At 66.9% G+C, this 87,885-nt stretch carries 71 protein-coding genes and 5 tRNA genes; 31 read left to right on the forward strand and 45 right to left on the reverse strand.

Going from position 1 to position 87,885, the window contains the following annotated elements; all coding sequences use genetic code 11:
* Window positions 1-108: 108 nt before the first annotated feature.
* Entirely contained in the window at window positions 109-1,770 is a 1,662-nt protein-coding gene (locus tag ACE3QP_RS02640; RefSeq protein ID WP_374433363.1) for a serine hydrolase domain-containing protein, read from the reverse strand.
* A gap of 162 nt (window positions 1,771-1,932) precedes the next feature.
* On the opposite strand from ACE3QP_RS02640, the gene ACE3QP_RS02645 reads away from it, so the two are divergent.
* Window positions 1,933-2,901, forward strand: coding sequence for a recombination-associated protein RdgC (locus tag ACE3QP_RS02645; protein WP_374433364.1), 969 nt, complete (start codon window positions 1,933-1,935; stop codon window positions 2,899-2,901).
* Between the two features lie 21 nt (window positions 2,902-2,922).
* Here the strand turns inward: ACE3QP_RS02645 and dusA are convergent, their stop codons facing one another.
* From dusA to ACE3QP_RS02695, 10 genes are all read right to left on the reverse strand, one after another.
* Entirely contained in the window at window positions 2,923-3,909 is a 987-nt protein-coding gene (gene dusA / locus ACE3QP_RS02650; protein WP_374433366.1) for a tRNA dihydrouridine(20/20a) synthase DusA, read from the reverse strand.
* Between the two features lie 59 nt (window positions 3,910-3,968).
* Window positions 3,969-4,745: a serine protease gene (locus ACE3QP_RS02655; RefSeq protein WP_374433368.1), complete on the reverse strand. Its 777-nt coding sequence runs from the start codon at window positions 4,743-4,745 to the stop codon at window positions 3,969-3,971.
* Between the two features lie 28 nt (window positions 4,746-4,773).
* Window positions 4,774-7,557 carry an XrtA/PEP-CTERM system TPR-repeat protein PrsT gene (prsT, locus tag ACE3QP_RS02660; protein ID WP_374433369.1) on the reverse strand — a complete coding sequence of 928 codons (2,784 nt, stop codon included), beginning with the start codon at window positions 7,555-7,557 and terminating at the stop codon, window positions 4,774-4,776.
* A gap of 47 nt (window positions 7,558-7,604) precedes the next feature.
* Window positions 7,605-8,963 (reverse strand): PEP-CTERM-box response regulator transcription factor, encoded by a 1,359-nt coding sequence (gene prsR / locus ACE3QP_RS02665; protein ID WP_374433371.1) that lies wholly within the window; start codon window positions 8,961-8,963, stop codon window positions 7,605-7,607.
* Window positions 8,960-11,047, reverse strand: a complete 2,088-nt coding sequence (gene prsK, locus ACE3QP_RS02670; RefSeq protein ID WP_374433373.1) for an XrtA/PEP-CTERM system histidine kinase PrsK — start codon at window positions 11,045-11,047, stop codon at window positions 8,960-8,962. Before prsK ends, prsR begins: the two co-directional genes overlap by 4 nt.
* 72 nt (window positions 11,048-11,119) lie before the next feature.
* A complete protein-coding gene (locus ACE3QP_RS02675; RefSeq protein ID WP_374433375.1) occupies window positions 11,120-12,502 on the reverse strand; it encodes a TIGR03013 family XrtA/PEP-CTERM system glycosyltransferase in 1,383 nt (460 codons plus the stop codon).
* Between the two features lie 250 nt (window positions 12,503-12,752).
* Window positions 12,753-13,898: a branched-chain amino acid ABC transporter substrate-binding protein gene (locus ACE3QP_RS02680; RefSeq protein WP_198109936.1), complete on the reverse strand. Its 1,146-nt coding sequence runs from the start codon at window positions 13,896-13,898 to the stop codon at window positions 12,753-12,755.
* Window positions 13,899-14,057: 159 nt separating this feature from the next.
* A complete protein-coding gene (locus tag ACE3QP_RS02685; RefSeq protein WP_374433376.1) occupies window positions 14,058-14,303 on the reverse strand; it encodes a hypothetical protein in 246 nt (81 codons plus the stop codon).
* A gap of 5 nt (window positions 14,304-14,308) precedes the next feature.
* Window positions 14,309-14,728, reverse strand: a complete 420-nt coding sequence (locus ACE3QP_RS02690) for a DNA polymerase III subunit chi (protein ID WP_374433378.1) — start codon at window positions 14,726-14,728, stop codon at window positions 14,309-14,311.
* Window positions 14,729-14,741: 13 nt separating this feature from the next.
* Entirely contained in the window at window positions 14,742-16,202 is a 1,461-nt protein-coding gene (locus ACE3QP_RS02695) for a leucyl aminopeptidase (protein WP_374433380.1), read from the reverse strand.
* Window positions 16,203-16,229: 27 nt separating this feature from the next.
* Here ACE3QP_RS02695 and lptF point away from each other — a divergent pair, with 27 nt between their 5' ends.
* From lptF to ACE3QP_RS02715, 4 genes are read left to right on the forward strand one after another with little or no spacing between them, the layout of a single operon-like run.
* Window positions 16,230-17,324: an LPS export ABC transporter permease LptF gene (gene lptF, locus ACE3QP_RS02700; protein WP_374433382.1), complete on the forward strand. Its 1,095-nt coding sequence runs from the start codon at window positions 16,230-16,232 to the stop codon at window positions 17,322-17,324.
* Window positions 17,321-18,424, forward strand: coding sequence for an LPS export ABC transporter permease LptG (gene lptG / locus ACE3QP_RS02705; RefSeq protein WP_374433383.1), 1,104 nt, complete (start codon window positions 17,321-17,323; stop codon window positions 18,422-18,424). Before lptF ends, lptG begins: the two co-directional genes overlap by 4 nt.
* Complete coding sequence (locus tag ACE3QP_RS02710; protein WP_374433385.1) at window positions 18,421-18,801, forward strand: sirohydrochlorin chelatase; 381 nt, start codon at window positions 18,421-18,423, stop codon at window positions 18,799-18,801. The genes lptG and ACE3QP_RS02710 overlap by 4 nt, the downstream gene beginning before the upstream one ends.
* On the forward strand, window positions 18,798-19,742 hold the full coding sequence (locus ACE3QP_RS02715) for a CysB family HTH-type transcriptional regulator (RefSeq protein WP_374433386.1): 945 nt from the start codon (window positions 18,798-18,800) through the stop codon (window positions 19,740-19,742). Before ACE3QP_RS02710 ends, ACE3QP_RS02715 begins: the two co-directional genes overlap by 4 nt.
* Here ACE3QP_RS02715 and ACE3QP_RS02720 read toward each other — a convergent pair whose 3' ends face one another.
* Window positions 19,743-20,483: a hypothetical protein gene (locus tag ACE3QP_RS02720; protein ID WP_198109944.1), complete on the reverse strand. Its 741-nt coding sequence runs from the start codon at window positions 20,481-20,483 to the stop codon at window positions 19,743-19,745. It lies immediately after the preceding gene.
* A gap of 28 nt (window positions 20,484-20,511) precedes the next feature.
* On the opposite strand from ACE3QP_RS02720, the gene ACE3QP_RS02725 reads away from it, so the two are divergent.
* Both ACE3QP_RS02725 and ACE3QP_RS02730 read left to right on the forward strand, forming a co-directional pair.
* Window positions 20,512-21,204 (forward strand): glutathione S-transferase N-terminal domain-containing protein, encoded by a 693-nt coding sequence (locus tag ACE3QP_RS02725; protein WP_374433389.1) that lies wholly within the window; start codon window positions 20,512-20,514, stop codon window positions 21,202-21,204.
* 4 nt (window positions 21,205-21,208) lie between these two features.
* Window positions 21,209-23,410, forward strand: coding sequence for a TonB-dependent receptor (locus tag ACE3QP_RS02730; RefSeq protein WP_374433391.1), 2,202 nt, complete (start codon window positions 21,209-21,211; stop codon window positions 23,408-23,410).
* 11 nt (window positions 23,411-23,421) lie between these two features.
* On the opposite strand, the gene ACE3QP_RS02735 is transcribed toward ACE3QP_RS02730, so the two are convergent.
* From ACE3QP_RS02735 to ACE3QP_RS02755, 5 genes are all read right to left on the reverse strand, one after another.
* Window positions 23,422-23,498: transfer RNA gene (locus tag ACE3QP_RS02735), tRNA-Arg, on the reverse strand.
* A gap of 59 nt (window positions 23,499-23,557) precedes the next feature.
* The gene (locus ACE3QP_RS02740; RefSeq protein WP_374433393.1) at window positions 23,558-25,543 is read right to left on the reverse strand and encodes an OPT family oligopeptide transporter; all 1,986 of its coding nucleotides are present in this window, start codon (window positions 25,541-25,543) and stop codon (window positions 23,558-23,560) included.
* Window positions 25,544-25,639: 96 nt separating this feature from the next.
* Window positions 25,640-25,716, reverse strand: a tRNA-Pro gene (locus ACE3QP_RS02745).
* Between the two features lie 48 nt (window positions 25,717-25,764).
* Window positions 25,765-28,977 carry a UvrD-helicase domain-containing protein gene (locus ACE3QP_RS02750; RefSeq protein WP_374433395.1) on the reverse strand — a complete coding sequence of 1,071 codons (3,213 nt, stop codon included), beginning with the start codon at window positions 28,975-28,977 and terminating at the stop codon, window positions 25,765-25,767.
* Window positions 28,974-31,460 carry a PD-(D/E)XK nuclease family protein gene (locus tag ACE3QP_RS02755; protein WP_374433397.1) on the reverse strand — a complete coding sequence of 829 codons (2,487 nt, stop codon included), beginning with the start codon at window positions 31,458-31,460 and terminating at the stop codon, window positions 28,974-28,976. The genes ACE3QP_RS02750 and ACE3QP_RS02755 overlap by 4 nt, the downstream gene beginning before the upstream one ends.
* Window positions 31,461-31,726: 266 nt before the next feature.
* Between ACE3QP_RS02755 and trxA the strand changes: the two genes are divergently transcribed.
* The 4 genes from trxA (at window position 31,727) to ACE3QP_RS02775 (ending at window position 35,709) form a co-directional block, all read left to right on the forward strand.
* Window positions 31,727-32,056, forward strand: coding sequence for a thioredoxin TrxA (gene trxA, locus ACE3QP_RS02760; RefSeq protein WP_198109950.1), 330 nt, complete (start codon window positions 31,727-31,729; stop codon window positions 32,054-32,056).
* Window positions 32,057-32,231: 175 nt separating this feature from the next.
* On the forward strand, window positions 32,232-33,497 hold the full coding sequence (gene rho / locus ACE3QP_RS02765; protein WP_374433398.1) for a transcription termination factor Rho: 1,266 nt from the start codon (window positions 32,232-32,234) through the stop codon (window positions 33,495-33,497).
* A 208-nt stretch (window positions 33,498-33,705) separates the two neighbouring features.
* Window positions 33,706-33,960: a type B 50S ribosomal protein L31 gene (locus tag ACE3QP_RS02770; RefSeq protein WP_374433399.1), complete on the forward strand. Its 255-nt coding sequence runs from the start codon at window positions 33,706-33,708 to the stop codon at window positions 33,958-33,960.
* A gap of 102 nt (window positions 33,961-34,062) precedes the next feature.
* Complete coding sequence (locus ACE3QP_RS02775; RefSeq protein WP_374433400.1) at window positions 34,063-35,709, forward strand: hypothetical protein; 1,647 nt, start codon at window positions 34,063-34,065, stop codon at window positions 35,707-35,709.
* Window position 35,710: 1 nt separating this feature from the next.
* On the opposite strand, the gene phoR is transcribed toward ACE3QP_RS02775, so the two are convergent.
* The 5 genes from phoR to ACE3QP_RS02800 all read right to left on the reverse strand — a co-directional run bounded on the left by phoR (window position 35,711) and on the right by ACE3QP_RS02800 (window position 41,960).
* Window positions 35,711-37,015, reverse strand: coding sequence for a phosphate regulon sensor histidine kinase PhoR (gene phoR, locus ACE3QP_RS02780; protein ID WP_374433401.1), 1,305 nt, complete (start codon window positions 37,013-37,015; stop codon window positions 35,711-35,713).
* Window positions 37,016-37,019: 4 nt separating this feature from the next.
* Window positions 37,020-38,348, reverse strand: a complete 1,329-nt coding sequence (glmM, locus tag ACE3QP_RS02785; RefSeq protein WP_374433402.1) for a phosphoglucosamine mutase — start codon at window positions 38,346-38,348, stop codon at window positions 37,020-37,022.
* A gap of 22 nt (window positions 38,349-38,370) precedes the next feature.
* On the reverse strand, window positions 38,371-39,216 hold the full coding sequence (folP, locus tag ACE3QP_RS02790; RefSeq protein ID WP_374433403.1) for a dihydropteroate synthase: 846 nt from the start codon (window positions 39,214-39,216) through the stop codon (window positions 38,371-38,373).
* Window positions 39,217-39,285: 69 nt separating this feature from the next.
* Complete coding sequence (gene ftsH / locus ACE3QP_RS02795) at window positions 39,286-41,193, reverse strand: ATP-dependent zinc metalloprotease FtsH (RefSeq protein WP_198109957.1); 1,908 nt, start codon at window positions 41,191-41,193, stop codon at window positions 39,286-39,288.
* Window positions 41,194-41,279: 86 nt separating this feature from the next.
* Entirely contained in the window at window positions 41,280-41,960 is a 681-nt protein-coding gene (locus ACE3QP_RS02800) for an RlmE family RNA methyltransferase (protein WP_374433404.1), read from the reverse strand.
* Window positions 41,961-41,980: 20 nt separating this feature from the next.
* Here ACE3QP_RS02800 and ACE3QP_RS02805 point away from each other — a divergent pair, with 20 nt between their 5' ends.
* Window positions 41,981-42,445, forward strand: coding sequence for a YhbY family RNA-binding protein (locus ACE3QP_RS02805; protein ID WP_374433405.1), 465 nt, complete (start codon window positions 41,981-41,983; stop codon window positions 42,443-42,445).
* Window positions 42,446-42,454: 9 nt separating this feature from the next.
* Here ACE3QP_RS02805 and ACE3QP_RS02810 read toward each other — a convergent pair whose 3' ends face one another.
* The 9 genes from ACE3QP_RS02810 to surE form a co-directional block, all read right to left on the reverse strand.
* Window positions 42,455-42,940, reverse strand: coding sequence for a DUF4149 domain-containing protein (locus ACE3QP_RS02810; protein ID WP_374433406.1), 486 nt, complete (start codon window positions 42,938-42,940; stop codon window positions 42,455-42,457).
* A complete protein-coding gene (gene greA / locus ACE3QP_RS02815; RefSeq protein ID WP_198109961.1) occupies window positions 42,873-43,349 on the reverse strand; it encodes a transcription elongation factor GreA in 477 nt (158 codons plus the stop codon). Before greA ends, ACE3QP_RS02810 begins: the two co-directional genes overlap by 68 nt.
* A gap of 73 nt (window positions 43,350-43,422) precedes the next feature.
* Complete coding sequence (carB, locus tag ACE3QP_RS02820; protein WP_374433407.1) at window positions 43,423-46,689, reverse strand: carbamoyl-phosphate synthase large subunit; 3,267 nt, start codon at window positions 46,687-46,689, stop codon at window positions 43,423-43,425.
* Between the two features lie 5 nt (window positions 46,690-46,694).
* Window positions 46,695-47,858, reverse strand: coding sequence for a glutamine-hydrolyzing carbamoyl-phosphate synthase small subunit (gene carA, locus ACE3QP_RS02825; protein ID WP_374433408.1), 1,164 nt, complete (start codon window positions 47,856-47,858; stop codon window positions 46,695-46,697).
* A 280-nt stretch (window positions 47,859-48,138) separates the two neighbouring features.
* A complete protein-coding gene (gene rlmD / locus ACE3QP_RS02830) occupies window positions 48,139-49,494 on the reverse strand; it encodes a 23S rRNA (uracil(1939)-C(5))-methyltransferase RlmD (RefSeq protein ID WP_374433409.1) in 1,356 nt (451 codons plus the stop codon).
* Window positions 49,495-49,547: 53 nt separating this feature from the next.
* Window positions 49,548-50,474, reverse strand: a complete 927-nt coding sequence (locus tag ACE3QP_RS02835; RefSeq protein WP_374433410.1) for a sigma-70 family RNA polymerase sigma factor — start codon at window positions 50,472-50,474, stop codon at window positions 49,548-49,550.
* 36 nt (window positions 50,475-50,510) lie between these two features.
* The gene (locus tag ACE3QP_RS02840; RefSeq protein WP_374433411.1) at window positions 50,511-51,452 is read right to left on the reverse strand and encodes a peptidoglycan DD-metalloendopeptidase family protein; all 942 of its coding nucleotides are present in this window, start codon (window positions 51,450-51,452) and stop codon (window positions 50,511-50,513) included.
* 62 nt (window positions 51,453-51,514) lie between these two features.
* Complete coding sequence (locus tag ACE3QP_RS02845) at window positions 51,515-52,306, reverse strand: protein-L-isoaspartate O-methyltransferase (RefSeq protein WP_374433412.1); 792 nt, start codon at window positions 52,304-52,306, stop codon at window positions 51,515-51,517.
* Window positions 52,303-53,061 carry a 5'/3'-nucleotidase SurE gene (gene surE, locus ACE3QP_RS02850; RefSeq protein WP_374433413.1) on the reverse strand — a complete coding sequence of 253 codons (759 nt, stop codon included), beginning with the start codon at window positions 53,059-53,061 and terminating at the stop codon, window positions 52,303-52,305. The genes ACE3QP_RS02845 and surE overlap by 4 nt, the downstream gene beginning before the upstream one ends.
* 98 nt (window positions 53,062-53,159) lie before the next feature.
* On the opposite strand from surE, the gene ACE3QP_RS02855 reads away from it, so the two are divergent.
* The gene (locus ACE3QP_RS02855; protein WP_374433414.1) at window positions 53,160-53,855 is read left to right on the forward strand and encodes a LuxR C-terminal-related transcriptional regulator; all 696 of its coding nucleotides are present in this window, start codon (window positions 53,160-53,162) and stop codon (window positions 53,853-53,855) included.
* 72 nt (window positions 53,856-53,927) lie between these two features.
* On the opposite strand, the gene ACE3QP_RS02860 is transcribed toward ACE3QP_RS02855, so the two are convergent.
* The 7 genes from ACE3QP_RS02860 to uvrC all read right to left on the reverse strand — a co-directional run bounded on the left by ACE3QP_RS02860 (window position 53,928) and on the right by uvrC (window position 59,625).
* Window positions 53,928-54,003: transfer RNA gene (locus ACE3QP_RS02860), tRNA-His, on the reverse strand.
* A gap of 29 nt (window positions 54,004-54,032) precedes the next feature.
* Window positions 54,033-55,931 (reverse strand): SurA N-terminal domain-containing protein, encoded by a 1,899-nt coding sequence (locus ACE3QP_RS02865; protein WP_374433415.1) that lies wholly within the window; start codon window positions 55,929-55,931, stop codon window positions 54,033-54,035.
* Window positions 55,932-56,056: 125 nt separating this feature from the next.
* Window positions 56,057-56,132: transfer RNA gene (locus ACE3QP_RS02870), tRNA-Val, on the reverse strand.
* A gap of 15 nt (window positions 56,133-56,147) precedes the next feature.
* Window positions 56,148-56,420 (reverse strand): HU family DNA-binding protein, encoded by a 273-nt coding sequence (locus tag ACE3QP_RS02875; RefSeq protein ID WP_198109970.1) that lies wholly within the window; start codon window positions 56,418-56,420, stop codon window positions 56,148-56,150.
* Between the two features lie 88 nt (window positions 56,421-56,508).
* Window positions 56,509-57,075 (reverse strand): CDP-diacylglycerol--glycerol-3-phosphate 3-phosphatidyltransferase, encoded by a 567-nt coding sequence (pgsA, locus tag ACE3QP_RS02880; RefSeq protein WP_374433416.1) that lies wholly within the window; start codon window positions 57,073-57,075, stop codon window positions 56,509-56,511.
* A 29-nt stretch (window positions 57,076-57,104) separates the two neighbouring features.
* Window positions 57,105-57,464, reverse strand: coding sequence for a hypothetical protein (locus ACE3QP_RS02885; RefSeq protein WP_374433418.1), 360 nt, complete (start codon window positions 57,462-57,464; stop codon window positions 57,105-57,107).
* A 145-nt stretch (window positions 57,465-57,609) separates the two neighbouring features.
* Complete coding sequence (gene uvrC, locus ACE3QP_RS02890) at window positions 57,610-59,625, reverse strand: excinuclease ABC subunit UvrC (RefSeq protein WP_374433420.1); 2,016 nt, start codon at window positions 59,623-59,625, stop codon at window positions 57,610-57,612.
* Window positions 59,626-59,662: 37 nt separating this feature from the next.
* On the opposite strand from uvrC, the gene earP reads away from it, so the two are divergent.
* Together earP and efp are read left to right on the forward strand one after the other, a co-directional pair.
* A complete protein-coding gene (gene earP / locus ACE3QP_RS02895) occupies window positions 59,663-60,712 on the forward strand; it encodes an elongation factor P maturation arginine rhamnosyltransferase EarP (protein WP_374433421.1) in 1,050 nt (349 codons plus the stop codon).
* Window positions 60,713-60,822: 110 nt separating this feature from the next.
* Window positions 60,823-61,377 (forward strand): elongation factor P, encoded by a 555-nt coding sequence (gene efp, locus ACE3QP_RS02900; RefSeq protein ID WP_198109973.1) that lies wholly within the window; start codon window positions 60,823-60,825, stop codon window positions 61,375-61,377.
* A gap of 104 nt (window positions 61,378-61,481) precedes the next feature.
* Here the strand turns inward: efp and ompA are convergent, their stop codons facing one another.
* The gene (gene ompA, locus ACE3QP_RS02905; protein WP_198109974.1) at window positions 61,482-62,192 is read right to left on the reverse strand and encodes an outer membrane protein OmpA; all 711 of its coding nucleotides are present in this window, start codon (window positions 62,190-62,192) and stop codon (window positions 61,482-61,484) included.
* A 279-nt stretch (window positions 62,193-62,471) separates the two neighbouring features.
* On the opposite strand from ompA, the gene gyrA reads away from it, so the two are divergent.
* From gyrA to ACE3QP_RS02980, 15 genes are all read left to right on the forward strand, one after another.
* Window positions 62,472-65,135, forward strand: coding sequence for a DNA gyrase subunit A (gene gyrA / locus ACE3QP_RS02910; protein WP_374433422.1), 2,664 nt, complete (start codon window positions 62,472-62,474; stop codon window positions 65,133-65,135).
* On the forward strand, window positions 65,132-65,701 hold the full coding sequence (locus tag ACE3QP_RS02915) for a hypothetical protein (RefSeq protein WP_374433424.1): 570 nt from the start codon (window positions 65,132-65,134) through the stop codon (window positions 65,699-65,701). Before gyrA ends, ACE3QP_RS02915 begins: the two co-directional genes overlap by 4 nt.
* A complete protein-coding gene (gene serC / locus ACE3QP_RS02920) occupies window positions 65,702-66,814 on the forward strand; it encodes a 3-phosphoserine/phosphohydroxythreonine transaminase (RefSeq protein ID WP_374433426.1) in 1,113 nt (370 codons plus the stop codon).
* Window positions 66,807-67,907, forward strand: a complete 1,101-nt coding sequence (pheA, locus tag ACE3QP_RS02925; protein WP_374433428.1) for a prephenate dehydratase — start codon at window positions 66,807-66,809, stop codon at window positions 67,905-67,907. Before serC ends, pheA begins: the two co-directional genes overlap by 8 nt.
* 4 nt (window positions 67,908-67,911) lie before the next feature.
* Window positions 67,912-68,838 carry a prephenate dehydrogenase gene (locus ACE3QP_RS02930; protein WP_374433429.1) on the forward strand — a complete coding sequence of 309 codons (927 nt, stop codon included), beginning with the start codon at window positions 67,912-67,914 and terminating at the stop codon, window positions 68,836-68,838.
* 26 nt (window positions 68,839-68,864) lie between these two features.
* Window positions 68,865-70,880 carry a bifunctional 3-phosphoshikimate 1-carboxyvinyltransferase/cytidylate kinase gene (locus ACE3QP_RS02935; protein ID WP_374433431.1) on the forward strand — a complete coding sequence of 672 codons (2,016 nt, stop codon included), beginning with the start codon at window positions 68,865-68,867 and terminating at the stop codon, window positions 70,878-70,880.
* Window positions 70,881-71,055: 175 nt separating this feature from the next.
* Window positions 71,056-72,765: a 30S ribosomal protein S1 gene (gene rpsA / locus ACE3QP_RS02940; protein WP_198109981.1), complete on the forward strand. Its 1,710-nt coding sequence runs from the start codon at window positions 71,056-71,058 to the stop codon at window positions 72,763-72,765.
* Between the two features lie 113 nt (window positions 72,766-72,878).
* Window positions 72,879-73,193 (forward strand): integration host factor subunit beta, encoded by a 315-nt coding sequence (locus ACE3QP_RS02945; RefSeq protein WP_198109982.1) that lies wholly within the window; start codon window positions 72,879-72,881, stop codon window positions 73,191-73,193.
* Window positions 73,194-73,197: 4 nt separating this feature from the next.
* Window positions 73,198-73,488, forward strand: a complete 291-nt coding sequence (locus tag ACE3QP_RS02950) for a lipopolysaccharide assembly protein LapA domain-containing protein (RefSeq protein ID WP_198109983.1) — start codon at window positions 73,198-73,200, stop codon at window positions 73,486-73,488.
* Window positions 73,478-74,620 (forward strand): lipopolysaccharide assembly protein LapB, encoded by a 1,143-nt coding sequence (locus ACE3QP_RS02955; protein ID WP_374433434.1) that lies wholly within the window; start codon window positions 73,478-73,480, stop codon window positions 74,618-74,620. The genes ACE3QP_RS02950 and ACE3QP_RS02955 overlap by 11 nt, the downstream gene beginning before the upstream one ends.
* Window positions 74,617-75,357, forward strand: a complete 741-nt coding sequence (locus ACE3QP_RS02960) for a glycosyltransferase (protein ID WP_198109985.1) — start codon at window positions 74,617-74,619, stop codon at window positions 75,355-75,357. The genes ACE3QP_RS02955 and ACE3QP_RS02960 overlap by 4 nt, the downstream gene beginning before the upstream one ends.
* Window positions 75,357-76,373: a glycosyltransferase family 2 protein gene (locus ACE3QP_RS02965; protein ID WP_374433435.1), complete on the forward strand. Its 1,017-nt coding sequence runs from the start codon at window positions 75,357-75,359 to the stop codon at window positions 76,371-76,373. Before ACE3QP_RS02960 ends, ACE3QP_RS02965 begins: the two co-directional genes overlap by 1 nt.
* On the forward strand, window positions 76,366-77,244 hold the full coding sequence (locus ACE3QP_RS02970) for a Kdo hydroxylase family protein (protein WP_374433437.1): 879 nt from the start codon (window positions 76,366-76,368) through the stop codon (window positions 77,242-77,244). The genes ACE3QP_RS02965 and ACE3QP_RS02970 overlap by 8 nt, the downstream gene beginning before the upstream one ends.
* The gene (locus ACE3QP_RS02975) at window positions 77,241-78,014 is read left to right on the forward strand and encodes a glycosyltransferase family 25 protein (RefSeq protein WP_374433439.1); all 774 of its coding nucleotides are present in this window, start codon (window positions 77,241-77,243) and stop codon (window positions 78,012-78,014) included. Before ACE3QP_RS02970 ends, ACE3QP_RS02975 begins: the two co-directional genes overlap by 4 nt.
* Window positions 78,011-79,759, forward strand: a complete 1,749-nt coding sequence (locus tag ACE3QP_RS02980; RefSeq protein WP_374433440.1) for an ABC transporter transmembrane domain-containing protein — start codon at window positions 78,011-78,013, stop codon at window positions 79,757-79,759. Before ACE3QP_RS02975 ends, ACE3QP_RS02980 begins: the two co-directional genes overlap by 4 nt.
* Here the strand turns inward: ACE3QP_RS02980 and ACE3QP_RS02985 are convergent.
* From ACE3QP_RS02985 to ACE3QP_RS03005, 5 genes are read right to left on the reverse strand one after another with little or no spacing between them, the layout of a single operon-like run.
* Window positions 79,740-81,023: a patatin-like phospholipase family protein gene (locus ACE3QP_RS02985; RefSeq protein WP_374433442.1), complete on the reverse strand. Its 1,284-nt coding sequence runs from the start codon at window positions 81,021-81,023 to the stop codon at window positions 79,740-79,742. The two genes, ACE3QP_RS02980 and ACE3QP_RS02985, sit on opposite strands and share 20 nt — an antisense overlap.
* 9 nt (window positions 81,024-81,032) lie before the next feature.
* Entirely contained in the window at window positions 81,033-84,545 is a 3,513-nt protein-coding gene (gene dnaE / locus ACE3QP_RS02990; RefSeq protein WP_374433443.1) for a DNA polymerase III subunit alpha, read from the reverse strand.
* A 28-nt stretch (window positions 84,546-84,573) separates the two neighbouring features.
* The gene (locus ACE3QP_RS02995; RefSeq protein WP_374433444.1) at window positions 84,574-85,155 is read right to left on the reverse strand and encodes a DUF3501 family protein; all 582 of its coding nucleotides are present in this window, start codon (window positions 85,153-85,155) and stop codon (window positions 84,574-84,576) included.
* Between the two features lie 4 nt (window positions 85,156-85,159).
* Window positions 85,160-86,509: a (Fe-S)-binding protein gene (locus tag ACE3QP_RS03000; protein WP_374433446.1), complete on the reverse strand. Its 1,350-nt coding sequence runs from the start codon at window positions 86,507-86,509 to the stop codon at window positions 85,160-85,162.
* 57 nt (window positions 86,510-86,566) lie between these two features.
* Window positions 86,567-86,986 (reverse strand): rubrerythrin family protein, encoded by a 420-nt coding sequence (locus ACE3QP_RS03005; protein WP_198109994.1) that lies wholly within the window; start codon window positions 86,984-86,986, stop codon window positions 86,567-86,569.
* Between the two features lie 168 nt (window positions 86,987-87,154).
* Here ACE3QP_RS03005 and ACE3QP_RS03010 point away from each other — a divergent pair.
* Window positions 87,155-87,230: transfer RNA gene (locus tag ACE3QP_RS03010), tRNA-Ala, on the forward strand.
* Between the two features lie 209 nt (window positions 87,231-87,439).
* Here ACE3QP_RS03010 and ACE3QP_RS03015 read toward each other — a convergent pair.
* The coding region (locus tag ACE3QP_RS03015) for an ATP-binding protein (RefSeq protein WP_374433448.1) at window positions 87,440-87,885 on the reverse strand (446 nt) is incomplete at its 5' end.

Raw genomic sequence — 87,885 nt, forward strand, 5'->3', positions numbered from 1 at the left:
CACGGGGGGTGGGTGGGGTTGGCCGGCTTGGTTCAAAACCCGCGGCCCGGCCCCCCCGGTTCTGGCTACGGTGGGGCCGGGCGCGGCGCGAACGGAGCGCAATGCGCGTCAGCTGCGCTGCAGTTCCATGACGGTCGGGCCTTGTTTGAGGGTGACGCTGCGCGGCTGCTCACCCTCGCTGGCGAAGCTCAGCGTGGCCTCCACCTCGACGACGAAGACCTCGCGCGGGCCACTGGCCTTGAGCGTCACCACCGGCTGGCCGGGCACCTGGCCGCGCAGCTGGCCCTGTTCGTCCACGAACACCTTGATGGAGAAGCGCGCCGACTTGTATTCACCCACCAGCGCTTGCCGTTCGCTCGGGCTGAGCGCGTACTCGGCGCGCTGCGGCAGGTCCGCCGTGCGCGGCCAGCGCTCGCCCTGGCCGTCGGCATCGGCGAAGTACTGCATCGCCACCACCTTGCCCTGGGCATCGCGCTCCAGCTGCAGCTGCGCCACGGTGTTGCTGAAGGAGAAGCGGTCCTTGCCCAGGGGAATGAGCTTGAAGGGCTGCGAGCCGCTGCGGGTGCTGGTCAGCACGCCGCCCTGCACGCGCAGGGTGCGGGTGTCCCGGCCATCCGACGAATAGATGCCCTCATAGGCCTGCAGGGCCTTGGCGTCCACCACCACCGGCTGGATGGCCGGGTAGGGCTTGCCCATGGCCTTGGCGCCCAGCTTGCGGGCGATCAGATCGAGGTTGATGCCGGCGCTGTCGGAGTTCGACAGCAGGGCCACCGTGAGCTTCAGCTCGGGCTGGTAGACCAGCAGGGTGCTGAAGCCATGGATGCCACCGCCATGCTGCAGCATGGGTTGGCCGCGCAGGCTGTCGGTGCCGATGCCGTAGCCATAGCGCGCCTTCACGGCCGCGCCCTCGGGAGTGATCATGCGCTGGTAAGTTTCGGGCTTGAGCAACTGGCCGCCATGCAGGGCCTGATTCCAGCGCCAAAGCGCCTGCACATCGCCCACCAGGGCGCCGGCGGCATGGGGTTGCGTCATGCTCAGCACGCCCGCCACCGAAAGGGCGTCAGCCCCCACCTTGGAATAGCCCTGCACCATGCCGGGCACCAGACCCTGCTCGCCGGGGTAGCTCACCGCAATGCGCTGGGGCTTGAGCAGGGCGGCGTCGAGCGCCTCGTGCCAGGCCTTGCCGCTGATGGCCTCGATCACCGCGCCCACCAGCACATAGCCGGAGTTGTTGTAGCGGAAGTCGGCGCCGGGGGCGAAATCGACGGGTTGGTCCTTGAAGACCTTGACCAGCTCCGCCGTGCTGAGCTGCTGGCGGATCGGGTTGTGCATGTAACCGGGGATGCCGGTGTAGCTCTTCACGCCCGAGCTGTGGTTGAGCAGCTGTGCCAGGGTGATGGCGCCGCCGTTCGGGTAGTCGGGCAGGTACTTGGACAAGGGATCGTCCAGCTTGGCCTTGCCCTCTTCGATGAACTTGAGCAGGGTGGCTGCGGCGAACTGCTTGGTGATCGAGCCCAGGCGCATGCGGTGCTCGGGCTTGAGCGGAACGCCCAGCTCAACGGACGCCATGCCGCGTGCGCCCTGGTAGAGCAGCTGATCGCCCTGGGCCACGAGCAGGGTCAGGCCGGGGCCGTCCTTCTTGATGCCCTGTTCATCCAGCAGCTGTTCGGCATAGGCCGCCAGCTCCTTCGCCGGGGGCGCGGCCAGCGCGGGCGCCAGCACGACAGGTGAGAGGGCCAGCAGGAGGGCGGAGCGCAAGGAGATGTGCATGGTCGTGTGGGTTCCAGGTTTGGAAAGCCGCACATGCTGCCCGTGCACCGGCCGCAGGGCGAGCCCCAACCGACTGAGCGGGCTTTGTGCCGACCGGGCTGCAGCTCGGGCCGACGGAGCGGTGCCAGAATCCGCGCCCCCTGCCTTTCCAGAAGTCCCGCCGTGTTCAAGGCCCTGACCCTTTACCGCCTGCCCGCCCATGCCCAGCCCGACCCCGCGCGCCTGGACGAGCAGCTGGCCGCCCTGCCCTTCACCCCCTGTATGCCCACCCAGCCCCTGTCGGTCGGCTTCGTGCCGCCGCGCGGCAAGGCCCATGGCCCGCTGGCGGAGTGGGTCAACGGCCATCTGCTGCTGAAGCTGCAGTTCGAGCAGCGCCTGCTGCCGGGCTCGGTGGTGCGTGAGCGGGTGGAAGAGCTGGCCGAGAAGATCGAGCAGGAGAGCGGCCGCAAGCCCGGCGCCAAGCGCCGCCGCGAACTCAAGGACGAAGCCATGCTGGACCTGCTGCCGCTGGCCTTCACGCGCCAGACCTCGCTGCGCGTCTGGATTGCACCGCAGCTGGAGCTGCTGGCGATCGACAGCACCACCGCCGCGCGCACCGATTCGGCGCTCAGCCTGCTGACCAAAGCCATCCCCAATCTGGCCCCGCAGCCGCTGATGACGGCCGAAAGCCCGGCCGCCTGCATGCGCGCCTGGCTGCTGGATGGCGTGGCGCCAGCCGGCTTCGGCATCGGCCGCGACGCCGAGCTGCGCAGCGCCGACAGCCAGAACGCCAGCGTGCGCTACACCCGCCACGGCCTGGACGGCCAGGACGTGCAGCAGCACCTCACCGAGGGCAAGCAGGTCAAGAAGATGGCCCTGCAGTGGAAGGACCGCCTGGAACTGGTGCTGACCGACACCCTGCAGCTGACCCGCCTGAAGCTGGACGACAGCGTGTTCGACCAAGACGGCGCCACGCAAAACGAGCAAGACCCCTTCGACGCCGACATGCTGCTGGCCACGGCCGAGCTGTCGGAGCTGCTGCCCGCGCTGTTCGAGGGTCTGGGCGGCGTGAGCGACGGCCTGGGCGCCGCAGCGCCTGCGCCCATGCTGGCGACGCAAACGCCCTCGGACGAGCAGGCGCCCTGGGACTGAGAGGCCGGCGGCTGGCGGGGATCAGGCCGTTTCCAGCGCCCCCAGCCGCGCGGCCGTAGCCTGCGCCAGCACCTGGCGCGGCGGCAGGCTCTTGAGCCGGTGGTCGCTCCACACCTGGCGCCAGCGCCGCGCCCCCGGCGTGCCATTCCACAGGCCCAGGGCATGGCGCATGGCCTGCGCCCAGGGCTGGCCTTGCTGCCAGCGGGCATCCAGATAGGCCATCCAGGCCTCTTCCACCGCTTCGCGTTCGGTGGCTGGCGCACGGGCGCCGAAGAAGCGCTCGTCCCAACCCGCCATCGCCCAGGGCTCGTGGTACGCATGGCGCCCCACCATCACGCCATCCACCTGCTCCAGCTGCGCGGCGATCGTCTCGTCGTCCTTGATGCCACCATTGATGGCGATGGTGAGCTGCGGAAACTCGCGCTTGAGGCGGTGCACGATCTCGTAGCGCAAGGGCGGAATCTCGCGGTTGTCCTTGGGGCTGAGTCCGTCCAACCAGGCATTACGCGCGTGCACGATGAAGACCTCGCAACCCGCCGCGGCCACGGTGCCGACGAAATCGCGCACGAACTCGTAGCTCTCCTGGCGATCGATGCCGATGCGGTGCTTGACCGTCACCGGCAGCGTGGTCGCGTCCCGCATGGCCTTGACGCAATCGGCCACCAGGGCGGCCTCGCCCATCAGGCAGGCACCGAAGGCACCGCGCTGCACGCGCGGGCTGGGGCAGCCGCAATTCAGATTGACCTCGTCATAACCCCAGCGCTCGGCCAGCCGCGCGCATTGCGCCAGATCGTCGGGCTCACTGCCGCCCAGCTGCAGCGCCAGCGGGTGCTCCACGGCGTCGAAATCCAGATGACGCCCCTGGTCGCCATGCAGCAGCGCGCCGGTGGTCACCATCTCGGTGTACAGGCGGGTGTGGCGGGTGATCAGGCGATGGAGGACGCGGCAATGCCGGTCCGTCCAGTCCATCATTGGCGCGACGGACAGGCGCCAGGACGAAGCAGTCATGCAGGGCAAGGGGGCTGGGGACAGCCCGCGATTATCGAAAACCCGCAGCCCGCGAGTACTCAGGGCAGCTGCGCCTGACGCAACAGGGCGTGCACATGCCGCACCGGCAAGGCGTAGCTGATGCCGGTGGGACTGCTGAGCGCAGCCTCGCGGCTTTTCGTCAGCACCATATTGATGACCCCGATGACGGTGCCATTGGCGACATCGAACAGCGGCCCGCCGCTGTTGCCGGGATAGGCCACGGCGTCAAGCTGGTAGATATCGAAACTGCCCTCACGGATCTGGCGGATCGCCCGCTCGTTGAGCGCTTGGGCGCTCGGCTGGGGCAAGGCAATGCCCGTGACCGAGGCCACGATGCCGCGGTGCGTGACATGGCTGAAGCCCAGCACGCCGCCCACGGGAAAGCCCATCAGCGCGATTTCGGTGCCCTCACGCGCCAGGGCCTCGGGCGCCAGCTTCAGGCTGCCAGGCAAGGGCGCGCCCTCCACCTGCAGCAGCACCAGATCATGCGCACGCGCCAGCGCCACGGTACGGACCTCGCGCTGCTCCCAGCGGTTGCCCCCTTGCCAGGCCTGGATGACCACGCGGCGCTCGGAATCCAGGGCATCGGGGGGCGGCAGCACATGGGCATTCGTCACCACGAACCGGCCCTGCTCCACCACGAAACCCGTGCCTCGGAAGCCAAAGCGCGGGCTGTCGGTCAGGGAGTGCGTGCCCACCAGCACCACGCCCGGCTTGCTGGCCTCGATGAGCTTGGGCAGGCCCTGGGCCAGGGCCGGCTCGGCCAGCCCAGCGGTGAGCGCAAACGCCAGCGCCATCAGTTCACGTCGTTGCATGGTTCGGATCCCTCTGGCCCGGCCAACCTCAGAGCTGCTGCAGCAGCTGACGCACTTCGGCCTGGCCGGGGTACTGATCGCCCAGTTTGAGCACGCCCTGCAATTCGCCGCGCGCCTCGTCCGGCTGCTTGGCGGCCATCAGCAGGCGCGCCAGCGCCACACGGCGGGCCGGGTTGCCGGGCTCGACGCCCACCACGCGGCGCTGCACCTGCAGCGCCTGCTCGTGCTTCCCTTGGCTGGAGAGCAGCTGCGCCTGGGTGTCGAGAATCTCGACATCGCCCGGCCGCAGGGCCAGCGCTTCCTTCAGCTGGTTCTCGGCACTGGCCAGATCGCCGCCGCGCATCAGCACCCAGGCTAGGTTATTGCGCGCCACGGCGTTGCCGGGCTGGCCCTTGACGACCTGCTCGTACTGCTGGCGCGCCGGCTCGAAGGCGCCGCGCACCAGGGCCAGATTGCCCAGGTACATGCGGAAGCTCCAGTCCTCAGGGTGGTCGGCCAACCACTGGCGCTCGAAGGACTGGGCATCGCCCTCCTTGCCGCCGGCCACCAGGCTGCCGTGCAGCTTGCCGGCCACATCGTTCATCTGCCCGCCGCGCTCCAAGGCGCGCTTGTAGGCGGCACGGGCGGCGTCCCAGTTGCGCTGGCTGGTTTCCAGATCGCCTTCCAGGGCGAAAGCAAAGGCCTCGCGGCCGGGCTGGGTCTGAATCTCCTTCAAAAGCCGGCGCGCTCCGGCCACATTGCCCGTCTCGGTTTCGAGGGCCACCAGTGATCGTTGGGTATCCAGCCGGCCAGGCTGCAGGGCCTGCGCGCGCTTGGCGGTGGCCAGCGCGGCGGCGTAGTCCCGCTGCGCCACCTCAACCTCGACCAAGCGCATCAAGGCCGCGGCCGAGCTGGGCTTGAGCTCGGCCAACCGCTTGAAGCTCAGCGCCGCCAGTTTGTAGTCACGCTGGCGCATCTGCAGTTGGCCGATCAGTTCAATCAGCTGCGGCTCATTGGGCAGGGCAGCCGCTGCATCCTGCGCAGCCTGCAAGGCGGCGGCCACATCCTGGCGCTGCTGCACGGTGCGCACCCAGGCCAGCTGCGCAGGTACCGATTTCGGATGCTCCTTGGCAATCTGGCGTGCCGCCGCAAGCACGTCTTCCGCGGGCTCCTGGGCCAGCTGACGTGCATTCAGCCAGGCCAGCTTGGCCTCCACCAGGGCCGGATCGGCCTTCACCACGGCCGCAAAGCGCGCCACGCTGTCCTTGGCCTTGCCCTCGGTCTGGTCCATCCGGGCGAGTTGCTGCGCGGCGGCAAGCAGCTTGGGGTTGGCCTTGAGCGCCTGCTCCCACAGGGTGCGGGCCTTGGCGCGGTCGCCCTGCATCAGCGCGACAGAGGCGCGCATGGAATCGGCCGAGCCGGGCTGCAGCTTGGCCGCCGCCTGGTCGATGGCCTTGTAGGCGCCGGCGTAGTCGCCCTTGCGCACCAGGGTCGCGACGATGGCAACGTCGGCCGCCGGGTTGTCCAGCTCGGAGGCAATGTCCTGCAACTGGCTCAGGCCCTTGTCGACGGAGCCGGCGTTGGCTTCGCGCATGGCCAGCAGGATGCGGCTGCGCGAGTCCTGCGGGTTGAGTTGCACCGCCCGGCGGAAATGGGCCTCGGCCTTGCGCACCTCGCCCATGCGCATGAGCGCTTCACCCGCCAGGGCTTGCACGCGGGAGTCGTTGCTTGATTCGGGCAAACCGCCCAACGCCTCCAGCGCCGCCCGGGCTTCGTCGCGGCGCAGGAAGGTGTGGGCCAGCAGCACGCGCACGGCTGGAGTGTCGACACCCCGACCCAGCAGGCGGTTCAGATGCGCCTCGGCGGGCAGGTAGTTCTCGCGCTGGAACTCAATGTGCGCGGCCAGCATCAGGGCACGTGGGTCATCGGGCGCGATCTTCAACAACTGCTGGATCTGCTCGAAGGCGGGGCCGAGCTCGCGCGCTTCCAGGGCCAGCGCGGCACCGAAGTACAGCACTTCGCCGTTCTGCCCCACCAGCTTCTTGAGGGCATCAAGGCGCTTGCGCGCCTCGTCCAGGTCACGCTCGGTCATCAGGGCCGTGAGCAGTGCGCCCTGGGCGCCCATGTTGCGCGGGTCGGCATCCACCGCCGCGGTATAGGCCTGACGGGCCTCGGGCAACGCGCGGCGCGCCACCGCATGGTCACCCTTCAAGCGCCAGGCCTCCGCCAGTTTGGGGTTCTCCTTGAGCAGGGCGTCGATCAGCGCCAGGGCTTCGTCAGCCTGGCCCTCGGCCATCAGCACGCGCGTCCAGGCCAGCCGGGTCGACACCCCTTGCGGCTGCAACTGGAGCGCGGCCTCAACCAGGCCGCGCGCCTGCTCGCGCTTGCCCAATGCACCCTGTGCACTGGCCAGGGCCAGCTTGAGCTCGGCCATTGCAGCCGGGTCCTTGAGTTGAACCGTGCCATACAGCTCGAGGGCCTTGCGTGCCTCACGCTTGGCGACCAAGGCCGTGGCGTGCAACGGTGCCACTTCCTCTGGCGGCGCACCCAGGCGGCTGGCCTTGGAGAACTCGACCTCGGCGGCATTGGGGTCGCCGGACTCCAGCAGGGTCTTGGCGAGCAGCAGGCGGGCATCCTTGCGATCAGGCTCCTGCTCCAACACGTTCTTCAGGTGGATGGTGGCGGTCTTGTGGTCCCGCTTGTCCAGCGCGGCGCGCGCGGCACCCAGTTCCTCGGCCGGATCCTTCTGGCCACAGGCCTGAAGCACCACCGCCAGGGCCAGCATGGCCCCCATCTGCGCCACGCGGCGCGCCTTGTTTCCGCTCGTTTGCACCGAGATTCCTTCCGTTGTCACTGCCGGCGCAGGCCGGTCTTCGCCGCTTACTTGATCTGCAAACGGGCCATCAAATCGTAGAGCGTGGGACGGCTCACGCCGAGCAGCTCCGAGGCCCGCGCGATGTTGCCGTCGCAGCGCGCCAGGGCCGCGACCACGGCCTGACGCTCAGCGCGCTCACGCACGGTGCGCAGGTCGAGCTCAATGCCGGGCTCCTCAGGGTCGCCCGGATCCAGCCCCAGGTCGGCCGCGACGATGCGGTCGCCGTCGGCCATGATGCTGGCGCGCTTGATGAGGTTCTGCAGCTCGCGCACATTGCCCGGCCAGCTGTGGCGTTCGAGTGCGCGGATGGCATCGTCGCTGAGCGTCGGGGCACGCCGGCGCTGATCCGCCGCCATGCGTTTGAGAAAGGCGTGGGCCAGCAGCACGGCGTCGCCATGGCGCTGGCGCAGCGGCGGGATCTCCACGACGATCTCGGCCAGGCGGTAGTACAGATCCTCACGAAAGCGACCATCGGCAATCAGCTGTTTGAGGTTCTGATGCGTGGCCCCCACCACCCGCACATCCACCGCGATCTCCTGCCGGGCGCCCAGGCGCTCGATCGAGCGCTCCTGCAGGAAGCGCAGCAGCTTGGCCTGCAGGGACATAGGCAGGTCGCCAATCTCGTCCAGCATCAGCGTGCCGCCATGGGCAACTTCGATCTTGCCCGGCGTGGCCTTGGCGGCCCCCGTGAAGGCGCCCTTCTCGTAGCCGAACAGCTCGCTCTCCAGCAGGTTCTCCGGGATGGCCGCGCAGTTGATGGCGACAAAGCGCCCCTTGCGACCGGCCGCCTCGTGCAGGCCCTGAGCCAGCACCTCCTTGCCGGTGCCACTCTCACCCAGCAGCAGCACGGTGGCGTCCGAGCGGGCCACCTTCTCGATCGTGCGGCAGATGCGCAGCATGGCGTCATCGCGGGTCAGGAGCCCGCCCAAGGCACCGGCCTGCTCGGCGCTCAGGCGCCGGTTTTCATCTTGCAGCTCGCGCATGCGCAGAGCACGCTCGACCGTGAGCGACAGAACGTCCGGATCCACCGGCTTGGCCAGGAAATCGTAGGCGCCCAGACGCACGGCACGCAGCGCATTGGTCTGGTCGTTCTGACCGGTCAGGACGATGACCTTCACATAGGGATCCAGCTCCAGCAGGCGTTCCAGCAGCTTGAAGCCTTCGGTGACGCCGTCCTGGTCGGGCGGCAGCCCCAGGTCCATCGTCACCACGCCGGGTTGCACCTTGCGGAACTGCAGCAGGGCGCTGGCTGCATCGCTGGCGGTGTGGGCCTCGAAGCGATCAAGCGACCACTTCAGCTGCTTCTGCAGCGCAAGGTCGTCTTCGATGATCAGCAAGGAGGCGGGGCGAACGTCAGAGCTCATGCAAGGGCGCGATCGGAGAGGCCGTTGGACGGTTGTTGGTGGAAGAGGGGCAGCAGGAAGGTCACGCAGGTACCTTCACCGGGATGGCTGACCACGTCCATCTTGCCACCCAGTTCACGCACGTACTGCAGGCTCTCGTAAGCACCTATGCCCATACCCTGCTGCTTGGTACTTTGAAAGGGCTTGAACAAGCGGTCGCGGATGAACTCCGGGCTCATGCCACAGCCATCGTCCACCACCTGCACGCGCGCCGAAGAACCCTCGGCTTCGATGCGCAGCAGCACGGACTGGCCCTCGGCACTGGCATCGAATGCGTTTTGCACGGCATGCCCGATCACGCGCTCGATGCGGTCTTCGTGGCCGCGGGTCGCCACCGCGCCGTGCAGTTCCAGGCGCAGTTCGCGGCCGCGCTGCTGCGCCACCTGCTGCAGGCGCTGCGCGATGGGCGCCAGGGCCACGCCGCTGGTCAGGCCGGTGGGGCGTTCACCCTCGCGCAGCTGCAGCATCAGCTGGCGCATCTTTTCCAGCGCATGCTCGACGGTTTCCAGCATGTCCTGGCGGAACTCGGGGTTGTCGCCGTGGCGCTGCGCGTTCTTCAGCATCAGCGAGAGCTGGGTCACGATGTTCTTCAGGTCATGCACGACGAATGCCGACATGCGGTTGAAGGCATCGAACTTGCGCACCTCCAGCAGCTGCTCGGTGGCGCGCAACATGGCCAGATAGCCCCCCGCCTGCGAAGCGGCGGTCTTGAGCAGGTCCCGCACCTCCCAATCCAGCTCGAGCGGTGCACGCGGGGTCAGCAGCACCACAAAGCCGATCGTTTCACCCCCGGCCTGCAACGGCACCAGCAGGCGCGCCTGCGTCTCCAGGCTCAGCCATTCGGGCGGCGTGGCCTCGGCATCCACACCGCGCCCCTCCCGGGCCGATTGCAGATCGACGATCCACGCGGTGGCCTTGAGCTCACGCAGGAACTCGGAGTCGGCAGGCTCCATGTGCTGGCGGCGCTCGAAATTCCAGTGCGCCACCTGCTCGTAACGCTGACCTGCGGCATCGAGCAGCCAGAGGCCGCCTCCCGGGCTTTCGATCAGCCCTGCCAGCGACTTGATCACGGCCAGCCCGGTGTACTCGGGAGAGCTCTGCGTGCTCAACGCGGCCGTGAATCGCAGCCATTCCTGGCGGTAGTCGTAGCGGTAACGAAAGAAGTGCTTGCTGAACAGCACCCGGAAGCGTGCGCGCGCTGAACCGGAGAGCAGCAAGGCTGCCATCAGCAGAATCGCCGCCACCAGGATCAGCACCTGCAAGGTGGGACCCCAGGCCCCCCCGGTATAGCGCACCCAGTAGCCCAGCAAGGCCACCACCATCAGGTACGCCCCGACCAGCAGCAGCGCCGCCGAGTGAAAGGCCGCGCTGCGCGACACCTGCAGGCGCGACAGCAAGGCGATGCCGCGGCCAATCCCCAACATCAGCAGCGGCAGCCCCAGGGCATGAACCGCCGGGCGGGAGGCCAGCAATTGCGGATCCAGCGAACCCAGCAGGGTGGCGTCGGCGAACAGGTAGAGGTCGAAGCCGAACACGGTCAGCAGCGCCAGGCAACTGGGCTTGGCCAGCCAGCGGCCGTCCTCGGTGACATTGAAATAAACCTGCTCGACCAGCACCAGGCCCATCACCGCCACCATCAGGCCGGAAATGCCTTGCAGCCAGCTGCCTTCGCGCCGTGTGAGCCAGTCGGCATCGGCCAGCCACAGGGTGACAAATGCAATCAGCAGGACGCCCAGCACCGACAGCGTCAGCCAACTTCCCTGCGGCCGCCAGAGCACATGGCCCAGCAAGGTCAGCAGGAAGCCGAACCAGGCCAGCAGACGCAGCCAGTCCAACAGCGCGGAGGCCTGGCCGAGTTCGAAGCCAAGCTGCTGCAGGCCATGCGTCAGGGCCCACAGCGCCGAGGCGCCCAAGCCTGCCAGCAACCATCCTGCGCTGTGCAGGTTGTGCAGTTCGCGCTGGCGGAACACCCGCCACGCAAAAGCCAGCAGGCAAACCAGAAAAGCGCCGGCCGCCACGAGGGCGGCCGCAGCGCTCAAAGGCATGGCATCCAGGCTCAAAGGGCGCGCCTATTCATCCGTCAGCCCCTCACCGAGCGGCCGAGTTCGCTGGAACGGTCAGCGGGCACCCCGCCCGGTCAGCACCACCGCCACCGTCTCGATGAGCACATGGAGATCGAGGAACAGGCTGTGGTTCTTCACGTAGTACAGGTCGTACTGCAGCTTGGCGGCAGCGTCTTCCACGGTCGAACCGTACTCGTAGCGAACCTGCGCCCACCCGGTCACGCCAGGCTTGACCGAATGACGCACGGCGAAGTAAGGGATCTTCTCGATCAGCTCTTCAACGAAGTACTGGCGCTCCGGACGCGGCCCGACCAGGCTCATCGAACCACCCAGCACATTGAAGAGCTGCGGCAGCTCATCGATACGGGTGCGGCGAATGAACTTGCCGACACGCGTCACCCGGTCGTCGTTCTTGGTCGCCCAACGCGGCTTGCCATCGCGCTCGGCGTCCGCCCGCATGCTGCGGAATTTGGTGACGAAGAACGGCGCACCATTCAGACCCACCCGCTCCTGGCGGTAGAAGACCGGACCCCGCGACTCCAGCTTCACAGCCAGAGCGGCCAGCACCATCAGTGGCGCGGTCAGCAGCAGCAGCAGGCCGGAAAAGACCACGTCGAACACTCGCTTGATCGCACTGCGGAAGGCCCCCTGATTGAAGCCGTCGCCGAAGATCAACCAGCCCGGATTCACATGCGCCAGACTGATCTGCTGCAGGTTCTTCTCAAAATGCGTGGCCACGTCCAGCACGCGGATGCCGTAGACCTTGCAGTCCAGCAATTCGCGCATAGGCATGTTGCCGCCCCGACGGTCCGTCAGAGCCACCACGATCTCATCCACGCCCAGGCGCAGCGCCGTGTCGGAGATGCCTTGTTCGGCACTCACCAGTTGCTCTTGGGGTACCGCGATCTCGGTTTCGTTGCTGCCGGCGTAGAAGCCCACGATCTGGGCGTGTGGGTCGGCTGCGCGCAGGCTTGCGGCGACGCCCTGAGCGGTCGCCCCGGCGCCCAGCACCAGAATTTTGCTGCGCCCATGCGAAGGGTTGGCGACGTGCGACGCATACACGCGGTGCAGCACCACGGCGGAGACAGCCAGCATGGCGGCAGCGGTGACCGCCCCGCCCTGATCCAGCGAGTTGGGCAGCAGTGCCGTCAGCGCATAGGCGATCGGCAGCGCCAGCAGCAGCGCTACCAGGGCGCGTGCACAGGTTTCAGTGAGCGAGCGCTTGGCAGCCGGCTGGTAGAAACCGGTGGCGCTGTTGATCAAGAAGATGAAGCCGGCCAGTGACAGGCCGTGCGAGGCCGCCACGGGCAGCGCCTGCAACGTCGCCACGCCTTGGCCCACGGCCACCAGCAACAGCACGGCGACGATCAGTCCGACGTCGAAGCCGATTTGCATGATCGTGCGACGGCGAAGGTAGTGGTTGAAGATGCGCACCATGAAAGCCCCTTGGCATTCGGTAGCGCAGCCAATCGAGAGAGCTCGATGCGCAGCCACCCATGCGTTTCAAAAAGTGGCGCGATCATGCCCTTGCGCATAGGGGTTGAAAGCCCCCTGTTTGGGTGCTGAATCGCCCAATCAGGGGGGACAGTGAACCAGTTCACACGCAGCAATCATGCGTCGCCTAGTGAATTGGCGAAATAAATGAAAAAGCCCGCCGGAGCGGGCTCTCGAATCGTCGGTGGGACGATTAACGAATCACGGCCACCTGCTCGCGTGCGCCACCCTTGTAGGTGAACAGAGTCAGAGCACCGTTCTTGATATCACCCTTGGCGTCAAAGGCGATGGTGCCGGTGACGCCCTTGTAGTCGGAAGTCTTTGCCAGCACCGGCAGGTATTTGGCCGAATCCACCGAACCCGCCTTGGCCATCGCGTCCGCCATCACCATCACGGCGTCATAAACATACGGCGCGTAGATTTGGACTTCGATGTTGAACTTGGACTTGAAGCGGGCCTTGAAATCGTCCATCGACTTCTTCGCTTCGCCCTCAACACCGCCGGCTTCGGCGCAATACACCTGACCATCGGCCATGGTGCCGGCCGACAGCTTTGGCAGCTCGCCGCTGCAAATACCGTCGCCGCCCATGAACTTGGCATTGATGCCGAGTTGCTTCATCTGACGCAGCATCGGGCCGGCCACGGCGTCCATGCCGCCGAAGAAAACGACGTCCGGATTGGCTGCCTTCAGCTTGGTCAGGATGGCCGAGAAGTCGGTGGCCTTGTCGTTGGTGAATTCGCGGCCCACCAGCTTGCCGCCCGAGGACTTCACGCCCTTTTCGAACTCGTCGGCCACGCCCTGGCCGTAAGCGGTACGGTCATCGATAACGGCGATCGACTTGCCGTTCAGCGACTTCACCGCATACTTGCCCAGGGTGCCGCCCAGGTGCACGTCGTCAGCGACAACACGGAAGGCCGTCTTGAAGCCCTGGCGGGTGTACTTGGGATTGGTGGCCGACGGGCTGATCTGCGGAATGCCTGCGTCGCTGTAAATCTTGGAAGCGGGGATGGTCGTGCCGGAGTTCAGGTGACCCACCACGCCGTGCACCTTGGAGTCAACCAGCTTCTGTGCAGCGGCCGTGCCCTGCTTCGGGTCACCGGCGTCGTCTTCGGCCAGCAGCTTGAAGACAGCCTTCTTGCCGCCGATCATCACGCCCTTCTTGTTCAGATCCTCAATGGCCAGACGGGCGCCCAGTTCGTTGTCCTTGCCCAGGTGAGCAATACCGCCGGAGGTCGGACCGACGTGGCCGATTCGCACTTCCAGGGTTTCCTGCGCCATCGCCACCGAACCCATGGCCACCAAAGCCGCAACGGCCACCTGATTGAACCTGATTTGCATGAAATGTCTCCGACAAGGAATTACGGGACTGAGGCTCAGTCCCAAAGCGGCGCAGACCATACCGTAATTCGCACCCGCCTTGCTAGGGGAAATCTTGGGGCGATCCGCGGCCTCCACAACGGCAACAAGCCGGCTTGGTTGACCGCCCGACTGACTGGGTCAGACCTCGCCCTGCCACTGCGCCAAAGAAGCCAGCAGCCGGGGCATCAAGGCATCCAGCAACTGCTGCTCAAAGCGGGGCGTCAACTCCACCACCACCTCGTGCACCAGGCCGGGCAATTGATCGATTAACCAGGCATCCAACTGCTCACCCAGGGTGGGATCGATGGTCGGCGCGGCGGCCCGCCGCGCCACCTGCACCACGTCGGTCAATACCGGCAGTTCAATGGCAGATTTGTCCCGCATGGCACTCATGCGGACTCGGACTCGAAGTGCTCCGGCGCCAAGCCCTGCGCACGATAGGCCTTGAACTGGCGACGCCCCTGTTGGACGTCCTCAGGCGCCTGCCCGACCAACTCGAAGACGAACTGCCAGCGCGCCAGTTCGGGCGGCACATCTGCCGTGAGGTTGAGCAAGGCCGTGCAGTCCGCATCCGCCGCGAAGCCCTTGCTGAAACGCAGCGGGCTGCGCCGCCTCAGCGCAGGCGAAGCCTGGACACCCGCATGCGCGGCAAAACCCGGCAGACTCCAAAGCCGCTGCGACAGCACGCGCAGCTCCGCCTCGTCGCCCACCACCCAGACTTTCAGGTCCTGCCGAGCCGCCTTGCGGAGCAACCGGGCCGCGAAGCCCGGTCGATCCGCAAGACCTGTGTAGAAGCGCACCGCAGGCACGCCGCTACCCCGATCAGCGCGCCTGCGACAGCAGGAAGTGCGTCAGCAGGCCCACCGGGCGGCCGGTCGCGCCCTTGGCCGCGCCGCCCTTCCAGGCGGTACCGGCGATGTCGAGGTGTCCCCAGCGATAGGCCTTGGCAAATCGCTTCAGGAACATCGCCGCCGTAATGGAACCACCGGCACGCGAACCGACGTTGGCAACATCGGCAAAGTGCGTCTTCAGGCCCTCTTCGTACTCGTCGTCCAGCGGCATGCGCCAGCACAGGTCGAGTGCCTCCTCACCCGCACGGGTGAGCGAGCTCGCCAGCTCGTCGTCGCTGGCGTACATGCCACTGCGCACGCCACCCAGCGCAATGACGCAGGCGCCCGTCAGAGTCGCGACGTCCACCACCACGCTGGGCTTGAAGCGCTCGGCGTAGGTCAGCGCATCGCACAGGATCAGGCGCCCTTCGGCATCGGTGTTCAGGATCTCGATGGTCTGGCCCGACATCGAGGTCACGACGTCACCGGGCTTGACCGCACGACCGCTGGGCATGTTCTCGCAGGCTGGGATCAGCACCACCAGGTTCAGCTTCGGCTTGAGTTCGACGACCGCACGCAGGGTGCCGATCACCGAGGCCGCGCCGCCCATGTCGAACTTCATCTCATCCATCTCGGCGCCAGGCTTGAGCGAGATACCGCCGGTATCGAAGGTGATGCCCTTGCCGACCAGCACCACCGGAGCCTGACCTCGGGGCGCGCCGTCGTAGCGCGCCACGATGAAGCGCAGCGGCTCGTCACCCCCCTGGGCCACCGCCAGGAAGGAGCCCATGCCAAGGCGCTCCACCGCCCGCTTGTCCAGCACCTCAACCTTCAGGCCGTGCTTGCGACCGAGGTCGCGCACGCAGTCGGCCAGGTGGGTGGGCGTGCAGTGATTGGCCGGCCGATTGGCCAGTTCGCGGGCCAACTCGATGCCCTCACCCACCGCCTGGCCGCGCTCGAGCCCCACCCGTGCGGCCTTGGCTTCGACCTTGTCCACCAGCAGGCTGAGCCGTTCGATGCGCGGGTCGTTCGATGCGCTCGGCTTGGTTAGTCGGTATTGGTAGCCCTGCTCGCGCACGGCCAGCACGGCGTGCTCGATCAAGCCTTCGTCAACCGCGCCGCAGCCCACGAAGGCCACGGCCACATGACCGACATTGCGACCCTTGAGCTGGGCCAGGGCAGCGGCCAGGGCGGCACGGGCGGCCTTGACCGACGGCTTGCCCGTCGCGCTCAGCACCAGCCGCGGCGCCTTCACGCCGGCCGCACCCACGAGCATCAGCGCCTTGCCAGCCTTCCAGTCAAAGTCGCCGAGCTTGAGCGCGCCTTTGATGGCCTGCGCCACGGCAGAGTCCAGCTGCGCGGGCACAGCCTCTCCACCCAAGACCACCACCAAGGCATCGGCATTGGCGCCGGACAGTTTGTCAATAGAAATGGTTTGAATTCGGGCGTCCATAATTACGCAACTGAATAAAACCCGCTCATGTTATTCGATACCTCGTTTCGTAGCGATTTGGCACGCAACTTCGGAATCAGTTTGGTGGTGCTGGCCACCATCGTGCTGACGTACGCCCTGATTCGCACGCTCAGCCTCGCTGCCGGCGGCCGCGTGGATCCGGCTGATGTGCTGCTGGCGCTGGCCTTTGCCGGGCTGACGCAACTTCCGGTGGTGCTGGCCCTGGCCTTGTTCATCGCGGTCGTGTCCAGCGTCGGCCGCCTGTACAAGGATTCGGAGATGGCGGTCTGGCTGGCCTGCGGATTGCCGCTGCGCCGCTTTCTCGCGCCCGTGCTGCGCATGGCCTGGCCGGTGCTGCTGGGCCTGGCCGCCTTGCAGCTCTGGGTGTCACCCTGGACCCAGCGGGAAACCGTGCAGATGCGCGAGCGCTACGAGAAGCGCAGCGACCTCTCGCGCGTGGCCCCTGGTCAGTTCCAGAGCTCGCGGGACGGCAGCAAGGTCTTCTTCATCGAACGCGACACCGACACCCCGGGCGTGGGCCGCAATGTGTTCATCCTGACGCAGAAGCCGGGGCAGGAATCGGTCACCACCGCCCAGCACGGCCGCATCGAATGGGATGGCGCCGACCGCTACCTGCTGCTGGAAGCGGGCCAGCGCAGCGAGACCGACCAGGCCGAACAACGCTTTGCACAGGCACGCTTCCAGAGCTATCGCGTCATCGCCGACCGCCAGGTGACGCGCTCGCTGGATGAACTGCCGCCCAAGGCCATGGGCACGCTGGAGTTGTGGCGCTCGCCCGACCCGCGCCACCGGGGCCAGTTGGTCTGGCGCGTGGGCATGGTGCTGGGAGCGCTGAACCTGGCCGTGCTGGGGTTGGGGCTGGCGGCAACCAACCCGCGGCGGCCCAACAACTGGGGCCTGTTGGCCGCGCTGCTGGTGTTCATCATCTACTTCCAGCTGATCAACCTCACCGAGGGCTGGGTGGCACGCGAACGGATGCGCCCGGCGCAGGCGTTGCTAGGCGTGCACGGCAGCGTGGCCGCACTGGCCCTGGGCTTGCTGCTGCTGCGCGATGAGGCGCTGCGTCTCTTTGCTTGGCTGCCGCGGAGGGCTGTGGCATGAAGACCGTGCGTCGTCTGCTCTACCGCGACATGGTGCTGGCGGTGATGTTTGTGGCCGTCGGCTTTCTCGCGCTGTTTTATTTCAACGCCTTCACGGAAGAGATGGATCGCCTGCGGCGCGGCCAGTCGCTGGCACAGGGTGCACTGCTCGCGCTGCTGGAGATGCCCGCGCTCTTCTACGAGGTGTTCCCGATCGCCGTGTTGATCGGCACCATCTTTTCATTGGCGCGGCTGGCTCAGTCCAGCGAATTCACCATCCTGCGCACCGGAGGCCTGGGTCCGGGTCGGGCACTGGGCCTGCTGGCCATCCCGGCGCTCGGCTTTGCGGCCTTGACCTTCGTGATGGGCGATCTGGTCGCCCCCATGGCCGAACGAGTCTCCGAGAGCTTCCGCGCCGAGGTGTCGGGCGGTGTGCTGCAGCGCGCCGGCGGCGCCTGGCTAAAGGACCGACTGGCGGACGAGGAAGGCCAGGAGCGGCTGTACACCGTGCACGTGCGCGGCGCGGCTCTCGACGGGCGGCTGCAAGGCGTGCGGATCTTTCGCTTCGACACCGAGGGGCGCTTGCTGGAACGCTGGGAGGCCGACCAGGGCAGCGTGGACAGCCGTGGTACGTGGCAGCTGGATCAGGCCAGGCGCACGCGCTGGCCCACGCAGGAAGCGCAGGCCATCGAAACCCTGGCGCCCGCTGATCTCAGCTGGCAGAGCCATCTGAGTCTGGGGGTGGTCAGCGCCGCATTGCTGAAGGCCAACACCATGTCCACCTCGGAGCTGTTCCTCTATACGCAACACCTGTCCGGCCAGGAGCAGTCGGCCCAGCGCTATGCCATCCAGTTCTGGCGCAAGGCGCTGTACCCGTTCGCCTGCCTGGTGATGGTGGCGCTGGCTCTGCCTTTTGCCTATCTGCATGCCCGGGCGGGGGGCGTCAGTGCCAAGGTCTTCGGCGGAATCATGCTGGGCATCAGCTTCGTGCTACTGAACAACCTGTCGGGCCACCTCGGCCTGCTGAACAACTGGACCCCCTGGGCGGTGGCGGCGGCGCCCGGATTGCTGTATTTGGGACTTTCTTTGGCCGCCTTCACTTGGCTGGTGCGCTACCGATGAAGCGTGGTCTCCTCCTTGTCGCCCACGGCGCCCGCAACCCGGCCTGGGCTGCACCCTTTGAGCGCTTGCGCGAACGCCTGCAACATGAGCAGCCTGACCGGGCCGTGGCCCTGGCCTTTTTGGAGCTGATGGAGCCTGCCCCCGCGCAGGCACTGCAGCAACTCGCTGCAGCGGGCGTGGGGCGCGTGGAAGTGCTGCCCATGTTCCTGGGCGGCGCCGGCCACGTGCAACGGGATCTGGCCCCGCTGCTGGACACTGCCCGCACGAGCCTGGGTATCGACATCCAGGTGCATGCCGCGCTGGGAGAGCAGGCCGCCATGCTGGACGCGATGACCCAGCTCTGCCTGCGTCTGCTCGAGGCCGGGGAAGCGCCATGAACCTGCAGCAGTTCCGGTTCGTCGCCGAGGCCGCACGCCGCAATCTCAACCTCACCGAGACGGCCAAAGCCCTGCACACCTCGCAGCCCGGCGTGTCCAAGGCCATCCTTGAGCTCGAAGAGGAGCTGGGCGTCGACATCTTCTCGCGTCACGGCAAGCGCCTGCGCCGCATCACCGAACCGGGCGAGCGCGTGCTGCGCTGCATCGACGTGATCCTGCGCGAGGTCGGCAATCTGCGCCGCATCGGCGAAGAGTACTCAAGACAGGACAGCGGCACTCTGTCCATCGCCACCACGCACACCCAGGCCCGCTATGTGCTGCCGGCCCCGCTGGCGCAACTGCGGCGGCAATTCCCCAAGCTGCAGATCGGTCTGCACCAGGGCAACCCGCGTCAGGTGGCGCAGATGGTGCTCGACGAGACCGCCGTTCTGGGTCTGGCCACCGAGTCCCTGGAGGAGTTCGCTGACCTGGTGTCGCTGCCCTGGTATGAGTGGCAGCACGTGGCGGTGCTGCCGCGTGGACATGAGCTGGCCGAGTGCGAAACCATCAGCATGGAGCAGTTGGCGGCCCAGCCCCTGGTGACCTACCACCCCAGCTTCACCGGCCGCACCCGCATCGACAAGGCATTTGCCGCCCGTGCACTGCAACCGCAGGTGGTGCTGGAGGCCATCGACGCCGACGTGATCAAGACTTACGTGCGCTTTGGCCTGGGCGTGGGCATCGTGGCCGAAATGGCCATGCGCGACGACCCGCCCGACGGCGATCTGGTCTCGCGACCGCTCGGCCATCTGTTCGGCAGCAACGTGGCGCGCATCGCCTTCAAGAAGGGCGTGGTGCTGCGCAACCATGTGCTGGTCTTCACCGAGCTGCTGTCAGACCGCCTCTCGGCTCCATTGCTCAAGCGCGCATTGGCTGGCGAAGCCAGCCACTTCGACCTCTGATCAGGCGTCCGGCTCGGGGCTGCGCGTACTGGGCTGCCAGGCCGACGACGCCGTGTTCGGCCAGGTCGCGGCCTCACCCAGCAACTGGTCCACCCGCTTGGCCCCCTTGGCCGCCACTTCCGCCAGGCTGACGATGTTCTTGATCTGGTCCAGCGTGGGCTGGGCAGCGGCCGTGCGCACGTAGAGATTGCCGCGCTGCGTCAACATCACGAAGGGCTGCCCCTGCGCAACAAGGTCCTGGCTGGCCAGGGCCAGCGCATCCGAGAGCGCGTCGTCGCACCAGGCGGCCGCCACTTCCTTGGTCACAGAGCAGACCGAGAAGCGTGCACGTGCCAGCTTGGATTTCCAGTTCTCGATCTGCTGGAACATCACCAACCAGCGCATCTCTTCGGGGGTGTCGGTGTCGATGCGGGTCTGCAGCGTGTCGGTGTAGGCCTCGAACACCGCTTTTTCAAGCACGTCGCGCAACTCGCGCTCGATGGCCATCATCTGCAGTTCCGGGTGCACACCGAGCTCCCAGCGCAAGCGGAGTTCCTGGCCCTCAATGTAGGCCCGCTGCGAAGGCCCCCACTCGATGCGCAGATGCCCGAGCGGGTTCTTGGGCTCGTCGATCAGAAAGCCGTCGCCCTCCTCGTTCTGATCGAAACGAGCCTCGCGCGCCTCCGCCCAGTCGGTGATGGCCTTCCACGCTGCCGCATTGGCGCGCAGCTTCATCCAATGCTTGACCTGTTTGATTACCATGGGTCTGCACACGCCACCGGAGCCAAAGATGCTGGAAGTCTATTCGTGGGCCACGCCGAATGGGCACAAGGTGCACATCATGTTGGAAGAGTGTGGTCTGCCGTACCACGTGCATGGCGTGGACATCGGCAAGGGCGAGCAGTTCGAACCTGAGTTCCTGCGCATCAGCCCGAACAACAAGATCCCGGCGCTGCGCGACCCAGACGGCCCGGATGGCGAGCCCATCACCCTGTTCGAGTCGGGTGCCATCCTGCTCTACCTGGCCGGCAAGACGGGGCGCTTCCTTCCGGCATCGGTCAGCGGCAAGTACGAGGTGCTGCAGTGGCTGATGTTCCAGATGGGCAGCGTGGGACCGATGCTCGGACAGGCGCACCACTTCCGCATCTACGCGCCCCAGAAGATCGACTATGCGATCGAGCGCTACACGAACGAGGCCCGGCGGCTGTACACCGTCATCAACAAGCGGCTCGCCCACAGCCCCTACATCGGGGCGTCCGAGTACTCGATCGCCGACATGGCCATCTGGCCCTGGCTGCGTTCCTGGCGCAACCAGGGTGTGGAGATGGCCGACTTTCCGCACCTCAAGGGCTGGTTCGACGAGATCGACAAGCGGCCGGCGGTGCAGCGCGCACTGACGGTGCTTTCCGAGCGGCGGCGCCCGGTGCTGGATGAGCAGGCCCGCGAGATGCTGTTCGGCAACACCCAGTACAAGCGGCGCTGAAGCCATGCGATTGCGCGCCCTGCTGCTGGTCCTCCCCACGCTGGTGCAGGCCCAGGAAAGCGCGGAGCTGGACCGCGTGACCATCACCGTGGTGCGCGGACAGCTGCGCTCGGTGCATGGCCTGGAGCGCTCGGAGTTTGCGCAGGCCATTCCGGGTACGAGCCCGCTGGCCAGCATGGCGCGGCTGCCCGGCGCCTACTTCCAGGCTGCGGACAGCCTGGGCAACTACGAGTGGTCGGCCCGCTTCGCGCTGCGCGGCTTTTCCCAAAGCCAGCTCGGCTTCACGCTGGATGACGTGCCGCTGGGCGACATGTCCTACGGCAACCACAACGGCCTGCACATCAGCCGGGCCATCGCCAGCGAGAACCTGGCACGCGCCAGCCTTTCCCAGGGCACCGGCGCGCTGGACACCGCCTCCACCAGCAACCTGGGCGGCACGGTGCAGTTCTACTCGCTCGACCCCGCGCCCGAGGCGCGCGTGCAGGCGCGCCTGAGCCTGGGCTCGGACCAACGCCAGCGCCTGCATCTGCGCGCCGACACAGGTCAGTTCGCATGGGGCGCGCTTGGCCTGAGCCTGACCGAGCACCGCGAGGACAAGTGGAAGGCCCAAGGCCGACAGCGCCAGCGCCAATGGAACCTGAAATGGCTGAAGGAAGGCCCGCAATGGCGCGCCAGCGCCTTTCTGAACAGCTCGGACCGGCGCGAGATGGACTACCAGGACTTCTCACTCGACATGCTGCGCCGCCTGGGGCCCGACTGGGACAACTCCTACCCCAACCTGGACGCCGCGCTGCGCGCCTCGCGCGAGTTGTGCGGCAACGGCGGCAAGCCTTATGTCACGCAGTGTGACGACGCCTACTTTGCCGGCAGCGGCCTGCGCAAGGACAAGCTCGGCGGGATCAACCTTGAATGGCGGCCGGCGCCGAACTGGTTGCTGCGTCAGGTCGCCTACGGGCATCGCAATGAGGGCGCGGGGCTCTGGTTCACCCCGTACACACCCTCACCCGACGGCACACCGCTGGCGCTGCGCACCACCGAGTACCGTATTGCCCGCCGCGGCTGGCTGGGCAGCCTGGACTGGGAGGCCGCAGCGCACCAGTGGCGCGCCAGCCTTTGGCTGGAACGCAACCACTTCGACCACGCACGGCGCTTCTATGCCGTCAGCCCGGCGGCGCTGCCCGACCCCTATCAGTTCCCGCGCAATGCCTTCCGCACCGACTGGGATTTCGACTTCGACACCGACACCCTTCAGTACTCCCTGGCCGACACCTGGAGCCTGGCGCCGAACTGGAGCCTGGGCCTGGGCTTCAAGGGCATGCGGGTGGTCACCGACGCAGCACTCGCCACGGGCAGCGACCGCCCGGTCGGTCGCGTCGTCTCCGATCGCCCTTTCCTGCCCCAGGCCGGCCTCGTGCATACGCTCAGCCCGACCGACGAACTGTTCGTCTCCTTCGCTCGCAATGCGCGGGCCTTCCAGGCTGCCGCGGCCGGCACCACGCCCTTCGCCACCACCGCCGCTGGCTTTCAGGCCATCAAGGACCGCCTCCACCCCGAGTCATCAGACAACTGGGAGCTCGGTTGGCGCCGCCACGGCCAGCGCCATCAGGCCTCGCTCGTGCTGTATCGCGTGCATTTCCGCGACCGCTTGCTGAGCGTGCAGGCCGGCAGCGCCATCCAGGGCAACCCCAGCGTGCTGAGCAATGTCGGCGATGTCCGCGGCAGCGGCCTGGAGGCCGCGCTCTCGGCACGCCTGAGCGGTCAGTGGTCCGCCTACGCCAGCCTCAGCCTGGCGCGGGCTCGCTACCTCGACGATGTGATCAGCGGCAGCACCCGCGTGCCGACGCAGGGCAAGCGCGTGGTGGACAGCCCCGAGCGCATGCTCAAGGCCGGGCTGGGCTACCAGCAGGGCCCGGTCAGCCTGAACCTTGGCCTGGACGCGATCTCGCGCCGCTACTACAGCTACACCAATGACGCCAGCGTGCCCGGGCAAGCGCTTTGGCATGCACAGGCGGCCTACCGCTTCGGCACGGTGGGCGCGCTCCAGGGCGTGCGACTGAGCCTGGCGGTGCAGAACCTCGGCAATCGCCGCGGCATCGCGACGCTGGGCTCGAACGGCTTCGTCAACAACGACGCGCTCGGCCAGGCGCAGACCTTGTTGCCAGGCGCGCCGCGCCAGTTGAGCCTGGGCCTGGAGGGCAGCTTCTGAGCGGGAAGACTTGGCCCGACGGGAGGGACTCGAACCCCCGACCTGCTGCTTAGAAGGCAGCTGCTCTATCCGGTTGAGCTACCGTCGGAAAGGATGAAGGGGCTCTCCCGAGCCCCTTCGCATTGTGCCGTGTGGCTCAGGCCCTCATCAGGCCAACAGCACGTTGATGATGGCGTTGCCGATGCCCATCAACGCGGCACCCGAGATCAGGCCGGCGCAGATCGGCTCCAAGCCTTCGACCCACAGGCGGTGGCCGGGGGTGCCGGCGGTCTTGTGTTTGCGGCCCAGCAGCCAGAACACCAGCGCGCCCACAAACATGGCCAGCGTGCTTTCCGGCGGCAGCACCACACCCAGGCCGATGGCCACGGCCGAGAGGCCGAACTTGCCCTTGGTCTTGATGCGCAGCACCTCAATCACCAGCGCGGCCACCGCAGCAAAGGCCATCGACAGCACCGCCGAGGTCGGCAGGCCCTTCAGGCCCTTGGCGATGATCTCGGCCACACCCTTCCACTGCAGCGCGGCGGGCATCGCGAACTGGTCGCTAACCAGGGTCGTGACGCTGCGCACGCCATTCGCATCGGGCGGCAGGAACAGCAGGAAGAACAGCGGCACGCAGCAGAGCACGCCGGCCAAATTGCCGATCACGTGGCCGATGGCCTGGTGACGCGGCTTGCCGCCCAGCATGTAGCCGGGCTTGATGTCGGACAGCAGGTTGGCGGCGTTGGAGGCGATCTCCGAGGTCATGGCCGCGGGCAGCAGGTTGGAGCCGGGGTTGCTGCGATCGATCGCGCCCATAGTGAACTGGGTGATCTTGGCAAGCGAGCCGGTCGGCGTCCAGGAGGTCAGCGCCATCGAGTTCGTGCAAATCAGGGTCAGCACAAAGATCAGCGGCAGCGAAACCAGGGCGATCCAGAAAGGCACGCCGAAAAACATGTGGGTGACCCAGGAGCCGAGCACCGAGAACAGCGGCACGCCGATGTAGCTGATCCACATCGGCACCTCGATGTCCTTGAGCACGTCGCTGCCCTTGCCGCCGTCCTTCTTCTTGCCCAGGCTCTTGAAGGCCGAGGTGAAGATTTCCGGCTTGGCTGCCAGGCTCACCATGGCACCCGTCACCATCATCGTGACGCCCCACCACAGCGACCACTGGTTGACGATCTCGGCCCGGTTCAGCGGAATCGCCTTGCCATCCGCGGCGATGCGCGGCGCGATGTCACCCAGCTGGATCATCAGCGGAGCCAGCACACCGAAGTTGATCAACGCGCCCAGCAGGCAGCTGGTGGCCACGGCAATGCCCATCAGGCCGCCCACGCCCAGCATGGCGGCGTCCAGCGTCAGGCGCAGGCCAAGTTGGCGGACGTCGGTCCCCAGGATGGTCGGGATCCAGCCCTCGGCCTTGGCGGCCCAGGCGTAGTAGTACTGGTCCAGGCGCTCCTGGAAGTGCCAGGGCTCCTTCATGCCGGCCCACTTGTCCATGGCCAGCAGCTTGAACTGCACCAGCTTCATCCAGCCATCGCTGACGATGGCCTGGTAGAGCGCCGTCAGGCCGCCGACGACACCGAGCAGCTTGGCCTTGAACACGCCCTCACTGCCCTCGCCGTGGTAGAGCGAATCGAGCACCACCCCGCAGGCCCGCCCTTCCGGGAACGGCGCCTGGTCTTCGTTGATGAACTTGCGCTTCATCGGGAAGGCCAGCAGCACGCCGATGGCCGAGACCACAAAGATCCAGATCATCAGCTGCCACCAGGTCGGGATGACGCCAGTGACCAACATATAGGCCGCCAGGCTGGAGAACAGCGGCGAAACCACATAGCCGGCCGCGGTGGCGATCGACTGGGTGCAGTTGTTTTCCAGGATGGTGTAGTCCCGCGCCATGCCGCTGGCGGCGATGGCACGGAACAGCGCGAAGGCCAGGATCACCGAGGTCAGACCGACGCCGATGCCGATGCCGGTCTTGGCACCGATGTACAGACCCGTGGCGGACAGGATGCCGCCGAGCAGAAAGCCGGTCAGGCCTGAGCGCAGGGTCAGCTGCGCCATGTCGGCCTTGTAGACGTTCTCCAGCCACCAACGGTCTTTTTGCTCGCGGCTCCAGGTCTGGACTTGCTCGTCGGTCAGGTGCAAGAGGGCCATGTTGTCCTCAGGGTTAATCCGGAGTTCGGATCGCGCATGCGAAAAGAGGACCTTGTGGGTCCTCTTGGCATCAACGCAACGATGAATCGAAAATTTTGGTCGGGGCGAGAGGATTCGAACCTCCGACCCTCTGCTCCCAAAGCAGATGCGCTACCAGACTGCGCTACACCCCGACGAAGCCCGCCATTGTAGGGGGCTTCGCTACATGCACCCGTTCGACCTCATTCCGGCGCCTCGTGCAGCTGGCCATCCGCGCTGATGAAGGCCCCCCGCACGCGCTGGTCGGGCTCCATGGCACGCAGCGCGCCCAGGTAGCGGCGCATCTGCTCCAGGTACTCGGGCACCTTCAGGGGCGCCGGATGCAGCTTGTAGTCCAGCACCCACCAGCAGGGCTGCCCATCGGGTTCGCGCCGACACACCAGCCGGTCCAGCCGAATCTCCCGGCCCTCGTCCAGCAGAGCGACTTCATTGCCGGCCCATAGCAAGCTCTCACCCGCCAGCCAGGGTGCCAGCGCGGCCGACCCCAACACGCCCTGGACCCAATCGGCCAACGCCTTCTGGCCACGCGCATCCAGGCCGTACATCTGGCTGCTGGAGGCCAGCCACTGGGGCAGCTGGCTGCGCGGTGCGCCGGGCTGGGTGGCCCACTCCATGACCCGGTGAAAGGCCTCGCCCAGGCTCGCGGCACGCGGGTCATCGGCCGCGCCCGGTGCCGCCTCGGCGGGCGCCTCGGTGCGTGGCGGCAGCGCGGGCAGGACCGGCAGCGCCGGCGCCATCAGGGGCTGGCTGAGCGGTGGCGTATCGGAGGGCTGCCACGGCAAGGCCAGGCCGCTGCCGGTCACCAGAGCCCAGGGGCTGCTGGCAGGACCGCTGCGGGCCGAGGGCGTCCGACTGAGGATGAGCTGGCGGCGCGCGCGCGTCAGCGCCACGTACAGGCCGTTGAGCTCCTCACGGCGTCGCTGGGCCAGCTCTTCCTCCATGGCCGCTGCCAGCGCGGGCGGCGGGCGTGATTCGCTGGCCAGAAAGGCCACACGACTGGGCCGCGGCTGCTCCACCGGCCACTCGATGAGCAATGTGGTGCTTTGCGCCCGTGCCGGTGCGGCATCGGCGTCCACCAGGATCACCGTGTCCGACTCCAAGCCCTTTGCACCGTGGATGGTCAGCAGCTGCACGCCCTGACCGCTGGCGCGCACCGGCACCTTGATGGTCCGCTGCCTGAGCGCCCGCACGAAGCCGTACAGGCTCCAGTAGCGCCCACCGTCCAAGTTCAGCGCCTGGTCCAGCAGGGCATCGATACCCGCCCAGCGCGGCGCCAGCAGTGCGACCGGCAGCCGCGCCGCCACGCGGGCCTTGAACTGGCCCTCGGTCAGCACACGCTGCAGAGCCTCGAAGGCCGGCAGGGCCGGCAGCTCGGCGCACCAACGCGCCAGCAACTCGCGCGCTGGCGAAAGCCCCAAGGCGTCTGCCTGCTCAGGCGGCAAAGCCAGCAGGGTGGGCAGCCAAGCCGCTCCCGCGGCGGCCGCCTGCAGGCCCATCAGCGCCGCCTCGTCCACGCCGAACAGCGCACTGCGCAACACCCGAGCGAGCGCCAGATCATGCTGGGGCGACGCCAGCAGCTCACACAAGGCCAGCAGGTCCTGCACCTCGGGCTGCTCGGCCAGCACCTGCTCTTCCGGGGTTTCGTGCGCGATGCCCAGCGCACGCAGGCCTTCGGCCACGGCGGCCAGGGCGTCGCGGCGCCGCGCCAGCACCATCAGCTGCTTCGCTTCATGGCCCTGTTGCAGCAGCTGCGCCAGCACGGCCGCCACGCGCCGCCCCTCGGCACTGCGTCGCGCTTCTTCCGCTTCGGTACGGGCGCGCTCCAGGCTGGGGCGCCAAGCGTCCGGCTCGGTGTCCTCCTGGGTCAAGGCTTCGGTAGCGGGTGCATCCAACAACCAGATCGAGCCCTCTGCCGGGCTGTCGCCGCTGTGCGGGCGAAAGCCGGCGTAAGCCCCCGCGTCCTGCAGGCCGCCGAACACGGCATTCACCAGCGCCCGCACGGCGGGGCCGTTGCGACGGGTGTGATCGCAGGCCAGGCGGTGCCCGCCCAAGCCTTCGACGACAAACCGCGCCGCAGCCTCGAACACGCGCGGCTCGGCACGGCGGAAGCGGTAAATGCTTTGCTTGGGGTCGCCCACCAGGAAGAGCTGCAGGCTGCGGCCCCCACCGGCACCGGCATAGGCTGAGAGCCAGGCCTGCAGCGCCTGCCACTGCAGCGGGCTGGTGTCCTGGAACTCGTCGATCAGGAGGTGGCGTACCTGCAGATCCAATTGCTGCTGCAACCAGCCGCTGGCACCGCTGTCGGCCAGCAAGGCCGTGGCGCCGCGCTCCAGATCGCCCATGTCCACGCAGCCGCGCTCGCGCTTGAGCGCCGCGAACTCCTCGGCCTGCGCGCGGGCCAGCGCCGCCAATGCTTCGTGGTCGCGGGCGGCATGCCATTGCTGGCGGTCGCGCTGCAGCTGTTCCAGCTCCGCCGTCAGCTCCGCGAGGCCCGCCACCTCGCCCAGCTTGCGTGGACTGCCCGTCTGCGTAAAAAGCGCCTGCCAGGCCCGCGCAAAGCCGACCTGCGCCTGTGGTTGGGCCAGCGCATCCACCAGGCCCTGGGCCGCCTCCTGCGCCTTGACCTTGCCCTGCCCCAAGGCGCGCGCCAGCTCCTGCAGCGCCGGCTGCAGGAGCGGCCAGATGTGCAAGGGATCGTCGGCCCTACCGCCCGGGTAGGGCACGGAATCGCCCAGCACCGGGGCACCGAGTTCCAGCTCGACCCGCTTGTCGAGCGCCGCCTGCAACCATTCCGCCAGGCGCCGCGGCCCATGACGGGCGGCCAGCGCAAGGTAGTGCGCCTGCAGCGTCGGGTCGCGCCGCACACGTGCGCGCAGGCGCCGGCCGAGCGACTGGTCGAGCTCGCTGCTGTCCTCGATGAGGCGCAGCTCGGGGGCTAGCCCGAGCGACTGCAATAGGGTCAGCGGGGCCCCGCGCAGCAGCTGCGCAAACCAGGCATGGAAGGTATGCACCTCCACCGGCCGGCCCCCTTCGAGCAAGCGCGCCTGCAGGCCTTGCAGCGCGGGCTCCAGTGCTTGCGCCTGGGCGGCCTCCAGCCCCCGCTGCTGCAGGGCCAGCAGGCGCTCTTCGCGGCTGCAACGCGCAAACTGATCCAGCCACTCGTCCAGGCGGCCGCGCATCTCGGCCGCAGCCTTGCGCGTGAAGGTGATCGCCACGATCTGCTGCGGCTCGGCGCCTTCCAGCAGGGCGCGCAGCATGCGCGACACCAGCATCCAGGTCTTGCCGGCACCGGCGCATGCCTCTACCACCACCGAACCCTGGGGCGAGCAGGCGCGGGCATAGAAGCGCTCGGCGGCCACGGGCGCGCCGTCAATGCGATAGCCGGCCGCACTCATGGCGAACTCCAATCGTCGCGGCGGCACAGGCCACGCACCTCGCAATGGGCGCAGGCCGCGCCCTCCCCCAAGGCCACCAGGGGCGCGCCCGCATGCAGGGCCAGCAAGTCATCGGCCAGGCCGGCGCGCAGCCGAGCTGCGCTGCGCGCCACTTCCGGGTGGGGAAGGAGCGCCATCTCGCCCTGGGCGTCCAAGCCAAGGTAGGCCGCTTCGTCGAGCGGCTCACCGAGGTCCTGCAGCAGCGCCTGGTAGAAGGGCAGCTGCGTGTCTTCCTGCGGCTCCCGCAGGCGCTCCTTGAGCCCGCTGACGGAGCCGGTCTTGTAGTCCAGCAGGCGCCGCTGCGGGCCGCTGTCGATGCGATCGGCCACACCCACCCACTCCACCGCATGGAGCGGCGCCTCGGGCCACGGCCGGCTGCTCAGGGCGCGCTCGCGGTCCTGCACTTGGGCGCCGCGTGCCAGCTCCGCACACCACCAGCGCAAATAGGGCTCGCGCCAGCGCTCCAGCAGGGCCAGCAAACCAAGCGCATCGGCATCCGAGAGCCCCAGCTCCTCCAGGGCGCCAGTCACGGCAGCCTGCCAGCGCACCGGCGCCTGCTCGGGCTCGAAGGGCTCGGCGTGCAACAGCGCCAGCACGCGGTGCAACCAGGCGCCCCAGTCGCGGCCGTCGGGATCCAGGTCGAGCTCCTCGGCCAACGCCAGACCCAGGCGGCGCTGGGCAAAGAAGCGATAGGGGCAGACGCGCAGCGCTTCGGCCGCGGCGGCACTCAGGCGCGTGGGCAGCCAGCCGGGCGTGGCCGCCTGCGCGCGCCCGATGGGCACAGGCGGCAGGCTCAGGCGGGCGCGGTCGTCGGCTTCGTCCGGCAACGGGGGCCACTGGGCCAGCAGGCGCTGGATGGCCCAGCCCCACTCCAGTGCCGCCCCTCCTTCCGACGCCGCCCGCAGCAGCAGCACCTGCGGCGCGCGCAGCAGATGGCACACCGATTCCCATTGCTGCTGCTGGGCCAGGGCGCGGTGCGGCAGCCCCAGCTCGGCAGCCACTGCATCCGGCAGCAGGGCGGGCGCCACCCGGCCCAGCGCCATCGCGCCTTGATCGCAGCCGGCCAGCAGCACCAGGTCGAAGGGCCGCAACAGCGCACGCGCCAGCGGCGTGATGACGAGTTGGGGCCGCTCGCTGCGCTGACCGCTGCCCACGGCATTGCGCAACCGCTCATCCACCCAGGCCAACCACTCGCCGGCATCAACGCGCAGCTCCAGCAGGGCCTGCTCGGCCGCACTGCCGGGCCAGGGGTTTCGGGTCAGCCACAGGGCCTCGCCGAGATCGCTCAGCCCCGGCAGGCTGCCAAGGCGTTCGTCCAGCTTGCAGCGTTCGCGCAGCACTTCGCGCAAGCCCAGCAGCCACAGGCTGAGGCTGCGCGGCGCACCGTCCAGACGCGCCAGGCAATCCCTTGCCAACAGCCAGGCCGCACGGGCCGGCTCAGGCAAGCGCGACGGCGCCAGACCACGCCACTGGGCACAGCCATTGCGGCGCGCCCAAGCCTCCAGGGCATTCACATCGGCCGCCGCCACTGCCGCAGGGGCCAGCGGGCCCTTCAACCAAGCCAGCAACTCGTCCATGCTGCCGCCAAGGGCGGCCCGCAGCAGGTGCATCAAGGCCGCCGCTGGCGCTTGGGCGGACAGGGTGGCGCCGGTCTCATCGGCCATGCGCAGGCCGTAGGGCGCGAGCAGGGCCAGCACACGCCGAACCAGCGAGCGGTCCAGCGCGATCAGCGCCGTGCACTGCCCCTGAGCGGCCCCCTCCAGGATCTGCTGCGCACAGCGTGACGCCATGTCCTGGGCATCGGGCGCGATGGCCTGCCTCACGCGCGGCTGTGCCGCGTGCAACCACGCCGTCGAGGCGCCGTCGGCGTTCAGCACCCAGTGGGGCACACCGCTTTGACCCAGCACCGCACGCGCCAGCTGATCGGCTTGGGCGACTTCGAGCAGGATCCAGGCCTTGGCCGGGTATTGGAACAGGGCGTCGGTGGCCGGCGCGGGAGCCGTTTGGGCCCAGGCCAGGGCCACCTGTGCCAGCAAGCTCTCCCAAGCCGGCGCGCCAGCAGCTTGCAGGGCCTGAAAGCGCTGGCTGGCTAGGCGCCACCAGGCGTCACGGTGCGGCGGCGCCTGCTCCGCTGCGCGGGCCACGAGGGCCTGCGTCAGCTCCACCAAGCGCTCGCACATCAGGCTCAACCCCCGCGGACCGCCGGGCAAATCCTTCACCTGCAGCCCTTGCGCCAGCAGCAGCTGGCGTGCCACCAGGGCATCCGTGGCGGCATCGCCACTGGGTTGCCCGGGCGCCGGCAGTGGGCTGGGGCCCAGGGCGGAAGCCAGGCTGCGCGTGGTTTCAATGCGCGGCGCCCAGCCCGCGCCAAAGGCCTTGCGGGCCAGCGGCAGTTGCTGGACAAAGGGCAGCAGCAGCACGGCGTCGCGCGGAGCAATCCCCACTTCCTGCAAACGCCCCCGAACCCACTGCGCCAGCTGACGCCAAAACGATTCCACTCCGGCCGGTTCCGGCCAGGCCTGCCAGCCCTGCACCCTCTCTCCTTGCGGGCCGCTCAACGCCCCTGAATCGGCCTACGGATCCAGTACCTGTAGGCCTTGTGTAAGAATCATTCTGCCCTCGGCCATGGGGCTCGCCCGGCTGCAGTGGCGCGGTGATTTGGCGCGGTCGATGACCGTTTTCAGCCCCTTCCAGACTAGGAACCCCCTACATGAGCAGCGACCTGATCAAACACGTCTCCGACGCTTCGTTCGAAGCCGACGTGCTCAAGTCCGGCACCCCGGTGCTGATCGATTACTGGGCCGAGTGGTGCGGCCCTTGCAAGATGATCGCCCCCATCCTGGACGAGGTCAGCAGCGCCTACGAAGGCAAGCTGCAGGTCGCGAAGATGAATGTGGACGAGAACCGTGAAGTGCCGGCCAAGTACGGCATCCGCGGCATCCCCACGCTGATGCTCTTCAAGGATGGCCAGTTGGCCGCCACCAAGGTCGGCGCCCTGTCCAAGCAGCAGCTGACGAGCTTCCTGGACGCCCACCTATAATTTGCGTCCACGGGCACCGCAGCAACGCGGTGCCCGGCCCCCTGCAGCCCCCCGGAACCCCGAGGCGCGGCGCAGGTTTCTCCCCCAAGTTCCCTCCGACCTTCCGTTGTTCCGCCGCAGGCCCCAGGCTTGCCCCGGCTCTGCGTGAGCAAGCCGTCAGGACCGATAGGACCCTATGCATCTCTCCGAACTCAAGGACCTGCACGTCTCCGCCCTCATCAAGATGGGCGAGGCGCTGGAGATCGAAAACGTCACGCGCATGCGCAAGCAGGAGCTGATGTTCGCGATCATGAAGAAGCGCGCCAAGGCGGGCGAGCAGGTCTTCGGCGACGGCGTGCTCGAAGTGCTGCCCGACGGCTTCGGCTTCCTGCGCTCGCTGGACACCAGCTTCATGGCCAGCACGGACGACATCTACCTGTCGCCCAGCCAGATTCGCCGCTTCAACCTGCACACCGGTGACATGGTCGAAGGCGAGGTGCGGGTGCCGAAGGACGGCGAGCGCTACTTCGCGCTGGTCAAGGTGGACCGCATCAACGGCCTGCCGCCCGAGGACAGCAAGAACAAGATCATGTTCGAGAACCTGACACCGCTGTTCCCCAAGGAACAGTTCAGGCTCGAACGTGAGGGCACCAAGGGCGAGGAAAACGTCGCCAGCCGCATCATTGACCTGGTCGCCCCCATCGGCAAAGGCCAGCGTGCCCTGCTGGTGGCCCAGCCCAAGACCGGCAAGACGATGCTGATGCAGCATCTGGCCCACTCCATCGTGGCCAATCATCCCGAGGTGCACCTGATCGTCCTGCTGGTGGACGAACGCCCCGAGGAAGTGACCGAGATGGTGCGCACGGTGCGCGGCGAGGTCATCAGCTCCACCTTCGACGAGCCGGCCGCCCGCCATGTGCAGGTGGCCGAAATGGTGATCGAGCGCGCCAAGCGTCTGGTCGAACTCAAGAAAGACGTGGTGATCCTGCTGGACTCGATCACCCGCTTGGCCCGCGCCTACAACAACGTGCTGCCGAGCTCTGGCAAGGTGCTGACCGGTGGTGTGGACGCCAACGCCCTGCAGCGCCCGAAGCGCTTCTTCGGCGCCGCGCGCAATGTCGAGGAAGGTGGCTCGCTCACCATCATCGGCACCGCACTGATCGACACCGGCTCCAAGATGGACGAGGTGATCTACGAGGAATTCAAGGGCACCGGCAACTGCGAGATCCATCTGGATCGCCGCATGGCCGAGAAGCGCGTCTACCCCTCGATCCTGATCAACCGCAGCGGCACCCGTCGCGAGGAACTGCTGCTCAAGCCGGAAATCCTGCAAAAGACATGGATCCTACGAAAGCTCCTCTACCCGATGGACGAGATCGAGGCGATGGAGTTCCTGCTTGAAAAGATGAAGGCGACGAAGAACAACCACGACTTCTTCGACCTGATGCGGCGAGGGGGCTGAGGTCGGAGCGAGAACGGTCCTGCGGACCGTTCGACCCCGACCGAAGGACGGCGGGCCGTCCCGCGGCCGCCGGCTGGGCAGGCTCGGTGGTTGCAGGCCACCTCACCCCAATCCTCTGGCTATAATCGCGGGCTTTTCGCCCCACACCCCGGAAAAGTGCGCCCGCAGTTGAGAGGGGCGTGGCTCTCCACCTACTTCTGAGGTACCCATGAAAGAAGGCATTCACCCCAATTACCGCGACGTCTGCTTCGTGGATCTGTCCAACGGTTTCAAGTTCGTGACCCGCTCGACCGTGTCCACGAAGGAAACCATCAAGATGGAAGACGGCCGCGAGCTGCCGCTGATGAAGCTGGAAACCACCAGCGAGTCGCACCCCTTCTACACCGGCACCCAGAAAAGCGTGGACAACCTGGGCGGTCGCGTCGAGAAGTTCCGCAACAAGTTCGCTCACCTCAAGAAGTAAGCCAACTCCTGTTGCCCCAAGAAAGCAGCCTGCGGGCTGCTTTTTTGTTTGCGCCGAAACGGCAGCCTTCGGGCCGCCCTTTTGTTGGCATCATCCGCCGCCGTGATCCCTGCATCCCCTGCCCTCGTTGCCCAAGCCGGCGCCCGTCCGCTCTCGCGCTGGGCCCTGCTGCTGATCTGCCTGGCCTATCTGCTTCCCGGTCAATTGAGCCGAGAACCCTGGCGCCAGGGGGACTTGACGAGCTTCGGCTTCATGGCGGCACTGGCGCGTGGCGAGTCTTCCTGGTGGACGCCTACCCTGGCCGGCCTGGCTGCGCCCGACGGTGCGCTGCTGCCCTACTGGCTGGGCGCCGGCAGCATGCTGGCCCTGCCGATGCTGGATACCGCCCTGGCCGCGCGCCTTCCATTCATCTTGCTGCTGGCGCTGGTGCTGGCCCTGGTCTGGTACGCCACCTTTCACTTTGCGCGCACCGAGGCCGCGCAACCGGTGGCGTTTGCCTTTGGCGGCGAAGCCAACACGCTGGACTACGCCCGCGCCCTGGCCGATGCCGCCCTGCTGGCCCTGATCGCCTCGCTCGGCCTGCTGCGCATCGGGCATGAGGCCACGTCTGCGCTGCTGCAGCTGGTGGGGGCGGGCCTGTGGCTCTACGCCATGGCGGCCGCTCCCTACCGGGACCGCCGCGCCCAAGTCCTGGTGGCGCTTGGCCTGCTGATTCTTTCCCTCAGCGGCGCGCCCTTTGTGGCCCTGCTGCTGGCCCTGGCCGGTTTGCTGATTTGCCAGTACTCGCGCTTCGAAGGCGCCAGGCGCCTGCGCTGGGGACTGGCCCTGGGCATGCTGACGGCCGGTGCAGCGGCCTTCATCAGCCATGCCTGGACCTGGCGACTGGACGCCTTGCAAGCCGGCAACCTGCTGCAACTGCTGCTCTGGTTCCTGTGGCCGAGCGGCGCGCTGACGCTGTGGACGCTGTGGCGCTGGCGTGGCCACCTGGGTTTTCGGCACATCGCCGTCCCCCTGAGCCTGGCCGCGGTGGGGCTGCTGGCCTGCCTGTCGATGGGCGGAAGCGACCGCGCCCTGCTCGTCGCCCTGCCCGGCCTGGCCGTGCTGGCCAGCTTTGCATTGCCCACGCTGAAGCGCGGCGCGAGCGCCATGCTGGACTGGTTCTCGCTGTTCTTCTTCAGTGCGGCGGCCTTGTTCGTCTGGGCCTACTACCTGGCCCTGCACACCCCCTGGTTTCCGAAGCTGCTGGCCAATGTGCAGCGCCAGTCGCCGGGCTTTCAGGCCGAATTTGAAGGGCTGGCCCTGCTGCTGGCGGTGGCGGGCACCTTGGCTTGGTTGACGCTGGTGCGCTGGCGCTCCAGCCGCCAGCGCGCCGCGCTATGGCGCAGCCTGGTCCTGCCGGCCGGCGGCCTCGTGTTGTTGTGGCTGCTCTTCATGACGCTGCTGCGCCCGGCTGCTGACCGTGCGTTGGGTCATCAAAGCCTGCTGTCGCAGTTGCAGCTGGCCATTCCGGCTGAGGCCGACTGTGTGGCCGCACCCGGCCAGTCACTGGATGTGCTGTCGACCCTTCAGGCGCTGGGGAAGTGGCGTACGGACGGCCGCACTCCGCTCGCCAGCAGCTCCTGCAGCTGGGCGCTGTTGCGCCTGCCACGCCGCGTCAGCTACCAGCCGCCGGAAGGCTGGGAGGCCGTGCGCCAGATCGAACGTCCCGCGGACCGCGGCACCTGGTATTGGGTGCTGCGGCGCCGCTGACTCAGGCGCTGCGCACGCGATTGGCGGGCCAGCACAGGCTGAACCGGGACCCGCGACCGACCTCGGACTCAATGCGCAGCTGGCCGCCATGGCGCTGGCAGATGTGCTTGACGATCGAAAGGCCCAGGCCCGTGCCTCCGGTCGCGCGCGAACGCGACCCGTCCACCCGGTAGAAGCGCTCCGTCAGGCGCGGCAGGTGCTCGGCGGCGATGCCCGGGCCGTTGTCCTGCACGCTGAGCTGCAGGCCACCGTCTTCCAGGCGCTCCAAGCTCAGGCTGATGCATCCTTGCGGCGGCGTGTAGCGCACGGCATTGCTCAAGAGGTTGGTCAGCGCGCTGTGCACTTCAGAGTCCACGCCCGCCAGCGCCAGGCCGGTGCGAGCCTGGGGCCAAACGAACTCGTGGCGCCCCGCCGATAGCCCCTGCGCTTCGGCCTGCACCAGGTCCAGCAGGTCGTCCAGGCTCCACCAGGCGTCCGCCGGCGGCCGCGGGCTGCCTTCCAGCCGCGCGAGTGTCAGCAAGTCATCCACCAGAGACTGCATGCGCTGGGACTGCTGCCGCATCAACTCCAGCACGCGCGCGCGCTCGCCCTCCTGCAGTGGCAGGGTGGCCATGGTCTCGACAAAACCCGTCAGCGCCGCCAGCGGCGTGCGGATCTCATGCGAAACGTTGGCCACAAAGTCGCGGCGCATGGCCTCGGTACGCTCGCGCTCGCTGACATCCTGGCTCAGCAGCAGGCGGGCCCCCTCGCCGTAATGGCGCAGCGTCAGCGCCAAGCTGCGGCCGTCGTGCAGGGGCACGGTCAGCATCTGCTGGTACTGGTTGGATTGCAGGTAGCGCACGAAGTCCGGGTGCCGCACCAGATTGGTGATGCGCTGCATCAGGTCGCGCTCGGGGTGCAGGCCGAAATGATCCGCAGCCTGGCTGTTCAGCCAGACGATCTGCTCATTGGCGTCGAGCAACAACACACCGTTGGGTGAGGCCTCGATGGCCGACAGGAAGTTCTGCAGGCGCAGACGCTCGCGCTCGGCGTCACGCCGCGCGCCATCGAGCAGACGTTCGATGCGGTAGATCAGCTCGGCAAACGCCCCGCCCAGCACGGGGGCGGCACGCTCGCGCGGCTGACGCAACCAGGCCAGCAGGGCGCGCACCCGCCAGGTACCCAGAAGACCCCAGCCCAGCGCCGTGATCGCAGCGGCCAGGCTGGTGCTCAGCCAGGCGGAGTCCGCCACGCCAGGCAGGTGCAGCGGCAGCAGCACGGCCAGGGCGAGGATCAGCAGAGCCAGGCCTGCCTGCAAACCTCGCATGGGCTCAGCGGAGCGTGGCGGCGAGGCGCTCGGCGCAGCGCTGGGCCAGCGCTGCGTCGGCAGCTTCCACCATCACCCGCACCAGGGGCTCGGTACCCGAGGGGCGAATCAGCACGCGACCCTGCTCACCCAGTTCCTCCGTCACCTCGGCCTGTACCTTTCCGAGCTCCGAGTTGGCACGCCAGTCCTGGCCGGGCTGCAGCCGCACATTGATGAGAGTCTGCGGGAAGAGCTGCACGTCGCCGAGCTGCTCGGCCACCGAGCGCCCCGAGCGCACCACGGACTGCAGCACGAGCAGCGCGCTGACGATGCCGTCGCCAGTGGTGTGCTTGTCCAGCGCCAGCAAATGCCCGGAGCCTTCACCGCCCAGCTCCCACCCGCGTGCGCTCAGCTCTTCCAGCACATAGCGGTCACCCACCTTGGCGCGAACGAAGTCGACCCCGGAGCGCCGCAGTGCCACTTCGACGGCCATATTGGTCATCAGGGTGCCGACAGCACCAGGCACCCGCAGGCCTTGCTGCAGGCGATCCTGCACCATCAGATACAGCAGCTCATCACCATTGAACAGCCGGCCGCTGGCGTCGATCAATTGCAGGCGATCGGCATCTCCATCCAGGGCTACGCCATAGTGCGCACCGTGCTGGCGCACGGCCTGCTGCAAGGCTTGCGGCGCGGTGGCGCCAAACCCGGCATTGATGTTGTAGCCATCCGGACTGCAGCCGATCGCGATGACCTCGGCGCCCAGCTCATGCAGCACATCGGGCGCAACGTGGTAGGCCGCGCCGTGGGCGGCATCGATGACGATCTTGAGCCCGCGCAGCGAAAGATCTGCCCCGAAGCAGGACTTGCAGAACTCCACATAGCGGCCTCGGGCATCGGCGAGCTTGCGCGCCTTGCCCAGGTGCCGGCTGTCGACGTAGCCCGGCGGTTCCGTCAACGCTGCTTCGACCTCCAGCTCCCAGGCGTCCGGCAACTTCTCGCCTTTGGCAGAGAAAAACTTGATGCCGTTGTCCTCGAACGGGTTGTGTGACGCGCTGATCACCACGCCCAGATCCTGGCGCAGGGCGCGCGTCAGGTAGGCCACGCCCGGCGTGGGCAGCGGGCCGGTCAACAGCACGTCCACCCCCACCGACACCAAGCCTGCTTCCAGCGCGGACTCGAGCATGTAGCCGGAGATGCGCGTGTCCTTGCCGATGAGCACGGCCGGCCGCACCTGGCTGCGCTTGAGCACCTGACCGACGGCCTGGCCCAAGCGCAGGGCGAAGTCGGCGGTGATCGGAGCCACGCCCACGGTACCGCGAATGCCATCGGTGCCGAAATACTGACGACTCATTGTGTGGATCCTGTGTTGGATTTCATGGGGTTGATTGTCCGTGCTTGGGCTGCAGGGCCTGCCAGGAACGCAGGGCGTCCACTGTCGCGGCGACGTCGTGCACGCGCACGATGCGGGCACCTTGGCTCACCGCCGCAAGCAGCGCAGCCAAGCTGGCCGGCAAACGCTGCTCCACGCTGCGGCCCGTCAACCAGCCCAGCGTCGATTTCCTGGACCAGCCCACCAGCAAAGGGGCCCCCAGCCCATGCAACTCGGCCAAACGGCGGCCCAGCTCCAGATTCTGTTCCGGCGTCTTCGCAAAGCCGAAGCCCGGGTCGAGCGCGATCTGTGCGGGCTGCAGCCCATGCACCCGCAGCACACGCATGCGCTCGCCCAGGAACTCACGTACCTCCGTCACCACGTCGGCATAGGAGGTGAGCGCCTGCATGGTGCGGGGCTCCCCGCGCATGTGCATCAGGCAGACCCCGGCGCCCGGGTAGCGGGCGAGCACTTCGACGGCACCTTCGTGCTGCAGCGCCTGGATGTCATTGATGACATCGACACCCGCGTCCAGCGCGCGCTGCATCACCTCGGGCTTGCAGGTGTCGACCGACAGCGGCACCCCCCAGCGCACCAGCTCCCTCAAGACCGGCTGCAGTCGCCCCCATTCCTGCTCGGCCGGCACCGGCTGGGCTCCTGGGCGGCTGGATTCCGCCCCCAGGTCCAGCAGATGAGCCCCTTCCCGCAGCAGTTGCTCGGCGTGGCGCAGCGCCGCGCGGCTGTCCAGCCACCGGCCGCCGTCCGAGAACGAATCTGCCGTCAGGTTGACGATGCCCATCACCCGGGCTTGCGCCAGGTCGATGTTGAAACGGGTGGTTTGCCAGTTCATGGGATCAAGGGGCAAGGGCATGGCGCAAAACAAAGGGCCCCGCAGGGCCCTTGCTGATGCACGGAGCGGTCAGACCGTCGCCGTGGCACTGCCCGTGACGGGCGGTGCGGCACCATCGCCACCCGCAGTCCCGCCGGTGCCACCGGAGGACTCCTTCGGCGGGCGCGGCGGACGGCCCTGCATGATGTCCTCGACCTGCTCACCGTCGATGGTTTCCCACTCGAGCAGCGCCTTTGCCATCGTGTGCATCTTGTCCGAATGCTCTTCGATCAACTGACGGGCACGGCTGTACTGCTCGTCGATGATCTTGCGCACTTCGGTATCCACCTTGCGCATGGTCTCTTCCGAGATGTTCTTGGTCTGCGTCACCGAGCGACCCAGGAACACTTCCCCTTCGTTCTCGGCGTAGACCATCGGGCCCAGGCTGTCGGTCATGCCGTAGCGCATCACCATGTCGCGCGCGATGGAGGTGGCTCTTTCAAAGTCGTTGCTGGCGCCGGTGGTCATCTGGTTCATGAAGACCTCTTCGGCGATACGACCGCCGAACAGCATCGCAATCGTCGAGAGCATGCGAATTTTGTCGGTGCTGTAGCGGTCCTTTTCCGGCAGGGATACCGTGACGCCCAACGCACGACCACGCGGGATGATGGTGACCTTGTGCACCGGATCGAGCTTGGGCAGCAGCTTGCCGATCAACGCGTGCCCCGCCTCGTGATAGGCGGTGTTCCTGCGCTCCTCCTCGTCCATCACCATGGACTTGCGCTCGGCGCCCATCAGGATCTTGTCCTTGGCGCGCTCGAAATCGATCATCTCCACGATACGGGCATTGCGACGCGCAGCAAACAGAGCCGCCTCATTGACCAAGTTGGCCAAGTCTGCACCGGAGAAACCAGGGGTGCCGCGCGCAATAATTTCGGCCTTCACATCGCCACCCAGCGGCACCTTGCGCATGTGCACATTCAGGATCTGCTCGCGACCGCGAATGTCCGGCAGCGTCACATAGACCTGGCGGTCGAAGCGCCCAGGACGCAGCAGGGCCGGATCCAGAATGTCCGGGCGGTTGGTAGCAGCCATCACGATGACGCCGAGATTGGTCTCGAAGCCATCCATCTCCACCAGCATCTGGTTCAGCGTCTGTTCACGCTCGTCGTTGCCGCCGCCCAGTCCGGCGCCACGATGGCGGCCGACGGCGTCGATTTCATCGATGAAGATGATGCAGGGCGCGTTCTTCTTGGCCTGCTCGAACATGTCGCGCACGCGCGCCGCGCCCACACCGACGAACATCTCGACGAAGTCGGAACCCGAGATCGTGAAGAACGGCACCTTGGCTTCGCCCGCGATGGCCTTGGCCAGCAGGGTCTTGCCGGTACCCGGAGGGCCGACCAGCAGCACGCCGCGCGGGATGCGACCACCCAGCTTCTGGAACTTCTGGGGGTCCTTCAGGAAGTCGACCAGTTCCTTGACCTCTTCCTTGGCTTCGTCGCAGCCCGCCACGTCGGCGAAGGTGGTCGAGTTGTTGTTCTCGTCCAGCATGCGCGCCTTGCTCTTGCCGAAGCTGAAGGCACCGCCCTTGCCGCCCCCCTGCATCTGACGCATGAAGTAGATCCACACGCCGATCAGCAGCAGCATCGGGCCCCAGCTCAGCAGCAGGGTCATCAGAAGACCCTGCTCCTCGCGCTTCTCGAAGCTGAACTTGACGTTGTTGCGGATCAGGTCGCCAGTCAGGCCGCGGTCGGAGAAACCGCCCTGGACCCGGATGTCGCGACCGTCATTGGTCTTGGCGATGATCTCGACACCCCCCGGGCCTTCGATCAACTTGGCCGCACCGATGCGGCCCGCGTTGACCTCGACCAGGAATTCCGAGTACTGCATCTGCTCGCCGCGAGCATTGGCGCGATCGAACTGCTTGAAGACAGTGAAGAGCACCAGCAGGATCACTGCCCAGACGGCGATCTTCGAAAACCAGGGGTTGTTCACTTCAATCCTTCCAAACGCCGGGTTTGCCCCGATGCGGAGCGTGGCACCTGAGCGCAAGTGGGGCCCATTCTAGGGAGTTCAAGTCTTCAGCGTGCCGCCCGCTTGAGGCGCATGCCCACCAAAAAGGTTTCTGCCGACCGATCGCGGCTGGCCTTGGGCTTGATCGGCTTGACGACCTGAAAGTTCTGCCGGAACAACTCGACCAGTTGGCTATAGCCACTGCCATGGAAGACCTTGGCAACCAAGGCCCCCTCGGTCTTGAGGTGCTGCTGGCAGAAGTCGAGCGCCAGCTCGATCAGGTGCTCGATGCGCGCCGCATCAACGTTCTCCACGCCAGAGAGATTGGGCGCCATGTCCGACACCACCAGATCCACGGCGGCGCCGCCCAGAGCCTCCGCCAATTGGTTCGCCACAGCCTCCTCGCGGAAGTCACCCTGGATGAACTGAACGCCCTCGACCGGCTCGAAGTCGAGCAGGTCCAGCGCCACGATACGACCGTTCAGCTCCCCCACCGCGGCCCCGCCCTGCCCGGCAACCTTGGGAGCGAAGCGACGGCGCAGGTACTGGCTCCACGCGCCCGGCGCGGCGCCCAGATCCACCACCAGCTGGCCTGGCTTGATCAGCCCCAGCTGCTCGTCGATCTCCTTCAGCTTGTAGGCCGCGCGCGACCGGTAGCCTTCCTTTTGCGCCAGGCGCACATAGGGATCGGTGACATGGTCATTGAGCCAGGCCTTGTTGACTTTCTTGCTCTTGGTCTGAACTTTCATCGCACCACGATAATCCGCGAATGACTGCTTTGATACTCAATAGCGCCCAGCGCCGCGAATTGCGCGCCCAGGCCCATCATCTGGAACCGGTGGTGATGATCGGGGCCGACGGCCTCACCCCTGCGGTCACCAAGGAAGCCGACGCCGCGCTCAACGCCCATGGCTTAATCAAGGTGCGCGCCATGATGGATGACCGCGCAGCCCGTGAGGGCGCCTTCGTGACGCTGTGCGAGACCCTCGATGCCGCGCCGGTCCAGCACATCGGCAAGCTGTTTGTCATCTGGCGCCCCATCCCTGAGAAGGTCAAGGCGCCGGAGGACAAGGCCAAGGCTGCGCCGCGCATCGTCAAGGTGGTCAAGGCCTCGAAGGGCAAGTTCCAACGGCCCCAGGTCAAGAGCCTGCGCGTGATGGGCAACGAACGCGTCACGGCGGGCGGCATCGTCAAGCGTGCCAAGCCGCGCATGCAGAGCAAGAAGGGCGGCTGAGCCCCGCCCTCACCGCGTCTTCCAGGCCAGGGCGAGCACAACGACCGTCTTGGCCGCGAACGCGGCCATGCTGCCCGCGTGGAGCCAGGCAAATCGGGTCTGGCCCAACTCCTTGGCCTGAAGCATCAAGGGCTGCAGCACCTCAAAGCCCAGCACGGTCAGAAAGACCGCCAGCAAGGGAAGCCACAGGGCGGCATTGAACTGCAGCCTTTCGGGATGGGCTTGGCGCTGTAAACGCTGCTCGCTCAGTATCAGCAAAACGCCTAGCACCAGGCTGAGGCGCGCGTCCAGCAGAAAGAGTCGCCCGACATAGGCACCCGCTTCGGGTCTCGCCAGCGTGGCGAAGGCATTGGGGGCCGCCAGCAACGCCACCGTCAGCAACTGGCCAGCCCACAGGGCAGCCAGCAGCGAGCGTGCCTTCAGCGCCTTAGACGTAGCGCACCTCGACGATCTCGTAGCTGCGTTCGCCCCCCGGCGCCTGATAGCTGGCCACATCACCGGCTTCCTTGCCGATCAAGGCCCGCGCGATGGGGGAGCTGATGGAGATGCGTCCGGTCTTCAGGTCGGCCTCGTCGTCACCCACGATCTGGTAGGTCACCTCATTGCCGCTGCTCTCGTCCGACAGCAGCACGGTGGCGCCGAACACCACCTTGCCGCCGGCATCAAGCTCCGCTGGGTCAATGACTTTGGCGGCCGCGAGCTTGCCCTCGAGCTCCTGGATGCGGCCCTCGATGAAGCCTTGCTTGTCCTTGGCCGCGTCGTATTCGGCGTTCTCGCTCAGATCACCCTGGGCGCGCGCCTCGGCGATGGCCTGAATCACGGCGTGGCGTTCCACGGTCTTGAGGCGGTGCAACTCTTCGCGCAGCAGCTCGGCGCCGCGCTTGGTCAGGGGAATGGTGGCCATGGTTGTTCTCGGGTCAAAAGCAAGCCGCCGCACCCGGCAAGCCAGGAGCGGCGGCGATGGACAGACTCAAATTTTAGGCGAGCTCGGCGTGTAGTTCCTGCAGGGATCGCACCAACAAGCCCTCCTGGTGCTTCATCCCTTCCACCGCGGCCTCGCAACCCGCCATGGTGGTGTAGTAGGTCACACGGTTGGCCAGCGCGGCCTGGCGGATGTAACGGCTGTCGGCGATCGCGGTGCGGGTCTCATCGACGGTCGTGAACACGAGCTGGATATCGCCCCCCTTGATCGCATCGGCGATGTTGGGGCGGCCCTCCTTGATCTTGTTCATCATGCGCACCGGCACACCGATGGCTTCGATGGCGGCCGCGGTGCCGCGGGTGGCGATGACGCCAAAGCCGAGCTCATGCAGGTCCCTGGCCAAGGCCACGGCACGTGCCTTGTCGCTGTTCTTCACCGTGATCAGCACATTGCCCGCACGCGGCAGGCGCGAGCCGGCACCGATCTGGCTCTTCAGCATGGCTTCGCCGAAGGTCTTGGCCGCCCCCATGACTTCGCCGGTGGAGCGCATCTCGGGGCTGAGGATGGGATCCACGCCAGGGAACTTGTTGAAGGGGAAGACCGCCTCCTTGACGCTGTAGTACGGCGGGGTGACCTCGCGCGGTGCCACGCCCCCCAGCCCCTTCTGATCCTTCAGCTTGACGCCCGCCATGCAGCGGGCGGCAATCTTGGCCAACTGCTGGCCCGTCGCCTTGGACACGAAGGGCACGGTGCGCGAGGCACGCGGATTCACTTCCAGCACGTAGACCGTGCAGGCGGGCAGTCCGCGTGCCACATCGCCCTGGATGGCGAACTGCACGTTCATCAGGCCGATCACCTTCAGGGCCTTGGCCATCGCGGCAGTCTGGCGGCGCAACTCATCCTTCAAGTCATCGGCCAGCGTGTAAGGCGGCAGCGAGCAGGCGGAGTCACCACTGTGGATGCCGGCCGCTTCGATGTGCTCCATGATGCCGCCGATCAGCACTTCCTCACCGTCGCTGATGCAGTCAACATCCACCTCGACCGCATCCTCCAGGAAGCGGTCCAGCAGCACCGGCGACTTGTCGGAGACACGGACCGCCTCGCGCATGTAGCGCTCCAGATCTTTGTCGCCGTGCACGATCTCCATCGCACGGCCACCCAGCACGTAGCTCGGGCGCACCACCAGCGGGTAGCCGATCTCGTTGGCCAGCGCGATCGCAGCATCTTCGGTGCGTGCAGTGCGGTTGGGCGGCTGCTTGAGGCCCAGTTCATGCAGCAGCTTCTGGAAGCGCTCGCGGTCCTCGGCGATATCGATCGAATCCGGCGTGGTGCCGATGATGGGCACGCCCGCACGCTCCAGGTCCAGTGCCAGCTTCAGCGGGGTCTGGCCGCCGTACTGCACGATGACGCCCACCGGCTTTTCCTTCGCGACGATCTCCAGCACGTCCTCAAGCGTCACCGGCTCGAAGTAGAGGCGGTCGCTGGTGTCGTAGTCGGTCGAGACGGTCTCGGGATTGCAGTTGACCATGATGGTCTCGTAGCCATCCTCGCGCATCGCCATCGCCGCGTGCACGCAGCAGTAATCGAACTCGATGCCCTGACCGATGCGGTTCGGGCCACCCCCCAGCACCATGATCTTCTTCTTGTCGGTCGGCTCGGCCTCGCACTCCTCGTCGTAGGTCGAGTAGAGGTAGGCCGTCTGGGTAGCGAACTCGGCGGCGCAGGTGTCCACACGCTTGTAGACCGGCCGGATGCCCAGTTCATGGCGGCGCGCGCGCAGCTCGTGCTGGTTCGTGCCCAGCAGCGTCGCCAGACGGCGATCCGAGTACCCCATTTGCTTGTAGGCGCGCAGCGTGGCGGCATCCAGCGATGCCAGGTTGCGGCCACTCAGCGCCTGCTCGGCACGCACGATCTCCTCGATCTCCCGCAGGAACCAGGGATCAATCGACGTTTCGCGCTGGATTTCATCGAAAGGCATACCCACGCGGAAGGCATCCGCCAGGTAGAGGATGCGATCCGGCTTGGCCTCGCCGATCTGCTCGGTGATTTCCTCGCGATCGGTGCTGCGCGGAGTCAGGCCGTCAATGCCCGTCTCCAGGCCGCGCAAGGCCTTCTGGAAGCTTTCCTGGAAGCTGCGGCCCATCGCCATCACCTCGCCGACCGACTTCATCTGCGTGGTCAGGCGCTGGTCGGCCATCGGGAACTTCTCGAAGGCGAAGCGCGGAATCTTGGTGACGACGTAGTCGATCGAGGGCTCGAACGAGGCGGGCGTGGCGCCGCCCGTGATGTCGTTCTTCAGCTCGTCCAGCGTGTAGCCGACGGAGAGCTTGGCGGCGATCTTGGCGATCGGGAAGCCCGTGGCCTTGGAAGCCAGCGCCGAGCTGCGCGAGACGCGCGGGTTCATCTCGATGACGATCATGCGGCCATTGGCCGGGTTGATCGAGAACTGCACGTTCGAGCCACCGGTGTCCACGCCGATCTCGCGCAGGATGGCGATCGATGCGTTGCGCAGCATCTGATACTCGCGGTCGCTCAGGGTCTGCGCCGGCGCGACGGTGATCGAGTCGCCGGTGTGGATGCCCATCGGATCGAGGTTCTCGATCGAGCAGACGATGATGCAGTTGTCGGCGCGATCGCGCACGACCTCCATCTCGTACTCCTTCCAGCCGAGCAAGCTCTCCTCGATCAGCAGTTCCTTGGTCGGAGACAGGTCCAGACCGCGCTTGCAGATCTCCTCGAACTCCTCGGGGTTGTAGGCAATGCCACCGCCGCTGCCGCCCAGCGTGAAGCTGGGGCGGATGACCATCGGGAAACCGGAGCCGCCGATCTCGTGCTGGATGCGGCGCTGCACGGCCCAGGCCTCTTCCATCGAGTGGGCGATACCCGACTTGGCCGAGCCAAGGCCGATCTTGGTCATCGCGTCCTTGAACTTCTGGCGGTCCTCGGCCTTTTCGATCGCGTGCTCGTTGGCACCGATCATCTCGACGCCGTACTTCGCCAGCACGCCGTGGTGGTGCAGGTCGAGCGCGCAATTCAGCGCCGTCTGCCCCCCCATGGTGGGCAGCACGGCGTCAGGCCGCTCCTTGGCGATGATCTTCTCGACCACCTGCCAGGTGATGGGCTCGATGTAGGTCGCATCGGCCATCTCCGGGTCGGTCATGATGGTCGCCGGGTTGCTGTTGACGAGGATGACGCGGTAGCCCTCCTCGCGCAGCGCCTTGCAGGCCTGGGCGCCGGAGTAATCGAATTCGCAGGCCTGGCCAATGACGATGGGGCCGGCGCCGATGATGAGGATGCTCTTGAGGTCGGTACGCTTGGGCATTCTTCTTATTCCTTGGCCATCAGGGAGACAAAGCGGTCGAACAGGGTGCCGATGTCATGCGGCCCTGGACTGGCTTCGGGGTGCCCCTGGAAACTGAAGGCGGGCTTGTCGGTGCGGGCGATGCCTTGCAGGCTGCCGTCGAACAGGCTGATGTGTGTGGCACGCAGATGGGGCGGCAGGGTCTGTGCGTCGACCGCGAAGCCGTGGTTCTGGCTCGTGATGGAGACGCGGCCGGTGTCCAGGTCCTTGACCGGATGGTTGGCGCCGTGGTGACCGAACTTCATCTTGAAGGTCTTGGCACCGCTGGCCAGCGCCAGGATCTGGTGGCCAAGGCAGATGCCGAAGGTCGGCAGCCCGGCCTCCACCAGGGTGCGCGTGGCCTCGATCGCGTAGTCGCAGGGCTCTGGGTCGCCAGGGCCGTTGGAGAGGAACACGCCGTCCGGTTCGAGATCGAACACGCGGCTGGCGGGGGTCTGCGCGGGCACCACCGTCACGCGGCAGCCGCGCGAGGCCAGCATGCGCAGGATGTTGCGCTTGACGCCGAAGTCATACGCCACGACGTGGAAGCGCGAACGGGCCGACTTCTCAAAACCACCCTCCAGGCTCCATTCGCCCTCGGTCCACACTTCCTCTGCGCTGCGGCTCACGACCTTCGCCAAATCCTGCCCAGCCATGCTGGCGGCTGCGCGCGCGCGCTGCAGGGCCTGTTCCCAATGCGCTTCCGTGACCGCTTCACCCGGGGCCAGGGCCCACAGACAGGCGTTCTGGGCACCCGTCGAGCGCAGGATCCGCGTCAGTCTGCGGGTGTCGATGCCGGCAATACCGACGCAGCCATTGGCGCTCAGGTAGTCCTGCAGCCTTTGCTGGCTGCGGAAGTTGGACGCTGCAGCGGGCACCTGACGCACCACCAAGCCGGCAGCGTGCACCCTGTCACTTTCCCCATCGGCCTCGTTCACCCCATAGTTGCCAATGTGCGGATAGGTCAGCGTGACGATCTGGCGGCAGTAGCTGGGATCGGTCAGGATCTCCTGGTACCCAGTCAGCGCGGTATTGAAGACCAATTCGCCCACCGAGGAGCCCAGGGCTCCGATCGAGTGGCCGAGAAAGCGCGAACCGTCGGCGAGGACCAGCAGACAGCTGGCGGCGGGAGGGGTGGTCGGCGAAAGCAAAAGCGCAGCTCCTTCTTTGAGCGCGCCCCGCCTGCCCTGGATGTAGCGGCCTGAATGCGGAGATCGAGGGGGTTTGGGTTCGAGGCGCGCTGTTTTAGGGTAAACCTGAGGAGTATAGCGCGGGGACCATGGGCCTCATGCGGCGCAAGCCGCGAAGGCGGTGTTGAACGCCTTCGCAAGGCTGGCCCCGGCATGGGTCAGCTCCAGCCGCCCCGTGCAAGCCCAAGGCAGCGACCTGACACGCGAGCAATCAGCGCGCCGGCAGCCCGGCTCCAGCGATTCAGTCGCGGTCGAACACCGCAATGCTCTCGACATGCGCCGTGTGCGGGAACATGTTCACCACGCCGGCCGCACTGCAGCGATACCCTGCCAAGTGAACGAGCACCCCTGCGTCCCGGGCCAGCGTGGCCGGGTTGCAGCTGACGTACACGATGCGCTGGGGAGGGTTCCATCCGGGAGCGGACGACGGGTCTTGCACGGCATCCGCCACGGCCTTGGCCAAGGCAAAGGCACCTTCGCGCGGCGGGTCGACCAGCCATCGGGCCGCAGAGCCATAGGCCGCCAGGTCGGCGGGTGCCAGTTCAAAGAGATTGCGCGCCTCGAAGCGGGTCTTGGCCGCCAGGCCGTTGTGCCGCGCGTTTTCGCGCGACCGGGCCACCAGCGCCTCACTGCCTTCGATGCCCAGCACTTCGCGCGCCTGCCGTGCCAGGGGCAAGGTGAAATTGCCCAGGCCGCAGAACCAGTCGATCACCCGCTCCTCGGCCTGCACCGCAAGCAGGCCAAGTGCCCGATGCACCAGCACCCGGTTGATGTCGTGGTTCACCTGCGTGAAATCGGTCGGCTTGAAAGGCATCTCGATGCCGAACTCGGGCAAGCGGTAGCTCAGCGGTGCCACGGCCTCATCCAGCAGATGCACGCTGTCCGGCCCCTTGGGCTGCAGCCACCACTGCACCCCATGCTGCGCCGCGAACTGGCGCAAGGCCTGCTGGTCGTTCGCACTCAAGGGCTCCAGATGACGCAGCACCAGGGCGATCACGCTGTCGCCCATCGCCAATTCGATCTGAGGCAAACGCTCGCACGCGTCCATAGACTGAATGAGCGCCCGCAGCGGCATCAGCAGCGCGCTGACCTCCGGGGGCAGAACCGGACAGACCTGCATGTCCGCCACATAGCGGCTCTTGCGCTCGTGAAAGCCCACCAGCACGGTGCCCTTCTTGGCCACATAGCGCACCGACAGGCGAGCCCTCCGGCGGTAGCCCCAGGCCTGCCCCTCAATCGGTCGCAGCACCCGCTCTGCCCGCACCTTGGCGAGGTGCGCCAGGTTGTCTTCCAGGACACGCTGCTTGACCGCGATCTGCGCCGCCGGATGGAAGTGCTGCATCTTGCACCCGCCACAGGCTCCGGCATGCAAACCGAAATGCGGACAGCCTGGCCGCACCCGCTGCGGGCTTTCACGCCGCAGGGCGCTGATGACGCCCTGCTCCCAGTTGTTCTTGCGCCGCCCGACCACCGCACGCACCGTCTCGCCGGGCAAGGCGCCTTCAATGAAAACCACTTTGCCGTCGGCACGCCGGGCCACGCCCTGCGCCTCCAGATCCAGCGATTCGACTTTCAGCCACTCGTCTTGATTGCTCATCCGGCAATTATCCGGACCGGGCGCAAGTGCCCGGCCGGGAGCGAGTGGCATCGCTAAAAGAGGGTGTCCGGTTGCACGCCCTGGCGGATGAGGCTGCGCTTGAGCTTGCCCAGCGCCTCCACCTGGATCTGCCGGATGCGCTCGCGGGTGAGGTGCAACCTCCCGGCCACGGCATCCAGGGTCTCGGGCTCACGCGCAAACAGGCCAAAGCGCGCCTCCAGCACCTCGCGCTCGCGCTCCGTCAGTTCGCCCAGGCCCTGGGCCAGCAATTGCTCCACCTCCTGGAGCAAGCGCACCTGCAGAGGGTCCAGATGACTGGCGTCGCCCACATGGTCCACCATGGACTCATGCGCCTCGCCCTCGCGGTCCAGCGGCGCATCGAGTGAGGCGGGAAGCTCCAGATGGGCCAGCAAGGCCTGCACCTCGGCGATGGGGCGACGCAGCAGCTGCGCCAGGCCCTCCACGCGAGCCTTGCCGTCCTGCACGCCAGGCAAGGCCTCAATGGTGCGCCGCGCACGCAGCAGGGCGCTGAGCTCGCGCACGACGTGCACGGGCAGGCGTACCAGCCGAGTCTGGTGCATCAAGGCGCGATCAATGGCTTGCCGAATCCACCAACTCGCATAGGTCGAGAACCGAAAGCCCCGCTCCGGCTCGAACTTTTCGATTGCATGGATCAGGCCGAGGTTGCCTTCCTCGATCAGATCGCCCAGGGGCAGGCCGCGTCCGAGATGATGCTTGGCGATGGACACCACCAGGCGCAGGTTGTGTTCCACCATCGCCTGCCGCGCGGCGAAATCGCCGGCACGGGCGCGCACCGCTGTGGCGTATTCCTCTTCCGCACTCAGCAGCGGGGTGCGGCGGATCTCACGCAGGTAGATCTGCAGGGCATTGCCGCCACTCTCGAGCGCATCGTCCGATGCACCGAAGCCCTCACCCGCCTCGGCATTGGCTTTGTTCGTTCGCGGTGGGCGCGCCGGCATGGAACCTCCAAGGCCCCGCCGCGCGAGGGCTGGAAATCAGCGCGGCGGCAGCAATTTTGCCGGGTCCACCGGCTTGCCCTTGCGGCGAATTTCAAAGTGCAGCTTGACCTGATCGGCATCCGAGCTGCCCATCTCGGCAATGCGCTGCCCCTTGCGCACCAATTGGTCTTCCTTCACCAGCACCGTCTGGTTGTGCGCGTACGCACTCAGATAGGTTTCGTTGTGCTTGATGATGACCATGTTGCCGTAGCCGCGCAGGCCGGAGCCGGCGTACATCACACGGCCATCGGCCGCCGCCAGCACTGCATCCCCCGCCTTGCCGCCGATGCCTATGCCCTTGTTGCGCTGCTCGTCAAAGCTGGCGATCAGGGCCCCCGGCGAAGGCCAGGCCCAGCCGATCTCGCCTTCCCCATTGGCCGAAGCGGCGGCAGCCGGCGGCGCCACCGCCACCGGCACAGGCATAGGCACGGGCACAACAGCACTGGCGGCGCCCGCCACGGGCAGAGGCAGCGTGCTTGACTTGCCGTCCGCGCTGCGGGCATCCAGTGGCTTGGTCTCGGGCTTGACTGCTGAGACGACTGGCCGAGTGGCCAAGCCGTCTGCCGGAGAAGCCGCCGCTGCAACGGCCTGCGGCGGAACCGTCCGGAGCACCTGCCCCACCTCGATCAGGTTGGGGTTGTCCAGCGCATTCCAGCGCGCCAGGTCGCGCCAGCTCAGTCCGTGGTCCAGGGCAATCCGCAACAGGGTGTCGCCCTGCTTGACCACATAAGTGCCCGGTCGCGCCGGCTCAGCGCTTGCCGAAGCACGCGGCTCTGCGGTGTGGGCACCCGTCGACTGGCCATCAGCCGGCGCAACGGTGCGGTCCTCAACCGGGGCGCGATGCGGTTTCGGTGCCGCGCAGGCAGTGAGCAGAAGGACGGCAGCTAGCGAAGTAAGGCGCAGGACTTGCACACGGCAAGGCAGGGAGACCAGGATCATGCAGACGATGAGACTTCGCAAAAGGTGCCGGAGCGGCGGAGGGAACGCTGCGGATTCGAGCGTCAGACCAGAACGCCAGATTTTAGAGGGACGAAGGAAACGCCCTCGCACTCCGTCAGCCGCCATTCCTGCGACCCTTCACCGCCACGCACCCGGTCCACCACCATCAGACGCTGGCCACCCGCCCCCCGCGCGACCGGCGCCACCAAGCGGCCGCCCGGCGCCAGTTGCTGGAGCCAAGCCTCAGGGATCGCCTCCCCACCCGCCGCCGCGATGATGGCGTCGTAGGGGCCAACGCCCAGGCGGCCCAGGCTGCCGTCGGCCAGCAGAAGCTGAATGGAGCACAACGGCAACTCCGATTTCAGGGCACTGAGGCGCGCTTGGGCACCATGATGCAGCGCGGCAATGCGCTCCACCGAGGTCAGGCGCTCTGACAACAAGGCCAGCAACGCCGCCTGGTAGCCACAGCCCGTGCCGATCTCCAGCACACGGCCCAGGCGCACTTCCGCACCACCGCGAAGACGACCCGGAGCCTCCACCAGCAATTGCAGCATGCGGGCCACCACCGAAGGCTTTGAAATCGTCTGGCCGTGGCCGATAGGCAGGCTGGTGTCCTCGTAGGCCTGAGGTACGAACGCCGAATCCACGAATCGGTGGCGCGGCACGCGCTCAAACGCGCTGAGCACAAAGTCTTCTGCCAGCTTCAGCTGGCGCAAGCGCTCCACCATGCGCATCCGCACGCCGGGAGAGTCCAGGCCGATGCCGCTTGGGGGGCGCAAACGGGCGCTGTCGCGCGTGGCCTCATGCAAAAGGCGCTGCGGGCGCAGCACGCCGCCGGGCGCCCGCCTGCTCATTGGGGCGCCGCAGACGCCAGGCGCCCCTGCCAGTACGAGAGCCGCTGGTGGTGCGTCAGGTCCACTTGCAGGGGAGTGATGGAAATCGCGCCGTTCTGCACCGCGTGGAAATCCGTCCCCTCCCCTCCTTCACGCACCTCGCCCGGCGGCCCGATCCAGTACATCGCCTCACCGCGCGGGTTGACTTGGCAATGTGCGCCGGAATTGGCGTGCCGCTTACCAAGCCGCGTGATGCGCCTGGGAAGTGTGTCGGCATCGCTGCGGTTCGGGATATTCACGTTGAGCAGAAAGGGTTCGCCCAGCGGCTGGCGAAGCACCTCCTCCACCACCGCTCGCGCCGCTCGCGCCGCGGCATCCAGGTGCGCCCAGTCGCGCTCGACCTGCGAGAACGCAATCGCCGGGATGCCAAACAGATAGCCCTCAGTGGCCGCCGCCACGGTGCCGGAATAGATCGTGTCGTCGGCCATGTTGGCGCCGTTGTTGATGCCTGACAGCACGAGGTCCGGACGCCATGCCTCGAGCAGTGTCGTCAGCGCCAGGTGCACGCAGTCGACCGGCGTGCCATTGACGAACCGGAACCCGTTCATGCCGCGCTGCACCGACAAGGGGCGATGCAGGGACAGTGAATTGGAGGTTCCGCTGGCGTTCTGTTCCGGGGCGATCACCTCGATTTCACCCAAGCCCTGACAAGCCTGCACTAAGGCGGCCAGTCCGGGGGCGAGGTAGCCGTCGTCATTCGCGATAAGGATGCGCATCCACCCATTCTAGAAATGCCCGGCGATTGCCCCGCGCTTGGGGGGGGAAGGAGCCAAACACCTACGGGTAGCATCATCAGTCCACCCTGCACGCACCCATGGCCGTCAAAGTACTCATCCTCGAAGACAACTCAGTCGCGCGGAGCTTTTTGTGCAAGGTGGTTCGCGAGAGCTTCAGTGACGATCTTGAAATCGTCGAAAGTTCCGATCTGGAATCAGCCCGGCGCGAGATTCAGCTGGCTCAGGCGGGAAACCCCTTCCGGCTCTATCTGATCGACCTTGAGTTGCCTGACGGCAGCGGCATGGAACTGCTGCAGGAGCTCAATCGGGCGCCCGGCCTGAAGATCGTCAGCACGCTTTACTCGGACGACGAACATCTCTTCCCGGCGCTCCAATTGGGCGCTGGCGGCTACCTGCTGAAGGAAGATCGCTTCGAGGTGCTCGTGGAGGAGTTGCAGCGCATCGTGCGTGGTCAGCCGCCCTTGTCTCCGGCCATTGCGCGGCGCCTACTTGGCCATTTCCGCCCCGGCTCCAGTGGCGACAGTGGCCCGATGGGTTTGAACAGCGGCTTCGGCAGCTTCTCTTCTGCCTCCCGCCCTGCGCCGCTCGATCCCGCAGAGGACGCCAACCGTCTTAGCGCGCGCGAAAACGAGGTGCTGACCTATCTGAGCAAGGGTTTCACCGTCAAAGAGATTGCCAATCTCATGGGTGTGAAGTGGTTCACCGTGAACGACCACATCAAGGCCATCTATCGCAAGCTCAGCCTCAGCAGCCGCGCCGACGCCAAGGCCTAGCCCACCGCACAGGGCAAGCCGCAGCGCGGAATAAAAAACGGGCGCCAGAGGCGCCCGTTTTTTATTGAATCTTGGGGTGGCTGATGGGACTCGAACCCACGACGACAGGAATCACAATCCTGGACTCTACCAACTGAGCTACAGCCACCGTCGAAAGCCAAGCAGTATAGCAAGGAATCAGGGACTGGAAGCCGCTTTCGCTGGCGAGGTCAAGATTTTTGCCTTGTACCACGCCTTCAACGCTTCCAGGTACGCAAGCCCTTCGGCATTGGCCAGCGCCTGCGCGTACTGTTGCTCCGCCTGCTTGGCCGGAACCTCTTGCTCGCTCGGCGGCTTCACAGCATTCAAACGCACCAGCAGGTACCCGCCCGTGCCAAGGTCCACACCAAAGGGTTTGGCCAGATTACCTGCCGGCGCCTGCAAGACTTTGCTCAGGGCTTCACGCGGCAGCCCCTGCGGGTTCATGCGCGAGACAGTGACCGTGGCGTCGTAGCTGAGCTCGTCCGCCTTCTGCGCCAACAGCGCTTCCCCCGCTTTCTTGGCCAAGGCGGCGGCACGCTCCATCAGCAGTTGCTCGCGCACGGCCTCCTTCACCTCATCGAGCGCGGGCGCCGCGGCCGGCACATGCTTCAGCACGCGCGCCGAAACAAGCTGCTGAACGCCGGTTTCCACAGCTTCCGTATTGCGCTTGCTTTTCAGCGACTCCGGAGCGAAGACGGCCTCAATCAATTTGGGCGAAGCCAACGGACCCTGCGCACCCGCGGCGGGGACACGCCCCAGGTCAGCCTTGCGCAGCGCGAGCTGGAACTTTTCCGCCACGGGCTGCAGCGCATCCGCCTGCTCATAGACCGCGTTGCTGAACTGCTCGGAAAGCGTCTGGAACTCTTTCTTGGCCAGTTCGCTGCGCTGCTCCGTCTCCAGTTCGGCGCGCACATCCTCGAAGCTGCGCACATCCCCGCCGCGGATTTCGCTGACGGTCACCAAATGCAGGCCGAACTCGCTGCGCACGATGGGGCTGACCTCGCCCTTGCCAAGTGCAAATGCCGCATCGGCAATGGCCTTCACATTGAAGTCCTTGCCAATGAAATCCAATTCGCCGCCGGACGCTGCGGAAATCTCGTCCTGCGAATGCTTGCGGGCCAGGGCCGCAAATTGCTTGGGATCGCTACGCAGCTGGGCTTGCAGAGACTCGAGCTGCGCACGCGCAGCGGCCTCCTGCTCTGCCTTGGCGCCCTCGTCGAGCTTGATCAGGATGTGGCTGACCCGTCGTTCTTCCGGGGTGCTGAAACGCTTGCGGTTCTGCTCGTAGTACGTCTTCAGCTCGCCCTCGTTGATCTGCACACGCTGCTTCAGGGCCTCGGCATCAAGCACCAGGTATTCGATCTGCGCTCGCTCGGGCTGCATCCAGCGCTTCTGCGTAGCGGGCAACTGGTAGTAGGTCGCCACGTCGGCATCGCTGAGTTGAACCTGGTCCCGATAGGCCTGAGCCTCCAGGCGCTTGACGCTGATGTCACGCTGCTGAAGCAGTGCGTCAAATGCCAGCTTGCCGCCAAGCTTGAGGGAGCGCGGCAGCATGTCGGCCGGAGCGAGTACCTGCTGAAGACCGAGGTCCTGCCGCAGCCGTTCCGCAAAGCCTTCCGAACTCATGCCCTGTGCGGCGAGCAGGGCCTTGTTGGGCTGCCCTTCCGGCGTGCGCAAGAAGGCGTAGGCCGGCGAGCGGCGGAACACCGAGGCCACCCGACCATCGGCGGCCATCAATTGCTGCTTCTGCACGGCGGTCTCCAGCGCACGGCGGCTGACGAGCCCCTCCAGCGCCTGCTGGCGGGCTTCCGGGCTGTCCAGCAGCTTGGGATCCATTTGCGGGTTCTCACGCCGCATGCGCTCAGCCTGCTCACGCGCCGCGTTGTCCCAGTCGCCCTGCGTGATCTTGTGGCCATCGACCGTTGCCACTTTCAGCCCCACGCCATCCGAGAAGCTCGAATAGCCCTGTACGCCGAGCGCCACGAAGGAGGGCAAGATCAATACCAGCAGGATCAGCTGCAACCAGCGGCTGTGGGTTCGTACAAAGTCAAACATCCAGCTTCCTCAGGGGGCCAACAGCCCGCAAACGAACAAAAGGCGAACCGAGGTTCGCCTTGACTCCAACAGGGGCGGCCATTGTAGGGAGCGCGGCCTGACTGCTGGACGACCGATGCCGTCGGTGGTGGGTGCTGACGGGCTCGAACCGCCGACCTACTCCGTGTAAGGGAGCCGCTCTACCAACTGAGCTAAGCACCCGACGGGTCGAACTCCTTACTTGATCGCGTCCTTGAGCGCCTTGCCCGGACGGAACTTGGGCGTCTTGCTCGACTTGATCTTGATGGCGTCGCCAGTGCGCGGATTGCGGCCCGTACGAGCCGCGCGCTTGGTGACGCTGAAGCTGCCAAAGCCCAGCAGCGACACGGTGCCATTCTTCTTCAGCGTGGTCTTGATGCCGCCAATCATGGCCTCCAGCGCACGCTGGGCCGCCGCCTTGGACAGATCCGCTTGCTTGGCAATGTGTTCGATCATTTCCGACTTGTTCACGCGAAGGTCCCTTATAGGCAGTGTCTTGAATTGTTGGATGCGCACGGCCTGAGCAGCGTGCGGGGCGCGGATTCTAGGCGCAGGCCGCTCACTCGACGCGAGCGCGAATTTCCGGCAACGCCTTCTGCAAGTAGTACACCATCGACCACACCGTCAGCACCACGGCCACGGCCAGCAGCCACTGCCCCCAAAGACGGGTATCGATGAGCCCGAAGAGCCGCCCATCGAACAGCAGGAACGGGATGGCCACCATCTGGGCGGTGGTTTTCAGCTTGCCCACCATGTGCACCGCCACGCTCTTGGCCGCACCGATCTGTGCCATCCATTCCCGCAGCGCCGAGATCGCGATCTCACGACCGATGATGACCAGCGCAAACAAGGCGCTGACCCGCTGCAGTTCCAGCAGCACCAACAGCGAGGCGCAGACCAGGAACTTGTCGGCCACCGGATCCAGGAAGGCCCCGAACGAGGAGGTCTGATTCAGCCGACGTGCCAGGTAGCCGTCGAGCCAGTCGGTCAACGCCACCGTCACGAAGAGCACGGTGGCAATCAGGTTGCGGGTCGGCGCGTCAATGGGCAGATGAAACACCCCAACGATCAGCGGAATGGCGACGATGCGCGCCCAGGTCAGCAGGGTGGGGATAGTGAAAAACATCGGGGGATTGTGCGCCACCGCTCCTGGCTTCAATCAAGGCTGCGCGGCTTGAAGCGGCGCTCGTCGTCGAACAAAAAGGTTTCGGTGAAGACCCAAGGGGCTGGCAGGTGGCGCATGTCACCAAAGGGCGCCGCGCGCATCAGGGCCTGGCGCGCCAGCTCGATCGTGTCCTTCGCTTGACGCGGCTCGCGCAGCACGCTGATGTGTTTGATGTGTCCGTTGGCCTGCAGCTCGATCTGCAGCACCGGCACCGCCAGCAGCACCGGCGGCGCCTTGCTCCGGTACACACCGCTCGGATTGGCCAGCAACAAGCGCTCGGCGACTTGCCGCCTCAACTCGGCCCAACTGCGCGCCGCGACGGGGCGCGGCAGCACGAGGGCTGGACTCATGGTGGCTGCGGCTGCGGCCGGTTGGGACGGTGCCACGGCGGGTGCTGGTGGATCGCCGTGGCCGGCGGCCACCGGCTCCGGGCCCTTGGGGCGCGTACCGCCGCAAGCCGCCAGGGTGAGCAGCATCGCCCGGCGCCCCCAGCGCTCAACGGAAAGCCCGGTAGATCTCTTGAGCGAGTTCACGTGAGATGCCTTTCACACTGGCCAGCTCTTCGACGCTGGCGGCCTCGACGCCTCGCAGGCCGCCAAACCGCTGCAGCAGCGCGGCACGCTTGCGCGGCCCCACCCCCGCGATGTCTTCCAGGCGCGAGCTGCGCAGGCGCGTACTGGCGCGCCGCGCCCGCATGCCAGTGATGGCGAACCGATGGGCTTCATCGCGTATCTCCGCCACCAGCATCAGGGCGGCCGAATGGGGCGGCAAGCTGAGCTTGGCGCGGCCATCGGCAAACACCAACTCTTCCAACCCCACCTTGCGGCCCTCGCCCTTTTCCACGCCCACGATGCGCCCGAGGTCAATGCCCAGCGCCTCGAACACCTCGCGCGCAATCTTGACCTGGCCTTTGCCGCCGTCGATCAGGACGACATCGGGCCAGCGCACCTCACCCTCACCCTGGCCCATCCGTTCGTAGCGCCGCATCAGCACCTGGCGCATGGCCGCGTAGTCGTCGCCCCCCTGAATGCCGGCGATGTTGTAGCGCCGGTACTGCGAAGACTGCATAGCATGCTGCTCGAACACCACGCAGGAGGCGACCGTCGCCTCGCCTGCGGTGTGGCTGATGTCAAAGCACTCGACGCGCAGCGCGGCCAAATCACCCTGATCAAGACCCAGCACTTCGGCCAGCGCACGGGTGCGCGCCTGCTGGGAACCTTCCTCAGCAAGCAGGCGCTGCAACGCCAGCTCGGCACCTTGAATGCACATGTCCAGCCAGATGCGACGCGGGCCGCGCGGCTGGTCCTGCAGCACGACACGGTGCCCGGCCTGTTGACCGAGCGCCGCCGCCAAGGCCGGGTCCACGGCCTCATTGACCAGCACCAGCGGCGGAACCTGGGCGCCCAGGTAATGCTGAGAGAGGAAGGCCTCCAGCACCAGCTGCGCCTCCCCTTTGATCTGATCGCCCTCTTCTTCCGTACTGACGCGAGTTCCCTCTTCAACCTGAGCGGGGAAATGACTGCGATCCCCCAGGTGACGGCCACCCCGCACCATGGCCAGGTTGACGCAGGCGCGCCCGCCGCGCACCCGCACGGCCACGATGTCGACATCCCGTTCGCTGCCCGACGCACTGCTGGCCTCCACCGCCTGCTGCTGCAGCACCTGGGCCAGCGAAGCAATCTGGTCGCGCAGTTCCGCCGCGCGCTCGTATTCCAGCGCCTCGGCGTGATTGGCCATGCGGCGCTGTAACTCCCCCATCACCTCCTCGGCACCGCCGCGCAGAAAGGTCGCTGCACGCTCGACGTCCCGGCGGTAGTTCTCGGCATCGATCAGGCCGACGCATGGCGCCGTGCACCGCCTGATCTGATGCAGCAGGCAGGGGCGCGAGCGGTGGTTGAACACAGCGTCCTCGCAGGTTCGCAAGCGAAAGACCCGCTGCACCAGCTCGATGGTTTGCCGCACGGCCAGCCCATTCGGATAAGGACCAAAGTACTGGCCGCGCCGGTCCACCGAGCCTCGGTAGTAGCTGACGCGCGCAAATTCGTGCGCCGTGAAGCGCAGGTAGGGATAGCTCTTGTCGTCTCGGAAAAGGATGTTGAAGCGCGGGTTGAGCGACTTGATCAGCGTGTTTTCAAGCAGCAGCGCCTCGGCCTCCGTCCGCACCACGGTGGTCTCGAGCTTGGCGATCCGCGCCACCATCAGGCCGATGCGGGTGCCTTGGTGGTCACGCTGGAAGTAGCTGCTGACTCTGCGCTTGAGCAGCTTGGCCTTGCCCACGTAGAGCACCTGCCCGCGCGCGTCCAAAAAGCGGTACACACCCGGCAGCGCGGGCAGGGCCGCCACCTCCGCCAACAGGCGTTCGCGCAACGGCTGCGCAGCGGCTACCAGGGCCGCGGCCTCGGCCGATTCGCGCTGCTCAGCACTGAGCCGCTCGGCATCCCAGGTCTGTAGGGCCTGCGCCCCAAGGTCCTGAGGATCGGCCGCGACCGGCTCCATGGGTTTGCTAGACATGGCCGCATTTTGCGAGCTGGCCTCACGACAATGACGCATGCTTTGGGATCTCTTCTGCCGCGTCATCGACAACCACGGCGATCTGGGCGTCACGCTGCGGCTGGCGCGCAACCTGGTCGAGCGGGGGCAGCAGGTTCGTCTCTGGGTCGACGATGCCCGCGCCCTGGCCTGGATGGCGCCCGCCCCAAGCGAGGGCATCACCATCCATGCCTGGCCGGAGTCGGAATGGCCCGTTGCAGCGGTGGGCGACGTGGTCATTGAGACCTTTGGCTGCGAATTGCCCGAACCCGTGCAGGCCCGCCTAGCACGCACGCCACCGCTGTGGCTGAACCTCGAATACCTCAGCGCGGAGCCCTACACCCTGCGCTCCCATCGTCTGCCATCGCCCGTGATGAGCGGGCCCGCCAGAGGTCTGAGCAAGACCTTCTGGTACCCCGGCTTCGTGCCGGGCAGCGGGGGCCTGCTGCGCGAGAAGGACTTGGCACAGGCGCAGGCGGAGCATGACCGTGCAGCCTTCCTGACAGAGCTGGAGCTGCAGCCAAGAAGCGGCGAACGGCTCGTCAGCCTGTTCTGCTACCCGCATGCACCGCGCCAGGCCCTGCTCGATCGCTTGTCGGCCGAGCCGACGCTGCTGATTGGCATGGGGAACTGTGCCGAAGGACTGGTAGCCCGCGGGCAACTGCGAATTCAGCCCCTGCCCTGGCTGGACCAGACCACTTACGACCGCTTGCTTTGGAGCTGCGACTTCAATGTGGTGCGCGGCGAGGATTCCTTCGTGCGCGCCCAGTGGGCCGGCAAGCCCATGCTCTGGCACATCTACCGCCAGGACGATGACGCCCACGCCGCCAAGCTGAAGGCCTACCTGGACATCCGCTGGCCCGACCGCACGAGCCCTGTGCGGCGGCTCTGGCAGGCCTGGAACGGCCTGGCACCCGTGACGGAACTGGACCTGCCATCAAGCCTTCACTCATGGGATGAGGAGGCCATGAACTGGCGAGGTGAACTCGGCCGACAGACCGACTTGTGCGACCAACTGCTCGCCTTTGCCGAGGACACGTCCGCCGGAATTGGCTCGGTACCGGGTTAGAATTGAGGGCTTTGCGCCCGCTGTCGCCCTTAGCGGACCTTATGGGCGCGCCACCCGCGAATGGAACGCGCCTGCGGCGCGCGCCCGCCTCAACCGCTGAAGATCCCACCATGAAACTCGCCCAAGAAATCCGTGCCGGCAACGTCATCATGCAAGGCAAGGACCCGATGGTCGTGCTGAAAACCGAATACAGCCGCGGCGGCCGTGGCGCCGCCACGGTGCGCATGAAGATGAAGAACCTGCTGAACGGCGCCGGCGCCGAGGTGGTCTTCAAGGCCGACGACAAGATGGACCAGATCATTCTGGACAAGAAGGACTGCACCTACACCTACTTCGCCGACCCGATGTATGTGTTCATGGACAGCGAGTACAACCAATTCGAGGTCGAGGCCGAGAACATGGGCGATACCGTGCAGTACCTGCAGGACGGCATGGAAGTGGAAGTGGTGTTCTACGACGGCAAGGCCATCTCGGTCGAACTGCCGACCACCATCGTGCGCGAAATCGAAACCGAGCCGGCCGTCAAGGGCGACACCTCGGGCAAGGTCATGAAGCCCGCCCGCATTGTCGGCACCGGCTTCGAGATCTCAGTGCCGCTGTTTGTGGAATCGGGCGACAAGATCGAAATCGATACCCGCACGCACGAGTACAAGAAGCGCGTCTGAGCCGCTTCTGACCCCCACGAACAAGGGCGCCATCGGCGCCCTTGTTTGCTTTCGGGCGCACAAAAAAAGGGGCCCGAAGGCCCCTTTCCTGTCAACACAGGTCTTTACTTCTTCGGGGTCACGGTGCGCGTACCAACGACCTCGATCTCGACGCGGCGGTTCTTCGCCTTGCCTTCCTTGGTCTTGTTGTCGGCCACCGGGCTCTTCTCGCCCTTGCCTTCGGTGTACACGCGGTTGGCCTCAATGCCCTTGCCGGTCAGGTAGGCCTTCACGGCTTCGGCACGGCGCACCGACAGCTTCTGGTTGTACTCATCGGAGCCGTCACTGTCGGTGTGACCCACGGCGATGATGACTTCCAGGTTGATGGCACCCATCTTGGAAGCCAGATCGTCCAGCTTGGCCTTGGCTTCGGGCTTGAGCACCGACTTGTCCACATCAAAGAAGGCGTCGGCCGCGTAGGTCACCTTCTCGACGATGGGCTTGGGCGGAGCCGGCGGCGCGACCGGAGCCGGTGCAGGCGGCTGAGCCGCAGGCATCGCAGGAGCGGGCGGCGGAGCCGGAGGTGCGGGCGGCGGCTGCAGGGCGCCATCGCAATCCTGATTCGGGAATGCCTTCAGACCCTTCAGGTTCTCAACCTTCTTGGCCGCCGTGGCCGGCGTCCAGAAGTTGTTGCGCCAGCAGTGCTCGCTGGTGCCGTTGAGCCAGACAAGCTTGCCATCGCCGCTCATCCAGTTGTCATTGACTTGCGCCTGAGCACCAGCCTGGGCAAAAGCGGCCAAGGCCAGAAGCGAGGCCACGCGGGTCAGTTTCTTCATTCGTTCTCCTCTCAAGGGTGGGGCGATCAGCCCGAACTTGGTCAGGTCAGCCGCGGATTGGGAGCCCGCCGGCATGGATGGATTCACAAATTGCAAAAACCATTCTGCCACCCGGCTATTCCAGCGAAGCATTGTGCGGGTGGGTCCCGCAGCGATGTGACGCTGTTGCACATGAGAGACAAGCCCGCAACCCTAGAATCGCCGGCTCTTTTGCCTCCCATTTCACTCTGGCGCAGCTTGCGGTTTGTGCACGCCTGAGCGGAAAAGCCGGTTACCAGAATGACGTCCCAATTCGCCAAGGAAACCCTGCCCATCAGCCTCGAAGAGGAGATGCGCCGCTCGTACCTCGATTACGCGATGAGCGTGATCGTTGGGCGCGCCCTCCCCGATGCCCGGGACGGCCTGAAGCCGGTGCATCGGCGCGTGCTGTTCGCCATGCACGAGCTGAACAACGACTGGAACCGCCCGTACAAGAAGTCGGCCCGTATCGTGGGCGACGTCATCGGTAAATACCACCCGCACGGCGACAGCGCGGTGTACGACACCATCGTGCGGATGGCGCAGGATTTCAGCCTGCGTCACATGTTGGTCGATGGCCAGGGCAATTTCGGTTCGGTGGACGGCGATAACGCAGCGGCCATGCGATACACCGAAATCCGCCTGTCGAAGATCGCCCACGAAATGCTGGCCGATATCGACAAGGAAACCGTCAATTTCGGGCCGAACTACGACGGCTCGGAAAAGGAACCCCTGGTCCTGCCGACCCGGCTGCCCAATCTGCTGGTGAATGGCGCAGCGGGTATTGCCGTGGGTATGGCCACCAACATCCCGCCCCACAACCTCAACGAGGTGGTGGACGCCTGCCTGCACATGCTGCGCCACCCGGAAGCCACGGTGGATGAGTTGATGGGCTTCATCCCGGCGCCTGACTTCCCCACCGCCGGCATCATCTATGGCCTGGAAGGCGTGCGCGAGGGCTACCGCACCGGCCGAGGCCGCGTGGTGATGCGCGCCAAGACGCATTTCGAGGACATCGACCGCGGTCAGCGTCAGGCCATCATCGTTGACGAGATTCCGTACCAAGTTAACAAGAAGACCCTGCTGGAGCGCATCGCCGAGCTGGTGCAGGAAAAGAAGCTCGAAGGCATCTCGCACATCCAGGATGAGTCGGACAAATCCGGCATGCGCGTGGTCATCGAGCTCAAGCGCGGTGAAGTGCCCGAGGTGGTGCTGAACAACCTGTACAAGCAGACGCAACTGCAGGACAGCTTCGGCATGAACATGGTGGCCCTGATCGATGGGCAGCCCAAGCTCTGCAATCTGCGCGACCTGATCTCGGTCTTCCTGGAGCACCGCCGCGAGGTGGTGACCCGCCGCACCGTGTTCGAGCTGCGCAAAGCGCGCGAGCGCGGCCATGTGCTGGAAGGCTTGGCGGTGGCGCTGGCCAACATCGACGAATTCATCCAGATCATCAAGAACTCGCCCACGCCGCCGCTCGCCAAGGCTGAGCTGATGGCGCGCCGCTGGGATTCGAGCTTGGTGCGCGAAATGCTGGTGCGTGCCAACAGCGAGAACACCGGCGGTGCCGCTGCCTACCGGCCCGACGGCCTGGAGCCGCAATTCGGCTTGCAGACCGATGGCCTGTATTCGCTCTCGGACACCCAGGCCAGCGAAATCCTGCAGATGCGCCTGCAGCGCCTCACCGGCCTGGAGCAGGACAAGATCGTCGGCGAGTACAAGGACGTGATGGCACAGATCGCTGATCTGCTCGACATCCTGGCAAAGCCCGAGCGCGTCACCGCCATCATTGGCGACGAACTTGGCACGCTGAAGGCCGAGTTCGGGCAGACCAAGCTGGGCGAGCGCCGTTCGGTGATTGAGCGCAACGCGCAAGAACTGGGCACCGAGGATCTGATCACCCCCACCGACATGGTGGTCACGCTCAGCCACACCGGCTACATCAAGAGCCAGGCTCTGAGCGAGTACCGGGCGCAGCGCCGTGGCGGACGCGGGAAGCAAGCCGCCGCCACCAAAGAAGACGACTGGATCGACCAGCTCTTCATCGCGAACACGCACGACTGGATCCTGTGCTTCACCAACCGTGGCCGGGTGTACTGGCTGAAGGTCTGGGAAGTGCCGCAGGGCAGCCGCAATTCGCGCGGCAAGCCCATCGTCAATATGTTCCCGCTGCAGCAGGACGAAAAGGTGTCGGTGGTGCTGCCGCTGTCGGGCGAGTTCCGCAGCTTCCCGGAAAGCCACTTCATCTTCATGTGCACCGCCCAGGGCACGGTGAAGAAGACCTCGCTGAAGGAATTCAGCAACCCGCGCAAGGCCGGCATCATTGCCGTAGACCTGGATCCGGGCGATGTGCTGATCGGCGCGGCCCTGACCGATGGCCACCACGATGTCATGCTGTTCAGCGACGGCGGCAAGGCGGTGCGCTTTGACGAGGACGATGTGCGGGCCATGGGCCGCCAGGCGCGGGGTGTGCGCGGCATGCAGCTGGAAGACGGCCAGTCCGTCATCGCCATGCTGGTTGCGGAAGACGAGACGCAATCGGTGCTGACCGCGACCGAGAACGGTTACGGCAAGCGCACCAGCATCGTCGAGTACACCCGCCACGGCCGCGGCACCAAGGGCATGATCGCCATCCAGCAAAGCGAGCGCAATGGCAAGGTCGTGGCCGCCACGCTGGTACGCCCCGAAGACGAAATCATGCTGATCACCGACAAGGGTGTGCTGGTGCGCACCCGCGTCGCCGAGATCCGCGAACTGGGCCGCGCCACCCAAGGCGTGACCCTGATTGCACTGGACGATGGCAGCAAGCTCAGTGGGCTTCAGCGCATCGTCGAGAACGACGCCGGCGACGGCAGTGAGCCCAACCCTGCCGCCGACGCCAACGAAGCTGGCGACGCAGGCGAAACCAACGGAGAAACCGCATGAACGCCCCTTCCCTCGTCCTGGCCGCGCTGCTGATCAGCGCCGGCGCCCTCGCCCCTGCTCAGGCACAGAGCAAGAAGGAACTGGCCGCCAAGATCGTCACGCTGCAGAAGGCACAGCACGAGCAGTTCGGCATGAACCTGGCGCAGGCGCCGATCCAGCAACTGGTGCAGAACGCCGGCCAGGTGCTGCGCGCCCGCGTGCCCGCCGACAAGCGCGAGGCCACCGGCAAGGCGATGGACGACGAGCTGCGCGCCTACATCAAGGACGTCGGTCCTGCCATGCGCGCCAGCGCGGTCAAGCACGCCAGCGAACAACTCACGACCAAGCTGGAGGCCGACTTCAATGAAGCCGAGCTCAAGCAGGTGCTGCAATTCCTGGAGTCCCCGGCCATCCGCCGCTACCACCAGATGGGCGCCGAGCTGAACAACGCCGTGGCCCAAAAGGTGCTGGCCGACAACCGCAGCCTGATTGAGACGCGCGCCAAGGCCCTGGATCAGAAGCTCGCTGAGTTGCTGGGCGTCAAGCCGGCCGGCAACGCCCCCGCCGCCAGCGCCACCAAGCCCTGAATGGCCGCGGCACGCCCCTTCAATTTCTCGGCCGGCCCGGCCGCCCTGCCGCTGCCGGTGCTGGAGCGTGCGGCGGCCGAGATGACGGACTGGCAGGGCAGCGGCATGTCCGTGATGGAGATGAGCCATCGCGGGCCTGAGTTCCAGTCCATCATCCGCAAGGCCGAGGGCGATCTGCGCCAGTTGCAGGGCCTGCCCGAGGACTTCGCCATCTTGTTCATGCAGGGCGGCGCCCTGGCCGAGAACGCCATCGTGCCGCTGAACCTGGCCCACAAGGGCCGGGTGGATGTGCTGGTCACCGGTTCCTGGTCGGCCAAGAGCGCCAATGAGGCGGCGCGGTATGCCGATGTGCAGCGGGTCGTCGACACCAAACCGGGCGGCTACCTCGACATCCCGCCCGCCAGCACCTGGGCCCTGCGGACCGATGTGGATTACGTCCACCTGTGCTCGAACGAAACCATCGATGGGGTGGAGTTCGCAGAACTGCCGGACCTGCAGGCGCTGGGCTGCCAGGCCCCCCTGGTGGTGGATTGCTCGTCCAACCAGTTGTCCCGCCCGTTCGATTGGTCGCGCGTCGGGCTGGCCTTCGGCGGCGCCCAGAAGAACATCGGCCCGGCCGGGCTGACGCTGGTCTACGTGCGGCGTGAGTTGCTGCGCAGCCCGCTGCCCGCCTGCCCCACCGCCTTCAGCTTCGAGACCGTGGCGCGCGAAGGCTCGATGTTCAACACCCCGCCGACCTACGCGATCTATCTGGCGGGTCTGGTGTTCGAGTGGGCGCTGGGCTTCGAGTACGCCGGCCTGCGCGGCCTGGCCGCCCTGGAAGCCCAGAACCGCGACAAGGCCGCCCGGCTCTACGGCTTCTTGGATCGCTCGGCCCTGTTCTTCAACCCGGTGCGGCCAGACGTGCGCTCGCGCATGAACGTGCCCTTCTTCCTGCGCGAATCCGGCCTGACGGACACTTTCCTGGCGCAGGCCGGGGCCGCCGGTTTGCTGCAATTGAAGGGCCACAAGAGCAAGGGCGGCTGCCGCGCCTCGCTCTACAACGCCATGCCGCTGGCGGGCGTTCAGGCCCTGGTTGACTTCATGCAGGACTTTGAACGCCGCCATGGCTGACACCCAAGACCAGGCCCTTGCCGGGCTGCGCACCCAGATCGACGCCGTCGATCGGGAAATGCTGGACCTTCTGAACCGGCGTGCCGGCCTGGCCCAGAAGGTGGGCGAGATCAAGAAGCACCAGGGCAGCCTGGTGTTCCGCCCGGAGCGGGAGGCTGCCGTCATCGCCGGCCTCAAGCAGCACAACCCGGGGCCGCTGAAGAACGACAACATCGCTCCGATCTGGCGCGAAATCATGAGCGCCTGCCGGGCGCTGGAAACGCCTACTCGGGTCGCCTATCTAGGCCCGGCCGGCACCTTTTCCGAGCAGGCGGCGCTGGGCTTCTTCGGCTCCAGCATCGTGCGCGTGCCCTGCAGCAACATCGACGAGGTCTTCCACGTCACCAGCGCGGGGGCGGCGGATTTCGGCGTCGTACCGGTCGAGAACTCGACCGAGGGCGGCGTGGCCCGCACGCTGGACCTGCTGCTTTCGACGCCGCTCTTCATCGTGGCCGAGACCAGCCTGTTCGTGCGCCACAACTTGCTGCGCGCGCAGGACAGCCTGGAAGGCATTCAGGCCGTGTGCGCCCACCCGCAGGCGCTGGCGCAATGCCAGGGCTGGCTGGCCCAGCACCTGCCACATGCCGAACGGCGCCCCGTATCGAGCAATGCCGAAGGCGCCCGCCTGGCCGCGCAGGACCCGAGCCTGGCCGCCATCGCCAGCACCCGTGCCGGCAGCGAATACGGACTGCACCTGGTGGCTCCGGCCATCCAGGACGACGCCCACAACCGCACCCGTTTCGCGGTGCTGACCCAGCCCGAGCAGCACCCCAGCCCACGCGCCAGCGGCAACGACTGCACCTCGCTGGTGGTGTCGGTGCTGAACCGTCCCGGGGCCCTGCACGATCTGGTGCTGCCACTCAAGCAGCACGATGTCTCCATGACCCGCTTCGAGTCGCGCCCGGCGCGTTCGGGTGGCCAATGGGAGTACTACTTCTACATCGATCTGCAGGGTCATCCCGACGATGCCAAAGTGACCGCAGCCCTGAAAGAATTGCGCGCCAACTGCGCCTTCTTCAAGGTGCTGGGCACCTACCCCCTGGACACCCACTGACCGCATGTCGCGCATCCTCAGACCTCAATTCCAGCAACTCGGCGTGATCGGCTGTGGGCTGATCGGCGGCAGCTTCGCGCTGGCCGCCAAACGCGCCGGCCTGGTCAAGCGGGTCATGGGCTACAGCAAGTCCCCCAGCACCACCGAGGCCGCCAAGCGCCTGGGCGTCATCGACGTGGCGGCCGAGTCGGCACTGCTGGCGGTGTCGGGTTCGGATCTGGTGCTTGTCGCTGTGCCGGTCTCGGCCACCGAGGCCACGCTGCGCGCGATCCGCCATCTGGTGCAGATTCAGCCCAACACCCTGTTCATGGACGTGGGCTCCACCAAGGCCGACGTGGCCATCGCCGCGCAGAAGGTGCTGGGCGATCTGGCCGGGCAGTTCGTGCCCGCCCACCCGATTGCCGGCAAGGAACTGGCCGGCGTGCAGAACGCCGATGCCCAGCTCTTCCAGGGCCGCCAGGTGGTGCTGACCCCGCTGCCCGAAAACGACGCAGCGGCCGTGCAAAAGGCTGCCGGCGTGTGGGCGGCACTGGGCTGCAAGGTCTTGAAGATGACGCCGGAGAACCACGACGCCGCCTACGCCGCCGTGAGTCATTTCCCGCACCTGCTGGCCTTTGCCTATTTCCAGTCGGTGATGCGCCAGCCCTCGGGCCGCGAGTTCATGGAACTGGCCGGTACCGGTTTTCGCGACTTCACGCGCATTGCCGGTGGCGACCCCAATGTCTGGCGTGACATCCTGCTGGCCAACCGCGACGAGGTGCTGCACCAGTCGCAGCGCTTCCGCTCGGTGCTCGATCGCTTCGAGCATTGGCTGAAGGAAGGCGACCGCGACGCCATCGAGACCCTGCTCAAGCAGGTCAGCGAGGCACGCAACAAGTGGTCCCCGGCCTTCTTTGACGCCGAGGACGGCGAGCCCTCCTCCCACTTCTGACCCCGGCGCGCCCAGCGCCGCTGCCCATGCTGAAGATCCCCTTTCTGGACCTGCCACCGCTGCGCGGTGCCGCCGGTACCGTCCGCCTGCCCGGCTCCAAGAGCATCTCCAACCGCCTGCTGTTGCTGGCCGCGTTGGCCGAGGGCGAGACCCGCATCGAGCAGTTGCTGGATGCCGACGACACCGCCGTGATGCTGGAGGCCCTGCGCGCGCTGGGCTGCGCCTGGCACCGCGGCAGCGACGGCAGCGTGACGGTGCGCGGCCTGGGCGGGCATCTGCCGGTCTCGGCGGCGGACTGCTTCCTCGGCAATGCCGGCACCGCCATGCGCCCCCTGGCCGCGGCGCTTGCCCTGCTGGCCGCGCGTGACGGCGGCCGCTACACCTTGCGCGGCGTGCCACGCATGCACGAACGGCCCATCAGAGACCTGGTAGACGCGCTGCGCGGCCTGGGCTGTCAGATCGACGACCTGGGCCAGCCCGGCTACCCGCCGCTGGCCCTGTGCGGCCCCAGCCCCTTGCGCCTGGCCGAGCCGGTGCGCGTGCGCGGTGACGTCTCCAGCCAGTTCCTGACCGCCCTGCTGCTGACCCTGCCCCTGGTGGCGCAGCAGGATGTAGTAGTCGAGGTCGAGGGCGAGCTGATCTCCAAGCCCTACGTCGAGATCACCCTGGCCTTGCTGGCGCGCTTTGGCGTGCAGGTGCAGCGCGAGGGCTGGCAACGCTTCACCATTCCTGCCGGCAGCCGGCTGCGCTCGCCCGGGCGTCTGGTGGTGGAAGGTGACGCCTCGGCGGCCTCCTACTTCATCGCGCTGGGCGCGCTGGCCGCCACTGCGGAGCCGGTGCGCATCGAAGGCATCGGCCGCGATGCTTTGCAGGGCGACGTGCGCTTTGCCGATGCCGCCGCCGCCATGGGTGCCGAGATCCGCTGGCTGGACCATGCGCTGGAAGTCAAGCGGGGCCGCTGGCCGCTGCAAGGCATCGAACTGGACTGCGTGGCCATCCCCGACGCCGCCATGACCCTGGCCGTGATGGCTCTCTTTGCCGACAGCCCGACCCGGCTGACCGGCATCGCCAGTTGGCGCGTCAAGGAAACCGATCGCATCGCCGCCATGGCCGCCGAGCTGCGCAAGCTCGGCGCCCGCGTGGCCGAAGGGCCGGACTGGATCGAGGTCCAGCCTCTGCCCGCCCCGGCCTGGCAGCGCGCCGCCATCCACACCTACGACGACCACCGCATGGCGATGTGCTTCTCGCTCGCCGCCCTGCACCCGCTGGCCGGTGCGCAGCCGCTGCCGCTGCGCATCCTGGACCCGGGCTGCGTGGCCAAAACCTTCCCGGACTATTTCGAGACCCTGTTCGGTCTGGTGCAGGCGGATGCCCGCGAGGTGCCGGTACTGTGCATCGACGGCCCGACGGCTTCGGGCAAGGGCACGCTGGCCGATCAGGTTGCCCAGCGCCTGGGCTATGCGGTGCTGGATTCCGGCGCGCTCTACCGTGCCACCGCACTCGCTGCGCAATGCGCCGGCGTCTCGCTGCAGGATGAGGAGCGGCTGGCCAGCCTGGCGGCAACCCTCCCCCTGCATTTCGACGGCGGACGCTGCTTCCTGGACGACGAGGACGTGACCGACGCGCTGCGTGCCGAGGCAGTCGGTCAGGGCGCCTCCACGGTGGCGGCCCTGCCCAAGGTACGGCAGGCCCTGCACCAACTGCAGCTGAGCTTCAGGCGCGTGCCCGGCTTGGTGGCGGACGGGCGCGACATGGGGACGGCGATCTTCCCGGACGCCGAACTCAAGGTCTTTCTCACGGCCAGCGCCGCCAAACGCGCCGAGCGCCGCCATAAGCAATTGATGGAAAAGGGCTTTTCCGCTAATATCGCGGGCTTGCTCCGGGACTTGGAGGAACGGGACGCGCGCGACAAGAACCGCAGCGCCTCGCCCTTGAAGCCCGCGCAAGATGCCCGCTTGCTCGACAACTCGGATCTGGACATCGAAGCCTCGGTGAACCAGGTTCTGACGTGGTGGAGCGAAGGGCGGCCCTTCCCGGGCTGAGACCGCCCGGCGCACCGCGCCCCAGCCTCAACCTTTCGAAGAGCAACCGCCGTCTGCGGTCGGCCCCTGGCAACAGGGGCGGGCCGCAGGCTTCTTTACCTCCGGGCGGGGTGTCAAAACCTCACCCGTGTGACCTCTCCAGCCCCGCAGAAGCCCTGCGGACCCAGGAAAACCCATGAACCAAACCCAAACTGCCGCCGCGGCTGAATCCTTTGCCGCGATGTTCGAAGAGTCCCTGCAGCGCAGCAACATGCGCTCGGGCGAAGTCGTGTCCGCCGAAGTGGTGCGCATCGACTACAACTTCGTGGTGGTGAACGCCGGCCTCAAGAGCGAAGCCTATGTGCCGCTCGAAGAGTTCAAGAACGATCAAGGCGAGATCGAAGTCCAAGTTGGTGACTTCGTCTCGGTGGCCGTGGACGCCGTCGAAAACGGCTATGGCGACACCATCCTGAGCCGCGACAAGGCCAAGCGCCTGGCTTCCTGGCTGAGCCTGGAGACCGCGCTGGAGTCCGGCGAGTTCGTCACCGGCACCGTCAGCGGCAAGGTCAAGGGTGGTCTGACCGTCATGGTCAACGGCATCCGCGCCTTCCTGCCGGGTTCGCTGATCGACACGCGTCCGGTCAAGGATCTGAGCCCGTTCGAGGGCAAGACCATGGAGTTCAAGGTCATCAAGCTGGACCGCAAGCGCAACAACGTCGTGTTGTCGCGTCGTGCCGTGGTCGAGGCTTCGATGGGCGAAGAGCGCGCCAAGCTGCTGGAAACCCTGTCCGAAGGCGCCATCGTCAACGGCGTGGTCAAGAACATCACCGAATACGGTGCGTTCGTGGACCTGGGTGGCATCGACGGCCTGCTGCACATCACCGACATGGCCTGGCGCCGTGTCCGTCACCCGAGCGAAGTGGTGACGGTCGGTCAGGAACTGACCGCCAAGGTGCTGAAGTTCGACGCCGAGAAGAACCGCGTCTCGCTGGGCATCAAGCAGCTGGGTGATGACCCCTGGATGGGCGTGGCCCGCCGCTACCCGAACAGCACCCGTCTGTTCGGCAAGGTCACCAACATCGCCGACTACGGCGCGTTCGTGGAAATCGAACCCGGCATCGAAGGCCTGGTGCACGTGTCCGAGATGGACTGGACCAACAAGAACGTCGCCCCGACCAAGGTCGTGACGCTCGGTCAGGAAGTCGAAGTCATGGTGCTGGAGATCGACGAAGACAAGCGTCGCATCTCGCTGGGCATGAAGCAGTGCCGCGCCAACCCGTGGGAAGAGTTCGCCGAGAACTTCAAGCGCGGCGACAAGGTCAAGGGCCCGATCAAGTCGATCACCGACTTCGGCATCTTCATCGGCCTGGCCGCTGGCATCGATGGTCTGGTGCACCTGAGCGACCTGAGCTGGAACGAGACCGGCGAAGCTGCCGTGCGCAACTTCAAGAAGGGCCAGGAAGTCGAGGCCGTGGTGCTGGCTGTGGACGTCGAGCGCGAGCGCATCTCGCTGGGCATCAAGCAGATGGACAGCGACCCGTTCACGAACTACACGGCCGTCAACGACCGTGGCGCCACCGTGACCGGCAAGGTGCAGACCGTGGATGCCCGCGGCGCTGAGATCCTGCTGGCCGACGACGTGACCGGTTACCTGCCCGCCAGCGAGCTGAGCCGCGACCGCGTCGAAGACGCCCGCAACCTGCTCAAGGAAGGCGACGAAGTCACCGCCCTGATCATCAACGTCGACCGCAAGTCGCGTTCGATCAAGCTGTCGATCAAGGCCAAGGACGACGCCGACTCGCAAGAAGCCATGAAGGCCCTGTCGGCCACCAGCGAGCGCGAGAACGCCGGCACCACCAGCCTGGGCGCCCTGCTGCGCGCCAAGCTGGACAAGGGTGGCAACTGAGCATCAACAAGTCTGAGGACTTGACCTGAAGCAGCGTCCGCCCCGGCGGACGCCAGCTATCCTCTCGGGCCCGCGCCGACCCCCGTCGCGGGCCCTTTTTCTTGTCTTCCGCCATGACCCGCTCCGACCTCGTCACGCTGCTGGCCGAACGCTTCCCGCAGATCACGCAAAAAGACACCGAGTTCGCGGTCAAGACCATCCTGGATGCGATGAGCGATGCCCTGGCCCGCGGCCACCGCATCGAGATCCGCGGTTTTGGCAGTTTTTCCGTCTCGCGTCGCCCGCCCCGCATGGGTCGCAACCCGCGCACCGGCGAGCAGGTACCCATCCCCGAGAAGCTGGTGCCGCACTTCAAGCCCGGCAAGGCGCTGCGCGAGGCCGTCGAGGCCCGTGGCGTGGACGGCCTGGACAGCATCAGCAAGGCCTGACTCCATGCGTGCCCTGAAGTGGCTGCTGCGCGCCTTCCTGTTCTTCGCGCTGTTCGCGTTCTCGCTGAACAACCAGCAGACGGTGACCGTGCACTGGTTCTTCGGCTACTTCTGGCAGACCCCTCTGATCTTCGTGGTGCTCGTCAGCCTGGCCGCCGGCATGGCACTGGGCGTGCTGGCCATGACGCCGGCCTGGTGGCGCCAACGCGCCCAGGCACGCCGCCAGCAGCTGGTGCGTGAGGCCCAACTGAGCACCTTGCAAGAAGCCCCCCAGGGCGTGCGCGATGGACTTTGATCCCCGCTGGCTGCTGCTGATCCTGCCCGTCGCGTTCGCGCTGGGCTGGCTGGCCTCGCGCCTGGACCTGCGCCAGGCCAAGCGCGACCCGCGCGAAGCCCCGCAGGCCTATTTCAAAGGCCTGAACCTACTGCTCAACGAGCAGCACGACAAGGCCATCGACGCCTTCATCGAAGCCGTACAGCTCGACCCCGACACGGTGGACCTGCACTTCGCGCTCGGCAGTCTGTTCCGCCGCCGCGGCGAAACCGAGCGCGCCGTGCGTGTGCACCAGCACCTGCTGCACCGTGGCGACCTGCCCGAGCTTGAGCGCGCCCGGGCGCAGCACGCGCTGGCGCAGGACTTCTTCAAGGCCGGCCTGTTCGACCGTGCCGAGGCCGCCTACCTGGCACTGAAAGGCACCGCCTTCGAGCCCGAGGCCGACCTGGCCCTGCTCTCGCTGTACGAGCGCTCGCGCGACTGGGAGCGTGCCCAGGCCACCGCCGAATGCCTGGAGGCGCGCGGCATCGGCTCCTTTGCGTCGCAGCGTGCGCATTACCTGTGCGAGCAGGCCCTGCAGGCCGAGGCCGATGGCCAGCGCGAACGCGCCCGTCAGCTGCTGGCCCAGGCCCTGACGCTCGCCCCCCAGCACCCGCGCGCCCTGCTGCTGCGTGGCCAGTGGCTGCTGCGCGATGGCGACGCCCATGCCGCGCTGACGCAGTTCGAGCAGCTGGTGCAGTTGGCCCCCGAGAGCTTCAACCTGGCCGCGGCCGACTACGCGCGCGCCGCCTACCAGGCCGGCCAGTCGCGCCGCGCACTCAAGACCCTCGAAGAGCGCTACGCCCAGGCCCCGACCCTGGCCCTGGTGCTGGCCCAGAACCTCATTGAACCGGAGCACCAGCGCGAGCGCCTGGCCGAACATCTGCGCCAGCAGCCCGGCTCGCTGGACGGCGCGCGCCGTTTGCTGGCGCTGGTGAACGAGCTGCCGGAAGCGGTGGCACCCCAGCTCAAGGCCGCTCTGGACCGCGCCGCCAAACCGCGCACCCGCCACCGCTGCGCCGCCTGTGGCTTCGAATCTGGCCACTACTTCTGGCAATGCCCGGGCTGTCTCAGCTGGGACAGCTTCCCGCCCCGCCCCGTCGAAGAACTATGAACGCCCCACGCCAAGACCGCTTCGTGATGTGCATGAAATGGGGCACGAAGTACGGCCCCGAGTACGTCAACCGCCTCTACGGCATGGTGGCACGGCACCTGAAGGGGCCGTTCCGCTTCGTCTGCCTGACCGACGACAGCCGCGGTGTGCGCCCCGAGGTGGAATGCTTTCCGCTGCCCGAGCTGGAGCAGCAAGCCAGCAAGCGCGACGGCGGCTGGCGCAAGCTCAACAGCTACCGCAAGGACCTCTACGGCCTGCAGGGCCAGGCCCTGTTCCTGGATCTGGACGTGGTGATCGTTGACGACATCACGCCCTTCTTCGAGCAGCCCGGCGAGTTCCTCATCATCAAGGACTGGAAGCGCCCCTGGCGCGTGACCGGCAACTCCTCGGTCTACCGCTTCACGCTCGGCGCCCACGCCGACATGCTGGACTACTTCGTCGCCAACCAGGCCGAAGTGCGCCGCAAGCACCGCAATGAGCAGGAGTTCCTCAGCCACTACCTGCACGCCCAGGGCAAGCTGAAGTACTGGGACAAGCGCTGGTGCGCCAGCTACAAGTACCACTGCATCCCGAACTTCCCGCTCAACTACTTCCGCCCGCCGCACATCCCGGCCGGCGCGCGCATCCTCATCTTCCACGGCGTGATGAACCCGCCCGATGCGCTGGAGGGCCGCAGCAACGGCAACTGGCGCCACGCCCAGCCGGCGCCCTGGATCGCGGAACACTGGAAAGAGTGATGCCAGCCCGCCCCTGGCTCAGCGTGCTGCTGCCGGTCTACAACGTCGAGCCCTACCTGCGGGCCTGCGTCGAATCGCTGCTCGCGCAGCTGGATGAGGGCGCCGAGGTGCTGCTGTACGACGATGCCTCGACCGATGGCTCGGCCGCACTGCTGCACCAGCTCGACCAGGAGCACCCGGGCCGCCTGCGCCTACTGGGCGCGCCGCAGAACGGCGGCGTGAGCCTGGCGCGCAACCGCCTGCTGGATGCCGCCCAGGGGGAGTGGATCTGGTTCATCGACGCCGACGACTTCCTGGAACCCGGCGCCGTGGCCAGCTTGCGCGAAGCCCTGCGCCAACCGGGCGTGGACCTGGCGCTGTGCGACTTTCGCGACGTGCGCGCCAAGCCGCGCCTGCGCCACCGCCTGCGCGGCGAGCACCACAAGCGCACCCACACGATGCCGGCGCGCCAGCCCTGTCGCGATGCCTCACTGATCCTGGCCGGCATGTTCCTGCAGGCACATCTGCACCTCTGGACGAAGGTGGCGCGGCGCGAACTCTGGGAGGGCCTGCGCTTCCCGGTGGGCCATTGCTTCGAAGACATCGCCGTACTGCCGGCCCTGCTGCTGCGCGCCCGCTGCGCGTACTACGTGCCCGAGGTGTGGATCGGCTACCGCAAGCGACCGGGCAGCATCCTGGCCAGCAACAGCCTGGCCAAGACTGATGACATGCAGGACGCGCTGAATGGCCTGGCGGCGCTGATCGACGCCCAGCAGCCCCCGCTGGACCGGGAAGCCCGACTGGCAGCCGCCCACTTCGTCGCCAAGACCTTCGTCATCGCCAGCCATTACGCCGCCCGCCAGCAGGACCGCAACCGCCTGGTGCGCTACCTGGCGCAATTCGAGCAGAACGCGCCGGTGCCGGCGCCCGAGCTGCTGCGCTTCTATGTGGCGCGTGGCTGGTGGTGGCGCGCGCTGCGCCTGCGCCACTGGCTTCGTCAAGCCCGCCTTGCCGCGGGCACGCTCTCCCATGCCTGACCGCATCCTGACCCTGAGCGGTGGCGACTGGGCCCGACTGCCAGGCTCCGCCGCATCCGCCGAGCTCATCGCCGCCCTGGAGGACGGCAAGGTGCTGTTCTTTCCGGACCTGCGCTTTGAACTGCAAGACACGGAGCGGCGCTTCCTGGACCCGGCGGTGCGCAATCCGAAGTCGCGCAACATCAGCCTGCGCGCAGACGGCAAGCTGGCCGGCGCCCTGGGCAGCGAAGCCGATCAAGCCGAGCTGGCGGCCCTGCTGGCGCGTTTTCGTGCGCAGGCCTGCAGCCTGATCGACGCCCTGGCGCCGCAGTACAAGCCGCACTTGCGTTTGGCGCCCACCAGCTACCGGCCCAGCCAGGTCGAAACGCGTGCGCAATCCTGGCGCGCCGACGACCGCCGCCTGCATGTCGACGCCTTTCCTTCCCGGCCCAATTACGGTGAGCGCATCCTGCGCGTGTTCACCAATGTGAACCCGCAGGGCCAGCCGCGCGTGTGGCGCGTGGGCGAAGGCTTCGAGGCCATCGCCCGCCAGTTCGTGCCGCGCGCCAAGCCCTACCGCCCCTGGCAGGCCAAGGCGCTGCAACTGCTCAAGGTCACCAAGACCCACCGCAGCGAGTACGACCACCTGATGCTGCAGCTGCACGACGGCATGAAGGGCGACGCCGACTATCAGGCGAACTGCCCGCAGCAGACCCTGCCCTTCCCGGCCGGCTCGACTTGGGTCTGCTACTCCGACCAGACCTCGCATGCCGTGATGGCCGGCCAGTACATGCTGGAACAGACCCTGCACCTGCCCGCCGCCCGGCAGGTGAACCCGCAGGCCAGTCCGCTGGCCATCCTGCAACGCGTCACCGGCCGTCCCTTGGTATGAGTGAACCCGCCAAGACCCGCACGCACACCTGGGTCATCAACCTCGATCGCTCGCCCGATCGCCTGGCCAGCATCTCGGCCCAGCTCGACGGCCTGGGCCTGGCCTGGACCCGCCAGCGCGCCGTGGACGCGCGTGCCTTCACGCCCGAGCAGCAGGCCCTGCTGGATGTACCGGCCTACCACCGCAAGCATGGCAAGCAGCCGGTGCCGGGCGAGCTCGGCTGCTACCTCTCGCATGTCGAGGTGATGCGCGCCTTCCTGGCCAGCGACAAGGAGTTCGCACTCATCCTCGAAGACGATGTGCAGCTCGGCGCCGAGCTGCCAGCCGTCATCAGGGCCCTGGAGCAGCACCCCGAGCGCTGGGATCTGGTCAAGCTCTCGGCCGTGCATTCGGGCACGCCGCAGTGCTATCTGCAGCTCACGCCCAAGACCCAACTGGCCGTGATGCTCTCGCGCTGCACCGGCTCCAGTGCCTACCTGCTGAACCGCCGCGGCGCCGAACGCTTCCTGGCCGGCCTGCTGCCCATGCAACTGCCCTACGACCATGTGTTCGACCAGGGCTGGGTGTTCGACCTGAAGATCCGCCTGGCCGTGCCGCCGCCTTGTGGGCACGACCAGGAGGTGGCCACGACCATCGTCATGCCGGCCAAGCGCAAGTTCCACTGGACACGCCGCCTGCCGGCCTTTGCCTACCGCGCCGGCAACGAGCTGCGCCGCCTGCTGTATGGCCTGCGCGAAACGGTGCGCGAGCGCCGCCAGGGCGCGGCATGAGTGGTCAGCCCCCGGCCCGCGACGAACTCAAGCCCACTGCGCGCCGGCTCTGGAGCTTCTTCAAGCCGCACCGCCGCGGCCTGCTGGCGGCCTTTCTGGCCTATCTGGGCGCAGCGGCCACCGAACCGCTGATCCCGCACCTGCTGAACCTGGTGCTGGACCAGGGCTTTGCCGCCACCGCCAGCTTCCCGCTTTGGATGGTGCCGGCCGTGCTGATCAGCCTGTTCGCGCTGCGCGGCCTGTTTGCCTTCCTGGGCCAGTACCTGCTGCACTGGACCATCGGCCGCACCGTGCTGGACCTGCGCCGCGCGCTGATGGACGCGCTGCTGCGTGCCGATGCGCGCGCCTTCACCCAGATGCCGGGCGGTGCGGCCGTCACCAAGGTGGTGGCTGACCCGCAGCAGGCCGTCAGCCTGCTGGCGCTCTCGGCCGTGGTGCTGCTGCGCGATGGCCTGCCCGCCATCGCCCTGCTCGGCTACCTGCTTTACACCAACTGGCAGCTCACGCTGCTGACCCTGGCCACCCTGCCCGCCCTGGCGCTGGTGCTGCGCAAGGTCAACCGGCGCGTGCGCAAGGTCGGCTCGGTGGCCTATGACGCGCAGATCCAGCTCTCCGGCGTGGTGGACGACGTGGCGCGCGCCTGGCGCCTGGTGCGCAGCTTCAACGCCGAGCCGCACGAGCGCGCCCGTTTTGCCGAAACCGCTGGCCATCTGCGCCGCCAAACGCTGAAGCAGGCCGCGGCGAACGCGATGTCGCAGCCGCTCTCGCAGCTGATCAGCGCGGCCGGGCTCTCGCTCATCGTCGCGCTGGCGCTCTACCAGGGCCGCCAGACCGGTGTGACGCCGGGCGAGTTCGCCGCCTTCGTCACCGCCCTGCTCGGCCTGATGAGCCGAGCCCGCCACCTCACCGATGTGGCGCAGCCCATCACCAACGGCCTGATCGTGGCGCGCGGCAGCATGGAGCTGCTGGACACCCCGGCCGAGCAGGACCCCGGCCGCGACGAATTGCCCGAACCGGTGCGCGGCGAGATCCGCCTGCAGGACCTGCGCCTGAGCTACCCCGGCGGCGCCGGCCCGGCCCTGGACGGCCTGAGCCTGCAGGTGCAGGCCGGCCAGACCGTAGCCCTGGTCGGCCCCTCGGGCGCAGGCAAGAGCAGCGTCATCCACCTGCTGCAAGGCCTGGCCCAGCCGGATGCCGGCAGCATCCTGATCGACGGCGTAGACAGCCGCACGCTCAGCCTGGCCGCGCTGCGCCGCCAGTTTGCCGTCGTCAGCCAGGACATCGTGCTGTTCGACGACAGCCTGCTGGCCAACGTCTGCTACGCGCAGGTGCCGGATCCGGCCAGGGCCGAGGCCGCGCTACGCGACGCAGCGCTGTGGGACTTCGTGCAGACCCTGCCCGAGGGCCTGCAGACGCGCATCGGCGCCAACGGCAGCACCCTCAGCGGCGGTCAGCGCCAGCGTTTGGCGATTGCGCGCGCGCTCTACCGGGATGCGCCGATCTGGATCTTCGACGAGGCCACCTCGGCCCTGGACACCGAGAGCGAACGTGCGGTGCAAGAGGCCTTGGCGCGCCACCAGGGGCACAAGACCTTGATCTTGATCGCGCACCGGCTATCCACCGTGCGCCATGCCGACCGCATCTTCGTGCTGCAGGCCGGCCGCGTGGTGGAAGCGGGCACGCATGCCGAGCTGCTGGCCCTGGGCGGCAGCTACGCCGCACTGGTCAGCCTGGCTGCGGAATGAGCGGCTCGGCTTCGCTTTCCGCCGGGTAGGCGGCGCGGCCCTGCTTGGGCCAGGGGGTTTCGGTCGGTTGCTCGGGCCAGCCGAAGAAGCGCTGCACATCGGCCCGGCGCCGCAGCGTGTCCACCATGCCGAGCAGGATCAGCTCGGTGGTGTAGCCAGGCTCGAACAGCAGGTAGCTCGACAGCACGGTGCCGCGCGCATCGGCACCGTGCCCCGTCACCCCCACCGTGCCCAGCAGCGCCCGCATGGTGGCGGGCAGCTCGTGCTGATGCAGGCCGGCCAGCTCGTCCAGGCGCCGGCTCGGCGCGATCACCAGCACCTCCAGCGGGCGCAACGGCGTGGCCTCGCGCGCCTCAGGAGGCAGCAGGGCCAGAGTCTTGTTGATGCGCTGAAGGCGTTCGATGTCCACCGACAGCGCATCCAGGAAGATGTTGGACAGCGCATGGCCGGCGATCTGCGCCATGCTGGGGTGGCCGGTGGCGGGCAGACGCAGATCGGGGGCCTGACCGGCCTCCTGCATGCGCCCGGCACCAATCACCAGGATGCGCTCGGCGCCCAGATGCACGGCCGGTGAGATGGGCGCGTTCTGGCGCATTGAGCCATCGCCAAACCATTCCTCATGGCCCAGCAGCTCCAGCTTCTGGGCCGGGAAGATGAAGGGAATGGCGCTGGAGGCCAGCAGGTGCTTGTGCGTGATCTCGGTGTCCACCGCCATGCGCTGTGAGCGCATCCACGGCTCCACCGTCTTGGCGGACTGGTAGAAGCTGACGTGGTAGCCGGTGCTGTAGCTGGAGCCGGTGACGGCCAGTGCATGGAGATGCCCTTCACGCAGCAGCTGCGGCAGGCGCTCGAAGCGCACGGCGCGCTGCAGCAGCTCACCCAGCGGCTCGTTGTCCAGCAGGCTGCGCGGCTGCGTCTTGCGCCAGCGCTGGATGGCCCAGCCCAGCGTCATCATGGTGACCCAGCGCCCGCCGGTGCGCATCACGCCAAAGGGGTCGGCCCGGTAGACCTGCTCGACATGCAGGCGCGACCACATGCGCACCAGCGCATCCACCGCGAGATCGAAATGGTCGGCCTCGCAGGCCAGGGTGCAGGCATTGATGGCCCCGGCCGAGGTGCCGGCAATGACCTGGAAGGGGTTGCCCTTCACACCGGCATCGCGGCGGATCTGCGCGATCGCCTGCAGCACCCCCACCTGGTAGGCGGCGCGCGCGCCGCCGCCGGTGAGGATCAGGCCAGTGGTGGGCGGGTTCTGGACAGACACCGAGGCAGCTTATCGGTACACCAGCTGGGCTGGCAGGCCGATGTGCTGCAACTCCAACAGTGCGGCATCGCTGGGCCAGTGCAATGAGGCCGCGCCCAGCTCCACATCTGCAGCCACACCCGGCAGCTGCAGGCTCCAGCGAATGGGCAGGCCGCGCTGCACGCTGCCCTCTTCATGCGCCACGGTCTGCGGCGGGTGGCGCAGCACCCAGGCCTTCAGCGCCGCCACCTGAGCCTCGCTGGGCCGCGGCAGCTCCACGCGCAGGGCCTTGGCGAAGCGGGCGCGCGCACCGGCCAGGTCCAGCACCTGCTGGGCATTGGCGCGCAGGCCCCCGCTGAAGCGGTCGAAGCGCACATTGGCCTGCACCAGCACCAGGGTGTCCTCGGTCAGCAGCTCCTTGTGCTGGTCGTAGAGCTCGCCATTGCAGGCCACCTCCAGCACGCCGCTGCCGTCGTCGAGCTTGAAGATCGCCACGCGGCCACGTGCGCCGTTGATGACGCGCAGGTCCGAGACGATGCCGGTGATCAGCGTGGGCTCGCGGCTGTCCTCCAGCTCGTTGAGCTGCTTGGGTACCAGGCGGCGCACCTCGGCGGCGTGCTCGTCGAACAGATGGCCGCTCAGATAGAAGCCGATCGCCGCCTTCTCCAGGCTCAGACGCTCGCGCACGCCCCAGGGCTTGGCTTCGAGCAGATCGGGCTCGCTGGCCGGGGCATCGGCAAAGTCAAACAGCCCGCCCTGGGCGGCATTGGCCTCCAGCTGCTCGGCATGTTGAAAGGCCAGGCCGACGGACTCCAGCACGCGCTCGCGCTCGGCGTGCAGGGTGTCGAAAGCGCCGGCCTTCACCAGCGCCTCGACGACGCGCTTGTTCACCGTGCGGCGATCCATGCGGGCGCAGAAGTCGAACAGGCTCTTGAAGGGCCCGCCCTCGCGCCGCACGCGCTCGATCACCTCGATGGCACCCGCGCCCGTGCCCTTGATGGCCCCCAGGCCGTAGCTGATCAGCTTCTTGCCCAGCGGCACGAACTTCAGCTCGCTGCGGTTCACGCAGGGCGGCTGGAAGTCGATGCCAAAGGCCTTGGCGTCGGCCAACAGGATCTTGAGCTTGTCCGTGTTGTCCGATTCGATCGTCATGTTGGCCGCGAAGAACTCGGCCGTGTAGTGCACCTTGATGTAGCCGGTGTGGTACGCCAGCAGCGAGTAGGCGGCGGCGTGGCTCTTGTTGAAGCCATAGCCGGCGAACTTCTCCATCAGGTCGAAGACCTCGTCGGCCTTCTCGGTGCTGATGTTCAGCTTGGCGGCGCCGGTGCGGAAGATCTCGCGGTGCTGGGCCATCTCCTCGGCCTTCTTCTTGCCCATGGCACGCCGCAGCAGGTCGGCGCCGCCCAGGCTGTAGCCGCCCATCAGTTGCGCGGCCTGCATCACCTGCTCCTGGTACACAAAGATGCCGTAGGTCTCGTTCAGCACCTGGCCCAGCAGCTCATGCGGGTACTCGATCTTTTCCTTGCCGTTCTTGCGCGCGCAAAAGCTCGGGATGTTCTCCAGCGGGCCGGGGCGGAACATGGCGTTCAGGGCGATCAGGTCCTCCAGACGAGTGGGCTTGGCCTCGCGCAGCATCTTCTGCATGCCGCTGGATTCAAACTGGAACACCGCCTCGGTCTTGCCGTCGCTGAAGAGTTTGTAGGTCTTCGCGTCGTCGATCGGCAGGTTCTCGTAGGCGAAGTCGGGCTTGAGCTTGTCGCAGATGTACTTCTTGGCCAGCTCCAGGATGGTCAGCGTGGCCAGGCCCAGGAAGTCGAACTTCACCAGGCCGATGGCTTCGACGTCGTCCTTGTCGTACTGGCTCACCGCCGAATCGCTGCCGGGCTGCTGGTAGAGCGGGCAGAAGTCGGTGATCTTGCCCGGCGCGATCAGCACGCCGCCGGCATGCATGCCGATGTTGCGCACGATGCCCTCGACCTGCGTGGCCAGGCCCAAGAGCGTGGCCACCTCCTCTTCCGCGGCCTCGCGCTGTTCCAGCTCGGGCGCCTCTTGGCGCGCGTAGATGATGCTGGTGTCGGGCTTCTCAGGCACCTTGGCCAGGGTCACGGTCTTGCCCGGCGGCGCTGGAATGAGCTTGGCGATGCCGTCCACATGCCCGTAGCTCATGCCCAGCACGCGGCCCACGTCGCGCAGCGCGGCCTTGGCGGCCATGGTGCCGAAGGTGGCGATCTGGCTCACCGCATCGCGGCCGTACTTGTCCTTCACGTAGTCGATCACGCGATCCCGGTTGCCCTGGCAGAAGTCGATGTCGAAGTCGGGCATCGAGACGCGCTCAGGGTTCAGGAAGCGCTCGAACAGCAGGTTGTAGGCCAGCGGGTCCAGGTCGGTGATGGAGAGCGCGTAGGCCACCAGCGAACCCGCGCCCGAACCCCGGCCCGGACCCACCGGGCAGCCATTCGCCTTGGCCCAGGTGATGAAGTCCGCCACGATCAGGAAGTAGCCCGGGAAGCCCATCTTGATGATCGTGGCAAGCTCGAACTCCAGGCGCTCCACATAGCGCGGGCGCTCGGCCTCGCGCTTGGCCTCGTTCGGGTACAGATGCTGCAGCCGGGCCTCGAGTCCCTCGAAGCTGAGCTGGCGGAAGTAGTCCGCCATTGGCATGGGCGTGCCATCCTCCAGCAGCGGCGTGGGGAAGTCCGGCAGGCGCGGCTTGCCCAGCACCAGCTCGATCGAGCAGCGCTCGGCAATCGCCAGCGTGTTGGCCAGCGCCACCGGAATGTCGGCAAAGCGCGCCGCCATTTCGGCCTGGCTCTTGAAATGCTGGTCCGGCGTGAAGCGCTTGACGCGCTTGGGGTTGTCCAGGGTCTCACCCTCGGCGATGCAGACGCGAGCCTCGTGGGCGGTGAATTCCTCCTCCTCCAGGAACTGGATCGGGTGGGTGGCCACCACCGGCAGGCCCAGGCGGCTGGCGAGCAGGCAGCTGGCGCGCAGCAGGCGCTCGTTCAGCTGGCCCTGCACGCGCTGCAGTTCGACGTAGAAGCGCCCGGAGAAGGCGGCTGCCAGTTCCTGCGCGATGGCGTCTGCCTTGGCGGTGTCACCCGCCTGCAGCGGCGCGGCCAGCGGACCGCTGGCAAAGCCCGAGAGGCAGATCAGCCCCCCGTTCAGCTCGGCCAGCCACTCCCGCTTCAGGCAGGCCTGGTTGCGGATCACATTGCCCACCCAGGCGCGGCTGAGCAGTTCACACAGGTTCAGATAGCCCTGGCTGTTCTGCACCAGCAGCAGCACGCGCGCCGGCGCCTGCGGCGGCGTGCCGGGCAGCTGCGCACCCTCGGGCTCCAGCCAGCAATCGGCACCCAGGATGGGTTTGACACCCTTTTTGCGCGCGGCCTTGTAGAACTTGACCGCACCAAAGAGGTTGGCAAGGTCGGTGACGGCCATGGCCGGCTGGTTGTCCTTGGCAGCGGCCTTGACGGCGTCGTCGATGCGCAAGGTGCCGTCCACGACGGCAAATTCGGTGTGGGCGCGGAGATGGCAAAACGTCATCGCGGCATTGTGCCGCCGGGCTCCGCGCTCAGCTGTGAAGGTCGCCCGCCAAGCTGGCCAGGGTCTCGGCCGGGAGGCTCAGGTGCGCCGGGTAGTTCGTGTGGTCGCAACCCAGGCGCACGGCCGCGCCGGCAAGGATGGCTTCGCGCTGCGCGGCGCTGAACTCGAAGCGCAGGAAGTGCACCGAGGAGGTCTTCTCGGGCGTCTCGCGTTCCAGGTCTTCGTCGGCAATGGCGTAGACCCGCGCGTGCCCTTCCACCTCCACGAACATCCGGTCCTCCACACCCACCAGCCGCGCCAGCTCGCGCTTGCGCTCGTGCGGGTCGGGGTACTCCAGCAGCATCGTCGCCTTCCAGTTCGTGCCATCGGGCACCAGCGGGGCATAGGCGTCGATCTCGGCCTGGATGCCCTCCTCCTCGAAGATCTTTTCGATGCGCAGCATCTCCTGAATCTGGTAGCGGATGGTGCGTTCGTCCTCGAACTGCAGGTTCATGTGCTCGCCCAGTGCCACGCTGCGCCGGCGGCGATGGGCGATCAGCTCCGGCCGCAGCGTCTTGCGGGCCTTGCTCCAGGCTTCCAGGCTTTGCAGGGATTCGGCGGTGATGGACATGGGCTCACTCCAAGCCGTAGGCGCGGCGCATCAGCGTCAGCGGGTGGGCCAGGGCCTTGGCCGGCGTGCCGGCCTGTTGCATGCCCTGGGCAATGTGGTGGCCGGCCAGCGCGCAGTCGCTGCTGATGACATCGGGCTCATCTTTGGCCATGGCCTTGAAGACGGGCTTGCCGATCTTCAGCGCGTCCAGGTGGTGCGCCGTCTTCACGCCATAGGTGCCGGCATGGCCGGAGCAGCGCTCAACGGTGTTCAGCTGCACGCTGACGCTCTGGCCGATGAGCTTGAACATTTCCTCGGTCTTGCGCCCGATCTTCTGCACCCGGCCGTGGCAGGGGATGTGGTAGCTGACCCGGCCGAGCGCGGTCTTGAAGTCCAGCTTCAGCAGCCCATCCTTGTGGCGGGCCATCAGGTACTCGAAGGGATCCCAGACCGCCGCCTTGACGGCCTGAACCGCCGCTTCCTCGGGGAACAGATGCGGCAGTTCCTGCTTGCACATCAGCGTGCAGCTGGGAATGGCCGAGAGGATGGCGTAGCCCTCGGCCGCGTAGCGCGCCAGCACGGGGATGTTCTTGTCCTTGTGCTTCTCGACGGACTCCAGATCGCCGAGCTCGAACTTGGGCATGCCGCAGCAGGCCTCCTTCTCGACGATGACGTAGGGGATGTCGTTGTGCGCCAGGACCTTCAGCAGATCGTGGCCGATGCCGGGCTCGTTGTAGTTCACATAGCAGGTGGAAAAGATCGCCACCTTGCCCGGCGTGCGCTCGCCGTTGGTGCAGACCTGGGCGGACGACTTGGCGGCGCCCCAGCGAAAGCGTTGCGTAGCCAGTTCGGGCATCCAGGCCTCGGGGTGCACGCCCAGGGTCTTGTCCATGGCCTTGCGCGCCAGGCCAGTGCGGTTCACGGCATTGACCGCCTGCACCACGATGGGAATGCCCGCGAAACTGCCATGCACATCGGTGCTGGCCAGAAAGCGTGCCCCGGCCCCGACCTCGCCCCGCTTGAACTGGATCGCCTTGGCGCGCAGCATGGTGTGCGGGAAGTCGAGGTTCCAGGCGTGCGGCGGCACGTAGGGGCATTTGGTCAGGTAGCAGAGGTCGCACAGGTAGCACTGGTCGACGACCTTCCAGTACGCCGCACGCGGGACCTCATGCAGTTCGCCATCGCTGGTCGCGTCCACCAGGTCGAACAGGATCGGGAAGCTCTGGCACAGGCTCACACAGCGGCGGCAGCCGTGGCAGATGTCGAAGATCCGCCCCATCTCGTCCAGGCAGGCCTGCTCGTCGTAGAAGGCCGGGTTCTTCCAATCCACCGGGTGGCGGGTCGGGGCTTCCAGATTGCCTTCGCGCTTGTCCATGCGGCCTCCTTGCAAAAGCGGCGCCCGCAGGCGCCGCCGTCCACTCAGCTCCCGTCCTCAGTCAACCAGTTGCTCCAGCGCCTTCGCATAGCGGTTGGCGTGCGAGCGCTCGGCCTTGGCCAGGGTCTCGAACCAGTCGGCAATCTCGTCAAAGCCCTCGTCGCGCGCGGTCTTGGCCATGCCCGGGTACATGTCGGTGTACTCATGGGTCTCGCCGGCAATGGCCGCGGCCAGGTTCTGGCGCGTGTTGCCGATCGGCAGCCCGGTGGCCGGGTCGCCCACCTGCTCCAAAAACTCCAGGTGCCCATGCGCGTGGCCGGTTTCCCCCTCGGCGGTGGAGCGGAACAACGCCGCCACATCGTTCTGCCCTTCCACATCGGCCTTGTTGGCGAAGTAGAGGTAGCGCCGGTTGGCTTGCGATTCACCGGCGAACGCGTCCTTCAGGTTCTGCTCGGTCTTCGATCCTTTGAGTCCCATGTCTGTCTCTCCAAGGTGAACGGAAGAACCGCCAGATGGCGGAGCGCAATGACGCTACTCCAATCGCTGCACCGCCACCAATAAGGGTTCGCAATAGTTCGGATAGGAGGCCGCTATGCGCGCGGCAGGCCCATGCCGGGGCTGTGCTACAGTCTCGGCCTCTTCTGTGGGGGGGTAGCTCAGCTGGGAGAGCGTCGCGTTCGCAATGCGAAGGTCGGGAGTTCGATCCTCCTCCTCTCCACCACAATTTCTGCAATTGCATCAAGGGCTTGGCTTCGGTCAGGCCCTTTTTGTTTTCTGCTTCTTGGGCACAGATGGGCACATGTGCCCATCTGTGCCCACCGTGTGCCAACGTGCGTGCTTCACTCCGACTTGACCACCCAGTTCAGCCCAACCTGAACAGCCGCCCCAGTCCGAGCTGAACACCCGGACCGGCACGGTCAGCAGCGGGAGCTATCCCTGCATCTGCCGCTTGGCCCTGAGCTTGCGCATCGACTCACCCTTGAGGGTGATGCGATGCGACTGGTGGATGACCCGGTCCAGCACCGCGTCGGCAAGGGTGGGATCTGGGAAGAAGCCGTGCCACTGATCGGTCGGGTACTGGCTGGTGATCAGCAAAGACCCGGTGCGCATGCGCCGGTCGACCACCTCCAGCAGCACATGGGCAGCCTGCAGCGACATCTCGCCCACCCCGAGATCGTCGATGACCAGCAGCGTGGGCTTGGTCAGGGCCAGCTTCAGCCGAGGCAGCGAGCCATCCAGTACCGCGACACCGATATCGGCGAAGAGCTGGCTGGCCCGGCAGAAGGTGGCCGCCAGGCGCAGCCGGCAGGCCTGCGCCGCGAAGGCACAGGCCAACCAGGTCTTGCCCACGCCGGTCGGGCCCAGGATCACCAAGT

The organism is Inhella sp., assembly GCF_041912635.1.
Lineage (GTDB): Bacteria > Pseudomonadota > Gammaproteobacteria > Burkholderiales > Burkholderiaceae_C > Inhella.

Coding starts and splice junctions, on each gene's coding strand:
- ACE3QP_RS02640 (WP_374433363.1), bottom strand. CDS start 1,770: ATGCACATCTCCTTGCGCTCCGCCCTCCTGCTGGCCCTCTCACCTGTC.
- dusA (WP_374433366.1), bottom strand. CDS start 3,909: ATGACTGCTTCGTCCTGGCGCCTGTCCGTCGCGCCAATGATGGACTGG.
- ACE3QP_RS02655 (WP_374433368.1), bottom strand. CDS start 4,745: ATGCAACGACGTGAACTGATGGCGCTGGCGTTTGCGCTCACCGCTGGG.
- prsR (WP_374433371.1), bottom strand. CDS start 8,963: ATGAGCTCTGACGTTCGCCCCGCCTCCTTGCTGATCATCGAAGACGAC.
- prsK (WP_374433373.1), bottom strand. CDS start 11,047: ATGCCTTTGAGCGCTGCGGCCGCCCTCGTGGCGGCCGGCGCTTTTCTG.
- ACE3QP_RS02675 (WP_374433375.1), bottom strand. CDS start 12,502: ATGGTGCGCATCTTCAACCACTACCTTCGCCGTCGCACGATCATGCAA.
- ACE3QP_RS02680 (WP_198109936.1), bottom strand. CDS start 13,898: ATGCAAATCAGGTTCAATCAGGTGGCCGTTGCGGCTTTGGTGGCCATG.
- ACE3QP_RS02685 (WP_374433376.1), bottom strand. CDS start 14,303: ATGCGGGACAAATCTGCCATTGAACTGCCGGTATTGACCGACGTGGTG.
- ACE3QP_RS02695 (WP_374433380.1), bottom strand. CDS start 16,202: ATGGACGCCCGAATTCAAACCATTTCTATTGACAAACTGTCCGGCGCC.
- lptF (WP_374433382.1), top strand. CDS start 16,230: ATGTTATTCGATACCTCGTTTCGTAGCGATTTGGCACGCAACTTCGGA.
- lptG (WP_374433383.1), top strand. CDS start 17,321: ATGAAGACCGTGCGTCGTCTGCTCTACCGCGACATGGTGCTGGCGGTG.
- ACE3QP_RS02710 (WP_374433385.1), top strand. CDS start 18,421: ATGAAGCGTGGTCTCCTCCTTGTCGCCCACGGCGCCCGCAACCCGGCC.
- ACE3QP_RS02715 (WP_374433386.1), top strand. CDS start 18,798: ATGAACCTGCAGCAGTTCCGGTTCGTCGCCGAGGCCGCACGCCGCAAT.
- ACE3QP_RS02720 (WP_198109944.1), bottom strand. CDS start 20,483: ATGGTAATCAAACAGGTCAAGCATTGGATGAAGCTGCGCGCCAATGCG.
- ACE3QP_RS02725 (WP_374433389.1), top strand. CDS start 20,512: ATGCTGGAAGTCTATTCGTGGGCCACGCCGAATGGGCACAAGGTGCAC.
- ACE3QP_RS02730 (WP_374433391.1), top strand. CDS start 21,209: ATGCGATTGCGCGCCCTGCTGCTGGTCCTCCCCACGCTGGTGCAGGCC.
- ACE3QP_RS02740 (WP_374433393.1), bottom strand. CDS start 25,543: ATGGCCCTCTTGCACCTGACCGACGAGCAAGTCCAGACCTGGAGCCGC.
- ACE3QP_RS02750 (WP_374433395.1), bottom strand. CDS start 28,977: ATGAGTGCGGCCGGCTATCGCATTGACGGCGCGCCCGTGGCCGCCGAG.
- trxA (WP_198109950.1), top strand. CDS start 31,727: ATGAGCAGCGACCTGATCAAACACGTCTCCGACGCTTCGTTCGAAGCC.
- rho (WP_374433398.1), top strand. CDS start 32,232: ATGCATCTCTCCGAACTCAAGGACCTGCACGTCTCCGCCCTCATCAAG.
- ACE3QP_RS02770 (WP_374433399.1), top strand. CDS start 33,706: ATGAAAGAAGGCATTCACCCCAATTACCGCGACGTCTGCTTCGTGGAT.
- phoR (WP_374433401.1), bottom strand. CDS start 37,015: ATGCGAGGTTTGCAGGCAGGCCTGGCTCTGCTGATCCTCGCCCTGGCC.
- glmM (WP_374433402.1), bottom strand. CDS start 38,348: ATGAGTCGTCAGTATTTCGGCACCGATGGCATTCGCGGTACCGTGGGC.
- folP (WP_374433403.1), bottom strand. CDS start 39,216: ATGAACTGGCAAACCACCCGTTTCAACATCGACCTGGCGCAAGCCCGG.
- ACE3QP_RS02800 (WP_374433404.1), bottom strand. CDS start 41,960: ATGAAAGTTCAGACCAAGAGCAAGAAAGTCAACAAGGCCTGGCTCAAT.
- ACE3QP_RS02805 (WP_374433405.1), top strand. CDS start 41,981: ATGACTGCTTTGATACTCAATAGCGCCCAGCGCCGCGAATTGCGCGCC.
- ACE3QP_RS02810 (WP_374433406.1), bottom strand. CDS start 42,940: ATGTGGCCAGCTATCAGGCGCCGGGGGGCGAACGCAGCTACGAGATCG.
- greA (WP_198109961.1), bottom strand. CDS start 43,349: ATGGCCACCATTCCCCTGACCAAGCGCGGCGCCGAGCTGCTGCGCGAA.
- carB (WP_374433407.1), bottom strand. CDS start 46,689: ATGCCCAAGCGTACCGACCTCAAGAGCATCCTCATCATCGGCGCCGGC.
- rlmD (WP_374433409.1), bottom strand. CDS start 49,494: ATGAGCAATCAAGACGAGTGGCTGAAAGTCGAATCGCTGGATCTGGAG.
- ACE3QP_RS02835 (WP_374433410.1), bottom strand. CDS start 50,474: ATGCCGGCGCGCCCACCGCGAACGAACAAAGCCAATGCCGAGGCGGGT.
- ACE3QP_RS02840 (WP_374433411.1), bottom strand. CDS start 51,452: ATGATCCTGGTCTCCCTGCCTTGCCGTGTGCAAGTCCTGCGCCTTACT.
- ACE3QP_RS02845 (WP_374433412.1), bottom strand. CDS start 52,306: ATGAGCAGGCGGGCGCCCGGCGGCGTGCTGCGCCCGCAGCGCCTTTTG.
- surE (WP_374433413.1), bottom strand. CDS start 53,061: ATGCGCATCCTTATCGCGAATGACGACGGCTACCTCGCCCCCGGACTG.
- ACE3QP_RS02855 (WP_374433414.1), top strand. CDS start 53,160: ATGGCCGTCAAAGTACTCATCCTCGAAGACAACTCAGTCGCGCGGAGC.
- ACE3QP_RS02865 (WP_374433415.1), bottom strand. CDS start 55,931: ATGTTTGACTTTGTACGAACCCACAGCCGCTGGTTGCAGCTGATCCTG.
- pgsA (WP_374433416.1), bottom strand. CDS start 57,075: ATGTTTTTCACTATCCCCACCCTGCTGACCTGGGCGCGCATCGTCGCC.
- ACE3QP_RS02885 (WP_374433418.1), bottom strand. CDS start 57,464: ATGAGTCCAGCCCTCGTGCTGCCGCGCCCCGTCGCGGCGCGCAGTTGG.
- uvrC (WP_374433420.1), bottom strand. CDS start 59,625: ATGTCTAGCAAACCCATGGAGCCGGTCGCGGCCGATCCTCAGGACCTT.
- earP (WP_374433421.1), top strand. CDS start 59,663: ATGCTTTGGGATCTCTTCTGCCGCGTCATCGACAACCACGGCGATCTG.
- efp (WP_198109973.1), top strand. CDS start 60,823: ATGAAACTCGCCCAAGAAATCCGTGCCGGCAACGTCATCATGCAAGGC.
- ompA (WP_198109974.1), bottom strand. CDS start 62,192: ATGAAGAAACTGACCCGCGTGGCCTCGCTTCTGGCCTTGGCCGCTTTT.
- gyrA (WP_374433422.1), top strand. CDS start 62,472: ATGACGTCCCAATTCGCCAAGGAAACCCTGCCCATCAGCCTCGAAGAG.
- ACE3QP_RS02915 (WP_374433424.1), top strand. CDS start 65,132: ATGAACGCCCCTTCCCTCGTCCTGGCCGCGCTGCTGATCAGCGCCGGC.
- serC (WP_374433426.1), top strand. CDS start 65,702: ATGGCCGCGGCACGCCCCTTCAATTTCTCGGCCGGCCCGGCCGCCCTG.
- pheA (WP_374433428.1), top strand. CDS start 66,807: ATGGCTGACACCCAAGACCAGGCCCTTGCCGGGCTGCGCACCCAGATC.
- ACE3QP_RS02930 (WP_374433429.1), top strand. CDS start 67,912: ATGTCGCGCATCCTCAGACCTCAATTCCAGCAACTCGGCGTGATCGGC.
- ACE3QP_RS02935 (WP_374433431.1), top strand. CDS start 68,865: ATGCTGAAGATCCCCTTTCTGGACCTGCCACCGCTGCGCGGTGCCGCC.
- rpsA (WP_198109981.1), top strand. CDS start 71,056: ATGAACCAAACCCAAACTGCCGCCGCGGCTGAATCCTTTGCCGCGATG.
- ACE3QP_RS02945 (WP_198109982.1), top strand. CDS start 72,879: ATGACCCGCTCCGACCTCGTCACGCTGCTGGCCGAACGCTTCCCGCAG.
- ACE3QP_RS02950 (WP_198109983.1), top strand. CDS start 73,198: ATGCGTGCCCTGAAGTGGCTGCTGCGCGCCTTCCTGTTCTTCGCGCTG.
- ACE3QP_RS02955 (WP_374433434.1), top strand. CDS start 73,478: ATGGACTTTGATCCCCGCTGGCTGCTGCTGATCCTGCCCGTCGCGTTC.
- ACE3QP_RS02960 (WP_198109985.1), top strand. CDS start 74,617: ATGAACGCCCCACGCCAAGACCGCTTCGTGATGTGCATGAAATGGGGC.
- ACE3QP_RS02965 (WP_374433435.1), top strand. CDS start 75,357: ATGCCAGCCCGCCCCTGGCTCAGCGTGCTGCTGCCGGTCTACAACGTC.
- ACE3QP_RS02970 (WP_374433437.1), top strand. CDS start 76,366: ATGCCTGACCGCATCCTGACCCTGAGCGGTGGCGACTGGGCCCGACTG.
- ACE3QP_RS02975 (WP_374433439.1), top strand. CDS start 77,241: ATGAGTGAACCCGCCAAGACCCGCACGCACACCTGGGTCATCAACCTC.
- ACE3QP_RS02980 (WP_374433440.1), top strand. CDS start 78,011: ATGAGTGGTCAGCCCCCGGCCCGCGACGAACTCAAGCCCACTGCGCGC.
- dnaE (WP_374433443.1), bottom strand. CDS start 84,545: ATGACGTTTTGCCATCTCCGCGCCCACACCGAATTTGCCGTCGTGGAC.
- ACE3QP_RS02995 (WP_374433444.1), bottom strand. CDS start 85,155: ATGTCCATCACCGCCGAATCCCTGCAAAGCCTGGAAGCCTGGAGCAAG.
- ACE3QP_RS03000 (WP_374433446.1), bottom strand. CDS start 86,509: ATGGACAAGCGCGAAGGCAATCTGGAAGCCCCGACCCGCCACCCGGTG.
- ACE3QP_RS03005 (WP_198109994.1), bottom strand. CDS start 86,986: ATGGGACTCAAAGGATCGAAGACCGAGCAGAACCTGAAGGACGCGTTC.